At 63.8% G+C, this 115343-nt stretch carries 79 protein-coding genes, 3 other RNA genes and 2 pseudogenes (1 of these 84 running past the window's edge); 32 read left to right on the plus strand and 52 right to left on the minus strand.

Annotation, left to right across the window (positions count from 1 at the left end; all coding sequences use genetic code 11):
• The 12 genes from M0D43_RS00935 to M0D43_RS00990 all read left to right on the plus strand — a co-directional run.
• Positions 1 to 1295, plus strand: the 3' portion of a protein-coding gene (locus tag M0D43_RS00935) for a methyl-accepting chemotaxis protein (RefSeq protein ID WP_260807706.1). The gene continues 1180 nt to the left of window position 1, outside the view; 1295 of the gene's 2475 nt are visible here — the last part of the coding sequence; its start codon lies beyond the left edge, outside the window; it ends in the stop codon at positions 1293 to 1295.
• Between the two features lie 465 nt (positions 1296 to 1760).
• Positions 1761 to 4022 (plus strand): methyl-accepting chemotaxis protein, encoded by a 2262-nt coding sequence (locus M0D43_RS00940; RefSeq protein WP_260807707.1) that lies wholly within the window; start codon positions 1761 to 1763, stop codon positions 4020 to 4022.
• 410 nt (positions 4023 to 4432) lie between these two features.
• The gene (locus M0D43_RS00945) at positions 4433 to 6694 is read left to right on the plus strand and encodes a methyl-accepting chemotaxis protein (protein WP_260807709.1); all 2262 of its coding nucleotides are present in this window, start codon (positions 4433 to 4435) and stop codon (positions 6692 to 6694) included.
• A gap of 652 nt (positions 6695 to 7346) precedes the next feature.
• Positions 7347 to 10016, plus strand: coding sequence for a methyl-accepting chemotaxis protein (locus M0D43_RS00950; protein WP_252163176.1), 2670 nt, complete (start codon positions 7347 to 7349; stop codon positions 10014 to 10016).
• A 309-nt stretch (positions 10017 to 10325) separates the two neighbouring features.
• Positions 10326 to 11111, plus strand: coding sequence for a flagellar brake protein (locus M0D43_RS00955; protein ID WP_252163177.1), 786 nt, complete (start codon positions 10326 to 10328; stop codon positions 11109 to 11111).
• 135 nt (positions 11112 to 11246) lie between these two features.
• Positions 11247 to 11729: a chemotaxis protein CheW gene (locus tag M0D43_RS00960; RefSeq protein ID WP_002806488.1), complete on the plus strand. Its 483-nt coding sequence runs from the start codon at positions 11247 to 11249 to the stop codon at positions 11727 to 11729.
• Positions 11730 to 12043: 314 nt separating this feature from the next.
• A complete protein-coding gene (locus tag M0D43_RS00965) occupies positions 12044 to 12427 on the plus strand; it encodes a hypothetical protein (protein WP_252163178.1) in 384 nt (127 codons plus the stop codon).
• An 82-nt stretch (positions 12428 to 12509) separates the two neighbouring features.
• Entirely contained in the window at positions 12510 to 14891 is a 2382-nt protein-coding gene (locus M0D43_RS00970; RefSeq protein WP_252163179.1) for a methyl-accepting chemotaxis protein, read from the plus strand.
• Between the two features lie 248 nt (positions 14892 to 15139).
• Entirely contained in the window at positions 15140 to 16006 is an 867-nt protein-coding gene (locus M0D43_RS00975) for a CheR family methyltransferase (RefSeq protein WP_260807713.1), read from the plus strand.
• Positions 16003 to 16599: a chemoreceptor glutamine deamidase CheD gene (gene cheD, locus M0D43_RS00980; RefSeq protein ID WP_010365269.1), complete on the plus strand. Its 597-nt coding sequence runs from the start codon at positions 16003 to 16005 to the stop codon at positions 16597 to 16599. Before M0D43_RS00975 ends, cheD begins: the two co-directional genes overlap by 4 nt.
• Positions 16596 to 17672 carry a protein-glutamate methylesterase/protein-glutamine glutaminase gene (locus M0D43_RS00985; protein WP_252163180.1) on the plus strand — a complete coding sequence of 359 codons (1077 nt, stop codon included), beginning with the start codon at positions 16596 to 16598 and terminating at the stop codon, positions 17670 to 17672. The genes cheD and M0D43_RS00985 overlap by 4 nt, the downstream gene beginning before the upstream one ends.
• Positions 17673 to 17678: 6 nt before the next feature.
• A complete protein-coding gene (locus M0D43_RS00990) occupies positions 17679 to 20036 on the plus strand; it encodes an EAL domain-containing protein (RefSeq protein WP_260807715.1) in 2358 nt (785 codons plus the stop codon).
• A gap of 3 nt (positions 20037 to 20039) precedes the next feature.
• Here the strand turns inward: M0D43_RS00990 and M0D43_RS00995 are convergent.
• The 5 genes from M0D43_RS00995 to M0D43_RS01015 form a co-directional block, all read right to left on the minus strand.
• Positions 20040 to 20115, minus strand: a non-coding RNA gene (locus M0D43_RS00995) — sX9 sRNA.
• Between the two features lie 446 nt (positions 20116 to 20561).
• Positions 20562 to 21377, minus strand: coding sequence for an alpha/beta fold hydrolase (locus tag M0D43_RS01000; protein WP_252163181.1), 816 nt, complete (start codon positions 21375 to 21377; stop codon positions 20562 to 20564).
• 196 nt (positions 21378 to 21573) lie between these two features.
• Positions 21574 to 24165 (minus strand): bifunctional aconitate hydratase 2/2-methylisocitrate dehydratase, encoded by a 2592-nt coding sequence (gene acnB, locus M0D43_RS01005; protein ID WP_252163182.1) that lies wholly within the window; start codon positions 24163 to 24165, stop codon positions 21574 to 21576.
• Between the two features lie 65 nt (positions 24166 to 24230).
• Positions 24231 to 24641 (minus strand): type II toxin-antitoxin system VapC family toxin, encoded by a 411-nt coding sequence (locus M0D43_RS01010; RefSeq protein ID WP_011259444.1) that lies wholly within the window; start codon positions 24639 to 24641, stop codon positions 24231 to 24233.
• A complete protein-coding gene (locus M0D43_RS01015; RefSeq protein WP_016903180.1) occupies positions 24638 to 24886 on the minus strand; it encodes an AbrB/MazE/SpoVT family DNA-binding domain-containing protein in 249 nt (82 codons plus the stop codon). Before M0D43_RS01015 ends, M0D43_RS01010 begins: the two co-directional genes overlap by 4 nt.
• 147 nt (positions 24887 to 25033) lie before the next feature.
• Here M0D43_RS01015 and acnA point away from each other — a divergent pair, with 147 nt between their 5' ends.
• Positions 25034 to 27802, plus strand: a complete 2769-nt coding sequence (gene acnA, locus M0D43_RS01020; protein ID WP_252163183.1) for an aconitate hydratase AcnA — start codon at positions 25034 to 25036, stop codon at positions 27800 to 27802.
• A gap of 338 nt (positions 27803 to 28140) precedes the next feature.
• Here acnA and M0D43_RS01025 read toward each other — a convergent pair.
• Positions 28141 to 28385, minus strand: a pseudogene (locus tag M0D43_RS01025) (hypothetical protein).
• A 97-nt stretch (positions 28386 to 28482) separates the two neighbouring features.
• Between M0D43_RS01025 and rpfB the strand changes: the two are divergent.
• The gene (gene rpfB, locus M0D43_RS01030; protein WP_252163184.1) at positions 28483 to 30165 is read left to right on the plus strand and encodes a fatty acyl-CoA ligase RpfB; all 1683 of its coding nucleotides are present in this window, start codon (positions 28483 to 28485) and stop codon (positions 30163 to 30165) included.
• A 175-nt stretch (positions 30166 to 30340) separates the two neighbouring features.
• On the plus strand, positions 30341 to 31210 hold the full coding sequence (rpfF, locus tag M0D43_RS01035) for a diffusible signal factor synthase RpfF (RefSeq protein ID WP_252163185.1): 870 nt from the start codon (positions 30341 to 30343) through the stop codon (positions 31208 to 31210).
• Positions 31211 to 31221: 11 nt separating this feature from the next.
• On the opposite strand, the gene rpfC is transcribed toward rpfF, so the two are convergent.
• From rpfC to M0D43_RS01060, 5 genes are all read right to left on the minus strand, one after another.
• A complete protein-coding gene (gene rpfC, locus M0D43_RS01040) occupies positions 31222 to 33402 on the minus strand; it encodes a sensor histidine kinase RpfC (RefSeq protein WP_252163186.1) in 2181 nt (726 codons plus the stop codon).
• Positions 33403 to 33769: 367 nt separating this feature from the next.
• A complete protein-coding gene (rpfG, locus tag M0D43_RS01045; protein ID WP_101364181.1) occupies positions 33770 to 34906 on the minus strand; it encodes a cyclic di-GMP phosphodiesterase response regulator RpfG in 1137 nt (378 codons plus the stop codon).
• Between the two features lie 141 nt (positions 34907 to 35047).
• Positions 35048 to 36565, minus strand: a complete 1518-nt coding sequence (gene lysS, locus M0D43_RS01050; RefSeq protein ID WP_252163187.1) for a lysine--tRNA ligase — start codon at positions 36563 to 36565, stop codon at positions 35048 to 35050.
• A 204-nt stretch (positions 36566 to 36769) separates the two neighbouring features.
• A protein-coding gene (gene prfB, locus M0D43_RS01055; RefSeq protein ID WP_252163188.1) for a peptide chain release factor 2 occupies positions 36770 to 37895 on the minus strand; the annotation gives its coding sequence in 2 pieces (ribosomal slippage) (positions 36770 to 37819 and positions 37821 to 37895; 1125 coding nt in all).
• A 241-nt stretch (positions 37896 to 38136) separates the two neighbouring features.
• Entirely contained in the window at positions 38137 to 39084 is a 948-nt protein-coding gene (locus tag M0D43_RS01060; RefSeq protein ID WP_252163189.1) for a LytTR family DNA-binding domain-containing protein, read from the minus strand.
• A 159-nt stretch (positions 39085 to 39243) separates the two neighbouring features.
• Here M0D43_RS01060 and M0D43_RS01065 point away from each other — a divergent pair, with 159 nt between their 5' ends.
• Together M0D43_RS01065 and M0D43_RS01070 are read left to right on the plus strand one after the other, a co-directional pair.
• Complete coding sequence (locus M0D43_RS01065; protein WP_252163190.1) at positions 39244 to 40458, plus strand: acyltransferase family protein; 1215 nt, start codon at positions 39244 to 39246, stop codon at positions 40456 to 40458.
• 99 nt (positions 40459 to 40557) lie between these two features.
• A complete protein-coding gene (locus tag M0D43_RS01070) occupies positions 40558 to 41595 on the plus strand; it encodes a DUF1176 domain-containing protein (RefSeq protein ID WP_252163191.1) in 1038 nt (345 codons plus the stop codon).
• A gap of 296 nt (positions 41596 to 41891) precedes the next feature.
• Here the strand turns inward: M0D43_RS01070 and recJ are convergent, their stop codons facing one another.
• The 15 genes from recJ to M0D43_RS01145 all read right to left on the minus strand — a co-directional run bounded on the left by recJ (position 41892) and on the right by M0D43_RS01145 (position 56447).
• On the minus strand, positions 41892 to 43631 hold the full coding sequence (recJ, locus tag M0D43_RS01075; protein ID WP_252163192.1) for a single-stranded-DNA-specific exonuclease RecJ: 1740 nt from the start codon (positions 43629 to 43631) through the stop codon (positions 41892 to 41894).
• Positions 43628 to 44548 carry a phosphoglycerate mutase gene (locus M0D43_RS01080; RefSeq protein WP_252163193.1) on the minus strand — a complete coding sequence of 307 codons (921 nt, stop codon included), beginning with the start codon at positions 44546 to 44548 and terminating at the stop codon, positions 43628 to 43630. Before M0D43_RS01080 ends, recJ begins: the two co-directional genes overlap by 4 nt.
• Positions 44549 to 44564: 16 nt before the next feature.
• Entirely contained in the window at positions 44565 to 45029 is a 465-nt protein-coding gene (gene greA, locus M0D43_RS01085) for a transcription elongation factor GreA (protein ID WP_010367104.1), read from the minus strand.
• A gap of 8 nt (positions 45030 to 45037) precedes the next feature.
• The gene (gene carB, locus M0D43_RS01090) at positions 45038 to 48280 is read right to left on the minus strand and encodes a carbamoyl-phosphate synthase large subunit (RefSeq protein ID WP_252163194.1); all 3243 of its coding nucleotides are present in this window, start codon (positions 48278 to 48280) and stop codon (positions 45038 to 45040) included.
• Positions 48281 to 48393: 113 nt separating this feature from the next.
• A complete protein-coding gene (locus M0D43_RS01095; RefSeq protein WP_252163195.1) occupies positions 48394 to 48750 on the minus strand; it encodes a type II secretion system protein M in 357 nt (118 codons plus the stop codon).
• The gene (gene carA, locus M0D43_RS01100; RefSeq protein ID WP_252163196.1) at positions 48747 to 49880 is read right to left on the minus strand and encodes a glutamine-hydrolyzing carbamoyl-phosphate synthase small subunit; all 1134 of its coding nucleotides are present in this window, start codon (positions 49878 to 49880) and stop codon (positions 48747 to 48749) included. The genes M0D43_RS01095 and carA overlap by 4 nt, the downstream gene beginning before the upstream one ends.
• Positions 49881 to 50119: 239 nt before the next feature.
• On the minus strand, positions 50120 to 50836 hold the full coding sequence (gene dapB / locus M0D43_RS01105; RefSeq protein WP_252163197.1) for a 4-hydroxy-tetrahydrodipicolinate reductase: 717 nt from the start codon (positions 50834 to 50836) through the stop codon (positions 50120 to 50122).
• A 407-nt stretch (positions 50837 to 51243) separates the two neighbouring features.
• A non-coding RNA gene (locus M0D43_RS01110) (sX9 sRNA) lies at positions 51244 to 51319 on the minus strand.
• A gap of 61 nt (positions 51320 to 51380) precedes the next feature.
• Entirely contained in the window at positions 51381 to 52100 is a 720-nt protein-coding gene (locus M0D43_RS01115) for an MOSC domain-containing protein (protein ID WP_252163198.1), read from the minus strand.
• Positions 52097 to 53299, minus strand: coding sequence for an aminotransferase-like domain-containing protein (locus M0D43_RS01120; RefSeq protein WP_252163199.1), 1203 nt, complete (start codon positions 53297 to 53299; stop codon positions 52097 to 52099). Before M0D43_RS01120 ends, M0D43_RS01115 begins: the two co-directional genes overlap by 4 nt.
• A 92-nt stretch (positions 53300 to 53391) precedes the next feature.
• Positions 53392 to 53467, minus strand: a non-coding RNA gene (locus M0D43_RS01125) — sX9 sRNA.
• Between the two features lie 59 nt (positions 53468 to 53526).
• A complete protein-coding gene (locus tag M0D43_RS01130; RefSeq protein WP_252165164.1) occupies positions 53527 to 54027 on the minus strand; it encodes a nuclear transport factor 2 family protein in 501 nt (166 codons plus the stop codon).
• A 59-nt stretch (positions 54028 to 54086) separates the two neighbouring features.
• Complete coding sequence (locus tag M0D43_RS01135; RefSeq protein WP_252163200.1) at positions 54087 to 54341, minus strand: DUF6587 family protein; 255 nt, start codon at positions 54339 to 54341, stop codon at positions 54087 to 54089.
• Between the two features lies 1 nt (position 54342).
• On the minus strand, positions 54343 to 56202 hold the full coding sequence (gene feoB, locus M0D43_RS01140) for a ferrous iron transporter B (protein WP_252163201.1): 1860 nt from the start codon (positions 56200 to 56202) through the stop codon (positions 54343 to 54345).
• The gene (locus M0D43_RS01145) at positions 56199 to 56447 is read right to left on the minus strand and encodes a FeoA family protein (RefSeq protein WP_010367126.1); all 249 of its coding nucleotides are present in this window, start codon (positions 56445 to 56447) and stop codon (positions 56199 to 56201) included. Before M0D43_RS01145 ends, feoB begins: the two co-directional genes overlap by 4 nt.
• 116 nt (positions 56448 to 56563) lie before the next feature.
• Between M0D43_RS01145 and M0D43_RS01150 the strand changes: the two genes are divergently transcribed.
• The 5 genes from M0D43_RS01150 (at position 56564) to M0D43_RS01170 (ending at position 60216) form a co-directional block, all read left to right on the plus strand.
• Complete coding sequence (locus tag M0D43_RS01150; protein WP_252165165.1) at positions 56564 to 57361, plus strand: enoyl-CoA hydratase-related protein; 798 nt, start codon at positions 56564 to 56566, stop codon at positions 57359 to 57361.
• A complete protein-coding gene (locus tag M0D43_RS01155; RefSeq protein ID WP_252163202.1) occupies positions 57358 to 58254 on the plus strand; it encodes a hydroxymethylglutaryl-CoA lyase in 897 nt (298 codons plus the stop codon). The genes M0D43_RS01150 and M0D43_RS01155 overlap by 4 nt, the downstream gene beginning before the upstream one ends.
• Before the next feature lie 138 nt (positions 58255 to 58392).
• The gene (locus M0D43_RS01160) at positions 58393 to 59163 is read left to right on the plus strand and encodes an SDR family NAD(P)-dependent oxidoreductase (RefSeq protein ID WP_252163203.1); all 771 of its coding nucleotides are present in this window, start codon (positions 58393 to 58395) and stop codon (positions 59161 to 59163) included.
• 100 nt (positions 59164 to 59263) lie between these two features.
• Entirely contained in the window at positions 59264 to 59830 is a 567-nt protein-coding gene (yeiP, locus tag M0D43_RS01165; protein WP_260807724.1) for an elongation factor P-like protein YeiP, read from the plus strand.
• Positions 59830 to 60216: a hypothetical protein gene (locus tag M0D43_RS01170; RefSeq protein ID WP_252163204.1), complete on the plus strand. Its 387-nt coding sequence runs from the start codon at positions 59830 to 59832 to the stop codon at positions 60214 to 60216. The genes yeiP and M0D43_RS01170 overlap by 1 nt, the downstream gene beginning before the upstream one ends.
• A 220-nt stretch (positions 60217 to 60436) precedes the next feature.
• Here the strand turns inward: M0D43_RS01170 and M0D43_RS01175 are convergent, their stop codons facing one another.
• From M0D43_RS01175 to M0D43_RS01185, 3 genes are read right to left on the minus strand one after another with little or no spacing between them, the layout of a single operon-like run.
• Positions 60437 to 62296: a DUF7844 domain-containing protein gene (locus M0D43_RS01175; protein WP_252163205.1), complete on the minus strand. Its 1860-nt coding sequence runs from the start codon at positions 62294 to 62296 to the stop codon at positions 60437 to 60439.
• Complete coding sequence (locus tag M0D43_RS01180) at positions 62293 to 62592, minus strand: DUF2388 domain-containing protein (RefSeq protein WP_252163206.1); 300 nt, start codon at positions 62590 to 62592, stop codon at positions 62293 to 62295. Before M0D43_RS01180 ends, M0D43_RS01175 begins: the two co-directional genes overlap by 4 nt.
• A gap of 34 nt (positions 62593 to 62626) precedes the next feature.
• Positions 62627 to 64045 carry a D-2-hydroxyglutarate dehydrogenase gene (locus tag M0D43_RS01185; RefSeq protein WP_252163207.1) on the minus strand — a complete coding sequence of 473 codons (1419 nt, stop codon included), beginning with the start codon at positions 64043 to 64045 and terminating at the stop codon, positions 62627 to 62629.
• Between the two features lie 208 nt (positions 64046 to 64253).
• On the opposite strand from M0D43_RS01185, the gene serA reads away from it, so the two are divergent.
• Positions 64254 to 65495, plus strand: coding sequence for a phosphoglycerate dehydrogenase (gene serA / locus M0D43_RS01190; RefSeq protein WP_252163208.1), 1242 nt, complete (start codon positions 64254 to 64256; stop codon positions 65493 to 65495).
• A gap of 230 nt (positions 65496 to 65725) precedes the next feature.
• Here serA and M0D43_RS01195 read toward each other — a convergent pair whose 3' ends face one another.
• On the minus strand, positions 65726 to 66274 hold the full coding sequence (locus M0D43_RS01195) for an NUDIX hydrolase (protein WP_252165166.1): 549 nt from the start codon (positions 66272 to 66274) through the stop codon (positions 65726 to 65728).
• 176 nt (positions 66275 to 66450) lie between these two features.
• On the opposite strand from M0D43_RS01195, the gene M0D43_RS01200 reads away from it, so the two are divergent.
• From M0D43_RS01200 to M0D43_RS01225, 6 genes are all read left to right on the plus strand, one after another.
• On the plus strand, positions 66451 to 67923 hold the full coding sequence (locus M0D43_RS01200) for an amino acid permease (RefSeq protein ID WP_252163209.1): 1473 nt from the start codon (positions 66451 to 66453) through the stop codon (positions 67921 to 67923).
• A gap of 76 nt (positions 67924 to 67999) precedes the next feature.
• Positions 68000 to 69430: an amino acid permease gene (locus tag M0D43_RS01205; protein WP_252163210.1), complete on the plus strand. Its 1431-nt coding sequence runs from the start codon at positions 68000 to 68002 to the stop codon at positions 69428 to 69430.
• 89 nt (positions 69431 to 69519) lie between these two features.
• Entirely contained in the window at positions 69520 to 70173 is a 654-nt protein-coding gene (locus tag M0D43_RS01210; RefSeq protein WP_252163211.1) for a methylthioribulose 1-phosphate dehydratase, read from the plus strand.
• A 35-nt stretch (positions 70174 to 70208) separates the two neighbouring features.
• A complete protein-coding gene (locus tag M0D43_RS01215) occupies positions 70209 to 70775 on the plus strand; it encodes a 1,2-dihydroxy-3-keto-5-methylthiopentene dioxygenase (protein ID WP_101364209.1) in 567 nt (188 codons plus the stop codon).
• Positions 70776 to 70777: 2 nt separating this feature from the next.
• Complete coding sequence (gene mtnC / locus M0D43_RS01220; protein WP_252163212.1) at positions 70778 to 71476, plus strand: acireductone synthase; 699 nt, start codon at positions 70778 to 70780, stop codon at positions 71474 to 71476.
• Positions 71477 to 71660: 184 nt separating this feature from the next.
• Entirely contained in the window at positions 71661 to 72737 is a 1077-nt protein-coding gene (locus tag M0D43_RS01225; RefSeq protein WP_260807730.1) for a C13 family peptidase, read from the plus strand.
• A gap of 415 nt (positions 72738 to 73152) precedes the next feature.
• Here the strand turns inward: M0D43_RS01225 and M0D43_RS01230 are convergent, their stop codons facing one another.
• The 12 genes from M0D43_RS01230 to M0D43_RS01285 all read right to left on the minus strand — a co-directional run bounded on the left by M0D43_RS01230 (position 73153) and on the right by M0D43_RS01285 (position 84361).
• Positions 73153 to 74739 carry a calcineurin-like phosphoesterase C-terminal domain-containing protein gene (locus tag M0D43_RS01230; protein ID WP_260807731.1) on the minus strand — a complete coding sequence of 529 codons (1587 nt, stop codon included), beginning with the start codon at positions 74737 to 74739 and terminating at the stop codon, positions 73153 to 73155.
• Positions 74740 to 74974: 235 nt separating this feature from the next.
• The gene (gene hisIE / locus M0D43_RS01235) at positions 74975 to 75595 is read right to left on the minus strand and encodes a bifunctional phosphoribosyl-AMP cyclohydrolase/phosphoribosyl-ATP diphosphatase HisIE (protein WP_252163215.1); all 621 of its coding nucleotides are present in this window, start codon (positions 75593 to 75595) and stop codon (positions 74975 to 74977) included.
• Positions 75585 to 76361: an imidazole glycerol phosphate synthase subunit HisF gene (hisF, locus tag M0D43_RS01240; protein WP_252163216.1), complete on the minus strand. Its 777-nt coding sequence runs from the start codon at positions 76359 to 76361 to the stop codon at positions 75585 to 75587. The genes hisIE and hisF overlap by 11 nt, the downstream gene beginning before the upstream one ends.
• A complete protein-coding gene (gene hisA, locus M0D43_RS01245) occupies positions 76355 to 77089 on the minus strand; it encodes a 1-(5-phosphoribosyl)-5-[(5-phosphoribosylamino)methylideneamino]imidazole-4-carboxamide isomerase (protein WP_252163217.1) in 735 nt (244 codons plus the stop codon). Before hisA ends, hisF begins: the two co-directional genes overlap by 7 nt.
• Positions 77086 to 77688 (minus strand): imidazole glycerol phosphate synthase subunit HisH, encoded by a 603-nt coding sequence (hisH, locus tag M0D43_RS01250; RefSeq protein WP_252163218.1) that lies wholly within the window; start codon positions 77686 to 77688, stop codon positions 77086 to 77088. The genes hisA and hisH overlap by 4 nt, the downstream gene beginning before the upstream one ends.
• Complete coding sequence (hisB, locus tag M0D43_RS01255) at positions 77685 to 78812, minus strand: bifunctional histidinol-phosphatase/imidazoleglycerol-phosphate dehydratase HisB (protein WP_252163219.1); 1128 nt, start codon at positions 78810 to 78812, stop codon at positions 77685 to 77687. Before hisB ends, hisH begins: the two co-directional genes overlap by 4 nt.
• A complete protein-coding gene (gene hisC / locus M0D43_RS01260) occupies positions 78809 to 79900 on the minus strand; it encodes a histidinol-phosphate transaminase (protein ID WP_252163220.1) in 1092 nt (363 codons plus the stop codon). Before hisC ends, hisB begins: the two co-directional genes overlap by 4 nt.
• A complete protein-coding gene (gene hisD / locus M0D43_RS01265; protein WP_252163221.1) occupies positions 79897 to 81192 on the minus strand; it encodes a histidinol dehydrogenase in 1296 nt (431 codons plus the stop codon). The genes hisC and hisD overlap by 4 nt, the downstream gene beginning before the upstream one ends.
• Positions 81189 to 82103, minus strand: a complete 915-nt coding sequence (gene hisG, locus M0D43_RS01270) for an ATP phosphoribosyltransferase (protein ID WP_252163222.1) — start codon at positions 82101 to 82103, stop codon at positions 81189 to 81191. The genes hisD and hisG overlap by 4 nt, the downstream gene beginning before the upstream one ends.
• A gap of 9 nt (positions 82104 to 82112) precedes the next feature.
• Positions 82113 to 82439: a YerC/YecD family TrpR-related protein gene (locus tag M0D43_RS01275; protein WP_252163223.1), complete on the minus strand. Its 327-nt coding sequence runs from the start codon at positions 82437 to 82439 to the stop codon at positions 82113 to 82115.
• A gap of 293 nt (positions 82440 to 82732) precedes the next feature.
• On the minus strand, positions 82733 to 84142 hold the full coding sequence (gene hisS / locus M0D43_RS01280) for a histidine--tRNA ligase (protein ID WP_252163224.1): 1410 nt from the start codon (positions 84140 to 84142) through the stop codon (positions 82733 to 82735).
• Positions 84143 to 84217: 75 nt separating this feature from the next.
• A complete protein-coding gene (locus M0D43_RS01285) occupies positions 84218 to 84361 on the minus strand; it encodes a hypothetical protein (RefSeq protein WP_252165178.1) in 144 nt (47 codons plus the stop codon).
• Here M0D43_RS01285 and M0D43_RS01290 point away from each other — a divergent pair.
• A complete protein-coding gene (locus M0D43_RS01290) occupies positions 84345 to 85010 on the plus strand; it encodes a Crp/Fnr family transcriptional regulator (RefSeq protein ID WP_252163225.1) in 666 nt (221 codons plus the stop codon). The two genes, M0D43_RS01285 and M0D43_RS01290, sit on opposite strands and share 17 nt — an antisense overlap.
• 298 nt (positions 85011 to 85308) lie before the next feature.
• On the opposite strand, the gene M0D43_RS01295 is transcribed toward M0D43_RS01290, so the two are convergent.
• A complete protein-coding gene (locus tag M0D43_RS01295) occupies positions 85309 to 86049 on the minus strand; it encodes a murein L,D-transpeptidase catalytic domain family protein (protein WP_252163226.1) in 741 nt (246 codons plus the stop codon).
• A 102-nt stretch (positions 86050 to 86151) separates the two neighbouring features.
• Positions 86152 to 87456 (minus strand): threonine synthase, encoded by a 1305-nt coding sequence (gene thrC, locus M0D43_RS01300; RefSeq protein ID WP_252163227.1) that lies wholly within the window; start codon positions 87454 to 87456, stop codon positions 86152 to 86154.
• 161 nt (positions 87457 to 87617) lie between these two features.
• Between thrC and M0D43_RS01305 the strand changes: the two genes are divergently transcribed.
• Positions 87618 to 87932 (plus strand): EthD family reductase, encoded by a 315-nt coding sequence (locus tag M0D43_RS01305; RefSeq protein WP_252163228.1) that lies wholly within the window; start codon positions 87618 to 87620, stop codon positions 87930 to 87932.
• Positions 87933 to 88006: 74 nt separating this feature from the next.
• Here the strand turns inward: M0D43_RS01305 and M0D43_RS01310 are convergent, their stop codons facing one another.
• The 5 genes and pseudogenes from M0D43_RS01310 to M0D43_RS01330 form a co-directional block, all read right to left on the minus strand.
• Complete coding sequence (locus M0D43_RS01310) at positions 88007 to 88990, minus strand: homoserine kinase (protein WP_260807740.1); 984 nt, start codon at positions 88988 to 88990, stop codon at positions 88007 to 88009.
• A 26-nt stretch (positions 88991 to 89016) separates the two neighbouring features.
• Positions 89017 to 91524, minus strand: a complete 2508-nt coding sequence (gene thrA / locus M0D43_RS01315) for a bifunctional aspartate kinase/homoserine dehydrogenase I (protein WP_252163229.1) — start codon at positions 91522 to 91524, stop codon at positions 89017 to 89019.
• Positions 91525 to 92109: 585 nt separating this feature from the next.
• Positions 92110 to 92610, minus strand: a complete 501-nt coding sequence (locus M0D43_RS01320) for a TspO/MBR family protein (RefSeq protein ID WP_252163230.1) — start codon at positions 92608 to 92610, stop codon at positions 92110 to 92112.
• A gap of 193 nt (positions 92611 to 92803) precedes the next feature.
• Entirely contained in the window at positions 92804 to 93166 is a 363-nt protein-coding gene (locus M0D43_RS01325) for a hypothetical protein (RefSeq protein ID WP_252163231.1), read from the minus strand.
• A gap of 1133 nt (positions 93167 to 94299) precedes the next feature.
• A pseudogene (locus M0D43_RS01330) lies at positions 94300 to 97935 on the minus strand (hemagglutinin repeat-containing protein); the annotation flags it as partial.
• Positions 97936 to 98206: 271 nt separating this feature from the next.
• On the opposite strand from M0D43_RS01330, the gene M0D43_RS01335 reads away from it, so the two are divergent.
• On the plus strand, positions 98207 to 98557 hold the full coding sequence (locus M0D43_RS01335; protein WP_252163233.1) for a SymE family type I addiction module toxin: 351 nt from the start codon (positions 98207 to 98209) through the stop codon (positions 98555 to 98557).
• 155 nt (positions 98558 to 98712) lie between these two features.
• On the opposite strand, the gene M0D43_RS01340 is transcribed toward M0D43_RS01335, so the two are convergent.
• The 3 genes from M0D43_RS01340 to M0D43_RS01350 all read right to left on the minus strand — a co-directional run bounded on the left by M0D43_RS01340 (position 98713) and on the right by M0D43_RS01350 (position 114834).
• Positions 98713 to 99003 (minus strand): hypothetical protein, encoded by a 291-nt coding sequence (locus tag M0D43_RS01340; RefSeq protein WP_081280600.1) that lies wholly within the window; start codon positions 99001 to 99003, stop codon positions 98713 to 98715.
• Between the two features lie 2 nt (positions 99004 to 99005).
• On the minus strand, positions 99006 to 113063 hold the full coding sequence (locus M0D43_RS01345) for a two-partner secretion domain-containing protein (protein ID WP_260807750.1): 14058 nt from the start codon (positions 113061 to 113063) through the stop codon (positions 99006 to 99008).
• 70 nt (positions 113064 to 113133) lie between these two features.
• On the minus strand, positions 113134 to 114834 hold the full coding sequence (locus M0D43_RS01350) for a ShlB/FhaC/HecB family hemolysin secretion/activation protein (RefSeq protein ID WP_252163236.1): 1701 nt from the start codon (positions 114832 to 114834) through the stop codon (positions 113134 to 113136).
• Between the last annotated feature and the right edge of the window lie 509 nt (positions 114835 to 115343).

The following is a 115343-nucleotide window of genomic DNA, read 5'->3' on the forward strand; positions in this document are numbered from 1 at the left end:
AGATCAGCTTCCGTATGCAGGCAGACAGTTTCCCCGGTGCCTACGCCACCATGGTGCGCGACACCAATGCGCTGGTCGGCTCGCACATCGCGGTCAAGATGAAGCTCGCGCAGATCATGTCGCGCTACGCCATCGGTGACCTGAGCCAAGACATGGACCGTCTGCCCGGCGAAAAGGCCGTGCTCACTGACACCATGGATACCGTCAAGGCCAACCTGTCGGCGATGAACAGTGAGATCAGCCTGCTCACGCAGGCCGCAGCCAATGGCGATTTCAGCGTGCGTGGCGATGCGCAGCGCTTCCAGTACGAATTCCGCGCGATGGTGGACAGCCTCAACCAGCTGATGGCCACTGCCGACGCGAACCTGCAGTCGCTCTCGACCGTGCTCCAGGCCATTGCCTCAGGCGATCTCACCACCCGCATGCACGGCGATTTCCATGGCGTGTTTGCGCGCATGCGCGACGACGCCAATGCCACCGTGACCCAGCTGGCGGATATTGTCGGGCGCATCCAGCACTCCACCGCTGCCATCAACGACGCCGCCAGCGAAATTGCGACCGGCAATCAGGACCTGTCGCAGCGCACCGAACAGCAAGCGGCCAATCTGGAAGAAACAGCGGCTTCGATGGAAGAACTCACCTCCACCGTGCGCAATAACGCCGAGCATGCGCGCCGCGCAAACCAGTTGGTGGTGGGTGCGGCCACGGTCGCCTCGCAAGGCGGTGCGGTCGTCGGTGAGGTCGTCGGTACCATGGCCGGTATCCAGGCCGCGTCCAAGAAGATCGCCGACATCATCAGCGTCATCGACGGCATCGCCTTCCAGACCAATATCCTGGCCTTGAACGCCGCAGTGGAAGCCGCGCGTGCTGGCGAACAAGGCCGTGGCTTTGCAGTCGTGGCCAGTGAAGTGCGCACGCTGGCGCAGCGCTCGGCCGGTGCGGCGAAAGAGATCAAGCAACTGATCGACGATTCGGTCAGCCGGGTCGAACACGGCAACCAGCTGGTCGGCCAGGCCGGTCGTACCATGCAAGAGATCGTCGATTCGGTGCAGAACGTCACCACCATCATGCGCGAGATCAGCGAGGCCTCGCAGCAGCAGTCGCAAGGCATCGAACAGGTCGGCCAGACCATCGCGCAGATGGATCAGGCCACCCAGCAGAACGCCGCGCTGGTGGAAGAAGCCACTGCGGCCGCCCGTTCGATGGAAGAACAGGCGCAGCAATTGCGCGATGCGGTCTCCGTGTTCCAGCTGCAGGCCAGGCCGGCGCGCAGCGGCCTGGGTCGTGCTGCGTAAGGCAGCTTCGCGGCATGTCTGCATCGGGGCGCTGCGCTCGCGCATGCGTCCCACGTCAGCCAGGTGCCCGTTGCCTGCATCGCTCAAGCAGTTGCGTCCCACCGCACATCACGCGAGCGCACGCGTTTCGTCGAGTTGCGTGAGAAGCAAGTGAAATCACGTACGCCGGAAATCGCCGAGATGCCCGTTTGACAGGCATTTTGAAGCTGTCGTGCACACCAGTCTCACCTCGGTGACGCCTACCCATACGCGTCGGACCTGGCGAGTTCAGCCGCAATGCTTGCTGCCGTTACCAAGTCCAAGCATGCATACCTGCCCTGCAATCGCTGATGTTGCGACCGTTGTGTCGCATGTCTCGATGGATCGGTTCGACGCAGGCCCGCATCGGCACCACCAGCGTAGCCAGTACGCCACCGCGCCGAGCGCATCGCCCCTTTCCTGCCCATCGCTCTTGAGATCCCAACCATGATTGCTCTTCTTCAACGCTACAACGTCGGCAAGCGCCTGACCTTTGCCTTTGGCACGCTGATCCTGCTGTCCTGCGCCCTGGTTGTCGCCGGCCTGTATACACTGGCGCAGGCGCGCCAAAGTCTGGATACGCTGACCAATCGCAACATGGTCATCGTCCAGCATCTGCAGGAAATGAACAACGCGGTGTCGGTCATCGCCGTGCAGCTGCGCAACATCGTGTTGCCGACGCCGGACGAAGAAAATCAACACTTCGTGTCGATCATCGAAGAGCAGCGCCGCATCTACGAGGATGCGCACGACAAGCTCTACACCTTCTCGGCAACGCCGGTGGCCCAGGCGATACGTGACAGGATCGATGCCAGCAACAAGGCCGCCCGCGCGCTCAACCAGCAGGTGATCGACCTGGACCTTGCCGGCAGGACCAACGAAGCGATGCCCTTGCTGTTGCAGCACGCCGCACCTGCCACGCAGGCCTGGCAGGACGCACTGCTGGAATATTCCGCGCTGCAACGCCAGCGCGCCCAGGAAGCCAATGCGCTCGCCACCACGGCGATGACCCGCGGCCGTGCCATGTTGATTGGTGGCGGCTTGGCGGTTGTGCTGATCAGCGGCATGCTCGCATGGCTGATCACCCGTAGCCTGGTGGTTCCGCTGACACGCGCCACCCGCGCTGCCGAAGCCATTGCCCAGGGCAAGTTGGACAACGACGTCAGCACGCAGTCCAACGACGAAACCGGCCGGCTGTTGCACGCCATGGATGGCATGCAGGGCCAGCTGCGTAATCTGATTTCCGCACAGCTGGGCATGGCCAAGCGCCATGAAGAAGGCCAGATCAGCTTCCGCATGGATGCTGGTGCGTTCCCCGGCGATTTCGGCCGCATGGCCCATGACACCAACGAGCTGGTGGCCGCGCACATCAAGGTCAAGATGCAGACCATCCACCTGATCGAGCGTTACGCCATCGGCGACCTGTCCGAAGACATGCCGCAACTGCCTGGCGAAAAAGCCGCCATCACCGCGGCGATGAACCAGGTCAAGCACAACCTGGGTACGATGAACACCGAGATCAAGCAACTGGCGCAGGCCGCGGCCAATGGTGACTTCACCGCCCGCGGCAATGCCGAGCAGTTCCAGTTCGATTTCCGCATCATGGTGGAAAGCCTCAACACCTTGATGGCCACCGCCGATGGCAATCTGCAGTCGCTCTCCAGCCTGTTGCAGTCGATCGCTGCCGGCGACCTCACCGCCCGCATGAGCGGCGAATATCAAGGCGTGTTTGCGCAGATGCGCGACGATGCCAATGCCACCGCCGAACAACTGGCCGGCATCGTCGGCCGCATCCAGATCGCGGCCGATGCGATTGGTCTGGCCTCGGGCGAAATCGCCTCCGGTAACCAGGATCTGTCGCAGCGTACCGAACAGCAGGCCGCCAATCTGGAAGAAACCGCTGCCTCGATGGAAGAGCTCACCTCCACCGTCAAGCAGAACGCCGAACACGCCAGCCAGGCCAACCAGCTCGCCATTGGCGCTGCTGCGGTCGCCTCGCAAGGCGGCGATGTGGTGGCCAAGGTGGTCACCACCATGTCCGATATCCAGGGCTCGTCCAAGAAAATCGCCGAGATCATCAGCGTCATCGACGGCATCGCATTCCAGACCAATATCCTGGCCTTGAACGCCGCGGTGGAAGCAGCGCGTGCCGGCGAACAGGGCCGTGGTTTTGCGGTGGTCGCTTCTGAGGTACGCACGCTGGCACAGCGTTCGGCCGGTGCCGCCAAGGAGATCAAGCACCTGATCGACGACTCGGTCGAGAAGGTCACGCAAGGCGCAACCCTGGTCGATCAGGCAGGCTCCACCATGGCCGAGATCGTCGCCAGCGTGCAGCGCGTCACCAACATCATGGGCGAGATCTCGTCGGCCTCGCAGGAACAGTATGCCGGTATCGAGCAGGTCAACCAGACCGTCACCCAGATGGACGAAACCACTCAGCAGAACGCTGCCTTGGTGGAAGAAGCCACTGCCGCCGCACGCGCGATGGAAGAACAGGCGCAGCAGCTGACCGAAGCGGTAGCAGTCTTCAAGGTGGCTGCGCATGCGCCGGTGGCACGTCAGTTGTCGGCCATTGCCAGCGCACCGGCCAATGCCCGCTTCGCACCGCGCCAGGCGGCACGCGTCACCGCGGCGACCACAGCGCCACGTCGCAGCGCAACCAGCACTGCCACATCGGCCGCAGATCTGGCCGATTGGCAGGAGTTCTGATCGCGTAGGAGTTCTGATCGCGAAGGCCGCAGCGCTACGACAGTCCGTTACACACGGCTGTCGTGGCACTGCCGAACGCTGCGTCAGATGTACTGCCAAGTGAGGCAGCGTGTTCAACATGTGAATCAGAGGACAGCCTCATGATTCCTGCAACCTCGCAAAATCTCCTGAAAACGCAAGTTTCAACGCCTAAAAAGCATAATTTTTCATAGTTCCTGAGCGAGACGGCACTCACCAACACACGCCCGTCACGTGCCTGAGAACGCGCTTTACGAGCTTGCCTAACACGCTCAGTTGACTGCGGATCGCGCCGTTACTTAGTGGGCGTGATGACAAACAGACGCGAGCGCAGCGCGCCTTGCCGGGCTGTCGACGCAACCGCCTCCCACCCTCCTGAGTCGAGCGATCCTATGACCTCTCTTTTACTGCGTTTCAATGTCGGGCCGCGCCTGGCTGCCGCGTTCACCGTGCTGATCCTGCTCTCCGGATTCATCGCCTTTATCGGTTATCGCGGACTGACCTCCGCACGTGCGCTGGTGGATGCACTCGTGCACCAGAACATGACCAAGATCCGCCTCTCCAACGACATGATGAATGCCAATTACGTCATCGCTGCGGAGCTGCGCAATGTCGTGTTGCCGACCAGCAACGAAGACAATCTGAAATTTATCGCATCCATCAAGCAGGCACGCGCGGACTACACCAAAGCGCGCGATGCGCTATATGCCATGCCGTCTGCGCCGCAGGGCCTGGGCATCCGCGCAGAGATCGACAGCCTCACGCCGAAAGTGCGCGAAATGAACAACAAGGTCATCGACCTGGTGATGTCAGGCCATAGTGACCAAGCGTTACCGTTGCTGCTGACCGAGGCCGCGCCCGCACTGCAGAAGTGGCAGGACAAGATCGCCGAGAACATCGTATTGCAGGACAAGCTCGCCGCCGAAGCTGCGGAAGTCGCGCTGCAGTCGATGGATGATTCACGCAAGTTGCTGGTGGGCGGCTCGCTGCTGGTGGTGCTGCTGAGCGGCACCTTGGGCCTGCTGATCACCCGCAGCCTCACCCGGCCGCTGAGCCGTGCGACTCAGGCCGCCGAGGCGATTGCCGAAGGCAAGCTCGATAACGCCGTGCACAGCGATGCCAGCGACGAAACCGGCCGCCTCCTGCAGGCCATGGACAAGATGCAGTCGCAGGTGCGCAACCTGATTACCGCCCAGCTGGACATGGCCAAGCGCCACGATGCCGGCCAGGTGAGTTTCCGCATGGATGCCGGTGCATTCCCCGGCGATTACGGCCGCATGGCAGGCGACACCAACGCGCTGGTCGACAGCCACATCCAGGTCACCGCACGCCTGGCGCAGATCATGGGCCGCTATGCGATCGGCGACCTCAGTGACGACATGGACGCCCTGCCCGGCGAGCAAGCCAAACTCACCGAGACCATGGCGCAGGTCAAACGCAACCTGGCAGCGATGAATCAGCAGATCAAGCAACTGGCGCAGGCCGCTGCTGCTGGCGACTTCAGTGCACGTGGCAATGCAGCGCAGTTCCAGTACGACTTCCGCATCATGGTCGACAGCCTCAACCAGCTGATGGCCACGGCCGACGGCAGCCTGCAAGCGTTGTCGGGCATGTTGCAGGCGATTGCCGCGGGCGATCTGACCGCGCGCATGGACGGTGAGTTCCAGGGCGTGTTCGCACAGATGCGCGACGACGCCAATGCCACCGTCACGCAATTGGCCGGCATTGTCGGGCATATCCAGACCTCGGCGGTGTCGATCAATTCGGCCGCTAGCGAAATTGCTGCTGGCAATAACGACCTGTCGCAACGCACCGAGCAGCAGGCCGCCAACCTTGAAGAAACCGCTGCCTCGATGGAAGAGCTCACCTCCACCGTCAAGCAGAATGCAGAAGGCGCACGCCAGGCCAATCAACTCGCGATCGGTGCGGCCAGCGTGGCCTCGCAAGGTGGCGAGGTGGTCGGCAAGGTCGTCGACACCATGGCCGGCATCCAGGCTTCATCGAAGAAGATTGCCGACATCATCTCCGTCATCGACGGCATCGCCTTCCAGACCAATATTCTGGCCTTGAATGCCGCAGTGGAAGCGGCGCGTGCCGGTGAGCAAGGGCGAGGCTTTGCGGTGGTGGCCAGCGAAGTGCGTACGCTGGCGCAGCGCTCGTCTGCCGCCGCCAAGGAGATCAAGGACCTGATCGGTGACTCGGTACAGCGCGTGACCGACGGTTCGCAGCTGGTGGATGAGGCCGGCCGCACCATGGCCGAGATCGTGTCGTCAGTGCAGCGCGTCACCGACATCATGAGCGAGATTTCCGCTGCCTCGCAGGAACAATCGGCCGGCATCGAACAGGTCAACCTCACCGTCACCCAGATGGATGAAGCCACCCAGCAGAACGCTGCACTGGTAGAAGAAGCCACCGCCGCTGCGCGCGCGATGGAAGAACAAGCGCAGCAACTGACCGAAGCCGTTGCAGTGTTCAAGATCGATGCAAAAGCACCGCTAGCACGCCAGTTGTCCGCGATCGCCGGCGCAGCGGGCAACCAGCGGCCTGCAACACACCGGGCTGCACGTGCTGCATTCGCACCCGCGACAAAGCCCCGCGTGACTGCCAGCGCATCTACCTCGACCGTTGCCGCCGGCGATTGGCAGGAGTTTTAAGTCGCAACGCTGCATATCAATTGGTCGCCAGCAGTCGTTGGCGACCTGCACAGAACCGGCCACTGCTTGCAGTCCAAGCACTCGCCTCATTGGCCGTAACCGTCGTGACCAGGCAGTCGCAGCTGTCGATCCGCGTTTCATGCAACACCGTTGTCAGCAACACAGAACGATTCGAGAGCTTTGATCCGTGCTCCGCAGATCTTATGGGCTGCTTCCCTTGCGAGGGGAAGCGGCCCTTTTTTTGTGCTGCCGCTCTCTAAGCAGCAGTGACAAAAGCGGCAAGCAATGGTCAGCCATGGCGACGTACAGAAGCCGATATGTACGGGTGCGACTCCGAGCGACGGCAGGGGCGCCTGACGGCTGCGTCGTCATGGTGCTGGTTGCGTACGATCACAGCGAGGGAAACGCGGTCAGACATGCATTTGGCCAACCGCACGCAGCCCGTCTCGGCCGCGCAGCACCGGTAATTTCACTTAAAACTTACAATTCGCAAAACAGCGCCGCCGTTATGAAACCGATTTCAACGGCTGAATACTAAGTGTAACGCTCGAAGTTGTGCTGATTTCAACAGAAACAATCAATTTTTCGCACAACTGGCCGCTAAGGACCTCACGCATTCGTAACGCCCTCCCCCGGGCAAGGTCGATTCCTCATGCATTCCTTCAACCGCCTTTCGGTCGGTACGCGGCTCTCCGCATTGCTCACGCTGGTCATCGCCATTTCGCTGGGTCTGTTGGCCCTGACCATCTACCGCCAGTCCGCTGGCGATATCGAATCGCAGGTCAAAGCCGAGCTACGTTCCAGTACTCGACTGATGCAGCAGTCGGTGGCGATGTACGACGTCACCCTCAGCGAAGGCACCCAGCGCCTGGGCAGCGTGTTCGACGACATGCTCCCCGCCGGCGCGCGCGAACTCGATAGCAGCAGTACCGTCACCATCGGCGAGCAGCACACCCCGTCGCTGCGCATCGGCAAGCAGGCGCTGAATCTCAATTTCGACGCAGTGGACCGCTTTGCCAAGGCAACCGGCGGCGTCGCCACGATCTTCGCCCGCACCGGCGATGACTTCGTGCGCATCACCACCTCGCTGCGCAATAAGCAGAGCGAACGCGTCATCGGCACTCTGCTCGATCGCAAGGGCAAGGCTTACGCCGCACTGTCGCAAGGCAAGGCGTTCACCGGCCAGGCGCAGCTGTTCGGCGAGCAGTACATGACCCATTACCAACCGCTGCGCAATGCCGCCGGCGAGGTCATCGGTGCGCTGTTCGTCGGGCGCAACTACACCCAGGGTCTGGCCGCGCTCAAGGCCCAGGTCAGCACCACCAAGCTGGGCCAGGACGGCTATTTCGTCATCGTCGACATGGCGCCAGGCGAGCGCCAGGGCCAGGTCATCGCGGCCCCGCCGGGCACCCCGGCCACGTTGGCGGCGCTGGTTCCGGCCGAACAGCAGGCGCTGTTGCAGGCAGTGCTGGACGGCAAGCAGCCCAGCGCCAACGTGCAGCTGCGCGATGCCAAAGGCGCAAGCCAGGCGTTCGAAGTCACCGCACAGCGCTACGCGCCGTGGCAGTGGGCGGTGATCGGTGCACAGCCGCGCAGTGCCATCGACGGCCCGCTGGATGCACTGATGGGCAGCATGCTGCTGTTCTCGCTGGTGGTGTTGGCGTTGTGCATCGCGGTGGTGTTCATCGCCGCGCGCAAGATGGTCACCCGCCCGTTGCTGGCAGTGGAACGCGTGCTCGGCGACGTGGCTGCCGGCCGCCTGGACAACCCCATCGACATCGATCGGCACGACGAACTCGGCCGCCTGTTGCTCAACGCGCGCACCATGCGCGACGACCTGCGCGCACGCCTGGAACGCGACCACATGATCGCCAGCGAAGCACTGCGCGTGCGTACCGCATTGGACGATGTCAGCACCAATGTGATGATCGCCGACGCCGACCGCCGCATCATTTACGTCAATCGTCCGCTGCAACGCATGCTGTCGGAGATGCAGGAAGTTGTGCGGCACGACCTGCCCAACTTCGATCCCACTGCATTGAGCGATACCCGCATCGACCAATTCCATCGCAATCCCGAGCAGGCGCGCCTGCTGGATCAGCTCAAGAGCACGCACACCGCGCAGATCGAAATCGGCGGCCGCATCGTGCAGGAAGTGGTCAGCCCGGTCGTGGCTGCCACCGGTGAGCGCATGGGCTATGTGGTCGAATGGAGCGACCGTACCCAGGAAGTGCAGGTAGAACAGGAGGTCGCACATGTGGTGGAGGCCGCCGCCGCCGGCGATCTCAGCGAGCGCATCGACCTCCGGGGTAAGCATGGCTTCTTGCTTCTGCTGGCTCAACAGCTCAACGCGCTGCTGGACAACAACGCCGATGGTCTGTCGCGCGTCTCCGCCCTGCTCTCGTCGCTGTCGCAAGGCGATTTGACCGCACGCATGGACGGCGACCTGCAAGGCGTATTCGCCACCATCCGCGATGATGCCAATGCTACAGCTGACCAGCTGGCCGGCATCGTGCGCCGTATCAAGGACTCCTCGCTGACGATCAACTCGGCCGCCACCGAAATCGCCACCGGCAACGGCGACCTGTCGCGTCGCACCGAACAACAGGCGGCCGCGCTGGAAGAAACCGCTGCCTCAATGGAAGAACTCACCGCCACCGTCAAACAGAACGCCGACAACGCAGACCAGGCCAATCGCCTGGTACTGGATGCTGCCGGTGTGGCCGCAAAGGGCGGCGATGTGGTGAACCGCGTGGTGACCACCATGGCCGATATCGACGCCTCTTCGAAGAAGATCGCCGAAATCATCAGCGTCATCGACGGCATCGCGTTCCAGACCAATATCCTGGCCTTGAATGCAGCAGTGGAAGCGGCGCGTGCCGGCGAACAGGGCCGCGGCTTTGCCGTGGTTGCCTCGGAAGTGCGCACGTTGGCACAGCGCTCGGCCGGCGCCGCCAAGGAGATCAAACACCTGATCGAAGACTCGGTGACCCGTATCGGCAACGGCGCTGCACTGGCGTCCGAAGCCGGCAGCACCATGCAGCAAGTGGTGACCTCGGTGCAGCGCGTCACCAACATCATGGGCGAGATCACCAGCGCATCGCGCGAACAGGCCGCGGGTATCACCCAGGTCAACCAGACCGTCACCCAGATGGACGAAACCACCCAGCAGAACGCCGCGCTGGTGGAAGAAGCCACCGCCGCAGCCCGTTCGATGGAAGACCAGGCCGCACAGTTGGTCGATGCGGTGGCGGTGTTCCGCCTGGAGCCGCAGGACCGCCTGAACACCCTGCTGGCCAACGCACGCCACGCCTACAACTGACACGGCAAACAGGACTGCCTGCAGCAACCCCACAAGCATCGAGGGCACGATGCCCTCGCCGCTTGTGGGTCACGCCGTGAACCCGTCCCCGTGGGCATCCATGCCGCCAGACACCGCCCCGACCACTGCTGGTTGCTTGCCGAAACACTGCGCATCGACCGACTCGAGTGGTCATTTCACGCACAGCGTTGAGCGACCTCGACGCAACAGTTTCGTCAGCCACGCTTAAAGATCTGGCTTTCCCGCCGATATCAAGGCGACGCCGGGACAACCCGCCAGGCGCCTTCCCGCTTCTACTGTGCTTGTGCCATGTCCCAAGGCGATACCTCAGAGCTGGACCACGATGCCGATCACCTCGCCGAAGGTGACGATCGCTATCTGCTGCGCAACAAGCGGCAGATCCGCGGATTGCTGCGCCAGCTGATCGACCAACGCGCCATCGTGACCATGCATGTGGCCGGCCGCGACTTGGCCGTGCCTACCGCCGTGCTGGACGTGGACGAAGACGACGACTGCGTGATCCTGGACGGCAGCCATAACGAGGCCTCCAACCGCGCCATCGAAGGCGCCAAATACCTGCTGTGCTACGCCCAACTGGAACGGGTCAACATCCGCTTCCGACTGGAAAAGGCCGAGCGCATCGAGCGCGATATCCACGTCGCTTTCCGCGCCGACCTGCCAGAGGCCATGTACCACCTGCAGCGGCGCGAATCGTACCGGCTGGAAACGCCGATCACCGACTCCCCCGTCTGCACCATTCGCCAGGAAGCCGCACAGGGTGAAGTGCTTAATCTGCAGTTGCGCGTCATCGACATCAGCAGCGGCGGCCTGGCGGTGTCGCTCACCGACGGCATGCCATTGCTTGAGCCGCAACGCACCTATCGCAACTGCATTCTGCAACTGCCCGACACGGCCCCCATCACGCTGCCGCTCACCGTGTGCAGCCAGTACAAGCAGACGCTACCCAACGGCAGCGAAGGCTTCCGGATCGGCATGCAGTTCAGCGAATTGCCGCGCGGCGCCGACGAAACCATCCAGCGCTACATTTTCCGCGTCGACCGCCAGCGCAACGCGCGCAAGAGCGGCGTGTTCTGAACCCTCCCGCACTGCGCGGGGCCGGCACCTAAAGTTGCTGCCCACCCCGCCGATGTTGCTAGGGCATCCCTCATCCGTCTCTGCTGCCGCAGTCCTGCCGCAACCTGACACTTAGCCGCAACGCCCGGAGTTTCCATGAACGACAAAAGCACTGCCACCGGCACCGGTGGTGAATTCCTCAGCTTCGCTTTGGGCGAAGAACACTACGGCGTGGACATCCTGAAAGTGCAGGAAATCCGCGGCTACGATTCGGTCACCCGCCTGCCCGACGCGCCCGACTACATCAAGGGTGTGATCAACCTGCGCGGCACCATCGTGCCGGTGATCGACCTGCGCCTGAAGCTGCGCCTGAAAGAAGCGCGCTACGACGCCTTCACCGTGATGATCGTGCTCAACGTCGAAGACCGCGTCGTCGGCATCGTCGTGGACAGCGTGTCCGACGTGATTCCGCTCAACGACGACCAGATCCGTCCCACGCCCGAGTTCGGCGCTGCGGTCGATACCCGTTTCATCTCGGGGATCGGCACCCAGGACGATCGCATGTTGATCCTGCTGGATATCGAGACCCTGCTGGACAGTACCGAGCTGGGCCAGCAGCTGGTTGAAGAAGCCGCCTGATTCAAGCGACTGGTTTGCCTCGCCTGCGGTCGTCGGCAGAGGTGTGGAGGTGTGCAGGAGCCGTCATGTACCACGTGGACATGGCGCCGCCCCGCACCCACTGCACCACTCCGACGGCCGCAATGCGTTAAGCGAACGCGTCTAAGACTATTGCGTGTCGGGAGTCTCCCCACAAGCGAATCACCACGCTATTGAAGTGAGATGAAAATCACGTTTTTGGGATTCAAGTTGAACGGGGGCTAGCCGATAGCTGAATGGAAGCCCGCGTCCACCCAACGGGTCACCGTTCGACTTTTGATTTCTGGAGAATCCCAATGAAGTTCCTGCTCTCGCTCCTTCCCGTTGCTGCTCTGGTGATTGTTGCTCCCTCGCTGTCGGCCCAGTCGCAGGAAATGATTCCGCCGGAAATGGCGACGCGCTTCGTTGGCAAGGACGGCATGGTGTGCGGCAAGGTCGAAAAGGCCAAGTACGCGCAGAGCTCGGAAGGCGAACCCACCTTCCTGTACATGGGCGGCATGTTCCCGCGCCACACCTTCTCCGCACGTATCGATGGCGTCAACCGCGGCAAGTTCAGCTTCGCCCCGGAATCGCTCGAAGGTAAGGACGTCTGCGTCCTCGGCAAGATCCAGCGCGACAGTTCGCGTGCCGAAATCGAAGTCAGCTCCCCGGCCAGCCTGAAGCTCGCCACCATCAAGTAATCGCATCGCACATCGCCACGCCCATGCGTGGCGATGTGCTGTCTGGATTATGCGGACTGACTTTTACTGGGGAATCGTGTCAATGCAATGGATCAATAATCTGAAATTGATGCCGCGGCTGATGCTGGCGTTCGGCATCGTGCTGCTGATCATGCTGGTACAGGGAATCATCGCGTACTCGGGGCTGGCATCGCTCAACAACGTGACCCGCGACCTGGCCGGCAACACCATGTCCAGCGTGCGCGAAGCCGGCGATCTGCGCGGCATGCTGGGCGAATACCGGAATGCGTCTTATCAAAACCTGGTGCGCGCCAGCGATGCGGTCAAGCAGGAAGCCAAGGTCCGCTCCAAGAAGCTCAATGGCGAGATCGAAGCCACCATCAAGGGCTACCCGCGCCTGATCGAGAGCCCGCAACAGAAGAAGCTGTTCGACGTGTTCGTGGCCGACTGGAAGAAGGCCTCGGCTTCCTACGCCAGCGTCAATGAAATGATCGAACTCAATCTGCCCGACGACGCCGTCGACACCTTCGTCGGCGAAACCCGCACCCTGCACAACAAGGCAAAGGATTCGCTGGCTGCGTTGATCGCCGAAGACAACATGCTCGCGCAGGCTGCCAAGACCAAGGCCGAAAAGGTCCATGCCACCTCGGTCTCGCTGACCGTGATGGTGCTGCTGATCGGCATTGCCGGCGGCCTGGGCCTGGCGTTCCTGTTCGCCCGTTCCATCGTCAAGAGCATGCGCGGCGCGGTCACCACCGCCACCGAGATCGCCGGCGGCAAGCTGGACGGCCAGATCAACGTACAGGGACAGGACGAAGTGGGCGAGTTGATGCGCTCGATGCAGCGCATGCAGCGCGACCTGAAGGAGCGTATCGAACGCGATCAGAGGATTGCCGACGAAAACCTGCGTATCCGTACCGCGCTGGACAAGTCCTCGACCGGCACCTTCATCACCGATCCCGAGCACGTGATGATCTACGCCAACGACGCCTTCAAGAAGATCGTGGCGCAGTACGAAAGCAGCATCCGCCTGGCATCGCCCGAGTTCGATGCGAGCGAGGTCATCGGTCAGCACATCAGTTACCTGGGTCTGTCGGATGCGACCGTGCGCAAAGCCATTGCCGCATTGGAACGCGATGGCGTCACCAGCTTCGAAGAGCGCTTCGGCGAAGTGGTGCTGGCACAGACGGTCACCGCCATCAAGAACGAACAGGGCGAGACCAGCGGCGAAGTCTGCGAATGGCGCGACCGCACCATCGAGGTCCAGGTGGAAGACGAAGTCGCCCGTATCGTGCGTGCCGCTGCCAGCGGCGACATGAGCGGCCGCGTGGAAACCGACGGCAAGCAGGGGTTCTTCCTGCAGTTGGCGCAGCAGCTCAACGGCTTGCTGGATGCCAATGCCGGCAGCCTGGAGCAGATCTCGGCCCTGTTGTCCGCGCTGTCGCGTGGCGACCTGACCGTGCGCATGCATGGCGAGTTCAGCGGCGTGTTCGCGCAGATGCGTGACGATGCCAATGCCACCGCCGAGCAGCTGGCCGACATCGTTGGGCGCATCAAGCTGTCGTCCAGCGCGATCAACTCGGCCGCTGGCGAAATCGCTTCGGGCAACAGCGATCTGTCGCACCGCACCGAGCAGCAGGCCGCCAACCTGGAAGAAACCGCAGCTTCCATGGAAGAGCTCACCTCCACCGTCAAGCAGAACGCCGAAAGCGCCCGTCAGGCCAACCAGCTTGCCATCGGCGCCACCGGCGTGGCCTCGCAAGGCGGTGAAGTGGTGTCGCAGGTGGTCACCACCATGTCCGGCATCGAAGCCTCGTCCAAGAAGATCGCCGACATCATCAGCGTCATCGATGGCATCGCCTTCCAGACCAATATCTTGGCGTTGAATGCAGCGGTGGAAGCGGCACGTGCCGGCGAACAGGGCCGCGGTTTTGCGGTGGTCGCCTCCGAAGTGCGTACGCTGGCACAGCGTTCGGCCGGTGCGGCGAAGGAGATCAAGGGCTTGATCGACGATTCCGTGCACAAGGTTGCCGAAGGCTCGGCACTGGTCCGCAAGGCTGGCGCCACCATGGCCGACATCGTGGCCAGCGTGCAGCGCGTGACCGACATCATGGGCGAGATTTCTGCGGCTTCGCAGGAGCAGTCGTCCGGCATCGAGCAGGTCAACCAGACCATCACCCAGATGGACGAAACCACCCAGCAGAATGCTGCGCTGGTGGAAGAAGCCACCGCCGCCGCCCGCTCGATGGAAGAGCAGGCCGGTCACCTGGCCGAAGCGGTGTCGGTGTTCAAGCTGGACGAATCGGCTGCGCAGGTAACCCAGACCGCACGCGTCCGGCCGATCGCCTCGCGCCCGGTTGCAGTGAAAGGCGCCGCCAAGCCGGTAGCGCGGGCAGCGGCAACCGCGGTGCGGCCTGCCAAATCACAGGCTGCGCTGGCCGACGGTAACTGGCAAGAGTTCTGATTCACCGCTGTCACCCACAACGCCCCGGCACTGCCGGGGCGTTGTGCATCTGGGCACGGCATCTGCATTGATCACCGCGCGCACGCTGCTGCGGACAACCTGATGAGCGGCCATGGCTCTGAGCGGCCAGCGAATGCACCGCCATACCCCATCGCACGGCCTACCGAACCCAACCGCGTGCAATTCATGCATTGGCGCTTCAGTTGCGTGACTACGTGGCCGATATCTAGTTATAGCTCACGACGCGTATGGATATGACGACTACGACCCCCGCTTCAGACACACGCGAATTTGACTTCGGCGACCGCGACTTCAAGCGCGTCTGCGACTTGATCTACCAGCGTGTCGGTATCGCGTTGGCGCCGGCCAAGCGCGACATGGTGTATGGCCGTCTCTCGCGCCGTCTGCGCGTGCTCGGTCTGCGCTCGTTCCGCGATTATCTCGATCAACTCGAGACTGGTAATGACGAAGAAGAATGGCAGGCGTTCACCAACGCGCTGACCACCAACCTGACCTCGTTCTTCCGCGAGCCGCACCACTTCGACAAGCTGCGCGAAGAACTGCAAAAGCGCGCCTCGCAGGCGCCGTTGAAGATCTGGTCATGTGCCGCATCCACAGGTGAGGAGCCCTACTCCATCGCCATTACCGCCTGCGAAGCCTTCGGCACGCTGACCCCGCCGGTGAGCATCGTCGCCACCGACGTCGATACCCAGGTATTGGAAACCGCGTCGCGTGGCGTCTATGCCATCGACCGCGTCGCCTCGCTGGATGCTTCGATCAAGCGCAAATACTTTCAGCGCGGCAGCGGCCCCAACGAAGGCAAGTGCCGGGTCATTCCCGCACTGCGCCAACTCATCGAATACCGCCAGTTGAATCTGCTGGCACCGCGTTACGACGTCGGCGGCCCGTATGCCGCGCTGTTCTGCCGCAACGTGATGATCTATTTCGACAAGCCCACTCAACGCGGCATCCTGTCGCGCCTGGTCAGCCACATGGGCGACGACGGCCTGCTCTATACTGGGCATTCGGAGAATTACCTGCACGCGGCCGATCTGATCCAGCCGTGCGGGCGCACGCTGTATCGGCGCGCACCGCGCGCGGGAGCCTCTGCATGAGTACGGCCGTGCAAGTCGACGACGTCATGCGCTACCGCGATTCGCGCTTCCAGACCATCGCCGCCAAACTGCTGCCCACGCAGTATCTGGTGGTGGACGACGACACCGCGTTGACAACCACCCTGGGATCTTGCGTTGCAGCGTGCCTGCGCGATCCGGTGCTCAAGATCGGCGGCATGAACCACTTCTTGTTGCCAGAAGGCCAGATCGGCGATGGCGCACCCGCGCGTTACGGCAGTTACGCGATGGAGTTGCTGATCAACGACATGCTCAAGCGCGGCGCGCATCGCAAACGCATCGAAGCCAAGGTTTTCGGTGGTGCCAACGTGCTCAAGGGCTTCACCAGCAACCCGGTCGGCACCCGCAACGCCGAGTTCGTCCGCCAGTACCTGCAGGCAGAACACATTCCCATCATTGCTGAAGATCTGTGCGGCATCCATCCGCGCAAGGTGTGGTTCTTCGCAACGACCGGCCGCGTCGTCGTGCAGCGTCTGCCGCATGCACACGAAGCCGAAGTCGCCGCCACCGAATCGGCCGTGCGCGCCCGTCTATCCAAAGCACCGGTCACCGGTGGAGTGGAGTTGTTCGAATGACGCTGGAAACTCCTGTGCGTGTACTGATCGTCGACGATTCGGCGGTCGTGCGTCAGATGCTCACCGAAATCCTCTCGCGCGATGCCGGCATCGAAGTGGTCGGCTCCGCCGCCGACCCGTTGCTGGCGCGCGAAAAGATCAAGCGCCTCAATCCGGACGTCATCACGCTGGATGTGGAAATGCCCCGCATGGACGGATTGGTGTTCCTGGAAAACCTGATGCGCCTGCGCCCTACTCCGGTGGTGATGATTTCATCGCTGACCGAGCGCGGCGCCGACACCACCTTGCAGGCTTTGTCGCTGGGCGCAGTGGACTTCGTGTCCAAGCCCAAGATCGACGTCGCACGCGGGCTGGAAGGTTATGCAGAAGAAATCGTCAGCAAGGTCAAGATGGCCGCCAAAGCCAAGGTCAGCGCACTGCACCGCCCCAGCACACCAAAGGTCACGCTCGATATGCAGTCGGCGCCGGTGCCCGGTAGCGCGCTGCGCTTTCGTACCACCGACCGCCTGATCGCCATCGGTGCGTCCGCCGGCGGCACCGAAGCGCTGCGCGTGGTGCTCGAACACATGCCCGCCGATGCGCCTGCGGTGGTGATGACCCAGCACCTGCCGGCCAGCTTCAGCACTGCATTTGCAGAGCGCCTCAACCGCCATTCCGCCATGTCGGTGCGCGAAGCCACTGATGGCGAAGCGATCCTGCCCGGTCACGCGTATCTGCCGCCGGGCGGCCAGCATCTGCGCATCATCCGCGACGGTGCGCGTTGGCGCTGCCGCATCGACGATGGTCCGCCGGTCAATCGTCACAAGCCGGCGGTGGATGTGCTGTTCCGCTCTGTCGCCGCAAATGCCGGCCCGAATGCGGTCGGTGCCATCCTCACCGGCATGGGCGACGACGGCGCACGCGGGCTGCTGGAAATGCTGCAGGCCGGCGCGCCGACGCTCGTGCAGGACGAAGCCAGCAGCGTGGTCTGGGGCATGCCCGGCGCGGCGTACAAACTCGGCGCGGCGCAGGAAGTGGTGCCGCTGGAGCGCGTGGCCGAGCGCTTGCTCGCATTGTCGGCGCAGGCACGCTGATCCGGCATGGCCGCGCATCCCTCGCATCCGACCGACCCGACGCTTCCGCCGACACAAGCAAGCGCGACAGCCGCTGCTACGGACGCGGCGATCGATCGCACGCCGGGGACGGCTGAGCCGGTGCATGCGAACGCGCCGAGCCACGATCTGGTCAGGCCCGGCCCGGTCACCGCCGGCATGGCCAAGGCCGGCGAACAGCCCGAGCAGCGCCGTTCGCGCCTGCTGGCCGAAGCGCTGGATGGCAGTAGCAGCGCTATTCTCATCTGCGATCTGCAATCGCGCCTGCTGTATGCCAACGACGGCTTCCAGCGCATGTTCGGCTACACCGAAGCCGAGCTTGTCGGTCAGCGTCCATCGGATGTGTTGACCCGCGCGCAGAGCGACCAGGGCGAAGTCGCGCGCGTGCGCGAGCGCGCCGATGCCTTGCAGCAGACCCGTGCCGACTTGCTGGTCTATCGCAAGGACGGCTCGCCGTTGTGGGTCTCGCTCAACTTCAACCCGATCTACGACGCCGACCACACCCCCTCGCATTACGTGGCGGTGCTGACCGACATCACCGACACCAAGATGCACGAGGTGCTACAGCACCGCGTGCTGGAAGCCCTGGTGCAGGAACGCCCGTTGATCGAGGTGATGACGCTGATTTGCACCGAGGTCGAACGCATCGCCCCGGAAGTGTTGGCGGCCGTCATGAGCGCCGACAACCAGGGCCGCCTGCATTCGCTGGCTGCGCCCAGCCTGCCGCCCGAATACGCCGACGCGGTCAACGGCTTGAAAATCGCCCCGGGCGCAGGCGCCTGCGGCACCGCGGCCTGGCGCGGTCGCGCGGTGATGGTGGAAGACATCGCCACCGACCCGTTGTTCGAACCGTATCGCGACACGATGTTGCGGTGCGGCCTGCACGCCTGCTGGAGTACGCCGATCCGCTCCAACAGCGCGCGCGTGCTCGGCACCTTCACGCTGTATTACCGCAAGCCGCAGCGTGCCGATGCCTGGCATGTGCGGCTGACCGATTTGTGCCAGCAACTGTGCACGCTGGCGCTGGAGCGCGAGCAGATCCGCCAGCGCGTGCATCAACTGGCTTTCTACGACACGCTCACCGGCTTGCCGAATCGCATCATGTTCAACGCGCGCGCCGAGCAGGCGCTGACGCATGCCGAATACGCCGGCGAACCAGCAGCGTTGATGTTCATCAACATCGATCGTTTCAAGCTCATCAACGATAGCCAGGGTCATGCCGCGGGTGATGGCCTGTTGCGCGATATCGCCCTGCGCATCAACGACCAACTCACCGCTACGGCGATGCTGGCGCGCCTGTCAGGCGACGAATTCGCACTTGCGCTGCCGCAATGCAGTGCAGAGCAGGCCAGTGCCGCCGCCGAGCGCTTGTTGGTCAGTATCGCCAGCCCGCTGCCGGTCGGCCATATGACCGTGCATTCGTCGGCCAGTATCGGCGTAGCGATGTTTCCCGAGGACGGCCGCGAGATCAATATCCTGTTGCGCCACGCCGATCTGGCGATGAATCGCGCCAAGAAGGAAGGCGGTGGGCGTTTCCGCTTCTTCAGTTCCGACATGAACCGCATGGCGCAGGAACGCGTTGCGCTGGAAGCGGAGCTGCGCCAGGCCATCGGCCGCGACCAACTGCAGCTGCACTACCAGCCGCAGATGCATAGCGCCGCACCGCACGCGCTGTACGGCGTGGAAGCGCTGCTGCGCTGGAATCATCCGCAACTGGGCGCGATTTCGCCCGCGCGGTTTCTGCCTGTCGCCGAAGAGCAAGGCATGATGCCGCAGCTCAACGCCTGGGTCCTGCGGCGGGCCTGCGAGCAGGTGGCCGACTGGCGTCTGCGCGGCGTGCCGGTCACGCGCGTTTCGGTCAATCTGTCGGCCAGCGGCTTCGAAAGCCCGCGCATGCTTCCCGACCTGCTTCGGTTGATCGCCGACACCGGCGTACAAGCCTCCGACCTGACCCTGGAATTGACCGAAAGCGTCATGCTATCCGGCCAGCCGGGCGTGCTGGAAAACCTGCACGCCATCCGCGAAGCCGGCATCTCGCTGTCGCTGGACGATTTCGGCACCGGCTATTCCAGCCTGAGCCATCTGCATCGCCTGCCGATCGACGAACTCAAACTGGACATGAGCTTCGTCCGCGATATCGAACACAGCGAGGACGCCCGCGCGCTCACCACCTCGGTGCTGCGCATCGGCGAGCACCTGCGCAAGCACGTGGTCGCCGAAGGCGTGGAAAACGAAGCACAACGCCTGTTTCTCGCCGACCTGGGCTGCGAAGTCCTACAAGGCTATCTGTTCTCGCGGCCGCTACCGGCCGCAGCGCTGGAAGCGTGGCTGGGCGCGCAGCCTTAAAGCGGCTAACAACACGTAGCGAGCAGCCGTCAGGTGGGCGCGGACGGCGCGCAGGAACCGGAGTGTACGAGTGGTACATGCCGATTCCGAGCACCGGCCACGCCCGCCTGGGGGCTGCGCAGTAGTTTTGTTAACCGCTCTTAACGCGACTGATGAAAAGCGGGGTCTTGACGATGAGGCAGGGATGCCTTGCCACCGAGTCCGGCATTTACTGCTCGTACCAGGCATTGATTGGGAGTCCACGCCAACGCTGCTGCCTATCGATCGCGACAGGTTGCCGGCCACGTCGAGAACAAGCTCAGTTCTCCCGAAGACGTGCGCGCCATGCGTGCGTCGACTGCGGCCTGGCTACACTGCGGTTTCGCTGCAGAGCGTCATGTCAAACAACCAGCCAACGATCTGCTGCGGTGCTCTCGCCGCTTGCAGGACCGTTGGCGGCAGGGATGGCGCCATCGCCCCCGTGGGCGGGGGTTCACCGCGTGTCCCGCGCGCGGTGAGGACACCGCGCACGCGACCAACCAAGCATCACTGCAGCGTACGCTTCAACCATCCCAACAGCTGCGCATTGACGAACGCCGGATTTTCCAGCGACGCGATATGCCCTGCATCGGGCACCAGTTCGTAGTCGCAACCGATGACCTCGGCCATCATCCACAACTCCTCCGGCGGGCGCGGAACGTCGTATTCGCCACCCAACAGGAACGTGTTGGCAGGGTTGAGCGCAGCCAGCGTTTCGAGTCGATCGTCGCGCCCGAAGATCAGCCGCCCTAGCGGCACGATCGAAGCGCGCAACTGCTCGGGCGACATCGCCGCCAGACGCTGCGCGAACGCCGCCGGCAACGCAGACTGCAGATCGATACCGGGGCGGAAAAAGAGCGGCACGATCGCCTCGACCAATGCCGGGGTCACCTGCCCCGCCGCATCGATCGCATCGAGCAATGCGAAGTAGCGCGTACGTGTCGCCTGCGATTCGGCACCCATAAAGGTGTCCATCAACACCAGGCTACGCACGCGCTCCGGCACGCGCATGGCCAACTCCGCACCCCACATGCCACCCACCGACAGACCCACCACTGCACATTGCGGAAGCTCCAGTGCATCCATCAGCGTAAGCATCTGATCGGCCAGATCCCCCACCGTCTGCGTGCCCGCCGGCAATGCGTCTGATTGCCCATGCCCCCACAGCTCGGGAACGATGACCTGGTAATGCTGCGACAGCGCCTGGATCTGCGGCTCCCACATCGCAGCGTCCCAGAGATAACTGTGACCAAGCAAAACCGGAAAACCTTGGCCGTGTTGCGTGTAGTGCAACGTCTGACCGGAAATTGTGCAAATGGGCATGGGCATCAACGGACAGTGGTAGAGCGGCCGGACTCTAGACCCGTGGACCTCAGATTTTTGTTGCAATGCCACAATCCAGTCAGCTGGTAGTTGCTTTAACGCCCGGCTTCGTGACGACAACACGAAGCGATTGTCCGAAAAGCGAAATGCCCGGCAGTGCCGGGCATTTCGGACTCACACAGATCAGCGGCTGAAATCAGGCCGCGACGGTATCGGCCACGTCCTGGTATTCCTGGATCTGATCGAAGTTCATGTAGCGGTAGATCTGCTCGCCACTGGTCTTGATCACACCCACGTCGGCCATGTACTCGTCCTTGGTCGGGATGCGGCCCAGACGCGAGCAGATCGCCGCCAGCTCCGCCGAGCCCAGGTACACATTGGTATTGCGACCCAGGCGGTTGGGGAAGTTGCGCGTGGAGGTGGAGAACACCGTGGCACCCTCGCGTGCCTGCGCCTGGTTGCCCATGCACAGCGAGCAGCCCGGCATTTCCATGCGCGCACCGGCTGCGCCGAAGGTGCCGTAATGGCCTTCCTTGGTCAGCTCGGAGGCGTCCATCTTGGTCGGCGGCGCCACCCACAGGCGGGTCGGGATATCGCGCTTGCCTTCCAGCAGCTTGGCGGCGGCACGGAAGTGCCCGATGTTGGTCATGCACGAACCGATGAACACCTCGTCGATCGCCGCACCAGCCACCTCGGACAGTGTCTTGACGTCGTCCGGGTCGTTCGGGCACGCCACGATCGGCTCGTGGATGTCGGCCAGGTCGATCTCGATGACGGCGGCGTACTCGGCGTCGGCATCGGGCTGCAGCAGTTGCGGATCGGCCAGCCACTCTTCCATCTTCTTGATGCGGCGGCCCAGCGTGCGCGCATCGGCATAGCCTTCGGCAATCATCCAGCGCAGCAGGGTGATGTTGCTGGTCAGGTATTCGATGATCGGTGCCTTATCCAGGTGCACGGTGCAACCGGCCGCCGAACGTTCGGCCGAGGCGTCGGACAGTTCGAACGCCTGCTCCACCTTCAGGTTCGGCAAGCCTTCGATTTCCAGGATGCGGCCGGAGAAGATGTTCTTCTTGCCCTGCTTGGCCACGGTCAACAGACCGTCCTTGATCGCGTACAGCGGAATCGCGTTGACCAGGTCGCGCAAGGTCACGCCCGGCTGCATCTCACCCTTGAAGCGCACCAGCACGCTCTCGGGCATGTCCAGCGGCATCACACCGGTGGCGGCCGCGAACGCCACCAGGCCGGAGCCGGCCGGGAACGAGATGCCGATCGGGAAACGCGTGTGCGAGTCGCCGCCGGTGCCGACGGTGTCGGGCAGCAGCATGCGATTGAGCCAGCTGTGGATCACGCCATCGCCCGGACGCAGCGACACGCCGCCGCGGGTGGAAATGAACTCCGGCAGGGTGTGGTGGGTCTTGACGTCCACCGGCTTCGGATACGCGGCGGTGTGGCAGAACGACTGCATCACCAGGTCGGCCGAGAAGCCCAGGCAGGCCAGGTCCTTGAGCTCGTCGCGGGTCATCGGGCCGGTGGTGTCCTGCGATCCCACCGAGGTCATCTTCGGCTCGCAATAGGTGCCCGGACGCATGCCCTGGCCTTCCGGCAAGCCGCAGGCGCGGCCGACCATCTTCTGCGCCAGCGAGAAGCCCTTGCCGGTGTCCGGCGGGTCCATCGGCAGGCGGAACAGGTCCGAGGCCGGCAGGCCCAGGAACTCGCGCGCCTTGGCGGTCAGGCCGCGGCCGACGATCAACGGAATGCGGCCACCGGCGCGCACTTCGTCGAACAGCACGTCCGACTTCATCGCGAACTCGGCGATCACCTGCCCGTTCTTCAGCGCCTTGCCGTCGTACGGACGCAGCTCGACCACATCGCCGTGCTCCATCTGCGATACGTCCAGCTCGATCGGCAGCGCGCCGGCGTCTTCCATCGTGTTGTAGAAGATCGGGGCGATCTTGCTGCCCAGGCACACGCCGCCGAAGCGCTTGTTGGGAATGAACGGAATGTCTTCGCCGGTCCACCACAGCACCGAGTTGGTCGCCGACTTGCGCGAGGAACCGGTACCGACCACATCGCCCACGTAGGCGACCAGATGGCCCTTGTCCTTGAGATCGGCGATGGCCTGGATCGGGCCGCGCTTGCCGTCCTCTTCCGGCTCGAACGCCGCGCCGTCGCGCTTGTTCTTCAACATCGCCAGCGCGTGCAGCGGGATGTCCGGGCGGGTGGTGGCATCCGGAGCCGGCGACAGGTCGTCGGTGTTGGTCTCGCCCGGCACCTTGAACACGGTGACGGTCATGCTCTGCGGCACTTCCGGCTTGCTGGTGAACCACTCGGCGTCGGCCCAGCTCTGCAGCACGGCCTTGGCATGCGCATTACCGGCTTGCGCCTTTTCCTGCACGTCGTGGAAGGCGTCGAACACCAGCAAGGTGTGCTTTAGCGCTTCGGCGGCGGTGGCGCCCAGCTCGGCGTTGTCCAGCAGGTCGATCAGCGGCTGAATGTTGTAGCCACCCAGCATGGTGCCCAGCAGTTCGGTCGCACGCGTGGGGCTGATCAGTGCGGTTTTCTCGGTGCCGAAGGCGACAGCGGCCAGGTACGAGGCCTTGACCTTGGCGGCGTCGTCGACGCCGGCCGGCACGCGCTGGCTGAGCAGCTCGACCAGGAATTCTTCTTCGCCCGCCGGCGGAGCCTTCAACAGCTCGATGACCTCGGCGGTCTGCTGCGCGGTCAGCGGCAGCGGCGGGATACCGAGCGCGGCGCGCTCTGCAACGTGGTGGCGATAGGCTTCCAACATGCGGGTTCTCCAAAAAGGACAGCAGTGAATGTGTAAAAGGTCAGACGTGGATCGGAAGACGTGGATCAGGCAACGGGCTTGGGGACGGTGATCTTCAAGCCCTTGAAGTAGTCGCGGAAGAAGCCCTCGTCGCGGGTGATCAACCCATCGCACTGGAGCATCGCGTGGGCGCCGATCAGAAAATCCGCCACCACCCGCTCGCGCTTGCCGCCGCGTGCGCGGAAGCGCTTGTTCATATGGCCGGCGCGCACCGCCGCCGCTTCCTGGGTGGCTTCGTAACGCACCCCGATCGAGGCCAGGGTTTCCATCAGGTCGACCTGGGTGTCGAGCATGGCCAGCACTTCGGCCACCACCGCATCGCAGACCACCACTTCGTCGCGGGCCAGCGCATCGCCAATGCAGATTTCCGACACCTCGCCGTAGACCGGATCGCCGATGAGGATGTCCAGCAGCACCGAGGAATCCAGGGCGATCATGGGTCGAACGGATCCCCGGGCGCGCGGCCGCGAATGGCGCGCATGGCCTCGTCGGTGCTGGTCAGGCCATCGACCAGCTTGAACTTGCCGCGCACCTTGCGCAGCGCCTCGCTGACATCTTTGCGCAAGATGATGCGGCCACCATCGAGTTCGATCTTGAGGGTGGTGCCCTTGGTCAGGCCCAGGGCATCGCGCACGGCCTTGGGCAGCGTGATCTGTCCGCGTTCGGCAACGGTGGCTTCCATGAGCATGCTCCAGAAAGTATGCACGTATGATACGTACTTGAGCGATCGTACTCAAGCCGGCAGATCGACCTTGACACACTGTGCGTACACACTGAATCGCTCAGAATGGCCCCCTACCTAAAGCCTTCGACGCCATAGGAGTGATGCATGAGCGATTCCTTTTCCACCCGCACCTCATTCGAGGTCCACGGCAAGCGCTACGACTATTACAGCCTGCCCAAACTGGGCGAGCGCTTCGATATCGCCCACCTGCCCTACTCGATGAAGATCCTGCTGGAGAATCTGCTCCGGCACGAAGACGGCGGCGTGACCGTCGGCAAGGATCACATCGAGGCGGTTGCCACGTGGGACCCCGCCGCCGAGCCGGATATCGAAATCGCCTTCATGCCCGCGCGCGTGGTATTGCAGGATTTCACCGGCGTACCGTGCGTGGTCGACCTGGCGGCGATGCGCGATGCGGTGGTCAAGCTGGGCGGCAAGGCCGACCAGATCAACCCGCAGATTCCCTCCGAACTGGTTATCGACCACTCGGTGCAGGTGGACGTGTTCGGCAAGCCCGACGCGCTCGACCTCAATGGCAAGATCGAATTCCAGCGTAACCAGGAACGCTATGGCTTCCTGCGCTGGGGCCAGAAGGCGTTCGAAAACTTCAAGGTGGTGCCGCCCAATACCGGTATCGTCCACCAGGTGAACCTGGAAAATCTGGCGCGCGTGGTGATGAGCGCGGACAAGGACGGAACACAGATCGCCTACCCTGACACCGTGTTCGGCACCGACAGCCACACCACCATGATCAACGGCATCGGCGTGCTGGGCTGGGGCGTGGGCGGGATCGAGGCCGAGGCCGCAATGCTGGGCCAGCCCTCCTCGATGCTGATTCCGCAGGTGGTGGGCTTCAAGCTCAGCGGCAAACTGCCCGAAGGCGCCACCGCCACCGATCTGGTGCTCACCGTCACCCAGATGCTGCGCAAGGCCGGCGTGGTCGGCAAATTTGTCGAGTTCTATGGCGAAGGCTTGCAGCACCTGCCGCTGGCCGATCGCGCCACCATCGGCAACATGGCCCCCGAATACGGTGCCACCTGCGGCATCTTCCCGGTCGACCAAGAATCGCTGACCTACCTGCGTCTGTCCGGCCGCAGCGAGGAACAGATTGCGCTGGTGGAAGCCTACGCAAAGGCGCAGGGCCTGTGGCACGACGCCAACACTCCGCTGGCGCAGTACAGCGCCACGCTGGAGCTGGACATGGCCGAGGTCAAGCCGTCGCTGGCTGGGCCCAAGCGTCCGCAGGACCGCGTGCTTCTGGAAGACATGCAGTCCAATTACCGCGAGAGCCTCAAGCCGTTCGCCGAGGCGCGCAGCAAGAAGCTCACCGATCTCAAGCAGGAAGACCGCCTGAAGAACGAAGGCGGCGGCGGCACCGCGGTCGGCGCCAAGGCGTCGCAGGCCGAAAGCGCCAGTGCCAGCGGCGCCGGGTGGCAGCTGCGCGATGGCTCGGTGGTGATCGCCGCCATCACTTCATGCACCAACACCTCCAACCCGGCGGTGATGCTCGGCGCCGGCCTGCTGGCACGCAACGCGGCGGCCAAGGGCTTGAAGGCGCAACCGTGGGTCAAAACCTCGCTCGGGCCGGGCTCGCGCGTGGTCACCGATTACCTGAGCAAGGCCGGCGTGCTCGCCGACCTGGAAACGCTCGGTTTCTACGTGGTCGGCTACGGCTGCACCACCTGCATCGGCAACTCCGGCCCGCTGCCGGACGATGTGTCTGCGGCGATCGCCAAGGACGATCTGGTGGTGACGTCGGTGTTGTCGGGCAACCGCAACTTCGAAGGCCGTGTGCACCCCGAAGTTAAAATGAATTATCTGGCGTCGCCGCCGCTGGTGGTGGCGTATGCGATTGCCGGCACCACCGACATCGACCTCACCACCGAGCCGCTGGGCACCGATCGCGATGGTCAGCCGGTGTACCTGCGCGACATCTGGCCGAGCAACAAGGAAATCGGCGACACCATCGCCGCCACTGTCGGTCCGGAAATGTTCAAGCAGAACTACGCCGACGTGTTCAAGGGCGACAGCCGCTGGAACACCATCGCCTCCCCTGATGGTGCGCTGTACGAATGGGATGCCGCATCCACCTACATCAAGAACCCGCCCTACTTCGACGGCATGACCATGCAGGTCGGCAACGTGGATGACGTGCACGGCGCGCGCATCATGGGTTTGTTCGGCGACTCGATCACCACCGACCACATCTCCCCGGCCGGCAACATCAAGAAGGATTCGCCTGCGGGGCGCTTTCTGCAGGAACGCGGCGTGCAGCCGGCCGACTTCAATAGCTACGGCAGCCGCCGCGGCAACGACGATGTGATGGTGCGCGGCACCTTCGCCAACATCCGCATCAAGAACCTGATGTTCGGCGGCGAAGAAGGCGGCAACACGCTGTACTACCCCGCCGACGGCGGCCAGCCGGAAAAGCTGGCGATCTACGATGCGGCCATGAAGTACAAGGCCGACGGCGTACCGCTGGTGGTGCTGGCCGGCAAGGAATACGGCACCGGCTCCTCGCGCGACTGGGCCGCCAAGGGCACCAACCTGCTCGGGGTCAAGGCGGTCATCGCCGAGAGCTTCGAACGCATTCACCGCTCCAACCTGGTCGGCATGGGCGTGCTGCCGCTGCAGTTCCTGGAAAACGAGAACGCACAGACCTTGGGCCTGGATGGCTCGGAAGTGCTGGACATCACCGGCCTGCAGGATGGCGCCAGCCGCCGTGCCACCGTCAACGCGAAGAAGTCCGACGGCAGCGTCAAGCAGTTTCAGGTCAAGGTGCTGCTGCTGACACCCAAGGAAGTGGAGTACTTCAAGCACGGCGGCCTGTTGCAGTACGTGCTGCGCCAATTGGCCGCCCGCAAGGCAGCCTGACCACGGCGTTTGGGCCCTGGGCCCCAGAGATGTCACGCAACTCCCGCCGCTCGGCGGGAGTTGCGTTTCTGGCATCACATGACGTGGCGAGCAAACTTTAGTGAATCGCTGCCAGGTGGTTGGGAATCGCGTGCATCGCACCTCAGCGACGCATGCCCACTGCCACACCAGCACCAGACCTCGGCATCACCTCAGGGCGGGGCGCTGCGCACCTGGTCGATGCTCCGGCATCCCAGGCGTGTGTGTTGGGCCGAGTATCGGCCACGCCATGTGGCCATAGGCGGCACTTCCGATCGAGACGTTGCAGCGGTTCAACGCCTTCACCGCCCTGCCAGCGCTCATTGCGCGTGATAGAGCTGCCAGCCGCTGCCTTGCAATCGCCAACCGGTAGTGACCTGGCAGGTCGGCGCCTGATCGGGCACCCAATCGCATCGTCGATCTCGCGTGCCTCGATGGCCTGATGCATCTGCTCCAGCGTTGCGCGCAGCCGTTGTTCCGGCGCGGCACGCGTGCACCCGAGCAACACCAGCAAGCAAACCCCCACCCACGCCACACGCGAGCGCACTTGAATGCTGCTCTGCATCACGCTTCGCCTTTTCCATCCATGACGGTATGCTGCCAGCTGTTGTAACGCCGTGGAACACACTGCGGCGCGTCAAGAACACCCTGGAGGGGGGCAGATGAATCAGGCACGTCCTTGGTTGCAAAGTTATCCGGCCGGCGTTGCCGCCGACATCGATCTTGAGCAGTTCCGCACGGTGGCCGAAGTCTTCGCCACGTCGGTAAAACGCTTTGCAGACCGGCCTGCGTATCACAGCTTCGGCAAGACCATCACCTACCGCGAAGCGGATCAACTGGTCGAGCAATTCGCCGCCTACCTGCTTGGCGAACTGCAGTTGAAGAAAGGCGACCGCGTCGCCTTGATGATGCCCAACTGCCTGCAATATCCAATCGCGACCTTCGGCGTACTGCGTGCCGGCCTGACCGTGGTCAACGTCAATCCGCTCTATACCCCGCGCGAACTCAAGCATCAGTTGATCGACTCCGGCGCCAGCGTGCTGGTGGTCATCGACAATTTCGGCACCACCGTGCAGCAGGTGATTGCCGACACGCCAGTCAAGCAAGTCATCACCACCGGCCTGGGCGACATGCTCGGCTTCCCGAAGGCGGCGGCGGTCAACTTCGTGGTCAAGTACGTCAAGAAGTTGGTGCCGGATTACCGCATCAACGGCGCGATCCGCTTCCGCGACGCGCTGGCGCTGGGCCGCAAGCACCGCGTGCCGACGCTGCAGATCGAGCCTGACGACATCGCCTTCCTGCAGTACACCGGCGGCACCACCGGCGTGGCCAAGGGCGCGATGCTGACCCACCGCAACCTGGTCGCCAACATGCAGCAGGCGCACCAGTGGCTTGCCGGCACCGGCAAGCTGGAAGAAGGCAACGAGGTGGTGATCACCGCGCTGCCGCTTTACCACATCTTCGCATTGACCGCGAACGGCCTGGTCTTCATGAAGATCGGCGGCTGCAATCATCTGATCAGCAACCCGCGCGACATGCCCGGTTTCGTCAAGGAGTTGAAGAAGACCCGCTTTACCGCGTTTACCGGCGTCAACACGCTGTTCAATGGCCTGCTCAACACGCCGGGCTTCGATCAGGTGGATTTCTCCTCGCTCAAGATGACTCTGGGCGGCGGCATGGCCGTGCAGCGCTCGGTCGCCGAGCGCTGGAAGAAGGTCACCGGCCTGACCTTGGTCGAAGCCTACGGCCTGACCGAAACCTCGCCGGCCGCGTGCATCAACCCGATGGACCTGAAGGACTACAACGGCTCGATCGGCCTGCCGATTCCGTCCACCGATGCCTGCATCAAGGACGACGCCGGCGCAGAACTGCCGCTCGGCGAAATTGGCGAGCTGTGCATCAGGGGCCCGCAGGTGATGAAGGGCTATTGGAAGAAGCCCGAAGAAACCGCCAAGGTCATGGATGCCGAAGGCTGGCTGCATACCGGCGACATCGCGCGGATGGACGCACAGGGCTTCGTCTACATCGTCGATCGCAAGAAGGACATGATTCTGGTGTCCGGCTTCAACGTGTACCCCAACGAGATCGAGGACGTGATCGCCGAAATGCCCGGCGTGCTGGAGGTGGCAGCCGTCGGTATGCCGGATGAGAGATCCGGTGAGATCGTCAAGGCAGTCATCGTGAAGAAGGATCCGGCCCTGACCGCTGATGATGTGAAGGCGCATTGCCGCGCCAACCTCACCGGCTACAAGCAGCCGCGCGTGATCGAATTCCGCAAAGAGTTGCCCAAGACCAACGTCGGCAAGATCCTGCGCCGCGAATTACGGGACGCGCCGAAAACGTAATACCGGTTATACCCCAGATCCAATCGTTCAGTATTCAGCGACGCCCGCAATGCCACAAGGCCTTGCGGGCGTTCGCTTTTACACGCATAGAATCCAAGGTCGGCGCACGCTCACGCGTTCAACCTCATCTCCGTCCGAAAGGCGGCCGGCCGGACGGTCATCACGGAGAACCACCATGTCTGCAGTTCAACCCTTCATTCGCACCAACATTGGCTCGAGCCTCCGCATCATTGAAGAACCGCAGCGTGACGTGTACTGGATCCATATGCATGCCGACCTCGCCGCCAACCCGGGGCGCGCCTGCTTTTCGACGCGCCTGGTCGACGACATTACCGGCTATCAGACCAACTTGGGGCAGCGCCTGACCAATGCCGGCGTGCTGGCACCGCACGTGGTACTGGCGTCCGACAGTGACGTGTTCAACCTGGGCGGCGATCTGTCCTTGTTCTGCCAGCTCATTCGCGAAGGCGACCGTGCTCGACTGCTTGATTACGCCCAACGCTGTGTACGCGGCGTGCATGCATTCCATGTCGGCCTCGGCGCGCGTGCGCACAGCATCGCGTTGGTGCAGGGCAATGCGCTCGGCGGCGGGTTCGAAGCGGCGTTGAGCTGTAACACCATCATCGCCGAGGAAGGCGTGATGATGGGCTTGCCCGAAGTGTTGTTCGACCTGTTCCCGGGGATGGGCGCCTACTCTTTCATGTGCCAGCGCGTCAGTGCGCAACTGGCGCAAAAGATCATGCTCGAAGGCAATCTGTACTCCGCCGAGGAGTTGCTTGGCATGGGATTGATCGATCGCGTGGTGCCGCGCGGCCAGGGCGTGGCCGCAGTCGAACAGGTGATCCGCGAAAGCAAGCGCACACCACATGCCTGGGCGGCGATGCAGCAGGTGCGCGAAATGACCACGGCGGTACCGCTAGAGGAGATGATGCGCATCACCGAAATCTGGGTCGATACGGCGATGCAGTTAGGCGAGAAGTCATTGCGTACCATGGACCGCCTGGTCCGTGCGCAATCGCGTCGGTCCGGGCTCGACGCCAGCTGATGTGCGGCGGGCTATTCACTACTCCGGGGGGAGCGCTCGTCGTCCTTGACGCCTTGCAGGCGCGCGTCGAGTGCATCCCTTCCGGCCTGCAGCTGCTCGCGTAATGCCGACAGCCGTTGTCGCCAGTCGGCCTGCAGCTGCCAGTCGGCCATGCGCATCAGCTCGCCGCCACTGCTGGCCAGCTGGGCCAGGCCCAGATTGCTGGCAACGCCACGCAATGCGTGGGCGCTCTCGCGTAGCTGCTCCCAATCCGAGCGGGTGCCATCGCGTTCGATCGCACCGACACAATTGTGTGCATCATCCAGACATTGCCGAATGAACTGACGTTCGAATCCTTCACCCATACCCAACGCGGCAAGTTCGTCCAACACGCTGGCGTCGAGCACGCCCTCGAAACTGGTCGGTGCCTGCGCAACGGGGGCGGGCGTGGCCAGTGGACGGGTGCTGACCGCCAGCTCGGCCACCGTGTCGAGCAACTTGGCCGCCACCACGGGCTTGGCCAGAAACGCACGCGCACCGGCCTGCTCGCACGCGCGTATCGCCTCCGGTGTGACATCGGCGCTAAGCACCACCACCGGGGCATAGCGCATGCCGCTGGCCTGCATCACTCGCAGCTGCTTGAGCATGTCCAGTCCACTCATGCCTGGCATGTGTAGGTCCACGATCACCGCATCGAAGTCCTCGTCGGCCATCGCGTCCAGTACCTGCTCGGCACCGTTGACGCACATCACCCTATGCCCGGCCTTCTCCAGCAATCGCTGCAACACCATGCGATTGGCCTCATGGTCGTCAGCCACCAGCATGCGCATACTGCGCACGCGCGCGCGATGACGCAGAAACGGATTGGAGAAGGCAATGACGTTGGAGGCTTCCAGCTCGTCGGGAGTCTCCAGCAGGGCTCCCACCGGCGTACGCGTCGGCGCGGCCTTCTCCAGTACGCCGATCTGCAACTGCAGCTCGAACCAGAACACGCTGCCGCCTGAGGGATTGGGTAGAAAGCCAATCGCGCCGCCCATCGCCTCGACCAGCCCCTTGGCGATCGTGGTGCCCAGGCCGGTGCCTTCATAGCGGCGCGACAAACCCACGTCCGCCTGCTCGAAGGCCTCGAACAAGCGCGGACGCATGTCCATCGGCACGCCGATGCCGCTGTCTTCGACATCGAAACGCAGCCGCACCGTCTCATTGCCATTGCCCGAGACGCGCGCGACCCGCAGCAGCACATGGCCGTGCTCGGTGAATTTGACCGCATTGCCCAGCAAGTTGAGCAACACCTGGCGCAGATGGCCGGTATCGCCCTTGAGCAGGTCCGGCACGTCGACGGCAACGTCGGTGCCGTAATCCAGTCCGCGCGCCTTGGCCTGGGGCTGCAGGATCATGTTGACCGAGCCGATCAGATCGCGCAGCGAGAAATCGCGGCGATCGATACGAATCTTGCCCGCCTCGATCGCGGAAATATCGAGCACTTCCTCCACCAGCGACAGCAGGCTGCGCGCCGAGGCCTGGATGGTATTCAGGCATTCCTTCTGCTCTGCATCCAGACGCGTGGTGGCCAGCACTTCGGTCATGCCCGACAACCCGTTCAACGGCGTGCGGAACTCGTGACTCATATTGGCCAGGAATCGGCTTTTGGCCTGGTTGGCATGCCGCGCCTCGCGGACCGCGCGCGTCATCGCACGCAACAGCGAGTCGAAGTACAGCGGCACCGCGATCAACCCCAGCAGCAAGCCCCAACTCAGATAGGGATTGGCCTTCCAGTAAGGCGAGATCAGGATGGCACTGAGAAAACTCAGGCTGGCCATCGCCGTGGCGGCACGGAGATAGTTACTGCCGTAGCGCAAGCCATTGCCGATGGTCACCCACATGCACACCGCGTACAACGGCGACGCCGGCTCGCCCTGAATTGCCATGATGGCGCCGGTGCAGGTGTAATCGAGCAGCATGCCGATCAGACGCCGCGTGTGTGACACCTGCGGCCGTAGCAGGATCGCCACCATGAGCGCCAGCGACACCACCAGCTCGCCGACCAGGATCAACCAGGTGGCCATCAACGTGTCGCCGTGGGTGTGGTGATAGCGCCAGCCCAGGTACGAAATAAACAGCGTGGTGATGATGATACGGATCAGGTTTTGCGCGTGTTCCGTATCCGCCCGGCCTGACAGACGTTGTTTCAACCATGGCAGTGGAGACTTCATAGACGCCTCAGACGCGCGCTCGCGTCAATGGGTTGGGATCCTTCCGTGGCTGCAACGCAGCGTCGATACCTGCAGCAAACGCAGGCCAAATGATGCCCGGTCTCGCTCGTGCAGCGTACCCAACAACGTCACAGGAATGCAGGTTAACGCACCCAGCAGGGCAATCGCTGCTCCATGGTGACCTTGCCACGCCAACATTGCACCCAAGCTGAGCGTGGCAGTGGTCAAGACGGTGTGTAGGCCCTCACCGCCGCGGCGCGGCGCGCTGCCGATCGTTCTCCAAAGCAGCGCGACGGACGCCTGGCCATGCTTGCTGTCAGGTCGCCCGATGCGGCGATCACCCAGCTGGCCAGGCGCCACCCTCACCTCACACCCCGGGTCGCGCCGATGCGGTGGAGAACTCGCCACAGATCTGGTCCAGCTGCGCACGGCCGCGCAATAGCGCATCCACGCAGCGCGGGTCGAACAGACGGCCGCGTTGGGCATACAGGTAGGCCAGCGCAGCATCCATGGTCCAGGCTTCCTTGTACGGGCGCGGCGACAGCAGCGCGTCAAACACGTCAGCCACTGCCACGATGCGCGCTTCCAGCGGAATCGCTTCACCGACCAGGCCATCCGGATAACCCGTGCCGTCATACCGTTCGTGATGACGCAGCGCGATCAAGGCGCCGACCTGGATGAAACGGTTCTGGCTGCCGCTGAGCAATTCGTAGCCGATGCGCGGATGACGTTTCATCACGCTCATTTCGTCGTCGGTGAGCTTGCCCGGCTTGAGCAGCACCGAATCGGGAATGGCGATCTTGCCCATGTCGTGCAGCGGTGCGGCCATCTCGATGATGCGCACTTCTTCTTCCGACAGGCCCAGCTGTTCGGCGATCAGGCCGGCCACATGCGACATGCGCTCCAGGAACGCACTGGTGCCAGAATCGCGGTATTCGATCGCACGCGCCAGCCGCGACAGCGTCTCGCGTTCGCGCTCTTCGACCTCGTTCATGCTGGCCAGCAGGCGTTGTTCCAGCGAGAGCGCACGTTGTTTGACGCTCTCGCTCTGCTGACGCAGCTGCAGCAGGTTGGAGCAGCGTGCGCGCAGCTCGCGCGGTCGGATGGGCTTGACCAGGAAGTCGATCACGCCGGCTTCCAGCGCCGCCTGACGAATCGGCTCGTCGCCGACGATGGTGATCAGGATGATCGGGATATCGCGGTGGCTGGGCAGACGGCGCAGGCGCCGCGCGAACTCCAGGCCATCCATCCCGGGCATGCGGTAGTCGAGCAGCAACAGATCCACGCGCCCGGCCTCGCACCAGGCCAAGGCGTCGAGCGGATCGCCGAAGTCGTAGACCTTGAGCTCCGGCGCGATGTCCTCGATGACATGACGCAACATCGTCCGCGCGGACATCTGGTCATCGACAATGACGATGTTCAATCCCAGATCCGCCTTTTCCGCCCAGCTTCCCCATGTATCCGTCGACATCATGCCGCCCGGACTCCCTAAAACATCCTGCATAGCCGTTGCTCCTCTATCTCGAGAACGGAAAAGCGATGACGCCGGCTCCTGCGCCGGCTCCCCCCGAACAATACCGTGTTCGAGGCTCCGCCCTAGCATATGCAGTATCTGTGCCGTCGGCACACCGACAGCGCAAAAAAGTCAGGCTTCCGGACGCATATACGGGAACAGCAGGACATCGCGGATCGAGGTGCTGCCGGTCAGCAGCATCACCAGACGATCGATCCCGATGCCCAGGCCGCCGGTCGGCGCCATGCCGTACTCCAACGCACGGATGTAATCGGCGTCGTAGTGCATCGCTTCGTCGTCGCCGCCGTCCTTGGCCTGCACCTGCGCCTGGAAGCGCGCGGCCTGGTCTTCGGGGTCGTTGAGCTCGGAGAAGCCATTGGCGAGCTCCTTGCCGTTGATGAACAGCTCGAAGCGGTCGGTGTAGCCCGGCTCGGTGTCACTGGACCGCGCCAGCGGCGACACTTCGACCGGGTGGTCGGTAATGAAGGTCGGCTGCACCAGCGTGTGTTCCACGGTGGCCTCGAAGATTTCCAGCAGCAGCTTGCCCCAGCCATAGGACGGCTTGGTGCGGATCTTCAGCCGCTCGCAATGGCGCAGCAGCGCATCGCGATCGGTGCAATCGGCCGCGCTGATCTGCGGATTGTGGTGACGAACGGCCTCATCCATGCGCCAGCGCCGGAAAGCCGGCGCCAGATCGATGTCGGCACCGTCCCAGCTCACCTGCGTGGTGCCCAACACCGACTGCGCGGTGTCGCGGATCACCTGCTCGGTCAGGTCCATGATCTCGTGATACGTGGCGTAGGCCTCGTAGAGCTCGAGCATTGTGAATTCGGGGTTGTGCCGGGTCGACACGCCCTCGTTACGGAAATTGCGGTTGATCTCGTAGACGCGCTCCAGCCCACCGACCACCAGCCGCTTGAGGTACAGCTCCGGGGCCACGCGCAGGTACAGGTCCAGATCCAGCGCATTGTGGTGGGTGGTGAACGGCTTGGCAGTGGCGCCGCCGGGGATGTAATGCATCATCGGCGTTTCCACTTCCAGAAAACGCCGCGCATCCAGCCAGGCGCGCATCGCACGGATGATCTTGGAGCGCTTGATGAAGACCTCGCGCGCCTCCGGAGTGACGATCAGATCGACATAACGTTGGCGATAACGCTGCTCCACGTCCGACAGGCCGTGCCACTTGTCAGGCAGCGGGCGCAGCGACTTGGTCAGCAGGCGCAGTGCGCTCGCCTTGACCGAAAGTTCGCCGGTCTTGGTGCGGGTCAGCCCGCCCTCCACCGCCACGATGTCCCCGACATCCCAGCCCTTGAAGGCAGTGTAGGCATCGCCCAGCACATTGCCCTGCAGGAATAGCTGCACACGCCCGGATTCGTCCTGGATCTGCGCGAAGCTGGCCTTGCCCATCACCCGCTTGGCCATCAGGCGGCCGGCCATCTTGACGGTGCGTCCGCTGGCTTCCAGCGCTTCGGGTGTCCAGGTGTCGGCTTCGGCGAATTCAGCCTGCAGGTCGCCAGCGAAGTGTTCGCGCACGAAGTCGTTCGGGTAGGCAATGCCCTGGCCGCGCAACGCGCCCAGTTTCGCGCGACGCTCGGCGATGAGGCTGTTCTCGTCGGCGGGGGGCTGCGGCGCGGGGGTCTGCTCGGTCATGGCGGGAATCGATCTGCTGTGGGTCGGGCGGATGCCCGTTGGGGAATGAGGAACCGGCGACGCCGGCACTCTCTTTATAATGACGGTGTGACGAAGGTACGCGTTATCCGTGTCACCGGGAGCGGCAGCGCATTACCACCGCTGCGTCACAGGCACTGCAGCGCTGCGCCAGGCTGCCGTCGCGACAGCCGCCTGGCGCAGCGGTCAGGCATCCAGGCGTTTGGAGCCTGCCGCCAGACCGGCCTTGAGGCTGGCCTCGACGAATTCGTCCAGGTCGCCGTCCAGCACTTTCTGCGTGTCGCTGCGTTCGATGCCGGTGCGCAGATCCTTGATGCGACTCTGATCGAGCACGTAGTTGCGGATCTGGCTGCCCCAGCCGATGTCGGACTTGGTGGCTTCCAGCGCATCGCGCTCGACGTTGCGCTTCTGCACTTCCAGCTCGTACAACTTGGCCGCCAGCATCTTCATCGCGTTGTCGCGGTTCTGGTGCTGGCTGCGGCCGGTCTGGCAGGCGACCACGGTATTGGTCGGGATATGCGTGATACGCACCGCCGATTCGGTCTTGTTGACGTGCTGACCACCGGCGCCGGAGGAGCGATACACGTCGGTGCGCAGGTCGGCCGGGTTGATGTCGATCTCGATATTGTCGTCCACTTCCGGCGAGACGAACACCGAGGTAAAGCTGGTGTGCCGGCGGTTATCCGAGTCGAACGGCGATTTGCGCACCAGCCGGTGCACGCCGATCTCGGTCTTCAACCAGCCGTAGGCGTACTCGCCTTCGATGCGCACGGTGGCCGACTTGATGCCGGCCACTTCGCCACCGGAGACTTCCATCAGCTCGGTTTTCCAGCCGCGCGACTCGGCCCAGCGCAGGTACATGCGCAGCAGGATTTCGGCCCAATCCTGCGCCTCGGTGCCGCCGGCACCGGCCTGGATGTCGACGAACGCGTTGGCACTGTCCATCTGGCCGGAGAACATGCGCTGGAATTCCAGCTTCTCGACATGCGCCTGGTATTTGTCCAGATCGGCGATCACCGCCACCGCAGTGTCTTCGTCCTGTTCGCTTTCGGCCAGCTCCAGCAGGTCGCCCGCATCGGCCAGACCCGACAGCACATCGGCGATGCCGATCACGGTCTTTTCCAGCAGCGAACGCTCGCGGCCCAGGGCCTGCGCGCGTTCGGCGTCGTTCCACACATCGGGGCTCTCGAGCTCCCGGCTGACTTCCTCTAGACGCTCTTTCTTGGCGTCGTAGTCAAAGATACCCCCTGAGCGAGAGCACGCGATCGTTGAGATCGGTGATGCGCTGGCGGATCGGATTGGTTTCGATCATGACGGACTTCCGGCAAACAAGCTGGCTAGTTTAGCAAGCGGGCGGCGGCGGCGAAACGCAACGAAACTGTGGCCGCGCACGCTGCAGCACCTGCCAGTGCTCGGGTGCCTGCCTGCCGTGCTCGACCGCAGGCGCCGCAAGCAATCCACCATCGCGCACCGCTGTCGCCGCAACCGCGACCGACCGTGCCAAGCGGCTAGGACGCATTCGGGACCCGACGGGCAGGGCCGTCGCAGCGGGCTTACGCCATCAATGCGTCGGTCTTGGGCACCGCAGCGCCCTGCCCCGCATGCGCACGCAAGCCGGACAGGTGGCTGCGACTGCATGGCAGCACGGTGGCGTCGCGCAGATGCACGCGGGCATCGCCTGAATCGCTTGGTTCAATCGCTTGCACCTGGCCCAGATTGACCAGATAGCTGCGGTGGATGCGCACGAACACGGCCGGGTCCAGTTTGGACTCGATCGCCGCCATCGTGCTGCGCAGCGGGTAATCGTGACCGCGCACATGCAGATTGACGTAATTGCCAGAGGCTTGGATCCACTCGATATCGGCGGTGGCCACCAGGAAATCGCGCCCCAACTTGCGCACCAGAAATCGCTCCGGGCGATCCAGTGGCTCTACTGGCGGACCGTCGTCAGGTGCGACGAGCAGATGCGCCTCGCCTTGACGGCGCCGTGCGTACCAGGCCAGTGTGTGCTGTACCGCCACCAGCAGCGCAAAGGTGCGCAGATCCTTGGACAGCTCGTAAACCCACTGCAGCCAGCCACCGAAATCGTAGTGCGCGCCGGCCAGTGCGTAGACCAGCATGCGCAGCACGACCATGCCGGCGACATGCAGCAGCCACCAGGCCAGTGCAGCGGTCACATACGCAGGCAAGCGTCGCACCCAGGCATCGGCATGCAGCGGCCAGCGTGCGCAGAGCCACACCACTGCCGGCAACAGCATGAGCGCGGCCGTGGCGCTACTCAGTTCCCAGCTCAGCACCTGCCACACCTCGATGGGCAGGCCATCGCGGCGCGCGGCAAGCCAGGCAGTCCAGACGTTGCCCAGTGCACTCAGGTAGAACACCAACGACCAGATCACCACGGCCCAGCGTGTGGCAGCGCGGCCGGCTCTGTCGTGGATGATTGGCGGGCGCGGCCCTCTCGATTGCATTGCACACGTCCGCAGTTGGCAGGTGCCGATCATAGAGGCCTGCGCTACATCGCGAAACCGCCATCCCTGCCGCCCCTATTCGTCCCTGGGTGAGCACGACTGGTCACTGCGGGCCGGGTTGTCCACCCCTGCACCTCCCAATGGCGCGGGCCGCTGGGCAGGATGCATCCACTCCGCCACCAGCCGCCAACCATGACCGAGCGCCGCCACGATATCGATGCCTTGCGCGTCTTCGCTTTTGCCCTGCTGATCCTCTACCACGTGGGCATGGCCTATGTGGCCGACTGGGATTTCCACCTCAAGAGCGTGCACACGGCCGAGTGGTTGCAATGGCCGATGATCGTGCTCAATCGCTGGCGGATGCCGTTGTTGTTCATGATCTCCGGCATCGCGATCGGCTTGTCGCAGCCGCAGGCCACGCCGTGGCGCTTCGCATTGCGTCGCTGCGGACGATTGCTGCCGCCGTTGCTGTTCGGCATGTTCGTGGTGGTGGCAGTGCAGGCCTACTGCCAGGGCGTCAGCAACGGCAAGGTCGCCACCGGCTTCGGCAGCTTCCTGCTGCGCTACTGGCAGGTGCGTCCGTGGCCGGCCGGCAGTTTCGATGGCTGGGAACATGGCATCACCTGGAATCACCTGTGGTATCTGGCGTACCTGCTGCCCTACACCGTGGCCTTGATGGCGCTGGTGTCGCTGACAACGCTGCTGCGGCTGCCGGCATTCCCGCGGCTCCCCTCTTCGATGGTGGTGCCAGCCTTGGTGGTGCTGCCGATCCTGTGGGAGGCGTTCTGCGTGATGTGGATGATGCCGCGCCATCCACCGACCCATGCGTTGGTCGGCGACTGGTTCGTGCATGCCGAATCGTTCCCGCTCTTTCTATTGGGCTATCTGCTGGCACGCAATGCGCGCTTCTGGCAGCTGGCCGTGCAATTGCGCTGGCTCACCTTGGTCAGCGCAGTGCTGGCCATCACGACCGAGTTGGGCATTCGCTATCTGGGCATGCACGTGCAGCCCGCGCAGGTGCCGCAGGTGCTGGCCGCCCTGCCGTGGGAAACACTGGAACACGGCGCACGCGCCGCTTACACCTGGCTGGCGCTATTGACCCTGCTGGGCTGGGCGAAGCAGCATTTGAACCGCCCGTTCCGCTGGCTGCCGCATTGCACCGAAGCGGTGTTTCCCTGGTACATCCTGCATCAGAGCCTGATCATCGTGGCGCTGTACTGGCTGATGCCGTTGCAGTTGAACGCCTGGCTGGAACCAGCGCTGGTGATCGCCGCCACCGTGATCGGCTGTCTGGCGCTGCATGAGTACGTGATCCGGCGGGTGCGCTGGCTGCGGCCGTTGTTCGGCTTGCGTGGGCGCACGCACGCTGTGCCGCGCCAGGCCGGCGGTGCAGCGGTTGCGTCGTAACAACCTGTAAACGCACATTTGCTTTCCAACGCGCGTTTACTGGACGGCACCTCGGCGGCAACGCAAGATGCGTCTCGTATCTATGCTTTCGGAACCACCATGCGCCTTACCTGGCTCGCTACCGCCGTCTTGCTCGCCCCTCTCGCCGCCTTGGCCGATCCGGTGACCGGCATCAGCTTCGATCACGACGACTGGACCATCGCCTGCGACAACACCCGCACCTGCCGCGCCGCCGGATATCAGCCCGATGAAGGCGAGCACTTGCCGGTGTCGGTGCTACTGACCCGCAAGGCCGGCGCGGGGCAGGCAGTGACGGCGGAGTTGATGCTTGGCCAGTACGACGAGATCAAGATGCCGGCGTCGTTGACGCTGCGGATCGATCAACGCGATCTGGGCAAGCTGGCGCTGGATCGCAGCAAGGGCACTGCGCCCTTGAGTGACGCACAGGTTGCCGCCCTGCTGACTGCCCTACGCGGCAGCAGCGCGATTGTGGCGGTAGGTAACGATGGCCGCCGCTGGCAGCTGTCCGACCGCGGTGCCTCGGCAGTGCTGCTGAAGATGGACGAATTCCAGGGCCGGCTGGGCACACGCGGCGCATTGGTGCGCAAGGGCGATCGCGACGAGACCAAGGTGTTGCCGGCAGTGCCGGTGCCGCAAGTACGTGCGGTCAAACTCCCGACAGCGCAGGCCGGCGACGCACACATTGGCACAGTGCCCGCGCTGTTTCAGGCCTTGCGCGCCAGCTTGCCGGCCGATGAAGAGTGCAAAGGACTGCAAGCGGGCGATCCGCAGGAGCCACTGACCGTCACCCGGCTCAGCAATGACAAGCTGCTGGTCTCCACCGATTGCTGGATGGGCGCGTACAACGTCGGCACCGGGTTTTGGGTCGTCAATGCACGTGCACCGTTCGCGCCAATTCTGGTGACCACCCAGGCCAGCGACATCGATGGTTCCACCCTGCTGTCGTCGCAAAAAGGCCGCGGTTTGGGCGATTGCAATAGCGAGGCCAGTTGGACCTGGGACGGCCGCCGTTTTGTGCCGACCTCCAAATCCACCTCCGGCCTGTGCCGGTTGGTGGCTGCTGGCGGCGCGTGGGAGCTGCCGACCTTGGTCACCGAGGTCAAGCCGTCGCCTTGATCGAAGCCAAGACAGTGCACCCCTGCGCTGTCTTGCGAAAGGACCAGTCGAGTTGGTCGGTGTGTAGAGCGTTCAAGCAGGTCGCCTGGAAACTGTCTGGCGTGGTGTCCTCACCGATGGTGGAACCGTTGGCGGCATGGATGCCGCCAACCAGCACTCATGGACGGGTTCACGGCGTGTCCCGCGACGGTGAGCGGGCAAGGTCCGGTCGAGATGGTGGGCTTGTTAGGGCAAGCGATACTCTTTGCGCTGTCTGAATAACAACGTCTGAGGAGCGAGCGCGCCAACACCGCAGATCAGCTGGTGACTGCCGCCGGCTCGCAATGCTCGACGATCAACTGCACCGCCGTGCCGCCACGATAGTCGTCGGCGACCAGCCGATACGCCAACCGCACCAAGCGCGTGGGTTCGCTGCCGCGCCAGCCATTGAAGTGAATGGCATTGAGCGGCTCCGTGCGGCCAGCGCAACGCAGTGTCAATTTAAGGTGGCGTTCCTTGAGCACGCGGTACTGCAGCACTTCGAACTGACCATCGAACAGCGGCTCGGGAAAGCCCTGCCCCCACGGCCCTGCCACACGCAGCGCTTCGGCATGCACGTGATCGAGTTCGTGCGCGGCCAGTTCGCCGTCGCTGTGCAATTCGGCATGCAGCAGCGAAGCGTCCACCATCGCCGTCACCTGCGACTGGAAGGCCTGCTCGAACGCGGCCAGCGCGGCGTGATCGATGCTCAACCCGGCTGCCATCGCATGGCCACCGAACTTCTGGATCAGCCCGGGATGCCGCGCATCCACTGCCGCCAGCACGTCGCGGATATGCAGGCCAGGAATCGAACGCGCCGAGCCACGCAACTGGCTGCTGCCCGGCTCGGCCGGTGCCAGCGCGACCACCGGACGATGCAGGCGGTCTTTGAGTTTGGACGCCACCAGACCGATGACGCCTGGGTGCCATTCGGCATCGAACAGGCATGCGGCAATCGGCAATGCGCCGTCCGCGTCCAGCACGACTTTGGTAACGGCTTGCTCGGCATCGTCGGTCATCAACTGCTGCACCGCGCGGCGCTCGGCGTTGATCTCTTCCAGCGTGCCTGCGATCTCGCGTGCGCGGTTCCAATCCTCGCTGAGCAGCAGCTCGATACCCAGCGCCATGTCCTCGAGTCGACCGGCCGCATTGAGACGCGGCCCGAGCGCAAATCCAATATCGCTGGCGCTCAGTCGCGCCACATCGCGGCCGCTGGCATCGATCAGGGCGCGCAAACCGATGCAGCCCTTCCCCTCGCGCAGGCGCCGCAGGCCGGCCGACACCAGCGCACGATTATTGGTGTCCAGCGGCACCAGATCGGCGACGGTGCCGACCGCGACCAGATCCAGCAGCACCGACAGATCCGGCTCGGCGCGCTCGGCAAAGGCGCCGCGTGCACGCAACACTTTTCGCAGCGCCATCAACACGTAAAAAATCACACCGACCCCGGCCAGGGTCTTGCTGGGGAACGTGTCTTCGGCCAGGTTCGGGTCGACGATCGCATCGGCGGGCGGTAACACCTCGCCCGGTAAATGGTGGTCGGTGACCAGTACTGTCCAGCCGCGCGCCTTGGCTGCGGCGACACCGGCATGGCAGGCAATGCCGTGATCGACGGTGACCAGCACATCCGGCTGCAGCGCCGCCAGCTCGTCGACCAGGGCAGGCGACAGACCATAGCCATGCACCATGCGATTGGGCACGGCGTGATGGATATCCAGCGCACCGAGCATGCGCAGGCCGCGCACACCCACCGCGCATGCGGTTGCGCCATCGCAATCGAAATCGCCCACCACCAGAATGCGTCGCTGCTGTGCAATCGCGTCGGCCAGCAGCTCGGCAGCGACGCCGCTGTTGTGCAGCAGCTCCGGAGACAACAACTGGCCCAGTCGCGGCTGTGCGCCTTGTGCGTCGGTGACACCGCGCGCGGCATAGATGCGGCGCAGCAGCGGCAACATGGTCTCGGGCCAACTACCGGCCTGCCCGGAGGGGCGCCGGACGATCCGCGGACTCGAGGTCATTGCGCCAGCTGTACCCGCGGCTTGCGCCAGAAACGCCAACGCTGCGCATGCGTGAGCGATACGCTTTCGCCGTCCTGGAAATCCAAGACCAACCGATCCAATTCGCCACGCGCCATCGCCGCCAGCAGCGGCGCCACCGCATCGTCGCTGAACTGCTGAAGAGAACGCAGATGGCGCAGATCCACAAGCGCGTCCACGCGTTGTTCGCCCTGCGCATCGGCACCTGCCGCCAGCGCCAACGCACGCAGCAGCGACTCGCGGCTGCGCACCTGGCGATGCGGCGAAGTCACCGCATGCGGCAGCACACCGCCACCCCAGAACCACAAGGAATTGATCGCCGGCTTGCCGCTGGCTACGCGACCTTCGTTCCAGGGATGCTGATGCAACAGCACCTGCGCTTCGGTCAGCAAGGCGCGCCAGCGGCGGCCACTGTCGCCGGCCGGCAGATGCTCGAACAGGTCGTCGCCGATCGCGACATCCGGCGGCGCAAAGTCAGGCAATTTCGCATCCGGCGACAAGCGCAGATACCAACGCGATGGCGTGGGCGCATCCAGCAGAAATCGCGCATCACCGAACATCGGCTTGAGGATCGGCAGCAGCACCGCCAGATCCTCGGCGGTGGGGCCAAGCGCCTCGCCATAGCCCATCAACCGCGCGCCCTGCATGTCCGGCACCACATAGGCCGGATCGGCACGCACCCAGGTGGCCCCGGCGGCATCGCCGGCATCCAACTGGCGGGTCAACGCGGCCACCGGCCAATGCGACGGCGTCAGGCTGAAATGGCGCTGCAATTGCGCCACTTCACCCGCATCGGCGGTGTGCTGCTCGGCGCGCGCAAGCGCACGCGCTACCGCCGTGTCGCCCAGGCTTCCGGGCAGACGGCGTTTTTCCGGCAGCAACAGCGTGGCGGTGGTCATCGCGTGGTAATGCCGGTCAGTCCAGGTAGGCGACGCTGACGACTTCGTACTCGCGCTGGCCGGCCGGCGCATCGATGGTGACCGAATCGCCTTCCAGCTTGCCGATCAGCGCACGCGCCAGCGGCGAAGAAATCGCGATCAGGCCCATCTTGATGTCCGCTTCCAGATCGCCAACGATCTGGTAGCGCTTCTCTTCGTCGGTCTCGGTATCTGCCAACGTCACCGTGGCACCGAACACGATCTTGTTGCCGGCCGACAACTTGGTGATGTCGATGATTTCGGCATGCGAGAGCTCGCCTTCCAGCTGCTTGATACGGCCTTCGATGAAGCTCTGCTGCTCGCGCGCGGCGTGATACTCGGCGTTCTCCTTCAGGTCGCCATGCGCACGCGCTTCGGCGATCGCATTGATCACCTCCGGGCGCTTGACCGACTTCAGCTGTTCCAGCTCTTCGCGCAGGCGCAGCGCGCCCTTCGATGTCATGGGTGCTCTCATGCTTCCAGCTCCTTGTGCAGTTCCTGCAGCGACCACACAGGGCCGGTGCCGCGGAATTCCAGCGAATGCACCAGCGCCTTGGCGCCAGCGACAGTAGTCGAATAGGTCACGCGATGCTGCAGCGCTTCGCGGCGGATCGAGAACGAGTCCGAAATGGCAGCGCGACCTTCAGTGGTGTTGACGATGTAGACGATCTCGCCGTTCTTGATCGAATCGACGATGTGCGGACGGCCTTCGGCGACCTTGTTGACGATCTCGCAGCTCAGCCCGTTCTGCTGCAGCCAGGCACCGGTGCCGCGCGTGGCCACCAGCGTGAAGCCGCGCTCCACCAGCGCCTGCGCCACCGGCAGCACGCGCTGCTTGTCCGGATCACGCACCGATACGAATGCCTTGCCCAGCGGCGGCGCCTTGATGCCGCCGGCTTCCTGCGCACGCGCGAACGCGGCGCTGAAGCTGCGGCCCACACCCATCACTTCACCGGTGGAGCGCATCTCCGGCCCGAGGATCGGGTCCACGCCCTGGAACTTGGCGAACGGGAAGATTGCTTCCTTCACAGAGTAGTAGTCCGGCACGATTTCCTTGGTGGCGCCCTGCTCGGCCAGCGTCTTGCCGGCCATGCAACGTGCGGCAATCTTGGCCAGCGGCAGACCGATGGCCTTGGACACGAACGGCACCGTGCGCGAGGCACGCGGGTTCACTTCCAGCAGATACACGATGTCGTCACCAGCCTCGTTGACCTGCACCGCAAACTGAGTGTTCATCAGGCCGACCACGTTCAAACCCTCGGCCAGCATCACCACCTGGCGACGCAGCTCGGCCTGGGTCTGCGGCGAGAGCGAATACGGCGGCAGCGAACACGACGAATCGCCCGAATGCACACCGGCTTCTTCGATGTGTTCCATCACCCCGCCGATCAGCACGTTGCCGTCCTTGTCGGCAATGATGTCCACGTCCACTTCCACCGCGTTGTCGAGGAAGCGGTCCAGCAGCACCGGCGAATCGTTGGAGACCTTCACCGCATCGCGCACGTAGCGCGCCAGATCGGATTCGCCGTAGACGATTTCCATCGCGCGGCCGCCCAACACATAGCTCGGACGCACCACCAGCGGGTAGCCGATTTCGCGCGCCAGCACCAAGGCTTCTTCGGCATTGCGGGCAATGCGATTGGGCGGCTGCTTCAGGCCCAGCTTGTCGACCAGCTGCTGGAAACGTTCGCGGTCTTCGGCCAGGTCGATCGAATCGGGCGAGGTGCCGATCACCGGCACACCGTTGGCTTCCAGCGCACGCGCCAGCTTCAGCGGGGTCTGGCCGCCGTACTGCACGATCACACCCTTGGGTTTTTCCAGCTCGACGATTTCCAGCACGTCTTCCAGCGTCAGCGGCTCGAAATACAGACGGTCGGAGGTGTCGTAATCGGTGGAGACGGTTTCCGGGTTGCAGTTGACCATGATGGTTTCGAAACCATCATCGCGCAGCGCCAGCGCCGCGTGCACGCAGCAGTAATCAAATTCGATGCCCTGACCGATGCGGTTGGGGCCACCGCCAAGAATCATGATCTTGTCGCGATCGGTCGGCAGCGCTTCGCATTCGTCCTCGTAAGTCGAATACATGTAGGCGGTGCTGGTGGCGAATTCGGCAGCGCACGAATCCACGCGCTTGTAGACCGGGCGCACCTTCAGCGCACGGCGCAACGTGCGCACCGATTCTTCGTTGCTGCCGATCAGCTCGGCCAGACGCGCATCCGAGAAACCAGCGCGCTTGAGCATGCGCAGGCGCGGTGCATCCAGCGCGGCCATGCCGTCATCGGCCAGTTGCTGTTCGTGGCTGATGATTTCTTCGATCTGGTCCAGGAACCAGGGATCGATGAACGACAGCGCGTACACATCGGCCACCGTCATGCCGGCGCGGAAGGCGTCGGCCACATAGAACAACCGCTCCGGGCCCGGTGCCTTGAGCTCGCGCTTGAGCGCGGCGATGTCGTCTTCGCTGCTCAGGTCCAGACCGGTGGGGTCCAGGCCGATCTTGCCGGTTTCCAGGCCGCGCAGCGCTTTCTGCAGCGATTCCTGGAAGGTGCGGCCCATTGCCATCACCTCGCCCACCGACTTCATCTGCGTGGTCAGACGCGCATCGGCCTGCGGGAATTTCTCGAACGCAAAGCGCGGAATCTTGGTGACCACATAGTCGATCGACGGCTCGAACGAGGCCGGGGTCAGACCGCCGGTGATTTCGTTCTTCAATTCGTCCAGCGTGTAGCCCACCGCCAACTTGGCGGCGACCTTGGCGATCGGGAAGCCAGTGGCCTTGGACGCCAGCGCCGACGAACGCGACACGCGCGGATTCATTTCGATGACGACGACGCGGCCAGTGGTCGGGCTGATGCCGAATTGCACGTTCGAGCCGCCCGTGTCCACACCGATCTTGCGCAGCACCGCGATCGAGGCATCGCGCAGGCGCTGATATTCCTTGTCGGTGAGCGTCTGCGCCGGCGCCACGGTGATCGAGTCGCCGGTGTGCACGCCCATCGGGTCGAGGTTTTCGATCGCGCACACGATGATGCAGTTGTCCGCGGTATCGCGCACCACTTCCATCTCGAATTCCTTCCAGCCCAGCACCGATTCTTCCACCAGCACTTCGGTGGTCGGCGACAGTTCCAGACCGCGGCCGACAATGTCGATCAGCTCTTCGCGGTTGTAGGCGATGCCGCCACCGCTACCGCCCAGGGTGAAGCTGGGGCGGATGATGGTCGGGTAGCCGACGCGGGTCTGGATCTCCAGCGCTTCTTCCAGCGTGTGGGCAACCGCGGCCTTCGGGCAATCCAGGCCGATCTCGCCCATCGCCACGCGGAACAGCTCGCGGTCTTCGGCCATGCGGATCGCTTCGCGCTTGGCACCGATCAGCTCGACGTTGTACTTCTCCAGCACACCGTGGTCGGCCAGATCCAGCGCGCAGTTCAGCGCGGTCTGTCCGCCCATGGTCGGCAGCAAGGCATCGGGCTTTTCCTTGGCGATGATCTTTTCGACCGTCTGCCAGTTGATCGGCTCGATGTACACGGCATCGGCCATGTTCGGGTCGGTCATGATGGTGGCCGGATTGCTGTTGACCAGCACCACGCGGTAGCCCTCGTCGCGCAGCGCCTTGCATGCCTGCGCGCCCGAGTAGTCGAACTCGCAGGCCTGGCCGATGACGATCGGGCCGGCGCCGATGATCAGAATGGTTTTTAGGTCGGTGCGCTTTGGCATTTCTTTACTCGATTAGGAACATGCGGCGAGCCGCAAGTGCGGAAGAGTGGCCGCGGCGATCGCATCGCGACGCGGCGTGATAGTGCATCGACTCAGCAGAGTCGAAAGCCGGTTCATCCGGCAGATCCATAGCCGAGGCCGTGCAGGGTGTGCTGAAGCCATTGATACAGTCCGAAGGACGCGGCAATGCTGCCCAGGATCAGCAGCCAGCCGATCGCGGAGGTCTTGCCCCAGCGACGCGCCTTGTCCGGGTCGGTGTTCTGCATGCGATGGTGAAAGGACTCCCCTCCAGCCACATAGCCGACACCGAAAACGAAGCACATCGGCACCATCAAGGCCAGCTTCATGCCGCCGTGCAGCGTGATCGACTCGGCACCGGCGCGTGCCTGTTCCAGCGGCATCCAGACGCCCCAGTAAGTCAGGGCAACCCCCACCAGCACGATCAGCACGCCCATCAAACGGGCACTCATGCGCGCTTGGCATCCTTGGCCATCAACTCCACGAACCGATCGAACAACGGCCCCACATCGCGCGGGCCTGGCGAGGCTTCCGGGTGGCCCTGGAACGAAAACGCCGGTGCGTCAGTCAGCGCGATGCCCTGATTGGTGCCATCGAACAGCGACCGATGGGTCACCCGGACATTGGCCGGCAGCGTGCTTTCGTCGACCGCGAAACCATGGTTCTGCGAGGTGATCATCACCCGGCCGCCGTCCAGATCCTGCACCGGGTGGTTGGCACCGTGATGGCCGGTGGCCATCTTGAGCGTCCTGGCACCGGCGGCCAGCGCCAGCAACTGATGGCCCAGGCAGATACCGAAGGTCGGCACCTTCTGCGCGATCAGTTCCTTGATCGCACCGATCGCGTAATCGCAAGGCTCCGGGTCGCCCGGGCCATTGGACAGGAACACGCCGTCCGGCTGCATCGCCAACACCTCGGCTACCGGCGTACGTGCCGGCACCACGGTGACGTCGCACCCACGGTCGGCCAGCATCCGCAGGATGTTGAGCTTGACGCCGTAATCGTAAGCGACAACCTTGTGCTTCAGCTCGGCGCGCACGAAGGTGTCGGAATTGAGATCCAACGAGCCTTCCTGCCAGCTGTAAGTGCTCTCGGTCGAGACCACCTTGGCAAGATCCATGCCTTTCAGGCCGGGGAACTTGCGTGCAGCTTCCAGCGCTTTTTCAACGTCGATCTCGCCGGCCATCAGCGCACCGTTCTGGGCGCCCTTCTGCCGCAGCAGGCGGGTCAACTTGCGGGTGTCGATGCCGGAGATGGCCACCACACCGCGGGCCTGCAGCCACTCCGGCAAGGCCACCTGGCTGCGCCAGTTGCTGGGGCGGCGCGGCACGTCGCGCACGATCAGGCCGGCGGCCCAGATCTTGCGGGCCTCGTCGTCCTGGTCGGTAAAGCCGGTGTTGCCGATATGCGGATAGGTCAGCGTGACCATCTGGCGGGCGTAGGAGGGATCGGTCAGGACTTCCTGGTAACCGGTCATGGCGGTGTTGAACACCACTTCGCCGACGGAAAGCCCGTTGGCGCCTACGGATTCGCCCTCGAACACGGTGCCGTCTTCGAGGACAAGGATTGCGGGTTGGGTCACGTGGGGTCTCGCTCTGGCTGCCTGGGACTCCGATGCGCTTCCGGCCAAATTCCGGTTGCAGCAAAGCGCGGACGCGGTGCTGAGGACCGGTCCGACGCTGGTTCGGGCAAGCGAGAATTGTAAAGGCAACTGCCCCGGCATGCCAGCCTGAAGAGCGTTCGATGCAGCACCGGTATCAACGCTGGGGCATGAATAGGCCGCGACGTGCGGCTACCGCGCATGCGCGGTGGCGCCCCGGCTTACAGCACCAGATCGCGCACCCGGTAGCTGCCAGCCGGCTTGCCGATCAGTCGCTTGGCGGCATGCAACGCACCGCGCGCGAAGATGTCGCGGTTGGTCGCGCGATGCACCAGTTCGACCCGCTCGCCCAGCCCCGTGAACTGCACGGTGTGTTCGCCGACGATGTCGCCAGCGCGCAGGCTGACATAGCGCGGCTGCGCGCCGCTACCGGTGGCCGCCTCGCCCAACGTCAGTGCGGTTCCGGATGGCGCATCCTGCTTGTGCACATGATGCGCTTCGATGATGTCGCAATCCCACCCCGGCAAGGTGCCGGCGGCACGCTCCACCAACTCGGTCAGCACCGCAACGCCTAGGCTGAAGTTGGAGGCCCACACCAACGGAATGTGTTGGGCGGCATCGCGCAGTGCTCCACGCTGCGCCTCGTCCAGCCCGGTGGTGCCAGACACCAGCGGCTTACCGCGCTGCGCGCACAGCGCCAGGATCGGCGCGAAGCCCTGCGGCAAACTGAAGTCGATGGCCACATCGAACGCAGGCGCGCCGCCGAGTTCGCTGGCGGCGAAAAACGGCACGCCGTCAACCACGCGTTGCGATGGCGAGCGGCCCACCACGGCGCTGACCACCTGCAAGGTCTCGTCTTCGGCAGCCAATCGCAGCAACGCCTTGCCCATCCGCCCGGAGGCGCCGTGGATCAGAACTTTCACAGCTGAGGTTGTCATGGTTGGCAGGCTGGCTTGGAGAGATGGGTGCTACACGATAGCCGGGATTGGGGTGTTGCGATTGGAGGATTCGTCGTTGCGGTGGTGCGCTGCGCGCGATGCGCAGTTGCAGGGGTATGTTGTTAGTGGGTTTGGCAACGGGCAATAACATGTAGCGAGCGGCTCCGGGACCGATGCTGGCGGAGCGGCGAAGCGCAGACGTATGCGTGACACATGCCGACGTCGAAGCAATGGTGCGCAGGTTCGGCGACGCAATAGCCTTGGTGCCAGTTGCTCCTGGAACGGCCTTGAAAAACGACGCGAACAGCCATTAGCCGGTGCCCGCCGCACGGGCCTGGCACACTAGGATTTCCACCACGCCCCCGCGCGTGGTGGTCACGCAACAGGCTTGCATCCGCTCTTAGAGCGGCTAACGAAACGTAGCGAGCAGCCGTCAGGTGGGCGCGGACGGCGCGCAGGAACCGGAGTGTACGCGTGGTACATGCCGATTCCGAGCACCGGCCGCGCCCGCCTGGGGGCTGCGCAGTAGTTTTGTTAGCTGCTCTTAATCGCGGATGCCATCCAGCCGCTTGCTCCAGCTCTCCACTTCGCTGCGCTGCAGGCGGCGTTCGAACAGCGCGCGCCACGACGGAACCAACGGCAGCTGCAGCACTGCAGTGACGGCGGAAACATCGACCTGGCGTGCATATAGCACCTGCTGCAGGCGCGACAGCGGCCACTGTGGATGCGGGCGCGCTTTCAGGGTCAGCAGGTCGCCGGCCGCAACGCTACCCGGCTGCAGCACGCGGTAGTACCAACCGGTGCGGCCGGTTTCCTGCACGCGCCGCGCCAACTCGCGCACACCGAACCGGTCCGACAACTTCCAGCACGGTTGCCGCAACTGCGACACCTCCACCACCGCGGTGCCCAACGCGAAGCGATCGCCGAGACAGACGTCGGCTTCGGTCAGGCCGACACTGCTGAGGTTTTCGCCGAAGGCACCGGCGGCCTCCAGCAGGACGTGCGGGCCAAGTTCATCGCGCCAGGCGGCGTAGTGATCGCGGGGGTAATGATGGATGGCCTTGTCCGGCCCACCATGCACGCGCCGGTCGCCTTGCTCGTCGCCTTCCAGGCCTTCGACACCCACCCTCACCGCACCCTGCAGCGCGCGCTTATCGATCGCACTGCGGCTACCGGGACGGGTGAAGTCGCGTGCGCTGCCGATCGCAACGCTGTCGATCGCGATGGCAATCGGCACCCCCTGCTCCGCCGTGGCCGCTGTCACGCGCCCTGCCCTGGCAACTCGTCCAGCGCCTCGCGCAGCAGCTCGCCCAGCACTTGAATGCCGGCATCGATCTTCTCGCCGGGCACAGTGACAAACGACAGGCGCAGCGTATTGGTCTGCGGCAAGGTGGCGAAGAACGGCGCGCCCGGCACGAACGCAACATTGCGCGCGATGGCGCGCGCCAGCAACGCGGTGCCATCCAGGCCAGGTGGCAGCGTCACCCACAAAAACATGCCGCCCTGCGGGCGATTCCATTGCACCTGCGTCGGGAAATGCCGATCCAGGGCCTCCAGCATCAGGTTGCATTGGCGCGCATACAGCGCACGGATCTGCGGGATATGGGTCTCAAGAAAATCGTCCTGCAGCGTCTGGTACACCACGCGCTGCGTGAATGACGGGGTATGCAGATCGGCTGCCTGCTTGGCCTGGATCAGCCTGCCCAACACCGCTTCGGGCGCCACCACATAGCCCAGCCGCAAACCGGGTGCGAGCACCTTGGAAAAGGACCCCATGTAGATGACGCCTTCGGAGTTCATCGACAACAGACTCGGCAACGGCTGCCCGCTGTAGTACAGCTCGCCGTACGGGTCGTCTTCGACGATCGGCACGCCAGCCTCGGCCGCGCGCGCGACCAGCGCCTGGCGGCGCGCCAACGGCAAGCGCCGGCCGGTGGGGTTCTGAAAATTCGGCAGGCAATACAGAAACCGCGCATCGGCCAGCAGCGCCGGATCCAGCGCATCCACCACCACGCCGTCCTCATCCGAGGGCATGCCGAGGAATGCCGGCTGGAATAGCGAAAACGCCTGCAATGCACCCAGATAGCTCGGCGTTTCCACCAGCACCTTGCTGCCTTCGTCGATGAAGACCTTGCCGAGCAGGTCCAGGCCCTGTTGTGAACCAGTGGTAATCAGCACCTGGCTGGGCCGGATGCTGGCGCCATCGCGACTCAGCCGCGCGGCCACCCACTCGCGCAGCGGCGCATAGCCTTCGGTCGGGCCGTATTGCAGCGCCGCCTGCGGCGCATCGCGCAGCACCTGATCGCTGGCAGCGCGCATGCGCTCCACCGGAAAAGTGGCTGGCGAAGGTAACCCTCCGGCGAAGGAAATCACCTCCGGCCGCTCGGTCACCTTGAGGATTTCGCGAATCGCCGAACTGGTCAGCGCCTGCGCACGTCGGGAGATCTGGAAGGAGGTTGTCATGGCGCAAGCATAGCGAACGCCAGTGGCTGCGGCGCTGTGCAGTGCAGCGACACACGCCCCGCCGCTTGCCTGGCTCACCGCCGATATGGAGCGGCGAACACAACGTAGCGCGCGGCTGTCAGGCTGGCGTGGACAGCGGACAGGAACCGGACCGACCGACTGACCCATGCCGCACCGATCACCGGCCGTACCCACACCGACCTGCGCAGTAGATGTGTTCGCTGCTCCTACTGATATGCCGGGCCAACCCAGGCAGTGCCTTCGCTACGGGCGATCAGCGTCTTCCAGCGCTTACGGATCACCTTGTCGCGCGTGCGGAAGGTCATGCGCAAGCCGGGCAGGCCGAGCGTGGCGCGCGTTTCAACCATGGCCGATTGTTCGTCCGCGGCAATGTCGATCTTGGTGATCGACTGCTTGTAGTCGATCAGCTCTTCCGGGTTTGCCACGTGGCTCATCTGCCGCAGCACTTGCGCCCATTCGCCATTGGACTTGCAATATTTCTCGCGGTTGGCGGTCTGCCGCTTCTGATGCGTATCCATGCGGTACAGCACCACCATTTCAAAGTCCGGTGCAGTCATCGCGCAAAGCGCCCCGCCGTCCTGACTCAACATCGCCTTGTCGTGCGCGACATAGAAATCGCGCACCTGCTTCTCGTCGAGCGCATTGCCACCGTACTGATAAACACCGGCAACGGCGGCCAGAACCGCCAACAACACCAGCAAACGCATCACCGCCCCCTGTTCCGCCGCGTCCTGCGGCCGCGCAAGTGTAGCCGAGGCTGCGGGTATCAGTGACGACGCGGCGGTGTCGGGCCGCAGCTGTCGCAGCCGCCGCAGGCCGATGCGTTTTGTGTGGCGGGCGGTGCAACGCAGCGCCCAAGCGCCTGCATCCATGCAGGTCGCCCGCTGCGCAACAGACCAAGCGCGAGCGATCCGCGCAGGCGGCGCAGCACAGTGGGGAACTGTTTCTTCATCACCACCCACAGGCTGACCAGCACAGCGATGGCGATCACCAGGTATTGCAACGTGAGCGAAAGGGTCATCTCAACCGGCTCCCAGCAGCACAGCCAGCTGGTAAGTCACCAGCGAGGCCAGATAGGCCAGCGCGAACAGGTACACCGCGCTGATGGTCATCTGCTTCCACGAGTTGGTTTCGCGCTTGATCGTGGCCAACGTGGAGATGCACATCGGTGCGTAGATGTACCAGACCAGCAGCGACAGCGCGGTGGCCAGCGACCATCCATCGCTGATCAGCGGCGACAATGCCTGCGCTGCCGCATCGTCGTCGGCAGCAGACAGTGCGTATACGGTGGCCAGCGAAGCCACCGCTACTTCGCGCGCGGCCAGGCCGGGAATCAGCGCAATACAGATCTGCCAGTTGAAGCCCAGCGGTGCGAAGAACACCGCCATTGCATGGCCGATACGGCCTGCGAAGCTGTAGTCGATCGCCGGCAAGGTGGCATTGGCCGGCGCCGCCGGGAACGAGAGCAGGAACCACAGCAGGATGGTCAGCGCAAGAATGATGCCGCCCACGCGCTTGAGGAAGATCCATGCGCGCTCCCATAGCCCCAGCGCCAGATCGCGCACCTGCGGCACACGATAGGACGGCAGCTCCAGCATCAGCGGATGCTCGCTTTTGTCGCGCCGCCACTTCTTCATCGTCCACGACACCAGCAGCGCACTGAGGATGGCCGCGGCATACAGTCCGAACAGCACCAACCCCTGCTGATTGAAGATGCCCCACACCGTCTTCTGCGGAATAAAGGCGCCAATGAGCAATGCATACACCGGCAGCCGCGCCGAGCAGGTCATCAGCGGCGCGACCATGATGGTCGCAAGCCGGTCGCGCGGGTCCTGGATGCTGCGCGTGGACATGATGCCCGGCACCGCACAGGCAAAGCTCGACAACAGCGGAATGAACGAGCGCCCAGACAGACCGGCCGCGGACATCATGCGATCGAGCAGGAAGGCGGCACGCGGCAGGTAGCCGGATTCTTCCAATGCCAGGATGAAAGCGAACAGGATCAGGATCTGCGGCAGGAACACGATCACCCCGCCAAGGCCAGCGATCACGCCATCCTTGAGCAGGCTGTTGAGCGGACCTTCCGGCAAGGTGGCGCCGACCCACTGGCCCAGCGCGGCGGTGCCGCCGTCGATGAGGTCCATCACCGGCGCGGCCCAGGCATACACCGCCTGGAAGATCAGGAACATCACCACCGCCAGCGTGACCAGGCCCCAGACCGGATGCAGCAACCAGCGGTCCAGCGTATCGTCCACGCGCGAGGTGCGGGTCGGCATGGTCACGGCTGCGCTGAGGATCTGCCGCACCAGCGCGTGGTAGTTGCCGTCGGCCGGTGGGCTGGCGATGGGCGCTGCCAGACGTGCCGCCTGCGTATCGAGCCGTTCGACCAGGACCTTGGCACCGCCGCGACGCACCGCGACCGTTTCAACCACCGGCACGCCGAGCGCCCGCTCCAGCGCCGGCAGGTCGATGACGATGCCGCGGCGCTGCGCGGCGTCCATCATGTTCAACGCCACGATCATCGGCCGGCCGAGTTCGCGCAGCTCCAGCGCAAAGCGCAGATGCAGGCGCAGATTGGTCGCGTCCATCACGTAGACCAGTACGTCCGGTGCCGGCTCGCCCGGATAAAAACCGCGGCACAGGTCGCGGGTGATCGCCTCGTCCAGGCTCGCCGGTTGCAGGCTGTAGGCGCCGGGCAGATCCAGTACCGCGAAGTCGCGCCCGGAGGGCGCACGGAAGTGTCCTTCCTTACGTTCGACGGTGACGCCGGTGTAATTGGCCACCTTCTGCCGGCTGCCGGTCAGCTGGTTGAACAGCGCAGTCTTGCCGCTATTGGGGTTACCCACCAATGCCAGACGCAAGGGAACCGCTGCCGCGCTCATGCCGACACTCCGGCTTCGCGCACCTGCACGCGTGCGGCCTCGCTGCGCCGCAGGGCAAACCGCGTGTAGCCGACTTGCACCAACAGCGGTTCGCGACCGACTGGCCCGGTGGCCAGCACCGTGACTTCTTCGCCTGCGACAAACCCCAACTCCCGCAAGCGCCGGGCGATCGTGTCGTTGGGGAGACGATCCTCCACGGAGTCCACGATAGCGGCGCGATGCAAAGGCATGTCGGACAGCGTCACAAAGACGGCCTGATTGTTAGGAATGGTTCTCAATTCTAGCATCGACGCACCGCGTCATGGCTCCGGCGACCCAGCCCGCTATCATGGTTCGCATCCCATTCATGGACTTCTACGCAATGCAGGACACTGGCTTGATCGTGGAGGACCAGGGAGCGGTCCGCACCTTGCGATTGCACCGCCCCGCGGTGCACAACGCGTTCGACGCGACGCTGATCGCAGCGCTTACCGACGCGTTACGCCAGGCTGGCCAGGCACCCCAGATCCGGGTGGTCGTGCTGACGGGCGCCGGCGCTGCCTTTTCGGCCGGCGCAGACCTGAACTGGATGCGCGGCATGGCGACCGCCAGCGAAGCCGAGAACGCCGCCGACGCACTGGCGCTGGCGCAGCTGATGCGCACCCTGGATGAACTGCCCAAGCCGACCATCGCGCGCGTCAACGGCGCAGCGTTCGGTGGCGGTGTCGGCTTGGTGGCGTGTTGCGATATCGCCATCGGCTGTACCGAGGCGCGCTTCGGGCTGACCGAGAGCAAGCTCGGCCTGCTGCCGGCGGTCATTTCACCCTATGTGGTTGCAGCAATCGGCGCGCGCCAGGCGCGGCGCTGGTTCGCCACCGCCGAGATCTTCGATGCCGGCACCGCACAGTTGCTGGGGCTGCTGCATCAATTGGTCGCCGCCGATCAGCTGGATGTCGCCGTGGAGCGACAGGTTCGCCTGTTGATGACCGCGGCGCCGCTGGCCACCAGCAGTGCCAAGGTACTGGTGCGCTCGGTGCTGCCACCCGCCGACCGCGATGCCATCGATGCCGCCAACGCGGCGTTGATCGCCCGCTTGCGCGTCTCGCCCGAGGGCCAGGAAGGCCTGGGTGCGTTTCTCGACAAGCGCACCGCCGCCTGGGTGCCGGAGAGTATGGCGTGAGCGACTTCGTCCGCATCGTCGAAGTCGGCCCGCGCGATGGCCTGCAAAACGAAGCACAACCGATCGCCACGGCCGACAAGATCGCATTGATCGATCAACTCTCGGCCACCGGGCTACGCACCATCGAAGCGACCAGCTTCGTCAGCCCGCGTTGGGTGCCGCAGCTGGCCGACGCTGCCGAGGTGTTCGCCGGCATCACGCAGGTGCCCGACATTGCCTACCCGGTGCTGGTGCCGAACCTGCAGGGCTACGCGCGCGCGCGCGCCGCCGGCGCGCAGGAAGTGGCGGTGTTCACCGCGGCGTCGGAGGCGTTCAATCGCACCAATACCAATGCCGGCATCGATGAATCGATCGAACGGTTTCGGCCGATCCTGCAGCAGGCTGCGCGCGATGGCGTGCGCGTGCGCGGTTACGTGTCCACCGTGCTGGGCTGTCCGTATCAAGGCGACGTCCCGGTGGCCGACGTGGTCGATGTCGCGCAACGTCTGCACGCGCTTGGCTGCTATGAAATCTCGCTGGGCGACACCATTGGCGTGGGTACCCCGGTCAAGGCGCGCCAGATGCTGGCCGCGGTGGCGCACGCCGTACCGATGCAGGCGTTGGCAGTGCATTTCCACGATACCTACGGGCAGGCGCTGGCCAATATCGCGGCCTGTCTGGAGCAAGGCGTGCGCGTGGTGGATGCGGCGGTGTCCGGTGCGGGCGGCTGCCCGTATGCCAAGGGCGCCAGCGGCAATGTGGCCAGCGAAGACGTGGTGTATCTGCTGCAGGGGCTGGGCATGCCCACCGGCATCGATCTGCCCGCCCTCGCCCGAACCGGCCGCTGGCTCGCGCAACTGCTCGGCCGCGACACCGGCAGCAAGGTCGGCAAGGCGCTGGCTGCTACTGGCTGAAGTGTCACCTTTCCCAGCAATCCCGCACCGCCCACCTCCGCGGTCGCGCAGGGGCTTCGGCTAGAATTGCCGACCGCTTCGCCGATCGTTCGCTCGCCGGTGTCCATCGGCCTTCAACGCTTTTCAGGGAACTAACGCATGCAGCCATCTTCTGTCCTTGCCATCGTCACCGGCGGCGTATCCGGCCTCGGCCTGGCTGTTGCACAGCGTCTGGTTGCCGACGGCGGCAAGGTCGCGCTGTTCGACGTCAACGCCGACAAGGCCGACGCAGCGCTGGCACTCCTCGGTGCCGGCAACGCGCATTACGTCGCCACCGATGTCACCGACGAAGCGCAGGTGGCCGCCAATGTCGCGCAGGCCGCGCAGGCGTTGGGCGGGCTCAACCTGGTCGTGAATTGTGCCGGCATCCTGGGCGCAGGCCGCGTGCTGGGCAAGGAAGCGCCGATGCCGTTGGCCACCTTCCGCAACACCGTGCTGGTGAATCTGGTCGGCAGCTTCAATGTGGCCAAGGCTGCGGCCGATGTGATGCAACACAACGCCGCCGGCGACGACGGCGAGCGCGGCGTGATTGTCAATACCGCCTCGGTTGCCGCGTTCGAGGGCCAGATCGGCCAAGCAGCGTACGCGGCCAGCAAGGGCGGCGTGGTCGGCATGACCTTGCCGATGGCACGCGAGCTGGCGCGCTTCGGCATCCGCGTGATGACGATCGCACCGGGCGTGTTCTGGACTCCGATGGTCGACGGCATGCCCGAGACCGTGCAGCAAGCGCTTGCCGCCTCCATCCCGTTCCCCTCACGCCTCGGCCAGCCGGACGAGTACGCCGACACCGTCGCCTTCATCCTGCGCAATCGCTACCTCAACGGCGAAACCATTCGCCTGGACGGCGGCGTGCGGTTGGCGCCCAAGTAACCGGGAATGGGGAATCGAGCATGGGGAATCGTCACGACGCCCTACTCTCAGCACCCCGTAACCGGCTTTTCCGATTCCCCATTCCCAACTCCCGATTCCCATGAAAGCTAACGACATCAAGAAAGGCAACGTCGTCGAATACAACGGCGGCACTTACCAGATCCGCGACATCGAGCGCAGCTCGCCGCAGGGCCGCGGCGGCAATGTGCGCTTCCGTTTCATCATGTACAGCGTGCCGGGTGGGGTGAAAACCGACGCCAGTTTCGATGCCGACGACAACCTGCCCGAAGTCGAACTGCTGCGCCGGCTGTCGACGTTCTCGTACAAGGACGGCGAAGCGTTCGTGTTCATGGACGACGAAGACTTCACCCCGTACACGCTGGACGCGGACGTGATCGGCACTGACGCCGGCTACATCACCGATGGCCTGACCGGCATCTATGTGCAAGTGATCGACGACCAGCCGGTGGCCGTGCAACTGCCGCAGACGGTGACGCTGGAAGTGGTGGAAACCCCCCCGGAATTGAAGGGCGGCACCGCCACCAAGCGGCCCAAGCCGGCCAAGCTCAACACCGGCATGGAAATCATGGTGCCCGAGTACATCACCAACGGCGAACGCGTGCTGGTCAACACCACCACGGGCGAATTTGCCGGCCGCGCCGACTGATGCGTCGGTTCGCCGTTGTCATGACCTTGGGTGTGCTGGTGGCTTGCAGCGCGCAACAGGCACCGACGCAGGCCGCAACGCCTGCGCCGGTGGCATGCACCGATCCCAAGGTGGAAGACGAATGGCTGCAGCATCCGGCAGGCCTGTGCGGCATGCCGGAGGATGTGCGCAAGCTGGTGGACCATTACGACACCTGCGAGCACTTCGCTGGCGAAGAACCCTACGACGCCGACCGCCGGCATGAAATCGAAGTGGGCGTGGCGCAGTTCTGCACACCGGCACCGGCGCGCCTGGCCAAGTTGATGCAGCAGTACCGCAACGACGCCCATGTCAGCGAATGGCTGCGTCAGTATGCGAAGCAAACGGATCTGCAACCAGCCGGCTGAGGTGTCGTCTGGTAGGCCAGCTACGCGCTGATGCGGTAGGTTGCGCCTGCGAGGCACAGAGCAATCAGAACTTACAGCTGCAGACTGCAGCACTTCCTTTTCTCACCATAAGAGCGTGGCCTGCCTGACCCTAAATGAGGCCAGGGCAATGCAAAGAATGCTGGCCGCCCCTGCCCTCACCACACCCCCTCTCCCGACGAGAGAGGGGCCGGCAAGGTTGCTATTGCGTCTGCGGAGGGATGCGCATCTCCGCTTGCGTTTTGTCGGCGGCCGCATCGCCGCGCGCAAGGACACGCAATCGCGCGCGCAAACGCTCCACATTCGCCTCGCCCTGCTCCAATCCAACGCGCACATCGGCCGGCAATTGCTGGCGTCCCAGTTGCTGTAGCTGTTTCCAGCCACCGACCAGCGCCTCGCTTTCCTGCGCCACACGTGCGCTCAGCTGTTGCCGCTCGCTTGCCTGCGGCAAGCCGTAACCCGTAGTACCCAACAGTAGCGCCGGGTGGCTGAGCTGCGCTTCGCGCGCGAACAGCGATTGCAGTTGCCCCTGCACCGTTTCGCGCGCCACCACGCCGGGTTGCAGCAGGCGTTTGAGCGCATCGCGCGCCAGCAATTCCTGGCGGCGCACTGCCGCCTGTTCCAGCAACAATGCCGCCGCGGTTTCGCGCAGCCCACCACGATCGAACCATTGCGCCCGTGCATCAGGCGTAGCATCCAGCCACTGCGCAACTGTTGTTTGCGGCACCGCGATGCCTCGCCGAAGCACATCGAACATGGCCTGGTAATGCGCGGCCGCCGATTCGAAGTAATAGCCCTGGCGGATCGCCTGAGCAGGATCGTCCAATACCTGCGTGTCGGCAATGCCGGCGCGCTGCAAGCGTTGCCGCACGCCGCGCGGCGTGATTGACGCCAAATTGGCCGCAGCCAGACGTGGCACCCCATCGTGTAACAACTTGAAGGTTTCCACCGCGCAGTTGTTGCCGATGAAGTAATAGCGCCCGTCGTAACTCCAATGCACCTGCGCGGCACGCGTCAGCAGCGCGGCGATCTCATCGGGCGTCAGGGTCAGCGGCACAGACGACAAGGCACGCAATTCCACCTTGGTGTATTCGTCCACCACCTGATTCAACGGCAGCACGAACAGCCGCGATGGATACGAACCGGTGAGTCCACGCCAGCTGGAAATCTGTACATCACCCACGAATGCGCGGAACGACAGCACGCGGTGATACTGCAAATCCAGCCGGCATGCGGGGCCCGGTGCACGGCCGGGGGCGCAGATCACCAGGCGCAGCATGCTATGGCCCCAGCGGCTCATCGGCTGCTCGTTGCCCTCGGCGAGCAGATAGTCCACCGCGTACACGCGTGCCGGATCCAGCGTCAGCAACGACATCGCACCGGCGTCGTTGTCGGCCTGCAGATACGGCAGCGCGGTCTCGCATGGCACAGCGCCCTGCGGCGTACCGATGCGCTGCGCAAACCAGGCTGCCAGCGCAGGGCGCCGGCACGCGTAGTCGGCGTCCAGCACGTAATGCTCGAGATTGACCGCGACGAACTCGGCCGGGCTGCGGCGCTCGTAATCGTCCGGGCTGCGGTCGCTGAACTGATTTGCGCTGCGCCCCACCCGCCACGGCCGCACCTGCCAGCCGGCAAGATCGCGCAGACGCGGATCACGCGACAACGCGCTATCTGCGCCGCGATCGAGCACATGGGCCAGTTCGTGTATGAGCGCAGCCATCGCCGCGCGCGTGGCCGCTGCGGTGCGATCGGAACGTGCGTCGTCGGACTGCGCACTCCACGCCTGCAGCAGCGCGCGATCAAGCAGGACACGATTGCCGATTGCACGGCCATGTACCTGCGCTGGTAGATCGGTGCGCCATTGCAACTGGATCGGTGCGGTTAGCCGCTGCGTCCAGCCCTGCGGCAGTCGCTGCGCGACCTGCTGCACCAGTGCGTTACTTGCTTGGATCTCCGCCGGAGGCAAGTCCGACGGAACAATCTCGGCCAACAACTCGGCCTGCGCCTGCGGTGCGATCAAGGTGGCCAGCAGCAGCCAACCGCACCGCCGGCGCAGACTCACTGGACCAGGATGGACTGCGCCAGTTCCAGGTCGCTGGACAGCCGCGCCGCATCGCTACGGCTACGCAACTGCACCAACGCCGCTTCCAGACGCGCGCCGCGGATGATGCCACCGCTGGCGACAAAACCAGCCGCATCTTCGCGGGCGCCAGCCACCACCTTGTCGTCGCCGGAACTGCTGCCGGAAGAATTGGACGAACCGGCCGACGATGCGCCTGCCGAGGTACCGGCCAGACTGGATGCGAATGCTGCAAGCGGCAGCAGCGTCAAAGCGCAAAACACGAGGGAGCGCATCATGGGCTGATCTATTCCGTGTGAAGGTCCTGGAAGACTAACCGGCGGGCGTGGCGGCAGGCGCGTCGCTCATCTCGAACAGCTTGCCGGGATTCAGCAAAAGATGCGGATCGAGCACATGCTTGATGCCACGCATCAAGGCGATTTCTTCGGCAGAGCGCGTACTCCACAGGTAGGCCTTCTTGACCAGACCGATACCGTGTTCGGCGGAAATACTGCCATCGAAACGCTGCAGGGCCTGCGCCAGCAACTTGGTCACCTGATCGCAGGCCGCAACGAAATCGGCCTGGCTGGTGCCATCGGGTTTGAGCACGTTGATGTGCAGATTGCCGTCGCCGATATGCCCGAACCACACCACATCGAAGTGCGGATACGCCTCGCTGAGCAAGGCCTGGGTTTCGGCCAGGAATGCGGGCATCGCCGAGATGCGCACCGACACATCGTTCTTGTACGGCGTGTAACGCGCCAACGCTTCCGTGATGCCTTCGCGCAGGCGCCACAGCTGGGCGGCCTGGGCATCGCTCTGGCTGATCACGCCATCGCTGACCCAGCCCTGCTCCATGCAGGTCTCGAAAGCCGCCATCGCGGCCGCCTCTTGCGCCTCGTCGCCTGCAGCGAATTCGGTGACCACGTAATACGGGTGAACCTCGGCGAACGGCGCCTGCGCGCCGTGCGCAAGCACATGCTCCAACGCGCGATCGGTGAAGAATTCGAAGGCTTCCAGGCGCAGCTGCGCGCGAAACGCAGCGAACACCTGCATCAACACGTCAAACGAAGGCAGCGCCAGCAGCATCACGTTGCTGGGCGGCGGCGGGTCGGTCAGCCGCAGCGTGGCTTCGACCACGATGCCAAGCGTGCCTTCGGAGCCGATCATCAGATGGCGGAAGTCGTAGCCGCTGGAATTCTTCACCAGCGCGTTGTTGAGTTCGAGCAACTCACCGCCACCGGTGACCACCTTTAACCCAGCCACCCATTCGCGCGTATTGCCGTAACGGATCACCCGGATACCGCCCGCATTGGTGGCGATATTGCCGCCGATCGAGCACGAGCCGCGTGCCGCAAAATCCACCGGATACACCAGCCCGTGCTCGCGTGCGGCGTTGTGCACCGCTTCCAGTGGCATGCCGGCCTGCACGGTGAGCGTGCGATCCACCGTGTTGAAATCCAGCGGCTTGTTCAAACGCTCCAGGCTCAGCACCAGTTCGCCGTTGGCCGCCACTGCGCCGCCGGATAACCCCGTGCGCCCGCCCGACGGCACCACCGCCACGCCTTGCGCGTTTGCCCAACACATGACTGCCTGCACTTCTTGCACCGAGCCGGGCAAGGCGATTGCGAGCGGATTCGGCGTCCAGCGCCGTGTCCAGTCGCGGCCGTAATGTTCCAGGTCGGCCGGGTCGGTCTTCAAACGCAACGCAGGCACGGCGTGTTGCAACGAAAGAATGCGGGGATCGGTCATGGCACACGGCGCTGCGGCAGGAACCGCACAGCGTGCCAGCGCCAGCCTGCCCCGTCTAGCCGGCGCAATCATGGCCAACGCAACGTTGGATTCAGCTGAAACCGTTGCGCTGCAACGGCTTCGCCGGTGCGAACACAGCGTTGCGGCCACCCCATCACGCACCCCATCTGGCATAGTTGCCGACCCGATTGCTGCGTTGCGCTCCCCTATGTCGCCGAAGAGAACCTCGTTTCCCAAGCAGGACATCCGCGTGCTGTTGCTGGAAGGCATCAGCTCGACCGCCGTGGATGTGTTCCGCGCCGCCGGCTATTCGCAGATCGAACTGCATGCCAAATCGCTGCCGGAAGACGAGTTGATCGCCCGCATCGCCGACGCGCATATCGTGGGCATCCGCTCGCGCAGCCAGCTGAGCGCCGAGGTGCTGGCGCACGCCAAGCGCCTGATCGCGGTCGGCTGCTTCTGCATCGGCACCAATCAAGTGGATCTGGATGCGGCCGAACTGGCCGGCATCCCAGTGTTCAACGCGCCCTACTCCAACACCCGCAGCGTGGCCGAACTGGTCATCGCCGAAGCGATCCTGTTGCTGCGTGGCATCCCGCAAAAGAATGCGCAATGCCATCGCGGCGGATGGTCCAAATCGGCCACCGGCAGCCATGAAACGCGCGGCAAGGTGCTGGGCATCGTCGGCTACGGCCATATCGGCACCCAGGTGGGCGTGCTGGCCGAATCGTTGGGCATGCAGGTGATCTTCCACGACATCGAAACCAAGCTGTCGCTCGGCAACGCCCGCGCCGCAATCGATCTGGACGACCTGCTGGCACGCTCGGACGTGGTGACCCTGCACGTGCCGGAGACTGCGTCCACCAAGGACATGATCGGCGCGGCTGAAATCGCCCGCATGAAGCCAGGCGGACATCTGATCAACGCCTCGCGCGGCACCGTCATCGATATCGACGCGCTGGATGCGGCGCTCACCTCCGGCCAGATCGGCGGTGCGGCGGTGGACGTGTTCCCGATCGAGCCCAAGGGCAATGGCGATGTCTTCGAATCGCCGCTGACCGCACACGACAACGTGATCCTGACACCGCACGTGGGCGGCAGCACGCTGGAAGCGCAGGACAATATCGGCATTGAAGTGGCCGCCAAGCTGGTGCGCTACAGCGACAACGGCAGCACCTTGTCGGCGGTGAATTTCCCCGAGGTCACCCTGCCCGAGCACCCCGACAGCCTGCGGCTGCTGCACATCCACCGCAACGTGCCGGGCGTGCTGTCCAAGATCAACGAGCTGTTCTCGCGCCACAACGTCAACATCGACGGCCAGTTCCTGCGTACCGACGCCAAGGTCGGCTACGTGGTGATCGACGTCAGCGCCAGCGAAGCGCAGGCTACCGCGCTCAAGGAAGGCCTGGCCCTGATCGAAGGGACCTTGCGGACGCGGATCTTGTATTGATTGGTGCATGAGCGGCCCTCATCCGGCGCTTTGCGCCACCTTCTCCCGCACGCGGGAGAAGGCAGTGAAGGCAGTGAAGGTCGCCATTCTCCGGTTTGCTCCCTTCTCCGTTTGCTCCGTTCTCCGTTTGCTCCGTTCTCCGGTTTGCTCCGTTCTCCGGTTTGCTCCCTTCTCCCGCGTGCGGGAGAAGGTGCCCGCAGGGCGGATGAGGGCGCGCGCCTCAGCACCCATCACACGCCTCGGGCCAGCCACTTCTCGGCCATGCGCCGCATCGACGGATCCAGCTCCGGCTCGGCCAGCAGCTCGGCGATCGGGCGCCACGCCAACGCGAGCGACTCTTCGCTGACCTTGAAGGTCTCACCCGCACCCGCGACCACCACATAGCGCGCGTCGTAATGCCAGTGCCCGGCCACCTCGCCGCGCGCGGGGATCCAGTGGCGGTCCAGGTCGAACAACGCGGCGTCTGCCAACCACAAACCGGCCAGACCGGACTCTTCTTCGGCTTCGCGCAAGGCCACCTGCGCCAGATCGCGCTCGCCGTCGGCGTGACCGCCCAGCTGCAACCAGCGCTGCAGCTTGCGGTGATGGGTCAGCAGCGTGCGGCTGCCGTCGGCGCTGACCACCCAGGCCGAGCCGGTGAAATGACCTTCGACACGCTCGCGCACGAACGGATCGGTGGCATCGTCCAGCAGCTGCACGAACTGGTCGACCACGTCGGCCTCGTCCGGAAAGCGGGCGCGGTAGGCAGCCAGGTGCTGCCGCAGGCTTGCTTCCACCATCTGTCGTTCTCGGTTGCGCATGGATCAGCGACCATTATCGCCATTCATGCTGCGTACGCGCTTGTCGTGAGCGTGTAGCTTTGGCAAGGTAGGCCGCTTGCCTGTCCCGCCGGGATGCGTCACACCACCTTCGTCCGGGCGTCTGCGCCTAGCTTTGCCACTTAGGGATGTACCGAATGCTGAAGTCTCTGTTGAGGGTCAAACCGATCGAGCCCGCTGGCCATGTCGATGCGGGCGAACCGGTCGAAGGCAGCCTGCAAGGCGAAGCCACGCTGCAGCGGACCCTCACAGCCAAGCACCTGATCATGCTCGGCATCGGCGCGGTGATCGGCGCCGGCATCTTCGTGCTGACCGGCCAGGCTGCGGCCAATCACGCCGGCCCTGCGGTGATGCTGTCGTTCGTGTTTGCCGGTATCGCCTGCGCCTTCGCCGGCCTGTGCTACGCCGAATTCGCTGCAATGATGCCGGTCTCTGGCAGCGCCTATTCGTATTCATACGCCACGCTCGGCGAAGGCATCGCCTGGTTCATCGGCTGGTGCCTGGTGCTGGAGTACCTGTTCGCCGGCTCCAGTGTTGCCGTGGGCTGGTCTGCCTACCTGATCAGCTTCATCACTGGCACGCTGGGGCTGCCATTCCCCGCGGAGTTGGCGGGCGCGCCGCTGGCCTGGGACGGCCACGGCTTTGTCAGCTCCGGGAATCTGGTTAACCTGCCGGCCGTGCTGATCGTCGGCGCGGTGAGCATCCTGTGCTACATCGGCGTTACCCAGTCGGCGTTCGCCAACGCGATCGTGGTGGCGATCAAGGTCGTGGTGATCTGCCTGTTCGTGGGTTTTGGCATTTCCTATATCGACCCGGCGAACTGGCACCCCTTCATTCCGGAAAACACCGGTCCGGGCCAGTTCGGCTGGGACGGCGTGTTCCGCGCCGCGTCCATTGTGTTCTTCTCCTATATCGGCTTCGACGCGGTCTCGACCTCCGCCGGCGAAACCAAGGATCCACAGAGAAACATGCCGATCGGCATCCTGGTGTCGCTAGCCATCTGCACCGTCATCTACATCATCGTGTGCGCGGTGTTGACCGGATTGCTGCCCTACACCCAGCTCGGCACCGCCAAGCCAGTGGCTACCGCGCTGGAAGCCCACCCGCAACTGACCTGGCTCAAGACCGCGGTGGAAATCGGCGCAATCGCCGGCCTGTCCTCGGTGGTGCTGGTGATGCTGATGGCGCAGCCGCGCATCTTCTACACCATGGCCAAGGATGGGTTGATGCCCAAACTGTTCGGCAAGGTGCACCCGAAATTCCGCACGCCTTACGTCGGCACGCTCTTCGTCGGCGTGGTCGCCGCGTTGCTGGCGGGGGTGATCCCGTTGAATGTGCTGGGCGAACTCGTCTCGATGGGCACCCTGCTCGCCTTCGCCACCGTGTGCGCCGGCGTGATGGTGCTGCGTTTCACCAAACCCGATCTGCCGCGTCCTTTCCGGGTGCCGCTGGCGATGGTGATCTGCCCGCTCGGCGCGCTGGCCTGTCTGTTCCTGTTCTTTCAGGCCTTCCAGGAACATTGGAAGGTGTTCGTGGGCTGGACAGTGATTGGCCTGTTTATCTACTTTGGCTACGGCATCCACCATAGCCGCCTGGCCAAGCGGGCCTGACTTTCCCTCGAGACCGGCGCGCAGCGCCGGTCTTCTCGTTCAATGATCGCGCGTAGCGCCAAGCCGGAACCGCTTCATGTTCAAACAACTTTGGGCCACTAAACACCCGCACGCCAGCCATGAGGCGGCCGACGGGCTGGGCCTGCAACGCGCGCTCGGTCCCTGGGGGCTGACCGCCCTGGGCATCGGCGCGGTGATCGGCGGCGGCATCTTCGTCATTACCGGCCAGGCAGCGGCCGATCATGCCGGCCCGGCGATCATGCTCTCGTTCGTGCTCGCAGCAGTGTGCTGCGCGTTCTGCGCCATGGCCTATGCCGAATTCGCCGCGATGGTGCCGGTCTCCGGCAGCGCCTACACCTACACCTACGCCACCTTCGGCGAGCTGGCTGCGTGGTTCATCGGCTGGATGCTGGTGTTGGAATACGGCGTGTCGGCCTCGGCAGTGGCGGTCAGCTGGACCGGTTATTTCCTGAGCTTGCTCGAACACTTCGGCATTCACTTGCCGGCCGCGTTCGTCAGCGCGCCGCTCGACGGCAAGCTGCAACCCACCGGGGCGATCGCCAACCTGCCTGCAGCCGGCATCGTGCTGCTGTTGACCTGGCTGTGCTATGTCGGCATCCGCAAGTCGTCAGCAATGAACATGGCCATGGTGATCCTCAAGACCGGCTTGATCTTGCTGGTGATCGCGGTGGGCTGGAAATACGTGGACACCGCTAACTGGCACCCGTTCATTCCGGCCAACGAAGGCCCAGGCAAGTACGGCATGGAAGGCGTGCTGCGCGGCGCAGCGATGGTGTTTTTCGCCTATATCGGCTTCGAAGCAGTGTCGGTGGCGGCGCAGGAATCGCATCGCCCGCAACGCGATCTGCCGATCGGCATGATCCTCTCGCTGGTGATCTGCACCGTGCTCTACATCGCCATGGCGGCGGTGATGACCGGGCTGGTGCCGTATACCTTGCTCGGCACCGACGAACCGGTGGTGACCGCGGTCGCGGCGCATCCGCAGCTGGCCTGGTTGCGCGTGATTGTCGAAGTGGGCGCGTTGATCGGGCTGTCGTCGGTGGTGCTGGTGATGATCATCGGGCAGCCGCGCATCTTCATGATCATCGCGCGCGACGGACTGTTGCCGTCGATCTTCACCCGCATCCATCCCAAGTACCGTACTCCGCATATCAATACCGTCGTCACGGGCGTGGGCATCGCGCTGCTGGCAGCGGTGTTCCCGCTGGATGTGCTGGGCGAGCTGACGTCGATGGGCACGCTGATCGCCTTCGCGGCGGTCTGCGCCGGCGTGTTGATCCTGCGTCGCACCCATCCGGAACTGCCGCGCCCGTTTCGCATGCCAGCCGCCTGGTTGATTTGCAGTGCTGGCGTGTTGAGCTGTCTTGCGCTGCTGTCGGCGATGACGCTGCACAACTGGATGCTGATGGGCCTGTGGACGCTGGTCGGGTTGATCATCTACTTCGGTTACGGCTATCGCCACAGCCGTCTGCGCGACGGACGCTGAGCCTGCGCATGGTCGGCGGTCTGGCGCGGCAGGAACACACCTGCTGCGCTGTACCTGCCCGGACGCCGGGGGCGCAGTAGAATAGGTCCATGAATGCGACTACTGCCCCCCTGCCCTATAGCGCTGCGCGTCTGCACGAGCTGGCGCATGTGCTGATCGCCAATATCCGCGAGCTGGCGCATGCCGGCTGGACACCCGCGACCAGCAGCAATTTTTCCCATCGCCTGGACGAACAGCACGCCGCCATCACCGTCTCCGGCCGCGACAAGGGTCGCCTGGTCGAAGAAGACATCATGGTGGTGGACTTCGATGGCCAGGCCGTTGGCCGCCCGTTGCGCCCGTCCGCCGAGACCCTGCTGCACACCCAACTGTATCGCCGGTTCCCGGAGATCGGCTGCGTGCTGCACACGCATTCGCCGGTGCAGACGATCGCGTCCCGCCTGTATGCAGGCAGCGGCGTGATCCGCCTGGAAGGCTACGAACTGCTCAAGGCCTTCGAAGGCAACACCACCCACGAAACCGCGGTGGATGTGCCGGTGTTCGCCAACACGCAGGACATGCAGGTGCTGGCCGCGCAGGTCGACGCCTTGCTGGACAAACAGAGCATGTGGGGGTATCTCATCGAAGGACACGGCCTGTATGCCTGGGGCCGCAACATGGCCGAGGCACGCCGCCATCTGGAAGCGTTCGAATTCCTGCTGCATTGCGAGCTCGAACTGCTGAAACTGCGCGGCACGCGCTGAGTACCGTCCGCCCCCCATTCGTGAGCCAGACCGCCATGAGCCGACTGCGTATCTTTGCCGACACCAACCCGACCACCCCGGAATTCGACAGCCGCGACGGCGAGGCGATCGCCGCCGAGCTGGTCAAGATCGGCGTGACCTTCGAGCGCTGGAAAGCCAGCCAGCCGGTCGAACCCGGCGCCACGCCCGAGCAGGTGATGGCTGCCTACCGCGCCGACATCGACCGCATCAGCGCAGAGCGCGGCTTCAAGACCGTGGACGTGGTCAGCATCGCGCCGGACAACCCCAAGCGCGAAGAAATGCGCGCCAAGTTTCTGGACGAGCACTTCCACAAGGAAGACGAAGTGCGGTTCTTCGTCGCCGGCTCGGGCCTGTTCACGCTGCACGTGGATGCCAAGGTCTATGAAATCGAATGCGTCAAGGACGACCTGATCGCGGTACCTGACAGCACCTTGCACTGGTTCGACATGGGGCCGGAGCCGCACTTCGTGGCGATCCGCTTCTTCACCGAGCCGGACGGCTGGGTCGGCCACTTCACCGGCACCGAAATCGCCAAACAATTCCCCCGCTACGCCCCCGAGAAACCTCACAAGGCCAGCTGACGATGACACGACCGCAAGCGATCCTCACCGATATCGAAGGTACGACCAGCAGCATTTCGTTCGTCAAGGACGTGTTGTTCCCGTATGCGCGCCGCGCCATGCCCGCTTACGTACGCGAGCACGGCAATCATCCACAGGTGCGCCACTGGCTCAACCAGGTAGCCGATGAAATCGGCGAGGATGTGCCGGACGAGCTGCTGATCACCACGCTGCAGACCTGGATCGACGAGGACCGCAAGCACACCGCGCTCAAGGCCTTGCAGGGCTTGATCTGGGGCGATGGCTACAAGACTGCCGACTTCACCGCGCACATGTATGCCGATGCAGCGATTCAGTTGCAGGCCTGGCACGCGGCGGGCATTCCGCTGTACGTGTATTCGTCAGGCTCGGTGCCGGCGCAGAAGTTGTTTTTCGCGCATAGCGATGCCGGCGATTTGAGCGGGCTGGTGACCGACTGGTTCGATACCGAAGTTGGATCCAAGCGGGAGGCGGCCAGCTACCGCCGTATTGCCGAGCGCATCGGTGTACCGGCGTCGGAGATCCTGTTCCTGTCGGACGTGATCGAAGAGCTCGATGCGGCCAAACGCACGGGGATGCGCACCGCGCTGCTGGACCGCCGTGAGGACTACCCCACGCCGCGCTCGGCCGATGATGTCGGCAACCACCAGCGCGTGGAGAGTTTTAGCCAGCTGGTCTTTTAAGCACGCTCAGCTCACCGACCGCGCTCACCGTTGTGTGGGCGTGGCCGATATTTAGCACGATGTGAGCCGCCGGCACGTTCCAGCTCTGAACGCGCCGCATGCATCTACCTGACGGGATGATGGTCTGCGGTGCGATCAATGTGCTCGGACGCCCCCCGCTTCCCCTTGGACCTCGGCAGTTTCCATGTCGCTGCATTTCCCGTTCGGACCAAATGCCTTGTTGCGGCGCTGCTCACTGCTGATCGTCGTCGTTGCGCTGATGGCCGGCTGCCATCCAGAGGCCGGTGCCGCATTGCCGGCTCAGGCCGCAGCTGGCCAGGACGAGGTGGATCCGGTTGATCAGGCCGCGCTTGCGAACGCATTGAAAGCAATGCAGCCGCAGCGCCCTGGCGTCACCGATCTATACGTCGTCGGCTTTGCTGGCGATGCCGGCGACGATGTGTTCCGCAACGAGACGCTGTACCTCAAGCAGTTGTTCGAGCAACGCTTCGATGCGCGCGGGCGCGTGGTCACCCTGGTCAACAACCCGGACAATCTGGGCGAGCATCCGTACGCACCATTGGCCACCTACGACAATCTGTACGACACGCTAGCTGCGATCGGCAAGCGTATGGATCGCAAGGAAGATGCGCTGCTGTTGTTCGTCACCACGCACGGTACGGAAGACCACAGCCTGTATGTACAGGTGGACGACAAGGAAGAGGATTTCATCAGCCCGCAGGATCTGCGTCAGGCGCTGGACGATGCCGGCATCGACAATCGCATCATCGTGCTGTCGGCCTGCTACTCGGGCGGCTTCATTCCCGCGCTGCGCTCGCCGCAGACGCTGATCCTCACTGCTGCGCGTGCCGACCGGCCCTCGTTTGGCTGCGGCAACACGTCCAACGCCACCTATTTCGGGCAGGCGTGGTTGATCGATGCAATGAACCAGAGCGACGACCCACTGGCCGCATTCGACATCGCCAAAGCCGCGATCACCGCACGCGAGAAACAGGAAGGCGAGTTGCCGTCGTTGCCGCAGCAGTCTCTGGGCAAGCGCATCGCCCCGGTGCTGGCACGTTGGCGTGCCGGTGTGCATCTCGGGCCGGCGGTTGCGTATCCATATCCGCCTGTGGATGCCGATACTGACCCGCAGGTCGATTCAACCCGTCAGTCCGGCGATGCGGCGGCAGATGATGCGAAGCGCCCAAAGGCAGCGGAAGCAGAGAGCTCGCCGTCCAAGCCGCCGCGTATGCCTGCCGCATCTACTCGAGAGCCATAGTGAATTTATGAGACTAATTCTCATTTCGCCAACACTGGCACGGTATCGCTAGACTCGCCCGGCCAGCCAGCAACTCGCCAGCCAGCACCGATCTTCGCCAGCACGCCAACGCCTGCCAGCCCGGATCCCAAAACGCCTCCCTCGTGGAGGCGTTTGTGTTTGTGGCGATCAGGATCACGCGGCACACCCGACGTAACGCTTCAACGCTGCGATGCCGCAGCAACGCATCCGACCGAGCTGGATCGCGCGAGGACGCAGGCCACTACTGCTGCATCAGGAGCGGCTGACAAACCTTCGCGTGCACGCATCAGGTGGAAGTGGGCGTCGCTCGGCAACCGCGGTGGACAAGTGACAGGCCGCAACGAGCACCGGCCAGGCCTGCCTGACGGCCAATACAGTCGATGTGCCAGCGGCCTCAAGGCGCAGCGGTTTGCAGGCGATACACGGTACTGGCGCTGTATTGCCCGGTCGGCAGGGTCGCGCGCACCTGGACGGTGTGCTCGCCCACTGACAGCGTGGTCGGCAATGCGCCGCGCCACAGATGCGTCGACGGCGTGGCCTCCGGCGAGCGGTCGTAACCGCGCAGCGCGTCGGCCGCATCGTCGCGCACGTTCTCTGCCAGCACGTGCGGATCGGCACGCTCTACCCGCTTCATCGGCTGCCAGACACCGTTGTCGATGCGCATCTCAACGACGGTATCGTCCTGGCCCATGAACACATTGGCGTAGATGCCCCACGCCGCATACGCACCCTTGCGCAGCACCTTGGGCGCATGCAGCAGCAACTGCGCATCATTGGCCGCGCGCGCGGCGTGATAGGCCAACGTGTAGTCGCCGCTAGGGGCAACCTGCAGCACTGCGTAGCCATTGGGAGTGCCATCGCTCATGGTCGCGTCGGGAATCCCGTCAGCATCCTTGGCGCCCGACCAGAATGCACCGCAGGCCGCGCCCACGTTGTATTCGTGCAGCGGGCGCGCACCCTGCCAGCCTTCGTCTGCACCATGCTCCACCTGGCGCTGCGTGTGGCTATGGCCACTGAGCACCAACACATGCGGAAACGCTTTCAGCAATGCGAACAGGCGACGGCGATCGGCATGCCGGAAGGTCTCCTGCCCAGGCGCCGCATCGAACAGATGGATATGCATGCCGAGCACCACTAGCCGGTCGCGTGGCAGCTGCGCCAGATAATTCTGCAGGAACGCGAATTGATCGTCGCGCAGGCCACCGATATAGGCTTGTTTGCCGCCGGGCGTGTAGATCACATCATCCAGAAACACGAAGCTGGCGTTGGCTTCTTCCACCGCATAGGTGTCCGGGCCGTAGACCGCGTGCCAGCTGTCGAGCGACTGCGCATCGTCGTGCGCGTCCAGATTGAGATCGTGATTGCCCGGCACATGGAACCACGGCACGCCCAGCTGCGTAGTGACCTTGTTCAAGGCCGGATACAAGCTCAGATCGTCACTGACGACATCGCCCAGCGTAGTGCCCAGCCGCGCTGTTGTCTTGCCGATGATCGGTGCCACGATATCGCGCTGGTAGTAGCCGACGTCGGCAAGGCTTGCGGTCTGGCTGTCGGCAAACACCAGCATCTGAAAGCCATCGGCTGCGGCGCGCGCGCGCGGGGTCAGCGCGAAATCCCAGTTGTGTGTGTTACGGCCTGTCGCTGCAATGGCGGGGTATTTGTGTTTGGCAGAACCGCCGGGTGCGTAGTGGCGCCAAAACGCCGGCAAGCCGTCGGCGGCGGGCACGAAGCGGCGGTCGCCCGGCTTGATCACGAACACCGTCTGCCCATCGCGCACCGGCAAGCGGTAGCGGCCCTGCGCATCGGTACGCACGATGTGCTCGCCATTGGAAACAGCCACATCGGCAACGCCCGGCTCATCGGCGCTGCGGCCGGCACGCCCATCGCGTTCTTCATAGACGATGCCATCGACCGTGGTGTCGCGCGCATATGCGCTTCCCGCGAGCAAGCCCAGTGCCATCAAAGCGAAGCGAGGTTGCATGCGTTTTCCCGCGCAAAGATCAGCGGAAATTGTACCCTTGGCAGCTAGGCGCACGATGCCGTCGGCAGGCGGAAAATGCGCGGCTATCGCAGCGACTGGCCATCACAACAGCTGCCCTGCCCGCAAAGGCGCCATCGGTGACGTTTCATTGCAGCCAGGGCCACTCCTACAAGGACGCATAGTCTGGCAGAGACGCACGCCTGCCAGATCCCTGCCAGATCCCTGCCAGATCAGCTCACTTGTGCCGCGATTCCAGCAATGCCACCGCATCGCCAAGACCCAACCCACGTGCGCGCAGCAGCACGATCAGGTGATACAGCAGATCGGCCGATTCGCCGAGCAATTCCGCATCACCCTGCACCACGCCGGCCAGCGCGGTCTCCACGCCCTCCTCGCCCACCTTCTGCGCAATGCGGCGGATGCCTTGCTCAAACAATTTGGTGGTGTAGCTACCATGCGGGCGTTCGCGCTCACGCTCGGCCACCAACGCATCCAGGCTACCCAAGAACTGCCCAGGCGCACCGGGGAAACAGCTGGTGCGGCCCAAATGACAGGTGTGGCCATGGGGGCGTGCCTGCACCAGCAGCGTATCGGCATCGCAGTCGGTCTCGATCGACACCAGGCGCAACACATTCCCCGAACTCTCGCCCTTGGTCCACAAGCGCTGCTTGCTGCGGCTGAAGAAGGTGACGTCACCGCGCTGTTGGGTGACGGCCAACGCTTCGGCATTCATGTAACCCAGCATCAGCACGCGCAGGTTGTCGGCGTCCTGCACGATCACCGGCAACAGGCCGTCGCCCTTGCTCCAATCCAGCGCTGCGAGTCCGTCGCCCGCTACCACTTCGTTACTGCCCATCGCGTACCTCGATCTGTTGCGCGCGCAAGAATTGCTTGAGTTCCGGGATCGGAATCGCACCGCTGTGAAATACGCTGGCCGCCAGTGCGCCGTCCACATCGGCCTGATCGAACACATCGGCAAAGTGCTGCATGTCGCCCGCACCACCGGAGGCGATCAACGGCACGCGGCATAACGCGCGCACCTGCCGCAACTGGGCGATATCGTAACCGCGGCGCACGCCATCGTTGTCCATGCAATTGAGCACGATTTCGCCCGCACCCAGCCGCTGCGCTTCAGCCACCCAGTCCAGCGTGCGCATCGGCAGTGCCTGGGTCTTGCTCGGGTCGCCGGTGTAGCGGCGCACGCGCCACTGCCCATCGTCTTCACGAATCGAATCGATGCCGACCACCACGCACTGCACCCCGAACGCGTCGGCCAGTTCGGAGATCAGCTGCGGGCGGCCGAGTGCAGGCGAGTTGATCGAAATCTTGTCGGCGCCGGCGTATAGCACCGCACGCGCGGTTTCCACATCGCCAATACCACCGGCCACACAGAACGGAATATCGATCAACCGCGCCACGCGCTCGACCCAGGTGTAGTCGACCGAGCGCCCCTCCGGACTGGCGCCGATGTCATAGAACACCAGCTCGTCGGCACCCTGCGCGCGGTAGCGCAATGCCAGTTCGACGATGTCGCCCATGTCGATGTGGTCGCGGAACTTGACACCCTTGACCACGCGCCCGTCGCGCACGTCCAGGCACGGAATGATACGGCGGCTCAGCATGCCAGTGCCTCCTTCAACGCCAGATGCCCTTCCAGCAAGGCCTTGCCGAGCACGATACCGGCGCAGCCGGCAGCCTTGGCGGCCGCGACATCGGCCAGGTTGCGCGCACCGCCGGACACCTGCACCTGCAACTGCGGCGCCAGCGTGCGCAGGTGCGCGTACAAATCCATGTTCGGGCCGGACAGCATGCCGTCGCGTGCGATGTCGGTGCACAGCAGATGCTGCAGGCCGGCCTGCGCGTAACGTACGGCCAACTGATCCAGCGTGGCCTCGGCGGGCTCGGTCCAGCCGTGCACCGGCAACTGCCATACGCCGTCGGCGTCCTGGCGCGTGTCCAGCGCGATGGTCAGCCGATCGGCGCCAAATTCCTGCAGCCATTCGATAACGCTGTCGGGCTGGCGCACCGCCAACGAGCCGATCACCACGCGTGCGGCGCCGGCATCGAGGATGCGCGCCACATCGGCGCGTGAGCGGACGCCACCACCGGTCTGCACCCGCAAGCCGGTGGCACGTGCAATCTCGCCCAGCGTGGTGGTCAGGGTGTAACCACCGGCCTTTGCCGCATCCAGATCGACCAGATGCATCCACTGCGCGCCGGCATCGGCAAACGCCTGCGCGCGCGGCAGCACATCGTCGCCGTACTGCGTCTCGTGTGCGTAGTCGCCTTGCAGCAGGCGCACCACGCGGCCGTTGCGGATATCCAGGGCCGGGTAAACGGTGAAACTCATGGGAAGCTCATCTCAAGAAAATTGCGCAGGATGCGTGCACCGGTCTCGGCCGAACGCTCGGGGTGGAACTGCGCGCCGCAGCGCAGGCCTTGCTGCACCACCGCCGTGAACAGGCCACCGTGATCGCAGGCAGCCACGGTGTCGGCCGTCACCGGCGCGGCATAACCATGCACGAAATACGCACTGGCACGCTCCGGCAGGCCGTCCAGCAGCGCGGACGCGCGCATCGGCACCAGCTGATTCCAGCCCATATGCGGCACACGAATACCAAGCGCAGGCGTCATGTGGCGGACAATGCCCGGCAGCAGACCCAGGCACTCGACATCGCCTTCTTCGGAATGTTCGAACAACAGCTGCATGCCCAGGCAGATACCGATCAACGGCACCTGCAGCTCGCGCAGCGGTTCGACCAAGCCCTGCGCGCGCAACCGCGACATCGCTTCTGGCGCAGCGCCAACACCCGGCAGTATCACCCGCTGGGCGCCCTGCAAGCCGGCCGCATCGCGCACCACGCGTGCCTCAACGCCCAGTCGCTCCAATGCATAGCGCACCGAGCCCAGATTGGCGCCACCGGCATCGATCAGCGCAACATCGGTCATAGCGCGCCCTTGGTGGTGGGCAATGCGGTGCCCTCACGGCGAATCGCCTGACGCAGTGCACGCGCCAACGCCTTGAAGCAGGCTTCGACCTTGTGGTGATCGTTCTCGCCGCGCACAGTCAGATGCAGGTTCAAGCCGGATGCATCGCAGATGGAGCGGAAGAAATGTGGCACCAGTTCGGTGGGCATATCGCCGACGCGTTCGCGCTTGAACTCGCCGTCGAACACGAAGTACGGCCGGCCACTGAAATCCAGCGCGGCACTGGCGATGGTTTCGTCCATCGGCAATGTAAAGCCATGCTGCGCCGTGTCGCCAGCGACGCGCCATGGGCTGCTTTCCGGATCGAACCCGTACCGGCCGATACCGCGCTTGTCGCCCAACGCCTCGCGCAATGCCTGACCCAGCGCAAGGCCGGTGTCTTCGATCGTGTGGTGCTCATCGATATGCAAGTCGCCTTCGGCACGGATGTCCAGCGCAAAGCCGCCATGCTTGCCGATCTGTTCCAGCATGTGGTCGAAGAACGGCAGGCCGGTGGCAGTCTTCGGCTCGGCGACGCGATCCAGATCCAGTTCGACACGGATCTTGGTTTCCTTGGTGTTACGCTGAACCACCGCGCGGCGCGGCGCATCGGCCAGCTCGTGCGCGATACCGGGCCAGTCCCACTCGCCGCCGAACTCGTCAGTGCGCAGCTGAAACCCGCGGATATTGAGGTTCTGCGCGAACTGGATATCGGTCATGCGGTCGCCGACCATGGCCGAGCGCGCCCAGTCGATGGTGCGGTCCTGCAGATACGGCACCATCAGACCGACGCCTGGCTTGCGCGTGGGCGCATTGTCGGCCGGCCAGCTGCAATCGATCAGCACTTCGCGGAATGCGATGCCCTGGCTGGCGAAGATCTGCAGCATCAGATTGTTCGGGCCGTCAAAGGAGGCACGCGGATAGCTCTCGCTGCCCAACCCATCCTGATTGCTGACGATGACGAACTGGTAGCCGGCATCGCGCAGCTTGAGCATCGCCGGAATGACGTTATCGACCAAGCGCAGTTTTTCGTACGTGTCGATCTGGTAATCCGCCGGCTCAGTAATCAGCGTGCCGTCGCGGTCGACAAAAAGAATCGGGGTCATGCGGCGGCCTCCTGCGTGCGTTGCAGCGCGTTCAACACGCGCTCGTTCTGTTCGTGCGTCCCCAGGGTGATGCGCAGTGCATCGGACAAGCGCGGGACTGCGCGTTGATCGCGCACCACCACACCGGCCTCCAGCAGCGCATGGAATGCGGCTTCGGCATCGTCGAAACGCACCAACAGGAAGTTGCCTTGCGAGGGATAGACCTGACGCACACCTGCCAGCTGCACAAGCGCCTTGTGCACGCGCTCGCGCTCGCTACGCACCTCGGCGATACGGCGGCGGGTGACCTCCAGCGCTGGCGCAGACAAGGCCTGTTCGGCCATCGCCGCGCACGGCGTCGGCACCGGATACGGTGCCTGACAGCGACGCAGTAAAGCGATCAACTCGGCGTTGGCGATCAAGGTGCCGATGCGCGCGGCCGCCAATGCATGCGCCTTAGAGAGCGTGCGCAGCACCGCGAGATTGTCGTAACGCGCGAGCAAACCGACGGCCGAGGGCACATCGGAAAATTCGCCATACGCTTCGTCCACCACCACCAGCGCCCTGCCCTGCAATGCCTGCAAGGTGTGTTCGATCTGGTCCAATGCGATCGCCGAACCGGCAGGATTGGAGGGCGAGCAAAGGAACACCAACTTGGCATTCGACGTCAGCGCCGCCGCCACAATTGCCTGGATATCCGCGTGGAACCCATCTGGCCCATCGACCAGCGGCACTTCCACCAACGGCGCGTTCTGCAGCCGTGCGCACACGGCATACATGCCGAATACCGGCGGCGTGACCAGTACCGCATCGCGCTCGGGCACGCACAGGCCGCGCACCAGCAAGTCGATCGCCTCGTCGCTGCCGCGGCCGATCAACAGCTGCTCCGGCGCGCAGCCGTACAGCGCCGCAAGCGCGCTGCGCAGGCCCTTGGGTTGTGGATCGGGATAGCGCCGCGTGCTCGCGCCGGGGTCGGCCGGATTGCCCCACGCCGACTCGTTGGCGTTGAGCCACACATCGCCCTGCAAAGCGCTGGTGCGTGCCGACGAATACCCCGCGAATGCCCGCAGATCTTCGCGCACCAGATCCAGGACCGATGACGCGCTCATGCCGCCACTCCCATCCGCAGTGCCACTGCATTGGCGTGCGCATCCAGCCCTTCTGCGCGCGCGAGTATCAAGGCGCACTCGCCGATGCCGTCGATGCCGGCCTTGCTGGCCGCCTGCACGCTAACCATGTTCTGAAAGCTGGCCACGCTGACGCCGCTGTATGCACGCGCCGCACCGCTGGTCGGCAGCACGTGATTGGTGCCGCTGCAGTAATCGCCCAGCGCTTCGGGCGTGTAATCGCCAAGAAACACCGAGCCTGCTGCTTCGACCTGTGCCAGCCACGCGCGCGGTTCGCGCAGTGCAAGAATCAGATGCTCCGGCGCGTAGCGGTTGCTGATCGAAAATGCCTCATCCAGCGTCTGCACCTTGATCAAGCGCGATTGCGCCAGCGCCTGCCGAGCGATGTCGGCACGCGAGAGTTGCGCCAGTTGCACCTCCAGCTGCGCCTGCACCGCATCGATCAACACGTCGCTGTCGGACAGCAGCAACACCTGCGAATCCGGGCCGTGTTCGGCCTGCGACAACAAGTCTGCAGCGACGAACGCCGCTTGCGCACCAGCATCGGCGATCACCAACACCTCGGAAGGGCCGGCCGGCATGTCGATCGCCGCCGCACCGGATTGCGCCACCTGCTGCTTGGCTTCAGTGACATAACTGTTGCCCGGGCCGAACAACTTGTCGCAGCTGGGCACCGACTCGGTGCCATACGCCATTGCCGCAATCGCCTGCGCACCACCGAGCTTGAACACGCGGCGCACGCCGGTCAGCTGCGCGGCGACCAGCACCGCCGGATCCACGCTGCCGTCCTTGCGTGGCGGTGTGCACAACACCACCTCGCGGCATCCGGCAAGACGCGCCGGCACGCCGAGCATCAATGCAGTCGACGGCAGCGGCGCACTGCCAGCGGGCACGTATAAACCCACACGGCCAATCGGCCGCACGATCTTTTCGCACACCACGCCCGGCGCGGTCTCCACCGCATACCCCTCGCTCATACCGGCGCGGTGGAAGGTGTCGATGCGTGCCACCGCATCCTGCATGGCCTGGCGCAATTCCGGCGCCACGGCCGCTTCAGCGGCGTCGAATTCGGCCTCGCTGACTGCGAAGCGCTCCAGCGACACGCCATCGAAGCGCGCGGTGATCTCGCGCAACGCCGCATCGCCGCGCGTGCGTACGTCGGCAATCAAAGCGGCGACCGCATCGAGCGTTTGCGTGGCCACGGTCTGCACCGGGCGGGTCAACGCGTCGGTCCGTGCGGTGCTGTCGAGTTGGGACCAATCGAGAATGTTCATGCCAGCGAGCGCTCCACCGTCAACACCATCAAGCCTTGCGCACCTGCGCGTTCGAGTTCTTCCAAGCGTTGCCAGGTCACCGCGCCATGGCACATGGTCTGCAACCGCAGCGCGCCGTTGCCATCGTCAGGCAGCTGCACCAGCGGGTCGGCATCGGGCAGCAGGCGCCGCAGCGCATCCACGTTGCCTTGATCGGCGCGGAACATCAGCAGCTTGCTGTCGCGCAGCTTCAAGACGCCGTCCATGCGCCGCAGCAGCATGGCCAGCAGGCCGGCACGCGCATCGGCCGGTTCGCGCACGGCGCCAGCCAGCACGGCCTCGCTTTCCATGACCAGCTCGACCGGCTTGAGCTGGTTGGCTGCCAACGTGGCGCCACTGGACACCAGGTCGCAGATCAGATCGGCGGTCCCCAGGCGCGGAGCGATTTCCACCGAACCGGAGAGCTCCACCACCGTCGCGTCGATGCCCTGCCGCTCCAGCCAGTCGGCCAGGATCGCCGGGTAGCTGGTGGCGATGCGCTTGCCGGCCAGTTGCACCACGCCCTGCCAGTCCCATTCCTCCGGCACCGCCAGCATCAGCCGGCACTGGCCGAAACCGACCCCGCGCACCGCGTGGTAGGCGGCCGGCAAGCCCGCGCGGCGACGCGCCGATGCCTGCTCGTCCAGCTCGTTCTGCCCCACGATGCCCAGGTCGCAGACGCCATCGGCGATCAGGCCCGGGATGTCGTCGTCGCGCACCAGCAGCAGGTCCACCGGCAGCGATTCGCCATAGCAGAACAATTTGTCGCGGCTCTGCCGCCAGCTCAGACCGCAGGCGGCCAGCAGGCTGCGCGCCGGCTCGGCCAGACGGCCGTTTTTCTGGATGGCAATACGCAACCGGTCACGTGCCGGCGCTGCCGTGGAAGCACTCATCTTGTTCTCTCAGTGGGAGTCGTCAGGGCGCGAAGACCGCTCGCGCAGGGCCGCGGCATAGCCGCCGGCACCGTGGTCCAGGGTGCGCGCAACGCGCCCGATGGTGGTCACGCTGACCTGGGTCAGCTCATGGATTTCGCGGTACGGCACGCCCTTGATCAGCAACGGCACCACCCGCCACCGGTCGGACATGGCCTCCAGTTCGGCAGGCGTGCACAGATCGCGCAGAAAGGCCTCCACCGCGCCAGGGTCTTTCAGGCACGCCAGGGCATCGGCCAGCATCTTGAGGGAGGTGGCAACGTCGGTGGTTTCGCGGGGGACGGGTCGTTGTTTCATTGCGTTAATGTAATAGCGTGTTAGCACATTAACGCAAACGACCTGAATTGTCACCGGCTGGACGCGGTCTCTGAGTGATCACCTGAGCTGGTGCGGCGGAACGCCCCTCATCCGGCGCTACGCGCCGCCTTCTCCCGTCAACGGGCGAAGGACATGACTGCTCGAGTTTGGACTCTCAACTGACTTCCCACTCAGCGGCTAATGGGCGCAGCTCGTCCAAGCCAGCCCTCCCCCCCTCTCCCGCCGGGCGGGAGAAGGTGCCCGCCAGGGCGAATGAGGGGCGGTAACGCCGCTCACATCACCTTGGCCTGCTCCAGCTCCACCAGCAAGGTGCTCGCCAACTCCTCGCGCGCCACATCGAACTGCTGCTCACGCACGAGATCCTTGACCGCCACCACGCCGCGCGCCAGCTCGTCGTCGCCGGCCAGCACCACAAAGCGGATGCCCGCGCGGGCGGCGTACTGGAACTGCTTGCCGACCTTCTTCGGCTCCATCTGCACTTCGGTGTTGATGCCGCCGATACGCAGCCGGCGGGCGATATCCAGCGCGTCGTCCAGGCGGGTTTCGTCCATCAGCGCCACCATGGCCTGCACGCTGCTTTCGGCGATGCCCTGGATGAGGCCGGCCTCGCGCAGTTGCCAGAACAACCGGGTCAGGCCGATCGAGATGCCCACGCCCGGCAGCTTGGACTTGGTGTAGTGGCTGGCCAGGCTCTCGTAGCGGCCGCCCGAGCAGATCGAGCCGATCTGCGGGTGATCGGTCAGCGTGGTTTCGTAGACGGTGCCGGTGTAGTAATCCAGCCCGCGCGCGATCGAGAAATTCAGGCAATACGCGGTCTCCGGCACGCCCAAGGCCCTGACCAGTTCCAGCACCTCGCGTAATTCGGCAATGCCCTCGCCCAGCGTCGCGCTCGCGCCTACCGAGGCTTCCAGCGCCTGCAACTGCGCCAGCGCATCGGCATGCCCGTTGGAGCGCACCGCCACGAAGTCCAGGATCTTGCCGACCTGCTCGGCGGCGATACCGAAGCCCTCGCCCACCAGCGTGTCGCGCACGTAGTCGGCACCGCGCTTGTCGATCTTGTCGACCTCGCGCAACACGGCCAGCTGCAACTCGCCTTCGGCCACGCCCAGGCTTTCGAAGAACCCGCGCAGCAACTTTCGGTTGTTCAACTGCACCTTGAAATCGCCGATGCCCAGCTCGGCGAACACCGCATGAATCACCGCCAGCACTTCGGCGTCGTAACGGATGCTCAGCGCATCCTTGCCGATCACATCGATATCGCACTGGTAGAACTCGCGGAAACGTCCGCGCTGCGCGCGCTCGCCGCGGTAGACGCGCTGCATCTGGTAACGACGGAACGGAAAGCTGAGATCGTGTTCGTGCTCGGCCACATAGCGGGCTAGCGGCACGGTGAGGTCAAAGCGCAGCGCCAGCTCCGGCAGGCCGCCGCTCTCGGCACCCTCGTCGGCAGCGGCAGTGGCATTGGCCAGCGCGCCGGTGGACTGCACGAAGTAGACCTGGCGCTCGGTCTCGCCGCCGGACTTGGTCAGCAACACATCGGACAGCTCGAACACCGGGGTTTCGACCGGCAGGAACCCGAACCGCTCGTAGTTGCGGCGGATGACGTCCAGCATGCGCTGGAACGCGATCTGCTCGCGCGGCAGCAATTCCATGATGCCGGGCGGCGTACGGGGCTTGATCACGAGCGAAACTCCTGCAGGACAATGTGGCGAACGCACAATTCTACCGGCTGCCAGGCGCGCTGACCGCATGGCCTATCATTCAATGCGTCCCAGCAGTGCGTGGCCCATGTACCGGCAGCTTTCCGACCCCAGCGTGACCTGACCGGCGCCCGGCTCGGCATCCGCCAGCGACACGTCCTGCTCCGATTGCGCGCTCTGCGCGGTGCGCGGCCGGGCCATCTGCGCAGCACTGTCGGCGCAGGAAATGGATGCGCTGGATCAGGTGACCCACGCTGCGGCCTACACGCCTGGCAGCACCCTGGTGCGTGCGGGCGAGACCCGGCACAACGTCTATACGGTGACCTCCGGCGCGTTGCGCATGGTGCGCACACTGGCCGACGGACGCCGCCAGATCACCGGCTTCGTCCTGCCCGGCGACTACGTCGGACTCACCGAAACCGCGCAACACCGCCACGATATCGAAGCCATCGTCGACAGCCGCGTGTGTCGCACGCCGATGGCGCAGATGCGCCATCTCCGCGAGCGCTATCCGCAGCTGGAGCGCAAGCTGCTGCAGCGCGCCAGCATGGAACTGGCCGCGGCGCAGGACACCGGCCTGCTGCTGGCACGCCTGCAGCCCAGCGAACGGCTGGCGCATTCCCTGCTGCGACTGGCTGCGCGCTCCACCCAGCCCGGCGCCAGCGGCGACACTGTGGCGCTGCCGATGAGCCGCAGCGACATCGCCGACCATCTGGGGCTGACCGTGGAAACGGTGAGCCGCACCTTCACCAAACTCCGGCAACAGCAGCTGATCGCGCTGCCGCAACTGCACCTGGTACAGATCCTGGATGACGCGGCGTTGCGCAGCCTGGCCGGCGATACGGTGTGAGGCTGGCGGGTGATTGGTCAGGTGGGTTGATGCGTCGGTGCATTGCCCACGCAGTCGGCACGCAATCAACCAGGCACTATCACCCATGACTGCGCACCCATCAGTGTCGTTCTCGCTCGGCACCGCTCACGAAAAACAGCTCACACGACCTAGCAAGCAGTCGTCAGCTGGGCAGAGATGGCGCGATGAACTGCAGTCCGCTTGCCGGTATTCGCGCAGCGACTTCCGATCACGTCGAAGGCAATGCTGTCCGGCGGGCTGATCGCACTCCTACGTCAGGCACCTTGCTCGCAATCACTCAGCGCCCAGCCACCGCACGCGCAACCGCCCCACCGCAGCCGCTGCTCAGCAGCCGCGATTGCCGCAGCCAGGCACGATCCGGGTAATAGGCGAACACAAACGCACCGTCGCGCAGTGTGTCGATCAACTGCTTGGCCACCGCCGGCCGGACGGCTGGGCAGCCCAGGCTACGGCCAAGCCGGCCCTGGGTGCGGATGATGGCTTCGCTCACATAGGGCGCGCCGTGGATGACGATGGCGCGGTCGCGTGCGTGATCGTTGAAGCCCGGCTCGAGGCCCTTGAGCCGTAATGAGTAGCCGTTTTGGCCGGTGTAGGACTCCTGCGCGGTGAATGCACCCAGGCTGGACTGGAAGCTGCCATCGTTATTGGAAAACTTCGCCGCCAGGTTCTCGCCGGTATTGCGCCCGTGCGCGACCCATTCCCGAAACAACAGACGCTGCTTGTCGAGATCGAATACCCAGAGGCGGCGCTCGGTGGAAGGGCGGCTGTAGTCGATGACGCTAAGCACCCGCTCGGCACCCACCTGCTGGCGCTGGCGCGCGCACTGCAACGCTTCGTTGGCCAGCGCCAGGACCTGGCGATCGAGCGACGGCGCCTGACGCGCCAGGGCATCGACCAGACCCACACGCGGCGCGCCCAGCGGCCAGGCCGCAGACCCAGACGAGACATCGGCCGCACTGGCCGCACCAGCCGCTGCCCATCCGCATAACGCGGCGGCGGCGATCATTCGATAAGACATGCAACAACCCACAGCAGACGCGGCGCCACAGCGGGGCCGCACCCACCTAGAAATAGCCCCATGCGGGCCACTTTCCAACCCCGAGTGCCTGAACGCGTTGGGTCAGGCCGCATCCGCAAGCAGACGCTGCCGAAAGGCTGCGTAGTCCGGCGCCAGTGCTTCGGCATGCGCCGGACGCTGCAGCAGCGCCGCCAGCGCCGGCGGAACCTCCACCGTCCGACCGATCAACGGCTCCACCACGGCTTCGAACTTGGCCGGATGCGCCGTCGCCGCCACCGCCCAATCGCCGGTGCCGCCCTCCGCGCCTTCGGCACGCAGTTGCTCGAGTACATGCACCGCAGTGGCGGTATGCGGGCAATGCACCTCGCCGTAACGCGCGAAGCGCTGCTGCACGGTGTGGCGAATCGCCGCATCGTCCACCGACAACGCTCGGAATTCCTCACGCAAGGCGGCATCGTCGCCGTTGTAGAGCCAACGCAAGCGCTCGAAATTGCTCGGCGCGCCCACGTCCATCGCGTTGGCCAGCGTGGCCACACTGGGTTGCGGCGCGTAAGCGTCACCAGCGAAATAGTCCGGCAACACGTGGTTGGCGTTGGACGCCAGCGCAATGCGGCCTAACGGCACCCCGAGCGCGCGCGCGATGATCGCCGCCAGCCCGTTGCCCAGGTTGCCGGTGGGCACCACCAGATTGAGCACGTCGCCCGACGCCGCATGATGCTGCAGCGCGGCATGCGCGTAGTAACTCATCTGCGGCAGCAACCGGCCCAGACTGATGCTATTGGCCGAACTGAGTGGCACCTGCGTCTGCAATACCGAATCGTTCAAGGCCTGCTTGACCATCGCCTGGCAGTCGTCGAACGAGCCGGCCACACGCAACGCCTGGATGTTGTCGCCGAAACACCCCAACTGATGCGCCTGCCGCGGCGACACGCGGCCGTCCGGATACAGCACCACCACGCGCAAACCGGGCTGGCGATGAAATGCGGCGGCCACGGCTGCACCGGTGTCGCCGGAGGTGGCGACCAGGATGGTGAGTGGGCGGTCTTCGGCACGACGCAACCGGGTCAGGCAGGCGGCCAGAAAGCGCGCGCCGAAATCCTTGAACGCGGCGGTGGGCCCATGAAACAGCTCCAGCGCGTAATCGCCGGGCGTGCCCAACGCCACTAACGGCGCCGGGAAGTCGAAGGCTTCAGCACAGATCGCCGGCAGCTCGGCCGCCAGCGCATCGCCCTCGAAGAACGGCTGCAACAGCGCGGTGGCGGTGGCGGCCAGGCCGGCGCCCGCAACCAGCGTACGGGCGGGCGGCAGGGTCTGCGGCACGTACAGGCCGCCATCAGGCGCCAGCCCGGCGGCAATGGCTTGGCTCAAGCTTGCGGCGGGCGCAGCGCCACGGGTGGAAATAAACATCAGCGTGACTCCAGATAAAGCGAAGGCTGGGCGTTGCCCACGACAAGGTGTGCGGCGCGCGGTGTGGCCGGGTCTGGCGACGCGGCGGCGGTCCGGCGCATGCTTGCCCACGGTCGATGGCGCGGCGCTATGCTGCGCGCACCTTTCCGTGGAGTCGGCAGATGATCAAGGTCAGCGTGATGTACCCCTACCGCGACGGTGCCCGTTTCGACCACATCTACTACCGCGACACGCACATGCCGCTGGTGAGCGCGCGCATGGGCGCGGCCTGCCTGCGCTACACGGTGGACAAGGGACTCAGTGGTGGCGACCCCGGCAGCACGCCGGCCTTCGTCGGCATGTGCCATATCTTTTGCGAGTCGGTAGAAGCGTTCAACGGCAGCTTCGGCCCGCACGCAGCGGAGATCCTGGGCGACATCGCCAACTACACCGACCTGAGCCCGGTGATGCAGATCAGCGAGGTCGTCGTCGCCTAACTGTCGTGTGGCGAGCAGCAGGGCAGACCTGCTGCCCGCTGCCTGCGGCGCGTTGTGATTGCGTGCGTACTGGTTCATCCGAGCAGCCGTGCCGCAGGACTTGCGATCGGCGACACCCAGGCCTGGCTATCGAAACCTGCGGCAGCAAATCCAGCTTGCACTGCCGGCGCCGCAGCGTCTGCCGCGGCGCGCGATTCGAACCACGCAAACACACTTGGCCCGGCGCCGGAAATGCTGGCACCGAGGGCGTCGTGGTCCAGCGCTGCCTGTTTGGCCTCGGCGAAGCCAGCGATCAATGGTGCGCGACGCGGTTCGACCAGCACATCGCGCAGGCCTGCACGCACCAGGCCTGCATCGTCGGCGTGGCAACCTGCCAACACCAACGCCAGATTGGTGCTCTGCGCGACGAATTCGCGCAACTGATAATTGCCAGCCAGAGCCTCACGCGCGCGTCGCGTTTCCAGCACTGCATCCGGATGCACCAGCAGGCTATGCCACGCTGCCGGCACTGCGATCGGCACCAGACGCTCCAGCGTGCACAGCACCAGGCCGCCCAAGAACAGCGGCCCCAGGTTGTCGCCATGTCGGCTGCCACTGGCTACCGCTTCGCCATCGAGCGCGTATTGGTAGAGCTGGTGGTGGTCCAGCGGCGACGCCAGCAGCGCATTGGCCGCAACCAATGCCGCCACGCACGAGGCAGCAGACCCCCCCATGCCCGAGCTCAGCGCAATGCCTTTGTCGATCTCGATTTCAAAACCGTAAGGCAGCTGCAAGGCAGCACGCAGCGACATCAACGCCGCGCCTGCGGTATTGCGTTCGGCAGCCAGTGGCAGCGCCACGGTAGTACCGCGAATCGCAGCAATGCGTACCAGCGGCTCTTCGATGCGACGCACGATGACGGTGTCGCCGACGCCATCAATCGGGTAGCCGAGCAGATCGAATCCCACCGCGACATTCGCAACCGATGCCGGCGCGAAGGCGCGCGCTTCGTGCAGGCCGTGTTTGCCGGGAGAAGCGCGATCGCTGCCGCACGCCTGCGCCGCAGTTGCTTGGCTCACGCCGGCCGGGCTGACAACAGCCTGCGTCACAGCCGCGCGCCCTCGCCTGCCGCCACGCGCAGCAGATCGGCGAAGACGCCTGCCGCGGTCACTTCCGGCCCCGCGCCCGGGCCCTGCACCACCAACGGGTTCTCGCAGTAGCGACGCGTGGTGAACTGCACCACGTTGTCGGTCAAACGCAAATTGGCGAACGCATGATCGGCCGGCAGCTCGACCAGGCCGACGCTGGGTGCGCGGTCCGGCGGCAGCTGCGCCACGTAACGCAGCACGTTGCCGCGGGCATGGGCCTCAGCTAGACGTTGCGCGAAGGCTGCATCCACTTCCGGCAGTCGGGCCATGAAATCGTCCACGCTGGCTTGGCGCAATGCTTCGGGCACAAGACTTTCAACCTGCACGTCTTCCAGGCTGATGGCGCGCCCGGCTTCGCGCGCCAGGATCACCAGCTTGCGCGCCACATCCACACCCGACAGATCATCGCGCGGGTCCGGCTCGGTATAGCCCATACCACGCGCCTGCGTCACCAGCTCGGCGAACGGCACGCTGCCATCGTATTTGTTGAACAGCCAGGCCAGCGTGCCGGAGAAGATGCCTTCGATCGAGGTGACCGTATCGCCGGTATCGACCAGATCGCGCAGCGTGGTGATCACCGGCAATCCCGCCCCCACAGTGGCCTCGTAACGGAAGCGCGCACCGCTGGCGTCGGCTGCTGCGCGGATGGCCTCATAACGGGCCAGCGGGCCGGAACCCGCCTGTTTGTTCGGCGTCACCACATGGATACCGGCCGCCAGCCAGCTCGCATAGCGCTCGGCAACCTCGGCACTGCCGCTGCAGTCGATGATCACCGCATGCGGCAGATGCGCCGACAGCAGATGCTCGGTGAAGCGCTCCAGATCCGTGGCTTCCGTTGCGGCGGCGAACGCCTGCCGCCAATCGCCGACCAGGCCGCGCTCATCCAGCAACATGCGCCCGCGCGACACCACCGCGCGCAGGCGCAGATCCAGATTGGCCTTGCCCAGCAACTGCGGTTGCGCGATGCGCAGCTGATCCAGCAAGGCCGCGCCCACGTTCCCCGGGCCGATCACGCCCACCGAGAACGTCTGCGGCGACAACCAGAAACCGGCGTGCGCCGCGCGCAAGGCCTTGGTGGCATGCGCTGCATCAATCGCCACCGAGATGTTGCGTTCGGAAGAACCCTGCGCAATCGCCAGGATATTGACCTGCGCACGCCCCAGGGACTCGAACAGCCGCGCTGCCACACCCGGCTGGCCGGCCATGCCATCGCCGACCGCCGCCAACACGCTGATGCCGGTGGTCAGCTGCACGCGCTGCACCTGCCCGACCGTGAGTTCATGCGCAAACGCCTGCAGCAAGGCGTTGCGTGCGCGCTCGGACTCGTGCTGTTTGACCACGCAACAGATCGAATGCTCCGACGAGCCCTGCGAGATCATCACCACCGACACCTGCGCCGTGCGCAACGCCGCAAACACACGCTCGGCGGTGCCGGGCACGCCGATCAATCCGGTGCCTTCCAGGTTCAGCACGGCCAGGCCGGGGCTCAGCGTCAGCCCCTTGATCGGCCCGCTCACTGCACTGCTGGCGGTGATACGCGTGCCCGGATGCTCGGGCTGGAAGGTGTTGCGGATGATGATCGGCAAGCCGCGCTCGATCGCCGGCGACATGGTCTGCGGATGCACCACCTTGGCACCGAAGTACGCCAGCTCGCAGGCCTCGTCGTAGCTCAAGGTTTCCAGCTGCACAGCCTCGGGCACCACACGCGGGTCGGCCGACAGCACGCCGTCGACATCGGTCCAGATATGCAGCTCATCGGCATCGAACAAGGCCGCGAAGATCGCGCCGGAATAATCGCTGCCGTTGCGCCCCAGCGTGGTGATGCGGTCGGCACGGTCGCGCGCCACGAAACCGGTGACCACCACACGCGTCTGCGGATGCGCCTGGCGCCAGGTGGCAAGGCGCTGCGCGCTGGCGTCCCAATCCACATCCACACCGAGTTCGCCGCGATTGACCACCAGCACATCGCGCGCATCCAACACCGCGCAGTCTTCGCCGATGGCGCGGAAGTGATCGCCAAGCAGTTGCGCCGAATACACCTCGCCCAGGCCCTGCACACGGTCGAGCACCTCGCGCGGCAACTCGCCGATCACCGCCAAAGCACCCAAGATCTGCGCCAGATGCTCGAAGCGTGCGTCCAGCCATTCCACCGTTGGCCCCGAATGTTCGCCGAGCAAAGCCACGGCCGCACCGCGATGGCGCGCGCGCGTTTCATGCCAGCGCTCGCGCCATTCTGGGCGATCCTGTGCGGCCAGTTCGGCCAGCTCGATCAAGGCATCGGTGACACCTTTCATCGCCGAGACCACGGTGACCTGCACCGTCTCGTCGCGTGCCAGCAGCAGCTGCGCCACATGACGATAACGCTCTGCATCGGCCACCGAAGTGCCGCCGAATTTGTGCACGACAGTGCGCGCAGAGGACGCAAGAACAGCAGCGGGTTCGAACGAAACAGCAGGCGATGACATCGACAGACCTCGTTGGGAGGCCCCGTCCGCATCAGGCTGGGAGGGAAACCCCCGCATCCTGATCCGGGTGCGGGGCCGTTGTTTTCGGAAGTTACGCGAAGACGACGGGCCGCACCGGGCGAATGGTGACGGTGGTAATGGTGGTGATAATGCCGGCCACGCCCGCACCCTGCCATAGCTGCTGCTGGCAGAGGAGCGAAACACTGGCGGAGGCGTTATCCATGCATGCAAAAGACATCACAGGGCCGAGGCCTGTCAAGTATTGCGTGAATGGGTAGGCGCATGCGCTCGGGGCGCGAAACAGAAAACCTTGCTGCTCAGGGATTTAAGCATCGCGCGCGCAAGCAATTGATTGCTATGGAAACTTTTGGAACGACTTTGGAGAGCCACCCTGCGCAGGTTTCGAACCTCGATTGGTAGTGTCATGTGCTCAAAGCGATACAACTGACTAGATCGCTTGCGGGCGAGGCGTCGCTTCGCTGCCGGCATCAGTTCGCATCAAGCAACAGGCCACTTCGCACCAAGCAACAGATCGTCGCTATTGCCACGCCGGTGAGTACGAGCCACCAAGATCAGCAGCGGAGATCAGCCGAGTACCTGGGGATTGAGTTGCCAGACCGAAAAGTTGAGCGCCGCCGCGAAGCTCACCCACGCCAGATACGGCACCAAGAGCCACGCCGCCAGCGCCTGCCGCTTCGCGAACACGGCAATCGTTCCGGCCAGCACCAGCCACAGCGCCACGATGTCCGCGAATGCCCATGCCCCCAACTGCCGCGCGAAGAACAGCCAGCTCCACACACCATTGAGCGTCAGCTGCAGCACGAACAGGCCCAGCGCCGGACGCTTCCCCGCCCGGCTGCCGCGCCGCCACACCAACCAGACCGACACCGCCATCATCCCGTACAACACAGTCCACACCGGTCCGAACAACCAGCCCGGCGGCGCCCACGCCGGCCGCTGCAGCAGCGCATAAAAGCTGGCCGCCTGGATCGATGCCATTGCGCCCAGCGCGGCGACGGCATAGCAAAGCACCAGCCAACCCAGAAGGCCGAACCATTGCGACTTTTTTGAACGTCCTTGGGTCATGACTGCTTTGGGCTGTGATCCGCGTTCGTCAGCGTGGCAGAGCTTCTGTGCAAGCCGTGACTACGCACATAAGCGAGTCCGCGCTCAGCTAACACCGTACGGATTCGTGCCGTCATGTCCAATCTCCTCGGGATAGGGAATTGGACTCCAAACTGAGGTGCTACTCAAAATTGGGGGGACGTCGACGTTGTAGTCATATCCACTTGAATTGAGGATCAACTTGAAACTCCAGCCCTGCTGCCTGCAAATTCTTTATAACATCATAAACCTCCGGAGCCTTTCCAGTAAAAATAACAAATGAACCCTGCTTGAGAAATTTTCTGGCCTCAATGAAATTCGAACCAACTACAGATGCAACCATTCGCACATGCTCAGAGTTACTAAAGTCACCACTACACCTAATACTGTATTTGCTATTGTCACTATTTATCTCAGGAATAACTGTAGTTACAAGCGACCATCCACAATTTTCACAAATAAGACCCTGAGTTCTGCCATCCATGTAAATATCTAAATGCCCCCCACAAACCTCGCACCTCCCCAAAATATCATTCATTATTTGACCTTTGGTTGAAATATCTTGAACTCACCTTGCCGCGACAAATCAGGCTGATTAAACAGCGGAGAATTTCTGTCCAGTGAGCGCCGAGGAGCAACAACAATTTTACCATCGCCATAAGCCCAGACAAGATCAGTGGGCGCTTTAACCGGAACACCCATTTTGTTAGCCAGGTTTTGCGCAAAGCCTAGATCACAAGATCCAGTTTCGCAAGAGAGCAAGCGAATAGGTTGACCGCTATAGCTTGGATCTCCTTTTATAAGCTTGGCCAGCACCCTCTGATCGGCGGCTAGTGGACCATTTGGCATGAAGACTTCGACCTCATTCTTATTTCCGTGAGCGATAACGTCAAAAAAACCATCAGAATCAACATCTCTCCGCTTAGAAGCATTCAAGAAAAATTGATCAGATTTCCCCATAAAATTCAGCGAACCAGGGACTACATCGACTGGCCTACTCGAATTTAGGTAGGTAACAATGTCATCAGCCTTGAACGCGTCGCCCAAGCCTGTGGCTGCCTTCGCAGCGACACCATCCTTCCCTGCATAGAGCTCTGGAACAACGAGCGAGAGAACGTCAACGCTGACCTTGCCACCAATTGCACCCGCCTTGGCTATGTCATAGATATCCCAAGCGCCGTGCGTGTTCGTATAGGCCGCAAATGCAAGATCCTCTGCATAGCCGCTGATACCAGTTTTTATTGCATTTAACGCGCCCTTTGCGTCGTTAAAGTTCTTCTCGGCAGTAGCTGCGTAACCATTCCCCCACAGATAGGCTAGTTGATCAATCGTTTGTCCGACCTGGCCTGCAGGACTCATACCTTTGGCCAGCTCTGCCACACCGGTAACCATTTCCCAAACCCGGCCGGTAGCACCGACCGTACCTGCTCCCATACCCAGCGCCGCGCGCAGCGCAGAATCAGCGGTTGCAACTGATAGCGGGATGCTACCGTTCCATGCTGCCGAAGCCAGCGCTTGGTTGCTGCAATCACCTGCCATCGCACACGCAAGCTTGTGGCCAAGATCTGCAGTCGTCACATGGGTGACGAAGTCCTTGGTCAGTGAACCGTCCTTGTCGGAGTTGAACAGGCCAACCAACTCAGGCACGTGACCCGCAAGCCAAGCGGTGTATTCCCCAGCGTGATCGAGCTGATCTTGCACGGCTGCAGCGGCCAGCTGTTTTTGCTCCGCGCATCCGCCGCTGGCTGGATCGCTACACGCACCGCGCAACGCGAGATTGCGTTCTTCCGACAGCGCCTTCAGTTGCTCGGCACGCTCACACTGGGTGCCAGACTTGGAACAAGCGATCAGGGCCGTGGCATATTCCATCCGCTCTTGGTGGCCGAGGTAATTGTTGGACACCTCATTCAAGGCTGCGGCACCGCCTGCAGCACCACCGGCCGCAGCGCCTAGCGCGCTCGCTGACAACCCTGTCAACGTGGCAGCCACCGCTTTATTGATTCCGGCTTTCTCCAACGCTTCTGCCAGGTACGGTGCCGCCACGGTGCCTGCCGCTGCGCCTAGCGCTCCTTCTGTACCACCTGTCAGACCACCCACAACCGCATGTGACAGCACACGCAACGTGCCGCCATTGCCCCAATCATTCATCAACTGATCAGCTTCGGCCCGCTTGCTGTCGTCACCGGTTGCATCTGCTTCCGCATAGAGCTCGGCCGCCTTGTCAACTTTTCCCTGTGCGTAATCGCCAACAAACTTCGTTGCCTGCTGCCCTGCGGTGGCGCTGATCTGCGCTTGCGCGGCAACTTGGTCACGCAGTGCCTGACCATCCCATTGCTTGGTCAAGCCACCTGCGTCGTCGCCGCTGATCACATCGCGCTTAAGACCCGCCAATGCATCTGCAGCGGTCTTGCCAGACTTGGCGAGTTGCCCAGCCTCGTCGGTGATGAGCAAGCTGCCACCACTGATCCCGCTGGTGGTGGTCGATGTCGCATCGCCACTCTTGCTCCCAATGCCACCCGCTGTACCGGTGCTTCCAGTCTGGAAGTTCTGCCACGACCAGTTTGCGCCGTTGTTGACTGTCGGCTGGACCTGACCGGTTTCTCCTTGCTGCTTCTTGTCGCCTGTTCCCTTGCTATATCCGCCCGATAGACTGAACCCTTTGGCGTCGTAACTGCTGGTGTTTCCAATATCGCTATAGGTCAGCGTGCCGGTCTGCAGGCGGTTGACGCCGGCATCCACCGCCGCCTGGGTGCTGGCGATCACCGCGCCTTTCAGATCAGTATTGCCGCCGACACGGATGTTGAAGCCGCCGTCGCCGGCCTGGATACCGCTCTGTTCGGTCACGCTGGCGAAGTCACCGTTGACCTTGTTGCTGCTGTAGCTCGCGCTTGCACTAAAACCTGCGCCAAAGGTCACACTCGCGCCAACACTCTTGTCCTTGCTGTCGTACGTGCTGGTGTCCTGCAGGCTCTCGATGCTCAGATTGCCACCGACATCGGCGATCACCTTGTCCGCCGACAGCTGCGCGCCCTTGAGTGTGGTGTCATTGCCACTGATGACCGTGGCCGTGTTGCCCGCAGCCAGATGACTATTGCTGTAGGTCACGTCCTCGCCATTGGCCTTGCCGCGCGATCCAGCTGCACTGATCATCACGCCAAATGCGGCACCATCCGGGCCGTAAGTGATGCCGACACCCAGCGACGCGCTGCTGCTCTTACTGGTACTTTTTTGCTCGGCGGTGTTCTTGGCTGCTTCGATGAGTAAATCGTGATCGGCTGCCAGCAGCAGATCATTGCCCGCCTTGATGTCGCTCCCACGAATCAACAGATTACTTTGGTTGCCACCGCCGGTGGCAATCAGGTTAACGTCACCACCTGCCTGTAGTTTGGAGCCTTGTGCGAGACTGGCCGTCTGCGTGCTCTTGCTCTCGCTCTTGCTGATGGCAATGCTCAGATTGGCCCCCTGAGCTGCGCCGGCGGCGCTGCCACTGCTCAATGCGCTTCCGGCTTGGCCCAGCGCCTGTCCTGCCCCATATGCACTGTAGGCCGCCGATCCGAGCGCAAGTGCTTCCATGCGACTGTCGCCCTTGACCTCCTTGCTGGCCTTGTAGCTGTCGTTTGCCGCCTGCGCCAGGCTGATCGCAGCCGAGCTCAGGGTCAGCGACAAACCGCCTTGGCTAAACTTGCTGCGCTGTTCCGCATCACTGTCGTTGTAGACCTCCGTGATCGCGATGTCCTTGCCGGTCGCGGTCAGGTCGCCCTGCAACGCCATGACATCGCTGCCCGTAATCGCCAACTTGTTGCCGGCCACCAGGGTGACGTCACCCCCAAGGCTGCCGACCGTCGTTCCGGTATGCGTGATCTGGTCGATGTCGGCGCCAGTGGTGACCTTTTGCTTACCGAGCGTCACCCCAATACCGCCACTTCCGAACAGACCGGACTTGGTGGTGACTTTGTCATGCTCTTCGCTATGCGTGTTCTGAGCAGTTTCCAAGGTCAGGTTGTTGCCTGCTGCAAGCGTGACGTCGCCGGTGCCGACAATCTGCGCACCTTGCGACAGCAGATCATTACCCGCCGCGATCTGCACCGTGTCGCCACTGAGCGTGGTGGTGACCGCCACGTTGTCGTGCCACTCATCATGCGTGGTCGTGGTCTTGCTGGAGAACGTGCCCTTCTTCTTCTTGGTCATGTCCTGCACGGCATCGTGCTGCTCGCTGGCGGCGAGCAGGTTGACGTCGTTGCCGGCGGTCAGGGTGATGTCGTTGCCCGCCTGCATCGCCAGGGTGCCGCCGGCACTGAACTCGGTGCCGTGGACGGTTTCGTCGCTCGTGCTGGTGGTTTGCTTGAAGCGCTTGCGCGTTTCCAGCGTGTTGCTGGTGTCCACCGTCGTCAGCGTGCTGGCATTGATGTCGTTGCCGGCGCTGATGCCCAGACCCTTGCCGGCGTCCAGCTTGGCCGCGACCAGATTGACGGCGTTGCCGGCGCTGAGGATCAGGTTGCCGCCGGCACTGAGCGCCTGCTGGTCAATGCTCTGGGTGGTCGTGGTGGTGGTGACGCGGGTCTTGCCGTTGCGGCTCTTGTAGCTATTGGTCTCGGTCTCGTTGAGGACGGATTCGACATTGAGGTTGTTGCCTGCTGCGGCGATGAGATCGCCCCCTGCCTTGACCTCGGCCTGGCGGATGGTCAGGTCGTTGCCGGCGGTCAATTGCAGACTGTCGCCGGTGCTGATATTGGTGCGGGTGGCAACCTTGCCATCCAGACCAGTGGTCGGGGTCAGCGAGAGGTTGTTGCCTGCCTGCAGTGCGGCACTACCGCCGGCCTTGATGGTGACGCCGTGCAGTTGCAGGTCGTTGCCTGCAGACATCACCAGATCCTTGCCGGTGGTCACCGACACCGCATCGCCACCGCGCAGCAGGCCGTTGTCGTCGCGCAAGGCGCTGGGCGTGAGGCTGAGGTTGTTGCCTGCGATCAACGCCGCACTGCCATCGGCCTGCACGCGGGTGCCGCTCAGCGTCATGTCGTTGCCTGCAAATAGTTGCAGGGTGTTGCTGGCGGTGATGCCGGACAGGATGCCGACGCCGTTGATGGCCTTGGATGCTTCGCTGACCAGGTTGTTGCCGGCCACCAGTGTGACGTCGCGGCCCTGGATCTGGCCCTGGTTGAGCAGGTCGTTGCGCGCTTCCAGCGATACAGCGCCAGTGCCGCTGATGCGGCCCTGGTTGAGCAGGTTGCCGGCGGTAACGCTGACATCGGCACCGGCAATGACGCCCTGGTTGCTCAGGGTGTTGGTGGCGTTGAGCTCGACGTTACGAAGCCATTGACATGGCTCGTTCCCGGTAGCAACCTCTTGCTCCAAGGAGCGTAGAAACTCTTCACGTAGCGGTACCCACCTCCGTCAAACCGGTGGGTTTTTTGTGCCTGCACTTCGCAGGCGCAACCGACGCGATGCCTGCGTCGGGAGGGCGGCTAATACAACACCCCTTCGGGGAAATACGCCCGCCGGCTACGTGCGGTTTCTAACCTCCCGACATCCCGTCGCTGATCGGCGACGGCGCCTGTTCGCAACGGAGGGCTTTGCCATGCGTCAACCGCCATCTCGCACCACCACGCGCAAGCGCGCAAAGCGTCAACCACCCTTGGAAGCGGTCTGGCGCATTAAAGAGTCGCCACATACTCGGATGCTTGTCCCCGAAGAGATTGAAGCCGCCAACGCCGCCGACCTAGTAAAACAACGGCGCGCCGTACGTCGCTCGCGCCCGCCGCAACAACTGACAGTCGGTTATGGCTACTACCCCGCCAGCGATCAACGTATTCCTACACTGCGTCTGCGCGGTCGCTGGCTGGAAGAACTGGGTTTTACCATCGGGAGCAAACTGAATGTGCGAGTGCGCAACGGCGAACTGGTCGTGAACGTGGCTGGCCTTGACTAACTTAGCAGTTTCGCTTGTCAGCTTCATTTAACAGCTTTGCAAGCGCCACGTTGCCAGTGAATCAGGCTGACCGAACGAGTCTTGGTCCGCAGATCAAGACGAAGACATCGCCGTGCACAACACTATTGGGTAGCGGCAGACGCATGACCGACCATTCAAATTTTTGCCCCGGTCATCAAAGCTGCAAATCTCCTTAACTCACCGCCAACCAAATCTCGCTGATCTGGGGACAGAAGCAAGCTCATCTCTTGGGTTCCAGAAACGCAATCAACAAGATCAATCCCAACCCATCCTAAGGACCAAAACTCCACTGTCCCCAGCTTGTTAAAACCTTGAACTTCCACTCGCTGGAGATCCCCGAAATCACCATTCTTGAAATTGCTTAATTCAAATTCGCAACCCTTTAGAGAGGCCAACAAGTCTTCTTTAAATCCAACCATGCTCATGATTAATCCGCCTTTTTATCGACAACCTTAACATTACTAACCTGCGGAAGCTCTTCACCGCCTTGTTTTCCAAGCATGAATTTTTGCGATTTACTAGCATCTGGTCCAAGCATCTTGAACCACCCCTGCTTCCCTCCTTGAACAAGACTGTTAACGGGAACATCAAACTCCACGTAAAGAGAACCGCTAGGTGCGGTAGCCCTAAAGTCGCCAGCGCCGTTGACAGAAATGTATGTCTGCCCTCCTCCTCCTTGAACTACGCGATTAGTAGATTGCATCGCATCCAACTCAACAGATGACATCCAGCGCCCAACTCTCGTTACATTGACGCCATCAATCTTAGCGACCTCGCCAAGATTGAGCGCCGAGGGCACGACTTTCGTCGAAGGTCCCCGCCCAAAAGCAATCGCGATCTGCTCTGCGGTCAACCCGGCGGATTTCACTAGGTCATCAAACTTATTTGCAACAACCGCACTACCCCAAGCAGTAGATACAAGCAGACTATGACCGCCAGTTGCCTCGGTTGCGATCGCGTCGAGCGCACCAACTACTAGTCGGCCACAGGCAACAAGATTTAATGCGCACGCCCCGCCGCCTACCGCTGCGACGCCAATCGCGGCCCCAGTGGCTGGAACAGCAACGGTTAGGCGACTGTCTCTGCCAATACCCTTTCCGGAATAAGTCAACAGCTCCGGCTGGTACATCAACTGCAACTCGTCCTTTTTCAGCCCTGCGGCACCAAGCGCATCGAAGACGTCCTTGAAATTTTCCGGCGTGCCTGCCAATTTTTTGCCGTAGAGGTGGAAGTTGTCTCGATCACTGGCATCGAAGGCTTTTACGCCGTCGTATTCGTTGTTGTTCGTCCCGAGGAACTTGACGGCTGCTTCATTCATCGGCACATCCTTCAGAGCCGATTGAATCGTCGAATCTACGTACGACGCTGCCTCGACGAGCAGGATCTGCTTGGCGCTTTCTTCCGATATGCCCTGCTCATAAGCAAATAGCGCTGCATTGTCCTTGATCCACTTCACTTCATCCGGATGCAGCTGCCGGTTGAACTGATCGCCGGCCAAAGCGGTGTTGGCTCCTGCAATGCCACCCAGCGCTCCACCGATGGCGGCGCTTCCGAGTTCCATCAAGGCGCGATAGGTTTCGCTATCACTGGCGACACCCTTACCCCTGAGGTAGTCGGCCATCGCCAGCTTCGCCTTCTCGGCACCTGCAGCGGCAAGCGCGCCTCCCGCCACATCGCCGCCGCCCAGCGCCGCTACCGCCGCGCCGGTGAGCCCGTGGAGCAGTGTCTTGTCCCCCCCATCGGCCCAGCTGTCCATTTTGGCCTGGGCTTCGGCCATGCCTTGCGAATCGTTGGTGTTGTATGCGGTCGCGTATTCGCTGAGCGCTCGCTGTTGCATGCTGCTGGCGATATCACCCGCAGCTCGGAACCCGATCGCTCCCGCCAGCCCCATCAGCTCTTTCTGGTCGTCGATCTTCTTCTGATCGAAGATCTCCTTCAGCCCGGACTGCTGCAATTCGGTTGCACTGCGATCCAGACCAGCGAGCGCTGACGCATCTCCATTGCGGATCTGGATCGAGCCGGCGGCGATGTCGCTCTTGGTCGCGCTGATCGAGCTATCGCTGGCGTTACCCAGCATGCTCAATCCGGCACCGATGGCCACGCTGGCCATGCTGCTGCCCGTGCCGCCGGCAACTGTTACGCCGCTGGTTTTGTACTCCGCCTTGTTCTGCAGGTCCTCGACCGTCAGGCTATCGGTGGACAGCCGATTGAGACTGGCATCGGCAGCACTGGCAATCGCACCGCCAACCAACTTCGTGTTACCGCCCACAGTGATGTCGAAGCCACCATTGCCGGCCTGGATGCCGCTCTGCTCGGTCACGCTGGTGTAACTGCTGTTGACCTTCTGCTGGCTGTAGCTGCCGCCGCTGCCCGAGCCGGTCGCCAAGGTCAGGCTGGCCTGCTGCTGCTTGCTCTTGTACTCATTGGTGTCCTGCTCGCTCTTGATCAGCAGATCGCCGCCGACATTAGCAAGGACTTTGTTGCCAACAGCTTGTGCACCCTGGATCGTAGTGTCGTTGCCGCTCACCAAGGTCAACGTGTCGTTGGCAGTGACCACGCTTTCTGTGCGTAAATCGCTATTGCCCTTGGCGCTGCCCTTGCCTGCAGACACCGTGAGGTAGTAGCCAGTTACTGCACCGACACTGATGCCGATTTCACCGCCTGCGTTCTTGTTCTCCGACTTAGTGGTGTTGGTTTCTTTGTTACTGAGCAAGTTGAGATTGTTTGCTGCAGCCAAAGCCACGCTTTCTCCGGCGATCTTGCTGCCAATGACGTTGAGATCGCCGCCAGTTGCCGCGATGGTGATATCGCCATTGCTGAGGATGCGGCTACCACCGGTGGTTTCCTCATGCGTGGTCGTCTTGCTCGACGAACTGCTCGCGCCGATGCCTAGGCGCAAGCTCACGCCCGCCGCATTGGCCGCTCCTTGTGCGCCATCCGCAGCGGCGGTGCCGGTCTTTGTCATGTTTCCGGCAACCGCTTGGCCGTCGTAGCCCTTCAGGCCATTGCCGACCAGCCCCACGGTGTCGCTGACCGCATAGCCTGCCTTGGCGGCATAGAGCGCCTTCAGGCGATCGTCTTCGGCCTCCGACCCCCGCTTGACTGCGCCGTAGATCGCCTGCGCGGCGTCTACAGCGCTACCGGTCAACCCCAAAGTAATACCTGCACTCTGCTGCTTAGAGGTCTGCACCGTATCGACGGTGTTCTCCGCTGCCGCAATCGTGACTTCCTCACCCACGATGGTGGTGCTGGTGGCGCTCAGCACATCACTGCCGGTGATGGACACCTTGTTGCCGGCAGTCATCGTCACCGAGCCGTCGGTGCTGCCGACCAGGCTGCCGGTGTTGGTGACCTCGGTGACATCCAATCCATCGGTCTTCTTGGTCACGCCCAAGGCGACGCTAAATCCACCACCGCCATACAGACCGGACTTCTTGACGGTCTTTTCGTGTTCCTCGCTGTGCGTGTTCTGCACCGTGTCCAGCGTCAGGTTGTTGCCTGCTGCCAGCACCACATCGCCGGTGCTGGCGACCTGCGCGCCTTGCGATAGCAGATCGTTACCCGCCGCGATCTGCACCGTGTCGCCACTGAGCGTGGTGGTGACCGCCACGTTGTCGTGCCACTCATCATGCGTGGTCGTGGTCTTGCTGGAGAACGTGCCCTTCTTCTTCTTGGTCATGTCCTGCACGGCATCGTGCTGCTCGCTGGCGGCGAGCAGGTTGACGTCGTTGCCGGCAGCCAGGGTGATGCCGCCGTCCTTGGTGGCAGCGGTGGCGGCGGTCAGGGTGATGTCGTTGCCCGCCTGCATCGCCAGGGTGCCGCCGGCACTGAACTCGGTGCCGTGGACGGTTTCGTCGCTCGTGCTGGTGGTTTGCTTGAAGCGCTTGCGCGTTTCCAACGTGTTGCTGGTGTCTACCGTGGTCAGCGTGCTGGCATTGATGTCGTTGCCGGCGCTGATGCCCAGGCCCTTGCCGGCGTCCAGCTTGGCCGCGACCAGATTGACGGCGTTGCCGGCGCTGAGGATCAGGTTGCCGCCGGCACTGAGCGCCTGCTGGTCAATGCTCTGGGTGGTCGTGGTGGTGGTGACGCGGGTCTTGCCGTTGCGGCTCTTGTAGCTATTGGTCTCGGTCTCGTTGAGGACGGATTCGACATTGAGGTTGTTGCCTGCTGCGGCGATGAGATCGCCCCCTGCCTTGACCTCGGCCTGGCGGATGGTCAGGTCGTTGCCGGCGGTCAATTGCAGACTGTCGCCGGTGCTGATATTGGTGCGGGTGGCAACCTTGCCATCCAGACCAGTGGTCGGGGTCAGCGAGAGGTTGTTGCCTGCCTGCAGTGCGGCACTACCGCCGGCCTTGATGGTGACGCCGTGCAGTTGCAGGTCGTTGCCTGCAGACATCACCAGATCCTTGCCGGTGGTCACCGACACCGCATCGCCACCGCGCAGCAGGCCGTTGTCGTCGCGCAAGGCGCTGGGCGTGAGGCTGAGGTTGTTGCCTGCGATCAATGCGGCGCTGCCACCAGCCTGCACGCGGGTGCCGGTCAACGTCATGTCGTTGCCGGCAAACAATTGCAGGGTGTTGCTGGCGCTGATGCCCGACAGGATGCCGACGCCGTTGATGGCCTTGGCAGCTTCGCTGAGCAGGTTATTGCCTGCCACCACTGCGACATCGCGGCCCTGGATCTGGCCCTGGTTGAGCAGGTCGTTGCGCGCTTCCAGCGCTACGCTGCCAGTGCCGCTGATGCGGCCCTGGTTGAGCAGGTTGCCTGCGGTGATGCTGACATCGGCGCCGGCGATGACGCCCTGGTTGCTCATGGAGTTGGTGGCATTGAGCTCGACGTTGCCGCCGGCGATCAAGGCGCCATTGCCGCGCAACTGCAGCGAGTTGGAGGCCAGATACACCACCGGCACCAGCACCTTCTGGCCCTGGTAGTCCTGTTCGACCATCCACACGATGTCCTGCGTGAGTGCGGCCGCTTGTGCGGCGGTCAAGCCCACGCCCATGCTCAGTTGCAGCTGGCCTGCGGCGGCCACGCCCGACTCCAGCAAGGCGCGGTACTGCGCCACGCCATCGGCGTAGTTGCTCAGATAGCGGCGGCCAGTGAGCTGGATGATCTGGTCCAGCACCAGACGCTGCTCATAGAAGCCATCGCCCAGGCGGGTCTGGGTCCACTCCGGGTCCACGCCCAGCTTGTCCAGCAGGAAGTCGCTGCTGATGAAGTTGTCGTAGTTGACGAAGCGCGGGTCGGTCTCGATCAGGTAACGACGGCCCGGGCCATTGCTGCGCCAGGCATTGATGCCGCCCAGGCCGGTTGCTGCGCGCCCCATCGCGGTGCGGTCGGTGGCCGTGCCATTGGATAGGCGATACAGGCCGCCGATGGGCAGATCGATCTGCGTCAGCGACGTCTGCCCGCCGCCAACGATGTTGGTGACTGGAATGGTGGCCGGATCGACACGCGTGCGGGTTGCGCTCGCAGCTGCGGTGACACCGGTACCAGCAGCGGTGGTCTGCACATGCGTCTGATCGACGGTACTACGCACCAGGCCGCTGTCGTTGGACATCACCGGCGCGACCGACATCTTGACGATGCCGCCCGACGTTGCAAGCATGGCGTCCTGCGTGTTGGCGCCGACCTGGGTACCTGCGCTGCCGGTCGTGCCGGTGGCCACCCTGATGCTCGACGCGCCGCCGTTCGCACGGCCGATCACTGCCTGGCCGCCCACTCCACCGGCGCTTTGCACGGCGCGACCGTTCAAGCCGCCTTGTGCGCCTATGCCCTTCAGCGAAGCACCACTAATGGCACGACCATCGCTACCGACAGCGCCGTTGCTGATGTTGGCACCGTTGATGCTGACGCCTTGGTTGCCAGTCATGCTGGCATTCAACGCAACGCTGTTTCCCTGAATTGTCCCGGAGCCAACAACACTCTCGGTAACACGATACTCACAGACATCTGTCCACACAGCGCCACTGGTGTCGCAGCTTCTCAGCAATCCCTGAACTTCGACCTGCGTATCCGTATAGCGCAGCGTTTGTCCGAGCGCGAGCGAGAGATTATCTACCCTCTCCTGACCGCTGAGCATGCCATCGGCAAGTCCACCGACCCCTTGTCGATTAACGAGTAAGGCGCCTCCAGCAGCAATCGTCGACGTGCTATTTCTGACACTACCTGAGATCGCTACGTTACTCCCGGCAGCAATCCGGCTCTCTGCACTTTTTGCAGCCAACTGTTCGCCACCTTCAACAACATAGGAACGATAAACGCCTGGAGCACGCCCATAATAAGGCTGCTGTTCTTCGCCCTTTGCGGGCATTTTGATTGCCCCTCGACTGATCATTTCAACAGGAGGAGCGGCACCTGTTCCAGATCCACTCGTAGTCGTTAAAACCCTGCGTTGGTTATTTAACTGGTTGGCCGCAATCGAGATGCTTCCATCTGCCTCGATACTGCCCGAGATGTTATTCACCACGCCAGTCCGGGACACTAGCGTCCCACCACCATCCTGCGCACCACCAATGGCGATATTGCCCAAGCTGAAGATGCGTGCATCGCGATTGAGCAGCTGATCGCGCACGATCAGATTCATGTTGCCGGTGGAGCCCAGCAATGCCGAGCCGTAGGCAGCGTTATCGGTCGCGCCGCCGAAATCGGCACCGTTGACCAGCGTGCCGGTATTTACCGAGACATTGCCGCCGACGATGCTGCCCGTGTTGTAAACGCTGCTGGCAACGAGCGACAACGCGCCATTGCCGGAAATGCTGCCGGCATTGTCGATGACGTTGCCGCCGTTGAGGCGGGTGTCGTTGGACAGGATGTTGGCGCCGGCACGATTGGTAATGCTGCTGGCGGTGATATCCAGGGTGCGCGCGGCCTTGAGTGTGGACTCGTTGACCAGGTTGCCGCCCACGCGCAGGTTGAAATTGCCGTTGCTGACCAGGTCGGCGCCGGCCCGGTGCGTGTAGTCGCTGCGCAAGGTCAGATCCAGTAGGTTCTGCGCGAGAATGCTGCCGCCCCCGTCGAAACCGACCGTGTCGATGACCACATCGCCGGCGCCGCCGGTCACGCTGCCTGCGCCAATCTGGCCACCGGCATTGCTGAGGTTTTGCAGATTCAGGCGAACCGCTTGCTCGGCCTTGATCTTGCCGTTCTGGTTGTCGAGCGTGGCACCTGCGCGCTGCAACAGAAAGTTGGCGCCGGCATAGACGCTGCCGCCCTGATTGTTCAGCGCATTGGTATTGGCGATCAGGTCGCCACCTGCCACCAGCTGGCCGCTGCTGTTGGCGATGCTGGCCGCATCGATCACCACACTGCCGCGCCCACCCAGATTGCCGCTGGTGTTGGTCAATGCACCGCCAGTGGTGATGCGGGTCAGGCCACCGCCATTGTTGACGATGCTGCCTTGGGTGTTGTCGATTCGTCCAGCGGATGCGGTCAAGGTGTTGCCAGCATCAAGCTGGGCGCCGCTATTGAGCAACGCGCCGGTGACCGCGACGTTCAGATCACGGCCGGCGCTCAGTTTGCCACCTTGATGGTTGTCCAGTTGGCCGCGCGCGGCGATGCTGAGGTCGCGACTGGCCTGCAGATTACCGCCTGCGCTATTGATGTTTTCCGCAGTGATCACGGCATCGGTGCTGGCACCGATGGTGCCATTGCCATTGTCCAAACCGCGATTCAATTCCACACGCAAACCGCCGCCGGTGCCCGCATTGGCAACCGCTTGCACGGTACCGCCGGCATTGCTGAGGCTATCGGCACGCAAGGTCAGTGCACCACCGCTGGCCTGCAGCAGGCCGCTACGGTTATCGACTGCACCGGCGCTCTGCACGTTCAATGTCCGGGCCGACACCGACCCGGCCAGATTATTGAGGCTGGCAGCGGTCACCCCTGCATCGCCTGCCGCAGCGATAGCACCATTCTGATTATTCAAGGCACCGCTGGCGCCCAGGGTCAGCTGGCCCTGCGTCAGAATGCGTCCGCTGCTGTTGCCAAATGCAGCGCGGCTGTTCACCGCCAGCATGCCGTTGCCGGCATGTTCGATACGGCCCTGCGCATTTTCAATGCTGGCAGCGGTGATGGTCAGATCCTGACCGTTGCTGGCGAGCGTGCCTGCGGTGTTGTCGATGGCACCCCCGATCACGACACGGGTCGTCCCAGCGCCGCTTTGCACCAAACCGCCGCCGACATTGCTCAGGCTTCCGCTGTCGATGCTCAACTGGTTGGCCTGCAGTTGCCCGCCGACGTTGTTGAGGCGACCATTGTCGATAGCGCCGACGGCCTGCACGGTGAGCGTGCCGCCCGCGAGCAGGTTGCCGCCACGATGATCGAGGTTACCGCCAGTCGTCAGCGCCACATTGCCGGTGGCACGCGTGGTGCTGCCAGCCAACTGCAGCTGACTGCCCTGCGCAGTGAGATTACCGCCTGCCAGCAGTGTGCCGGAGGCAGTGAGCTGACGATCGGCAAGCAGACTGAGCGTGCTTCCGCCGCCCAGGCTGCCGTCTGCGTTGATGCCGGCACCCACCGTACCGGTGATGCCGATCTCGCCCGCACGCAGGCCTAAATTTCCCGTTGCCGTGGTTTGCCCGGCGTTTTCGATCCGTGCGCCTTGCATACCGACGGTTGTGCCGCTGACATTGCCCTGCTGGCGTACGACCGCGTCGCTGACGAGCGTGAGTTGTTGACCCGCGACCTGGCCGGCAACCGTCAGGTCGCCTTTGGAATGCAGTTCGAGCGTGCTGACTGCGCTCAGATTGCCGCTCTGCGTCAGCGCGCCATCGGCCTGCGCCGTGAGCACCCCTGCCGAGGCCAAGCGGCCATCGAGCTGCAGGTTGCCGCGACTGATCAATGCCACATCACCCCGCTCGCTGCCCAACTGACCACTGCTGCTCAGCTGTCCTGCTTCCACGCGCAAACCGTTGCCGCCGATCAGATCGCCGCGGTTATCCACTGCACCGCTGGCAGTGACGCCAAGCCGCTGTAGGCCATAGGCCTGACCGGTCTGGCGCAGCGCACCGACACCCAGCGAGAGTTGGTTGCCAGCACGCACCGCGCCGGCGTTGTCGAGCAGGCCAGCGATGGACAGCGTGGCGTCGCCTTGCGCAAGCAGCACGCCCGTGGCGCTGTTGCTCGCAGTGGCGGCGGTGACCGTCAGGCCATCGCCAGCCACGACCTGCGCCGCATTGTTCAACGCACTGGTTGCGCTCAGCACCACGTTGCGGTCTGCCTGCACCACGCCGGCAACCGCCAGCTCGCCGGTGCTGCGCAGCGTGACGTCGGTGGCCGCATCGAGTGCGCCACGGCTGTCGATCGCTGCACCTGCCAGGCTGATTGCGGCGCCGCTTTGCAGCACTGCCGCTTGCCCGGTCGCGATCTGCACGCCACGCAGGTTTGCATTCGCCGCGGACACCGCCTGCCCATTGAAGTTGAGTGCGCGCTGCGCCTGCAGATCAAGCTGCGATGCCGATTGCAGCGTGCCTGCTGCAGTGAGATCGCGTCCGGCCTGTAGCGCGATGGACTGCGCCTTGAGCGAACCGGCCTGTTGCAGATCGCCGCCTGCGGTGGCTTGCAGCGTGGTGGCTGCTGCGACCACGCCCTGCAAGGTCATATCGCCCTGGCTGGTCAACGTCACGCTCGACGCTTCGCTGCCAAGCTGGCCGCTGCTACGCAACGTGCCGGCTTCCACCAGCATTGCATCCTTGGCGATGAGACTGCCGCGGTTATCCAGCGTGCCAGTGACTGTGGCAGTCAACGCCTTGCCGGCGACGGCAGTACCACTCTGATCCATGCTGGCTGCGGTGATACGCAAATCGCCGCCGCTCTGCAGGCTGCCGGCGTTCTGCAGTGCACCTGTCGCCAGCGTAACGCCCCCCGCTGCCGCAAGTGCGCCAGCTGCAGCGTTGTTGATCGAACCTGCCTGTAGCGAGAGGTCACGGCCCGCGAAGACCTGGCCGGCGTTACCGAGTGCACCGCTGGCGCTCAACAAGACGTCGCGATTAGCTTGCACAACACCCGCCAGGGCAAGATCGCCCGTGCTGCGTAGTGCAAGATCCGTCCCGGCATCCAGCGTGCCACGGCTGTCGATCGCTGCACCATCCAAGGTGATGGCACCACCACCTTTCAGCACAGCATCGCGACCGGTTGCGATGCTGTTGCCCTGCAGGGTGGCATCTGTCCCGGCCTGCGCCTGCCCGTTCAAGCTCAGCATGCGCTGCGCTTGCAAATCCATCGTGGAAGCCGATTGCAGGGTGCCAGCGGCAACGAGGTCACGGCCAGCTTGTAGCGCGACGGTCTGCGCATTGAGCGAGCCGGCTTGTGAGAGATCGCCACCTGCTGTGGCCTGCAACGTGGTTGCGGCAGACACGACGCCTTGCAACGCGATTGCGTTCTGGCTGGTCAGCGTCAACGCACCAGTCACCGAGCCCAGCTGGCCGTTGCTGGTGATGTTGCCAGCGGTGATGCTCAGATCCTTGCCGGAGACCAACTGGCCTGCGTTTTCGAATGCACCGGTAGAAGCGATTGAAAGCGCATCGCCGCTATAAACACGACCGCGCTGCAGCAGCGAACCGCTGTTGAGGGAAAGACCGCGCTCTCCATGCAGGCTGCCGCGGTTGTCCAGCACGCCTGCAACATCCACGCGAAGATCACGCTTGGCACCCAGGGTTGCATCGGGCGCATTCGTGGCACTGGCGGCCTGCACGCTGAGATCGCGCGCGGCGATCACTTGCGCGCCGTTGTTCAAGGCGCCTGTTGCAGTCAGCGCGATGTCGCGACCGGCCTGCGCCACGCCGCCCAGCGTCAGATCGTTCGCGCTATGTAGCGTCAAATCATTGGCTGCATCGAGCGCGCCACGGCTATCGATGGTGTTGCCTGCCAATGTGATGGCCGCACCGCTCTGCAGCACCGCCGCAGTTCCGGTCGTGATGGTTGCGCCATTGAGCGTGGCATCGGCAGCACTGGATGCCTGACCATTCAATGCAAGCGTGCGTTGTGCCTGCAGCTCCAGCGTAGATGCGGACTGCAGGCTGCCATTGGAAATGAGATCTTGCCCGGACTGCAACGCGACCGATTGCGCCTTGAGCGAACCGGCTTGCTGCAGATCGCCACCGGCCGACGCCTGCAATGCTGTCGCAGCCGCAACCACACCGTCCAGCTGCATTGTGTTCTGGCTGGTCAACGCGACATTGGCCAGCTCGCTGCCCAATTGGCCACTGCTACGCAACATGCCCGCATCGATCTGCAGCGCGTCCTTGGCGATCAGGTTGCCACGGTTATCCAGCGTGCCGGCGACTGTGCCACGCAAGGTCTTGCCGGCAGATGCACTGCCACTCTGATCGAGGCTTGCCGCAGTCATCTGCAGGTCGCCGGCTGCCTGCATGCGGCCGGCATTGCTCAACTGCGCTACGGTGGTGAGTGCCACATCCCCATCGCCTGCCAACACGCCTGCAGCGGTGTTTTCAAGACTCTGCCCCTGGGCAGTCAAAGTGCGCCCTGCAAAGACCTGCGCTGCATTGGTCAGTGCGCCGTTGGCCGTCAGCTCGACGTCGCGGCTGCCCTGTGCAACGCCCGCCAGCGTCAGGTCGCCCAGGCTGCGCACGCGCAGATCGCTGCCTGCATCGAGCTTGCCGCGGCTGTCGATCGTAGTGCCGTCCAGCGCGATCGCACCGGCGCCCTGCACGACCGCATCCTGGCTTGTCGTCAGCGTGGCAGCGCGCATGCTGATGTCGCCGCCAGCCTGACCTTGCGCAGCGAAGGTCAATGCACGTTGTGCCTGTAGGTCCAGAGTCGAGGCAGAGTGCAACGTGCCGCTCGCAGTGAGGTCGCGTCCCGCTCGCAACGCGACCGATTGCCCCTTCAGCGAGCCAGCTTGCTGCAGATCGCCCGCGGCGGTGGCCTGCAAGCTGGTTGCGGCAGCCACCACGCCTTGCAAGGCGATATCGCCCTGGCTGCCCAAGAGGACGCCTGCGGCTTCGCTGCCGAGCTGGCCGCTGCTGCGCAGGTCGCCGGCATCGATCTGTAGCCCATTGCGCGCCACCACATTGCCGGCATTGTCGAACGTGCCGGCAACCGTTGCCAAAAGCGTATTGCCGGAGCTGACGCTTCCGTTCTGAGTCAGGGAATCGGCAGTGATCTGCAGTGCGTTGGCGGCGTACAAGCTGCCAGCATTTTCAACAGTGCCACCGATGCGCAGCTGCGCATCGGCATCAGACGAGAACGCCGCGCCCTGCGCGTTGCGCAGGCTAGCCGCATCGATCTGCAATGGACCAGCAGCGATCACTTTTGCACTGTTATCCAGCGCAACGGCTGCTTGCAAGGTGGTACTGCCTGCGCTCTGCATGATGCCGTCCAATGCCAGCCCACCAGCGCTGGCAATGCGCAGATCGCCGCCAGCATCAACGACGCCGTCATGGGCGACACTGCCGCCACGCAGTTGCAACGCGCCATCGCTGTGCAATTGCCCGTGCTGGCGCAGTGCGCCACCGGCCTGCAGATCGAGCGCGCCTGCCGAACGTACGACGGCATCGCTTGCAAGCTCACCTGTTGCGGCAACCGTCAGCGCGCCACGCGTGCTCTGCAGCGTGCCGGAAAGGCTGGCGTCGCCGCCGCTATGAAGGCTGACGCTGGCCGCATTCACAGCGCCCGACACCTGGGCACCGCTCGCGGCATCCACTGCCAATGCGCCACCTGCAACGGTATTGCCGCTCAGGCGCAGATTGCCGCGACTGCGTAACGTGGCGTCGCCACGCTGGCTGCCGATATCGCCGCGGCTGTCCAGCTGCGCGGCGTCCGCGCTCAGTGCATTGCCTGCGACAACGATGCCGCTATTGACCAATTCGCCGGCAACCGCCAGCTGCGCATCGCGTGCCGCAGAGAGGCTGCCCGCCGTGGTGACACTGGCAGCCTGTAGCCGCAGATCGCGGCCGGCATACGCACTGCCCGCGTTGTTGACTGCACCGGCACTACGCAGGTCCAGATCGTTGCCTGCAGACACCGCAGCGCGCTGTGCGATGTCGATCGAAGCTGCGTTCAACGCCAGCACGTCGGCTGCGATCAGCTGCCCCTGCAGCTCCAGGCGCCCACCCGCCCGCACATCAGCCCCCTGCCCGGCTTGCGCCAATCCAGCCACACGCACGTTGCCATTGCCGTTGATCTGCAGCGCAGTTGTCGCATCCAGCGTGCCTAGTGCGTCGATGGCATTGGCGTTCAACGCAATCGCTGCACCACTTTGCAAGGTACCGGACAACGCAATCTGCGCTGCGCGCAAATTCGCGCCAGCGCCGCCATACGCCACGCCACTGCTGCGCAACAGGCCATCGGCGCCCAGGTCCAGCGCACCGGTGGTGTGCAGGCTGCCATCGGCATTCAACTGCGAACCGAACAAACGGATCGACCCCGCGCTACTGCGGCCAACATGGTTCACCACACCACCGGCTTGCGCATCCAGTGCACCGGCAGCGACCAGGTCGCCCGCAAGCATCATGCTTGCAGCACGCAGGCGTACGTCGCCTTGTTGCGAGCCAAGCACACCACGCTGATCCAGCGCGCCGGTGGCACGCACATTCACAGCATCGCGTGCGACGGTGGTGCCGCTCAGGCTCACCTGTCCGGCGCTGTCGATCTGCAGGTCGCCACTTTGCGCGGCCAATGTGCCACGGCTCACCACGCCGACGCCGGCTTCGGTGGCGATCAGGCGAATACGTTCGGCATACATGCCACCCAATTGCGCCACGTCGATCCCGATTGCGGGGGCGGCGCCGTCGGCACCTGGCAGCACGTCCAGCAGCATGCCGTCGTAATTCACCCGTCCGGCCCCAGCGGCGGCTACCAGCTCCTTGGTCCAGATCGAGCCATCTACGCTGAGCTGACGCGACAGCAGATCCAATCGATCCACGTTGAACGCGTCCAGACCGTTGCGGCCGATGCTCAGCGCACCACCGGTGACGCTGAAACCGTTCAACGCACCATCGCTACCCAGGTTCGGCGTGCCTGTGGTCAGGGTGACGCGCGAGGTATTGAGAAACCCGCAGCCATCGCAGGAAATGCCGTTGGGATTGGCGATGACCAGCTGCGCTTTCGCGCCGGCGATTTCGGTATAGCCCTGCAAGCGGCTGCTGGCCGAAGTGACTTCGTTGAGGATCAGCGACGCGGCACCGCTACGCTGCAGGTTGTTGTTGCCGGCAACGTACCCGCCCAGCTCGGTCTTGGAGATCTGCGCGCTGTTGTTGAGGATCAACCCATTCGGGCCGACATTGAAGTTGCTGTAGCGGTTGTGCGAAATGCCGCGCGCATTGGGCGCAACAATGTCCACCACCGGCACGCCATTGGCGGCCACCTGCTGGCCGGGTGTTTGCCCGCCAGGATTGGCAGTTGGCGCAACCTGCGCCCACGCCGGAAACGAGGTCCAGGTGATCGTGCAGCACAGCAACAGCGCAAGCGCACGCTTGCCCTGCTCGGCCAGGTAACCACGCACGCTCATCACTTCGTTGTCCATCGTTTCTCTCTCGCCGCCTGTTGGCGTCATCAATCAACAAACGCGCAGCCGGCTGGCGACGCGATCCCTGTCAAAACTGGTAAATCACACGCACGCCGTAGGCCGGCTGCGCACTTCCAAATCCGCCGGGGCGGTGGATCGCCCAACCAGCAAATGCATCGACGCTGGCACCGAACCAACCGCCACGCAGGCCCATCGCGCCGCCGACCAAACTGCGACCGCGCAGCCCGCTGGCGCTGGTGCCATCGATGCGGCCGGCGTCCAAGCCCAGGTACGGGGTCAACCCGATCTGCTGCACCGGGAAGCTCAGGGTATTGCGCCAGTACGCGCCTTTTTCGGCGCCAAGCGTCGCTTCGCCGTCGAAACCGCGCACGCTGTAACGGCCACCGATGGTGACGAACTCCGACCCCAGCAACAGTTCGCCAGCGGTCTGTGCATGCAGGCTGCTTTCCCACGCCATCGGCACCGGGCCCAGCTTCAACGGCAGGGCCGTGCTCACGTCCAGCGTGGTCACGCCATAGCGAAATGTCGGGAAGCCGATCTGCGGGTCGTAGCCGGTCCACTGGCTGTTGAACCACGGCGTGCCGCGCCGGTGCGCGAGACGCACGTCCAGCTGCATCGCGCCCAGATAGCGCCGATGCGTGAAGTAGAACTCCGCACTGCTGGTATCGCGACGCTGGATTCCGATTTCCACGCCACCCAGATAACTGCGCGCACGGCGCCGGCCAATCAACACACCGGCCGAGGTTTTGCTGGTGCCATCGCGATGCAGCACGCGCTGAATATCCAGCTGCGCATTGCTGGATTCGCCACTGGACTGAAAGGTCTGCAAAAACCCGTCCACGCGCTGGTGGTAGCGGTACGACGATGCCGACAGCGCAAACGTCCACCAGCCCCACGGCAGGTTGTAGCTCAGGCTGTTGCCGCGTGTGCCGCGCTCCTGGTCGCGTGTGGCCAGGTCATGGCTGTAACCGACGTTGAGCAGATCGTTGATGCCGAGCGGGCCGTCCAGGGTCAGATCCACGCCGCCTTGCATGCGGCCAGTGGCTTCCACGCCCGAATCGTCGGCGTTGGCCACCCCGCGCCAGCGCCGCCCATGCTGCAAGGTAATCACCAGATCCGATTCGCCCGGTGCTTCACCCGGCGCAATATCGATCTTGGCGTCTTGCGACGGTAGCCGTTTGAACTGCTCCACCGCCTGTTCGATGGCACGCAAATCCAGCAAGTCCCCCCGACGGAGCGGCAATGCCGTTTTCCAGTGCGCGGCTTCGGTGTCAGACACCACGCGTACCTCGCGCAAACGGCCAGGCATCAGTTCGAAACGCAGTTCGCCACGCGACAGGTCCTGTTCCGGAACGCCGATGCGAGTGGTGACCAGACCGCGTGCGACCAACTGATCCAATGCGCGGCGCCGGATGATGTCGATACCGGCACGCCCAATGCAGCGGCCTTGGTAACGGCGCAGAGACTTCCACAACCACGCAAAGCGCGACGCATCGTCGCCCGCACCGGACAGGTGCACGCGGGTGATCGAAAAACACAGGTCTTCCTTGGGTAGTACGGTGCTGCGCGCGTCCACGCGGTCGGCTTCATCGCGCGGGCCGGCGAAGGGCGCCTGGCGCTCCTGTTCCTGGCGACGCTGAATCTCCTCGGCCTGGCGCAATTGCTCCTGCCGATCCAGCGTTGTCGGTGCTGACTGTTGTGCAGCCGCTAGCCCGGCGACTGCCCACAGGCAAGCCGCCAGCGCCAACGGCGCCGATCGCATCCACATCTGTCCTGCCCCCTGTGCGGCTGTCGCGCTGCTGCGCGCCGTCACCCGCATCAGCGTGCCTGGCCACCAAGACGGCGGCGCAAATCCGTCAGCACGCTGAAATGCGGTGCGACTGTGACGGAACGTTAAAAACCGATCAACGCGTGATGTAGGGGAAACCCTGTAAGAAAAACCCGAGCCTTTCGATTATGTGATGAAAATCACTTTAAAAGCGGACAAAGCTGCGGCGAGCTTGAAGCTTCTCGCTGAACTAGATCCGCTGCTAGTCCTGAAACATCTGGCAACGCGCCACTAACGTAGACAACCGAGAAATGACCATTAATGCATAGCAAGTGCCAATGATGTGGCAATTCAGGGGTGGGTCGGGTGATGCTCGCCCGATCTAGGCTCGGGGCTGACACAATGCCGGTCGAAGGCCTTTGGTTAGGCCGCGCAAATCGTTTCAGGCTAATTTATGTGACGTAAATCTCAATTAAAGCGAACTGATCCGATGAATGTCGCGTCAAATG

The sequence above is a fragment of the Xanthomonas prunicola genome, assembly GCF_025266575.1.
Taxonomy (GTDB): Bacteria; Pseudomonadota; Gammaproteobacteria; order Xanthomonadales; family Xanthomonadaceae; genus Xanthomonas; species Xanthomonas prunicola.

Bases quoted from the DNA above. Each gene is read 5' to 3' on its own strand.
- M0D43_RS00940 (WP_260807707.1), top strand. From the start codon at position 1,761: ATGATTGCTCTTCTTCAACGCTACAACGTCGGCAAGCGCCTGACCTTT.
- M0D43_RS00945 (WP_260807709.1), top strand. From the start codon at position 4,433: ATGACCTCTCTTTTACTGCGTTTCAATGTCGGGCCGCGCCTGGCTGCC.
- M0D43_RS00950 (WP_252163176.1), top strand. From the start codon at position 7,347: ATGCATTCCTTCAACCGCCTTTCGGTCGGTACGCGGCTCTCCGCATTG.
- M0D43_RS00955 (WP_252163177.1), top strand. From the start codon at position 10,326: ATGTCCCAAGGCGATACCTCAGAGCTGGACCACGATGCCGATCACCTC.
- M0D43_RS00960 (WP_002806488.1), top strand. From the start codon at position 11,247: ATGAACGACAAAAGCACTGCCACCGGCACCGGTGGTGAATTCCTCAGC.
- M0D43_RS00965 (WP_252163178.1), top strand. From the start codon at position 12,044: ATGAAGTTCCTGCTCTCGCTCCTTCCCGTTGCTGCTCTGGTGATTGTT.
- M0D43_RS00970 (WP_252163179.1), top strand. From the start codon at position 12,510: ATGCAATGGATCAATAATCTGAAATTGATGCCGCGGCTGATGCTGGCG.
- M0D43_RS00975 (WP_260807713.1), top strand. From the start codon at position 15,140: ATGGATATGACGACTACGACCCCCGCTTCAGACACACGCGAATTTGAC.
- cheD (WP_010365269.1), top strand. From the start codon at position 16,003: ATGAGTACGGCCGTGCAAGTCGACGACGTCATGCGCTACCGCGATTCG.
- M0D43_RS00985 (WP_252163180.1), top strand. From the start codon at position 16,596: ATGACGCTGGAAACTCCTGTGCGTGTACTGATCGTCGACGATTCGGCG.
- M0D43_RS00990 (WP_260807715.1), top strand. From the start codon at position 17,679: ATGGCCGCGCATCCCTCGCATCCGACCGACCCGACGCTTCCGCCGACA.
- M0D43_RS01000 (WP_252163181.1), bottom strand. From the start codon at position 21,377: ATGCCCATTTGCACAATTTCCGGTCAGACGTTGCACTACACGCAACAC.
- acnB (WP_252163182.1), bottom strand. From the start codon at position 24,165: ATGTTGGAAGCCTATCGCCACCACGTTGCAGAGCGCGCCGCGCTCGGT.
- M0D43_RS01010 (WP_011259444.1), bottom strand. From the start codon at position 24,641: ATGATCGCCCTGGATTCCTCGGTGCTGCTGGACATCCTCATCGGCGAT.
- M0D43_RS01015 (WP_016903180.1), bottom strand. From the start codon at position 24,886: ATGGAAGCCACCGTTGCCGAACGCGGACAGATCACGCTGCCCAAGGCC.
- acnA (WP_252163183.1), top strand. From the start codon at position 25,034: ATGAGCGATTCCTTTTCCACCCGCACCTCATTCGAGGTCCACGGCAAG.
- rpfB (WP_252163184.1), top strand. From the start codon at position 28,483: ATGAATCAGGCACGTCCTTGGTTGCAAAGTTATCCGGCCGGCGTTGCC.
- rpfF (WP_252163185.1), top strand. From the start codon at position 30,341: ATGTCTGCAGTTCAACCCTTCATTCGCACCAACATTGGCTCGAGCCTC.
- rpfC (WP_252163186.1), bottom strand. From the start codon at position 33,402: ATGAAGTCTCCACTGCCATGGTTGAAACAACGTCTGTCAGGCCGGGCG.
- rpfG (WP_101364181.1), bottom strand. From the start codon at position 34,906: ATGCAGGATGTTTTAGGGAGTCCGGGCGGCATGATGTCGACGGATACA.
- lysS (WP_252163187.1), bottom strand. From the start codon at position 36,565: ATGACCGAGCAGACCCCCGCGCCGCAGCCCCCCGCCGACGAGAACAGC.
- M0D43_RS01060 (WP_252163189.1), bottom strand. From the start codon at position 39,084: ATGATCGGCACCTGCCAACTGCGGACGTGTGCAATGCAATCGAGAGGG.
- M0D43_RS01065 (WP_252163190.1), top strand. From the start codon at position 39,244: ATGACCGAGCGCCGCCACGATATCGATGCCTTGCGCGTCTTCGCTTTT.
- M0D43_RS01070 (WP_252163191.1), top strand. From the start codon at position 40,558: ATGCGCCTTACCTGGCTCGCTACCGCCGTCTTGCTCGCCCCTCTCGCC.
- recJ (WP_252163192.1), bottom strand. From the start codon at position 43,631: ATGACCTCGAGTCCGCGGATCGTCCGGCGCCCCTCCGGGCAGGCCGGT.
- M0D43_RS01080 (WP_252163193.1), bottom strand. From the start codon at position 44,548: ATGACCACCGCCACGCTGTTGCTGCCGGAAAAACGCCGTCTGCCCGGA.
- greA (WP_010367104.1), bottom strand. From the start codon at position 45,029: ATGACATCGAAGGGCGCGCTGCGCCTGCGCGAAGAGCTGGAACAGCTG.
- carB (WP_252163194.1), bottom strand. From the start codon at position 48,280: ATGCCAAAGCGCACCGACCTAAAAACCATTCTGATCATCGGCGCCGGC.
- M0D43_RS01095 (WP_252163195.1), bottom strand. From the start codon at position 48,750: ATGAGTGCCCGTTTGATGGGCGTGCTGATCGTGCTGGTGGGGGTTGCC.
- dapB (WP_252163197.1), bottom strand. From the start codon at position 50,836: ATGACAACCTCAGCTGTGAAAGTTCTGATCCACGGCGCCTCCGGGCGG.
- M0D43_RS01120 (WP_252163199.1), bottom strand. From the start codon at position 53,299: ATGACAACCTCCTTCCAGATCTCCCGACGTGCGCAGGCGCTGACCAGT.
- M0D43_RS01130 (WP_252165164.1), bottom strand. From the start codon at position 54,027: ATGCGTTTGCTGGTGTTGTTGGCGGTTCTGGCCGCCGTTGCCGGTGTT.
- M0D43_RS01135 (WP_252163200.1), bottom strand. From the start codon at position 54,341: ATGACCCTTTCGCTCACGTTGCAATACCTGGTGATCGCCATCGCTGTG.
- feoB (WP_252163201.1), bottom strand. From the start codon at position 56,202: ATGAGCGCGGCAGCGGTTCCCTTGCGTCTGGCATTGGTGGGTAACCCC.
- M0D43_RS01150 (WP_252165165.1), top strand. From the start codon at position 56,564: ATGCAGGACACTGGCTTGATCGTGGAGGACCAGGGAGCGGTCCGCACC.
- M0D43_RS01160 (WP_252163203.1), top strand. From the start codon at position 58,393: ATGCAGCCATCTTCTGTCCTTGCCATCGTCACCGGCGGCGTATCCGGC.
- yeiP (WP_260807724.1), top strand. From the start codon at position 59,264: ATGAAAGCTAACGACATCAAGAAAGGCAACGTCGTCGAATACAACGGC.
- M0D43_RS01170 (WP_252163204.1), top strand. From the start codon at position 59,830: ATGCGTCGGTTCGCCGTTGTCATGACCTTGGGTGTGCTGGTGGCTTGC.
- M0D43_RS01180 (WP_252163206.1), bottom strand. From the start codon at position 62,592: ATGATGCGCTCCCTCGTGTTTTGCGCTTTGACGCTGCTGCCGCTTGCA.
- M0D43_RS01185 (WP_252163207.1), bottom strand. From the start codon at position 64,045: ATGACCGATCCCCGCATTCTTTCGTTGCAACACGCCGTGCCTGCGTTG.
- serA (WP_252163208.1), top strand. From the start codon at position 64,254: ATGTCGCCGAAGAGAACCTCGTTTCCCAAGCAGGACATCCGCGTGCTG.
- M0D43_RS01195 (WP_252165166.1), bottom strand. From the start codon at position 66,274: ATGGTGGAAGCAAGCCTGCGGCAGCACCTGGCTGCCTACCGCGCCCGC.
- M0D43_RS01200 (WP_252163209.1), top strand. From the start codon at position 66,451: ATGCTGAAGTCTCTGTTGAGGGTCAAACCGATCGAGCCCGCTGGCCAT.
- M0D43_RS01205 (WP_252163210.1), top strand. From the start codon at position 68,000: ATGTTCAAACAACTTTGGGCCACTAAACACCCGCACGCCAGCCATGAG.
- M0D43_RS01210 (WP_252163211.1), top strand. From the start codon at position 69,520: ATGAATGCGACTACTGCCCCCCTGCCCTATAGCGCTGCGCGTCTGCAC.
- M0D43_RS01215 (WP_101364209.1), top strand. From the start codon at position 70,209: ATGAGCCGACTGCGTATCTTTGCCGACACCAACCCGACCACCCCGGAA.
- mtnC (WP_252163212.1), top strand. From the start codon at position 70,778: ATGACACGACCGCAAGCGATCCTCACCGATATCGAAGGTACGACCAGC.
- M0D43_RS01225 (WP_260807730.1), top strand. From the start codon at position 71,661: ATGTCGCTGCATTTCCCGTTCGGACCAAATGCCTTGTTGCGGCGCTGC.
- M0D43_RS01230 (WP_260807731.1), bottom strand. From the start codon at position 74,739: ATGCAACCTCGCTTCGCTTTGATGGCACTGGGCTTGCTCGCGGGAAGC.
- hisIE (WP_252163215.1), bottom strand. From the start codon at position 75,595: ATGGGCAGTAACGAAGTGGTAGCGGGCGACGGACTCGCAGCGCTGGAT.
- hisF (WP_252163216.1), bottom strand. From the start codon at position 76,361: ATGCTGAGCCGCCGTATCATTCCGTGCCTGGACGTGCGCGACGGGCGC.
- hisA (WP_252163217.1), bottom strand. From the start codon at position 77,089: ATGAGTTTCACCGTTTACCCGGCCCTGGATATCCGCAACGGCCGCGTG.
- hisH (WP_252163218.1), bottom strand. From the start codon at position 77,688: ATGACCGATGTTGCGCTGATCGATGCCGGTGGCGCCAATCTGGGCTCG.
- hisB (WP_252163219.1), bottom strand. From the start codon at position 78,812: ATGACCCCGATTCTTTTTGTCGACCGCGACGGCACGCTGATTACTGAG.
- hisC (WP_252163220.1), bottom strand. From the start codon at position 79,900: ATGAGCGCGTCATCGGTCCTGGATCTGGTGCGCGAAGATCTGCGGGCA.
- hisD (WP_252163221.1), bottom strand. From the start codon at position 81,192: ATGAACATTCTCGATTGGTCCCAACTCGACAGCACCGCACGGACCGAC.
- hisG (WP_252163222.1), bottom strand. From the start codon at position 82,103: ATGAGTGCTTCCACGGCAGCGCCGGCACGTGACCGGTTGCGTATTGCC.
- M0D43_RS01275 (WP_252163223.1), bottom strand. From the start codon at position 82,439: ATGAAACAACGACCCGTCCCCCGCGAAACCACCGACGTTGCCACCTCC.
- M0D43_RS01285 (WP_252165178.1), bottom strand. From the start codon at position 84,361: ATGGCCCGGCCGCGCACCGCGCAGAGCGCGCAATCGGAGCAGGACGTG.
- M0D43_RS01295 (WP_252163226.1), bottom strand. From the start codon at position 86,049: ATGTCTTATCGAATGATCGCCGCCGCCGCGTTATGCGGATGGGCAGCG.
- thrC (WP_252163227.1), bottom strand. From the start codon at position 87,456: ATGTTTATTTCCACCCGTGGCGCTGCGCCCGCCGCAAGCTTGAGCCAA.
- M0D43_RS01305 (WP_252163228.1), top strand. From the start codon at position 87,618: ATGATCAAGGTCAGCGTGATGTACCCCTACCGCGACGGTGCCCGTTTC.
- thrA (WP_252163229.1), bottom strand. From the start codon at position 91,524: ATGTCATCGCCTGCTGTTTCGTTCGAACCCGCTGCTGTTCTTGCGTCC.
- M0D43_RS01320 (WP_252163230.1), bottom strand. From the start codon at position 92,610: ATGACCCAAGGACGTTCAAAAAAGTCGCAATGGTTCGGCCTTCTGGGT.
- M0D43_RS01325 (WP_252163231.1), bottom strand. From the start codon at position 93,166: ATGAATGATATTTTGGGGAGGTGCGAGGTTTGTGGGGGGCATTTAGAT.
- M0D43_RS01335 (WP_252163233.1), top strand. From the start codon at position 98,207: ATGCGTCAACCGCCATCTCGCACCACCACGCGCAAGCGCGCAAAGCGT.
- M0D43_RS01340 (WP_081280600.1), bottom strand. From the start codon at position 99,003: ATGAGCATGGTTGGATTTAAAGAAGACTTGTTGGCCTCTCTAAAGGGT.
- M0D43_RS01345 (WP_260807750.1), bottom strand. From the start codon at position 113,063: ATGGACAACGAAGTGATGAGCGTGCGTGGTTACCTGGCCGAGCAGGGC.
- M0D43_RS01350 (WP_252163236.1), bottom strand. From the start codon at position 114,834: ATGTGGATGCGATCGGCGCCGTTGGCGCTGGCGGCTTGCCTGTGGGCA.